Origin of the sequence: Kocuria sp. CNJ-770 (genome assembly GCF_001942375.1) — a bacterium.
Lineage (GTDB): Bacteria > Actinomycetota > Actinomycetes > Actinomycetales > Micrococcaceae > Kocuria > Kocuria oceani.
On record NZ_MKJW01000155.1, the window covers coordinates 1 to 83,915 of the forward strand.

Here is an 83,915-nt window from a genome sequence, read left to right on the forward strand (position 1 = left end):
GCCCGGCCGGGCGGGCCGCCCGGCCGGGGCGGGCGCCCGCCGCGTGCGGCCTAGAAGAAGCCCTGGGCGTCCTCGGAGTAGGAGACCAGCAGGTTCTTGGTCTGCTGGTAGTGGTCCAGCATCATCAGGTGGTTCTCGCGGCCGATGCCGGAGGACTTGTAGCCGCCGAAGGCGGAGTGGGCCGGGTAGTTGTGGTACTGGTTCACCCACACCCGCCCGGCCTCGATGTCCCGGCCGGCCCGGTAGGCGAGGTTGCCGCTGCGGGCCCACACGCCCGCACCGAGGCCGTAGAGGGTGTCGTTGGCGGTGCGGATCGCGTCGGCGTAGTCGGAGAACCGGGTGACGGACAGCACCGGGCCGAAGATCTCCTCCTGGAAGATGCGCATCGAGTTCTGGCCCTCGAACACCGTGGGGGACACGTAGAAGCCCTCGGCGAGGTCGCCGTCCAGGACGTTGCGCTCGCCGCCCACCAGGACCTTCGCGCCCTCCTGCTTGCCGATGTCGATGTAGGACAGGATCTTCTGCAGCTGGTCGTTGGAGGCCTGCGCGCCGACCTGCGTGTTGAGGTCCAGCGGGTTGCCCTGGACCATCTGCTGCACCCGCTCGACGCCGTCGCCCAGCAGCCGGTCGTAGATCCCCTCCTGGATCAGGGCGCGGGACGGGCAGGTGCAGACCTCGCCCTGGTTGAGGGCGAAGAACGCGAAGCCCTCGAGCGCCTTGTCGTAGAAGGAGTCCCGGGCGGCGGCGACGTCCTCGAAGAAGATGTTGGGGGACTTCCCGCCCAGCTCCAGGGTGACCGGGATGATGTTCTGCGAGGCGTACTGCATGATGAGCCGGCCGGTGGTCGTCTCGCCGGTGAACGCGATCTTGCGGATCCGCGGGCTGGAGGCCAGCGGCTTGCCCGCCTCCACGCCGAAGCCGTTGACCACGTTGACCACCCCGGGCGGGAGCAGGTCGGCGATCAGCTCCATGAGCACCATGATCGACGCCGGGGTCTGCTCGGCGGGCTTGAGGACCACGGCGTTGCCCGCCGCGAGGGCGGGGGCCAGCTTCCACACGCCCATGAGGATCGGGAAGTTCCAGGGGATGATCTGCCCCACCACCCCGAGCGGCTCGTGGAAGTGGTAGGAGGTGGTGTTGTCGTCCAGCTGGGAGAGCGTGCCCTCCTGGGCGCGGATCGCGCCGGCGAAGTAGCGGAAGTGGTCGATGGCCAGGGCGATGTCGGCGTTGATGGTCTCCCGGACCGGTTTGCCGTTGTCCCAGGTCTCGGCCACGGCGAGCATCTCCAGGTTCTGCTCCATCCGGTCGGCGATCCGGTGCAGCACCAGGGCCCGCTCCGCCACGGACGTCTTCCCCCAGGCGGGGGCGGCCGCCCAGGCGGCGTCGAGGGCGGCCTCGATGTCCTCGGCGGTGCCGCGGGCCACCTCGGTGAAGGGCTTGCCGTTGACCGGGGAGATGTTCTCGAAGTACTGGCCCTTGACGGGCGGCACCCACTCCCCGCCGATCCAGTGCTCGTAGCGGGGCTTGAAGGTGATCTTCGAGCCCTCGGTGCCCGGCTGCGCGTAGACGGTGGTGAGGGACTGCGTTTCAACGCTCATGGTGACTCGCTCCTTGTGCGGGACGGTGCGTCGGGCGGCGGCGGGCGGGCTGTGTCCGGCCGGTCCCGTGCCGCTGTGTGACGTGGCTCACGCTACGCAGGCGCACGTTGCACGCACGTTGCACGCCGCCCGCGCGTCCCGCGGTGCCGCCGGTGCCGGCGTGCCGCACGGCGGGCCCGGAGGTCAGTCGCGCAGCCGCTCGAGCTCGAGCACCGCCGGCCGGCGGGGAGCGGGCCGGCAGCAGGCGCAGCAGCAGGGCCCACGCCTCGGCGTCGTCGGCGGCCTCGGGCAGCTCCAGGTACTGCCGCACGGCCTCGGCGGAGCCGTCGGTGAGGACCGCCTCGCGCAGCAGCCCGGACAGCCGGTGGCGCAGTGCCACCACCGCCGGCGCCTCGGAGTGGGGCAGGAGCGCGCCGGTGTACTCCCGCAGCGCCCGCCGGTGGGAGCCGCGGTCGAGCAGCTCGAGCACCCGGCCGGCGTCCGAGGGCAGCGGGGCGCAGAGCCGGTAGGGGCGGGAGGCGATCACGGGCCCGCCCCGGGAGTCCAGCAGCCGCCGCAGGCGCAGCACCTCGGCCCGCACCGTGGCCTCCTGGGCGCGGCCGTCCCACAGCCTCGCCGAGAGCTCCGCGGTGCTCAGCCCCGCTCCGGCGCGGGAGAGCGCCAGCAGGATCTCGGCGTGGCGCTCGGTGAGCTCGAGGGCGCGGCCCGCCAGGACCAGGGCCGGCGGCGCGCCGCCGAGCACGCGCAGCCGGGCGCCGGGGCGGCGGGCGGTGCGGTGAGCGGAGGAACGAACGGCGCGGACGCCGGGGCGAGGACCGGGCCGCGGGCCGGCGGCTCGCGGCGCAGCGCCAGGGCCAGCTCCGCCCGCGCGGCGCGCACCGCCGCGCCGATCAGCGCGCGGGTGGCGGGGTCGGCGGCGGCGTCCCCGCCGGTGAGGTCCACGGCTCCCAGCAGCTCGCCGGTGAGCGGGTGCAGCAGCGGGGCCGCGGTGCAGGACCACGGCCGGGCCTCGGGGTAGAAGTGCTGCTCCCGGTGCACGGTGACGGGCCGGCGCAGCACCAGGGCCGTGCCCGGGGCGTTGGTCCCCACGGCGTGCTCGGACCAGTCGGCGCCCTCCAGGAAGCCCATGTCCTCCGCGCGCCGTCGGGTCTGTGCGCTGCCGCGGACCCGCAGCAGCACCCCGCCGGGGTCGGTGACCGCCACCACCAGGCCGGTGTCCTCGGCCAGGGGGGTGAGCAGCTCGTCCAGCACCGGCAGCAGGGCCCGCAGCGGGGCCCCGGCCTCCCGGAGGTCCGTGCGGTCCAGCACCACGCGCGGGGCGCAGCGCTCCGGTGCCGCCAGGTGGCTCAGTGACCGGGCCCAGGACAGCCGCAGCAGCGGGTCCGTCGTCGAGCCCTCCGCCGCTGCGCCCACGCGCCCTCCCCGTCTCCCGCCGTGACCCAGGTCTCGTGCCGGTGCCCAGCGTAGCCCGGGACGCGTCCACGAAGAACGAGGGGCGGGGAACTGGCGGAATGCGTCGGGCATTCCCCCGGTTCCCCGCCCCTCGGACGGGTCGGGACGGTCAGCGGACGGCGCCCGCCGCGACCGGCTCGGCGGTCCCCGCGGGCTCCGCGCCGTCGGCCGGGGCCTCGGGCACGAACGGGTCCCCGGTGCGCGGGGCGTCGTAGAGGGCCCGGTCGAGCAGGCCTTCGCGGCGGGCCACGATGGTGGGCACCAGGGCCTGGCCGGCCACGTTCAGCGCGGTGCGGCCCATGTCGATGATCGGGTCCACGGCCAGCAGGAGCCCCACGCCGTCGAGCGGCAGCCCCAGGGTCGACAGGGTCAGGGTGAGCATCACCGTGGCCCCGGTGGTGCCGGCGGTCGCCGCCGAGCCCAGCACGGAGACGAGGGCGATGAGCACGTAGTGGGTGACGTCGAGGTCGATCCCGTAGAACTGCGCGACGAACAGGGCGGCGATCGCCGGGTAGACCGCGGCGCAGCCGTCCATCTTCGTGGTGGCGCCCAGCGGCACGGCGAAGGACGCGTAGGCCCGGGGCACACCGAGGTTGCGCTCGGTGACGCGCTGGGTCAGGGGCATCGTGCCCACCGAGGAGCGGGAGACGAAGCCCAGCTGCACGGCCGGCCACACCCCGGAGAAGTACTGCCGGACGGACAGCCCGTGCGCCTTGACCAGCACCGGGTAGACCACGAAGGCGACGATCAGCAGGCCGGCGTAGACGGTGGCGACGAAGCTCAGCAGCCCGCCCATCGAGGTCCAGCCGTACTCGAACACGGCCCGGCCGATCAGGCCGAGGGTGCCCAGCGGGGCCAGGCGGATGATCCACCAGACGACCTTCTGCACCACGGCCAGCGCGGCGCGGATCACGGCCAACAACGGCTCGGCGGGCTCGCCCACCTTGAGGGCGGCGATGCCGACGGCGGCCGAGACCACGAGGACCTGCAGCACGTTGAAGCCCAGGGCGGTCTGCACGGTCTCCGGGTCCACCACGGAGGAGGAGACCTGCAGGCCCAGGAAGTTGGCGGGGACCAGGCCGGTGAGGAAGGCCAGCCACGAGCCCTGGGTCCCGGAGTACTGCTCGGCGGGGGCGGCGGCACCCGTGCCCGCACCGGGCTCGACGACGAGGCCGAGCACCAGCCCGACCGTCACCGCGATCAGGGCGGTGATGCCGAACCACAGCAGGGTCTTCCAGGCCAGGCGCGCGGCGTTGGAGACCTCCCGCAGGTTGGCGATCGAGGAGATCACCGCGGTCACGATGAGGGGGACCACGGCGGCCTTGAGCAGGCTCACGTAGCTCGTGCCGATGGTGTCCAGGGCGGTCATGAGCCAGTTCGGGTCCGTGTCGGGGTCGCCGCCGAGGCTGTCGGCGACGGTGCCCAGCACCACGCCCAGGAGGAGGGCGATCACGATCTGCGGCCCGAAGGAGGTCATCCACCGGGGCAGGCGTCGATTGCTTTCTGCGGAAATCATGTGCCCACGATAGGCCCGCGGAATATACAACACCGAATGACGATGAAGAAATGTGACGTCCTTATGACGGACCTCACAGGTCCAGGGCGTAGGCCAGCGTGTCCAGGCCCACGGAGCCGAGCCGGAGGGCCCGCGAGTGGAAGTCCTTGAGCCGGAACCCGGAGCCCGCGCCGGCCCGGGCGGACTCCCGGGCCTGCTCCCACAGCTGCTGGCCGACCTTGTACGAGGGGGCCTGTCCGGGCCAGCCCATGTAGCGCATCCACTCGAAGCGCAGCATGGGGTCCTGCATCACGATGTTCGATCGCAGGAACCGCCAGCCGTCCTCGGGGGTCCACACCTCACCGGCGCGGGCACCGCCCAGGGCGTCGCCGAGCTCCCGGGGAATGCGGTACCCGCAGTGGAACCCGACGTCGAAGACCACCCGGGCGGCGCGCAGCCGTTGCGCGTCGAGCATGCCCATCCGGTCCCCGGGGTCCTGGAGGTGGCCGAGCTCGTCCATCAGCCGCTCGGCGTACAGCGCCCACCCCTCCCCGTGGCCGGAGACCCACACGCCCATCCGCCGCCACCGGTTGAGCTCCCCGGAGTTGGCCAGCGCCGTGCCGAACTGCAGGTGGTGGCCCGGGACGCCCTCGTGGTAGACGGTGGTGGTCTGCTCCCACGTGGTGAACGTCCCGGTGCCCTCGGGCACCGACCACCACATGCGCCCCGGGCGGGAGAAGTCGGCGCTGGGCATCGAGTACCAGATGCCGCCGTCGTGGGTGGGCGCGATCCGGCACTCGAGCCGGCGCATCGGCCCGGTGATCTCGAAGTGGGTGCCCGCGAGCGCGTCCACGGCGGCGTCGGAGAGGTCCTGCATCCACGCCCGCAGGGCGTCGGTGCCGTGCAGCTGCCGGTCCGGGTCCGCGTCGAGGGCCGCCATGGCCTGGGCCGGGGTGGCCCCGGGGGCGATCCGCCGGGCGAGCGCCTCCTCCTCCGCCACGACCGTGCGCAGCTGCTCCACCCCCCACGCGTAGACCGTCGCCGGGTCCACCACGGCGCCGAGGAACTCCTGCAGGCGCAGGGTGTAGACGTCCGGGCCCACGGCGTCCGCGTGCGGGGCGTGCGCGGCGAGCTCCTCGCCCAGCACCCTAGCGAGGCGGCGGTAGGCGTGCCGTGCCTGCCCGGCCGCCTCGGCGAGCTCCCGGCGCATCCCCTCGGGCACGTGCGGACCGCCGGCGAGCCGGGCGAAGAAGCCCCGGTCGGCGGCGTAGCCCTCGCACTGGCGGGCGGCGTTGCGCAGCTGGACCACGGAGGCGCAGCGGCCCCGGGCGCGGGCCGCGCGCAGACCCGCCACGTAGGAGTCCACGGCCGCGGGCACGTTGCGCAGCCGCCCGGCGATGTGGGCCCAGTCCTCGGGGGTGCGCCGGGGCAGGTCGTCGAAGACGTCCCGGATCTCCTGCACGGGGGAGGAGATGTTGTTGACCTCCCCGCCCCGCAGGCCCTCCTCGTGCAGGAGCTGCTCCAGGCCCAGCCGCTCGCGCAGCGCGTGCACCGTCACCCGGTCGACGTCGTCGGCGGGGACCACGCCGGTCAGCTCCGCCAGCGTCTCGCGGACGGCCTCCGCCCGGGCCTCCAGGCCCTCGGGGCCGAAGTCGCGGTACTCGGTCTCGCGGCCGGGAAAGCCGTGCACGGTGGCCTGGGCCGGGTCCAGCTCCATGGCGCGCCCGAACCAGCGCTCGGCCACGGCGTCGACGGCCGTGGGCTCACGGTGCCCGGCGCCGAGCGGGGCCGGGCCGGCGGAGGACGGGGGGTCGGGCCGGAAAGTGCTCATGCACGCCACAGTAGCGCCGGGGGCCGGACGGTCCGGGCAGCCGCCGGCCGGGACGGGGCGCACCGCCGGGGGCGCACGCCGCAGGCCTGCCGCCGGGCATCACTTCCGGGGCCGACTCCTCGGGATCATCCCTCCGGCCTCACTCCTCCGGCTTGCTCCGCCGCCACGCGCCGCGGCCAGGGCGCAGGCGCAGCCCCAGCCGCATCCGGCGGAACTGGTCCCGGCGGCCCGGGGAGCTCGCGGCGGAGGACCCGCTCCCGGTGCCGCGGGCGAGCAGCACCGCCGTGACGGCGGCGACCTCCTCCGGGGTCGGGTTGCCGGCCACGAAGCGCAGCGCCGGGGCGCCCTGCACGGGCTCGGGGGCGCTCACAGCGGGATGTTCCCGTGCTTCTTGGCGGGCATCGTCGCGCGCTTGTCGCGCAGCGCCCGCAGGGCCTTGAGCACCTGGACCCGGGTCTCGGAGGGGGAGATCACCGCGTCCACGTAGCCGAGCTCGGCCGCCTGGTAGGGGTTGAGCAGGCTCTCCTCGTACTTCTGCACCAGTTCGGCGCGCAGCGCCTCGACGTCCTCGCCGCTGTCCGCCGCGGCCTTGAGATCGCGGCGGTAGAGGATCTCCACGGCGCCCTGGGCGCCCATCACGCCGATCTGCGCGGTGGGCCAGGCCAGGTTGACGTCCGCCCCGAGCTTCTTGGAGCCCATCACGATGTACGCCCCGCCGTAGGCCTTGCGGGTGATCAGCGTGACCAGCGGGACGGTCGCCTCGGCGTAGGCGTAGAGCAGCTTCGCGCCGCGGCGGATGATCCCGTTGAACTCCTGGTCGGTGCCCGGCAGGAAGCCGGGCACGTCCACCAGGGTGAGGATCGGGACGTTGAACGCGTCGCAGTGCCGGACGAACCGGGCGGCCTTCTCGGAGGCGGCGATGTCCAGGGTGCCCGCGAACTGCAGGGGCTGGTTGGCCACGATGCCCACCGTGTGCCCCTCGACCCGGGCGTAGCCGATCATCACGTTGGGGGCGTAGAGCGCCTGCATCTCCAGGAAGTGACCGTCGTCCACGACGGCCTCGATCACCGTGCGCATGTCGTAGGGCTGATTGGCGGAGTCCGGGACCAGGGTGTCCAGCGCGGCGTCGAGGTCGGTGGCCTCGTCCTCCTGGTCGTGGTCCAGCAGGGGAGCCTCCTGCAGGTTGTTGGCCGGCAGGAACTCGAGCAGCTCGTGCACGAAGTCGAAGGCGTCCTGCTCGTCGTCGGCGAGGTAGGTGGCCGTGCCCGTGGTCGTGTTGTGCTGGCGGGCCCCGCCGAGGGTCTCCATGTCCACCGACTCGCCCGTGACCGTCCGGATCACGTCGGGGCCGGTGATGAACATGTGCGAGGTCTTGTCGACCATCACGATGTAGTCGGTCAGGGCCGGGGAGTAGGCGGCGCCGCCGGCGCACGGGCCCATGATCAGGGAGATCTGCGGGACCACGCCGGAGGAGCGCACGTTCATGTTGAAGATGTCCGCGAACATGGCCAGGGACGCCACGCCCTCCTGGATCCGCGCCCCGCCGCCGTCGTTGATGCCGATCACCGGGCAGCCGTTGCGCAGCGCGAACTTCTGCACCTTGACGATCTTCTCGCCGTTGACCTGGGACAGGGACCCGCCGAAGACCGCGAAGTCCTGGGAGTAGACGGCCACCAGGCGCCCGTCCACCGTGCCGTAGCCGCTGACCACACCGTCCCCGGGCAGCTTCTTGGCGTCCATGCCGAAGGCCGTGGAGCGGTGGGTGGCCAGCGCGTCGAACTCCACGAAGGAGCCCTCGTCGAGGAGCAGCTCGACGCGCTCGCGGGCGGTGTTCTTGCCCCGGGCGTGCTGCTTGTCGATCGCCGCCTGCCCCGCGGGGGCCTCGGAGCGGGCCCGGCGGTCGTGGAAGTCGGCGATCTTGCCGGCGGTGGTCGTCAGGTCGTGGATCACAAGCACCTCGTGGTCTGGTACGCGGCCGAGCCGGCGGGCCGAGCGGCCCGGGCGGGGCGGCCAGGGGACCTGCTCACTCTAGTCCGCGGCCGGGGCGCCCCCTGTTGTAGGAGTCCTACAAAATCCGGTGCGGGGCGCCGGGTCCTCAGCCCACGCGGCCGAGGACCACCTTCCAGGGCCGGACGGTCCGCTCGGTGACCACCCCGTGGCGCACCAGCGGGTCCTCGTCGGTGAGCCGCTCGACCGCGGCCGCGTCCTCGGCGGCGAACACCAGCAGCGCCCCGGCCGGGCCCTCGTCGTCGTACGGCCCGGACGCCAGGAGGTGGCCCTGCGCCACCAGGCCGCCGAGGTACTCCCGGTGCTCGGGCCGGCGGGCGGCCAGGACGTCGGCCGGGCCGCCGTAGACGTAGGTGACGGCGAACGTCGTGGGGTTCTCGGCTGCGCTCACGATGACTCCTGCGGGACGTGCCGCGGCCCTCCGCCACCGGGCGGGGAAGCGCCCAGGCGGCTCCCGGGGAACGCGGCTATTAGTGTGGACGGAACCCGACACTACGCGGAGCGCGTCCGGGCGCACAGCACCGGCCCGCCCGCGTCGCCGGAGACCACCGACCCGAGGAGCGCCGTGCCCGACCCCCTTGCCGCCGACCTGCGCGACCCCGCCGTGCTCGCCGCCCTGGAGGCCCTGGGCGCCGGGCGGATCGACGTCCTCGACGAGGTCGGCTCCACCAACGAGCAGCTGACGGCGGCCGTCCTCCGGCAGGCCCGCGGAGCGGCCCCCGCCCGGCCCTGGACGGACCTGTCCCTCCTGCTGACCGGCCACCAGAGCGCCGGGCGCGGCCGGCTGGACCGGGTGTGGACCACCGAGCCCGGCACCGCCCTGACCTTCAGCGTCCTGCTGCGCCCGGCCGGCGCGGGCGGACGGCCGCTGCCCACCCAGCACTTCCCGTGGCTGACCCTGCTGATGGCCGCGGCCGTGGTGGAGGCCCTGGCGGGCGTGGCGGGCGCCGGGGCGCGGATCAAGTGGCCCAACGACGTGCTCGTCGACGGGCGCAAGGTCGCGGGCCTGCTGGCGGGTCTCGTCCTGGACCCGCACCGGGCCCCGGCCGTGGTCCTGGGCACCGGGATCAACGTCTCCCAGGAGGAGCTGCCCGTGGCCACGGCCACGTCCGTGCGCCGGGCCACCGGCCGGGACGTGGCGCGCGCGGCCGTCCTCGAGGCCGTGCTGGGCGCGTTCGTGCCCCGCTACCGGCAGTTCTGCGCGGACCCGGCCGCCGCCACGGGACCCGGCGGACCGCTGCGCCGCCTGGTCGAGGACCGGATGGAGACCCTCGGGCGCTCGGTGCGCGCCGAGCTGCCCGGCGGCGCGGAGCCCGTCACGGGCACCGCCGTGGGCCTCGGCGCCCACGGCGGGCTGCTGCTGCGCGACGACGCCGGCACGGAGCACGAGGTGACCGCCGGCGACGTCGTGCACCTGCGCCCGGCCGCCCCGGGGAAGGCCTGACCGTGCCCGCCCGGCCCGCCCTGCAGTCCGGCGAGCGGGTGCTCGTCGCCACCCGTGCCCACGGTGCGCGGCTGCTGCGCCCCCTCCTGGTGCTGCTGCTCGTCGTGTTCGCGCTCTCGCTGGCCCAGCGGGCCCTCGAACTGCGCTGGCGCCCCGTGGCCGAGCCCTGGATCACGGTGCACGGCGCACTGGACGTCCTCCTGCTGGTGGCCGCGGCCGCCGGGCTGCTGCGCTGGTGCGTGCGCCCGCTGCTGCGCTGGTGGCGCACGCGCTACGTGCTCACCACCCGCCACCTCGTGCTGGTGCGCCCGGGCGGGCCCCGGCGGGACGTGGCCCTGCCGCTGGCGCAGCTGCGCCGGGCCGTCGTGGAGCGCCCCCGGGGCCCGTCGCTGGGCCGGCGCGACGGGCGCGTCGTGGCCGACTTCGGCCCCCTCTGCGGGCTGCGCCTGGAGCACGCCCCGGAGGCCGACCGGCTGGCCGAGCTCATCCGGCGGGCCGCGGACGAGCAGCGCACGGGCGGCTCCGGCGGGGGCGCGGGGGACCGGCGTCCCACTAGAGTGGGGCAGGACGCGGTCGTGGCACCACGCCCGGACCCGTCCGTCCTTGCGCGCCGACCGTGGGGCCGGCGGACCGTCCCCCAGGAACAGGAGTGACGCGTGGCCAACGAGGACCCGGAGGACCGGGGCGAGCCGGCGCTCGGCCCCCAGACGGAGCAGCTGAACCTCAACCTGCACAATCCGGTGCAGGCCAACCTCTACCGCTCGGACGAGTCCAAGGCGGCCGTCCAGGCCCTGGAGCGCACCCTCCTGGGCTCCGAGCGCGTCCTGCGCCGCCGCGAGGCCGCGCGCCGGGGCGGGCTGTCCCTGCTGTCCTCGCGGAAGGTGTGGCGGGCCCTGGGCTTCCCGAACCTCACCGACGACGACGTGTGGTTCACCGAGCAGGACTCCGAGGCGCTGCGGGTGCTCTCCACCATGGTGCTCGAGGAGCAGGTCACCGAGGAGGCGGCCCTGTCCCTGGTGCGCTCGATCGGGCAGATGACCGATCGCATGGTCGTGTGGCAGGTCGAGGCCCTGGTCGAGGACATGGTGGTGCACGGCGGCATGACCGACGCCGCCGCGCGCCGGGAGCTGCTGCACCTGCTCCCGGACCTCATCGACGCGATCGAGAACCTGCTCGTCTACTCGTGGCGGCGCCAGATGAACGCCGCCGTGCAGCGGCTGGCGATGCGCGTGGAGCGCCCGGACGGCTCCACCGCCACCGGCACGATCGACGAGGACGGGCCCTCCTCCATCCTCCCGCTCGCGCGCGGGGTCGGCTTCGCCGACCTCGTCTCCTACACCTCCCTGTCCCGGCAGATGAACGAGCGCACCCTGGCCAACCTCGTGCAGCGCTTCGAGCAGCGCTGCGCCGAGGTGATCGCGGTGGGCGGGGGCCGGCTGATCAAGACCATCGGGGACGAGGTCATGTTCCTGGCCGAGACCCCGCAGGGCGGGGCGCAGATCTCCCTGGCGCTCTCGCGCGCCATCCGCGACGACCCCGAGCTCCCGCAGGCCCGGGTGGCCTTCGTCTGGGGCCGGGTGCTGCCGCGGCTGGGCGACATCTACGGGCCCACGGTGAACCTGGCCTCCCGGCTCGTGGCCCTCACCGAACCGGGCTCCGTGCTCGTGGACGCCTCGACCGCCGCCGTGCTCTCCGGCGACGACCGGTTCATCCTCCTCCCGCAGTCCACGCGCAACGTCCGGGGCTTCGGCGACGTCCAGCCCGTCGCGCTCGCCCAGGGCGCCGGACCCGGGCTGGAGGTCGACTTCGAATGAGCGCACCCCTCGTCATCCGGGCCGGGGCGGCCACCGACCGCGGTCTGCGCCGGGAGTCCAACGAGGACGCCCTGGTGGTCACCGCCACGATGTGCGCCGTGGCGGACGGGATGGGCGGGCACGAGGCCGGTGAGGTCGCGAGCGCCCTGTGCGTGCGCACGCTCGGTGCCTCCCCGCTGTTCCGGCTGGAGGACTTCCGGGATTTCGCGGTGTCGGAGCCGGACCCACCCCTGGACATCGCCCGGTTCCGCGCCACCGTGGAGCGGGAGCTGCGGCTGGACCCGGAGATCCCCGACGACGCGATCGAGGCCGTGCGGCGGGTGCGCTCGGTGCTGTGGCAGGCGGACCAGCACATCCAGAGCGCGTGCGAGGGCCGGGCCGGGACCACGGTGACCGGGGTGTGGCTGGCGCAGCTGGACGGGCGGATGTTCTGGCTCGTCTTCAACACGGGCGACTCCCGCACCTACCGGCTGCTGCCGCCCCCGGACGGGACGGGCCAGGGCGACGGCACCCCGGGGCTGGCGCAGCTCACCGTGGACCACTCCGAGGTGCAGTACCTCGTCTCGATCGGCCAGCTGACCTCCGCCCAGGCCCTGGTGCACCCGCGGCGCAACGTGATCACCCGGGCCCTGGGCACCGGCCAGGTGTGGGAGCCGGACGTGTGGGTGCTGCCCGCGCAGCCGGGGGAGCGGCTGATGCTGTGCTCGGACGGACTGACCAACGAGCTCAGCCCCGCCCACATGGCCCGGGTGCTCGGCTCGGTGCCGCACCCCAAGGAGGCCGCCGACGTCCTGCTGCAGGCCGCGCTGCGGACCGGCGGGCGGGACAACGTCACCGTCATCGTCGCCGACGCGGTGTCCCTGGAGGAGTACGCCGCCTGGGTCTGAGCGCCCCCGACCGCTGAGCGGCGCCGACCGCTGAACGGCGCCGACCGCTGAGCGCCGCGGAGGGTGCCGCGTCCCAGGCGCCGGCCCGGCAGGTCCCCGGCGCATCCCCGGAAGTGGGGGCGATCACGAACCGTCACACCGGCGCACCGGACCGCGACGACTCTTTACATTGGGGAACATGGTCGTCTCCCGCCGTTCCCTCGTCCGCTCCGGGGCGCTGCTGGCCGTCTCCGCGGCGCTGGGGGGCGCACTGGTCCGGCCGGGAGCGCAGGGCCCCGGCTTCGTGCTATGGGGCTCGTCCTCGGCCGCCGGCGGGCTCCACCGCGAGCACCCGCCCGGCTACGCCCCGGTGCGGATCGACGCCCTCCTGTCGCGGCTGCTGGGCGTGCCGGGCACCTGCCGGGCCGTGGGCGGGGACCGGTCCTGGCACACCCTGGCGATGCGCAGCTACGACCACCCCTACCGCCCCGGCCTCGGCGCCGAGGGCTGGCTGCTGCCGGTCCAGGGGCAGGTGGTCGTCCCCACCGCGGACGGGCGGGCGCCCCGCGCGGCGCTCCCGCTGCCCGGAACGGTCGCCGGGGTCGCCTGCTCGATCCGGGCGGCGCCGGGCCGGGAGGGCGCGGTGGTCCTGCGGCGGCACGTGCCCGGGCCCGCGGTCGAGCTCGGGACCGGCCCCCGCAGCTGGTGGCACACCGACCTGGAGGACCGCCACCGCGGCCAGGTCCACCTCTTCTGGACGGGCAAGAACAACATCGAGGACCCCGGACGGGTGCTCGCCGACACCCGGGCGGCCTGGGCGGTGGAGCCGGCGCGGTCGGTGGTGATGGGCACTGGCACACCTACGGGGACCGCCGCGGCACGGCCGGCTGGGAGCAGGTGCGCACCGTCAACGCCGCCTACCGGGCGGAGTACGGGCCGGCCTACCACGAGACGATGGCGGACCTGCGCGACCCGCGGCTGTGGGCGCTGCCCGCGCTGCGCCCCTACCGGATCGGAGACTCGGCCGAGGACCGGCGGTGGCTGGCCCTGGGCCTGCCGCCGCGCTCCGTGGTCGGCAGCGACCGGAAGCACCTCAACGCCCTGGGCAACACGCTCGTGGCCCACGGCCTGCACCGCCACCTCACCGGAGCGGCAGGACTCGTCTGAGCCGCCGCTCCGCGTCGTTGTTCCGGGCCGCCGTTCCCGAACCGTGACGGAGGACCCCTTGCCCGCCGGGGGGACGCGGCCTAACCTACAACCAAATGGTTGTAGAACGTGAGCTGACGGACGACGAGATCGACCGCCTCTTCCAGGCCCTGGCGGACGCCACCCGGCGGGACATCGTGACGCGGGTGCTGCGGCAGGAGCAGTCGGTCTCGGCCCTGGCGGGGCACTACGCGATGAGCTTCGCCGCGGTGCAGAAGCACGTGGCGGTGCTCGAGAGGGCCTCGCTGGTCACCAAGCAGCGGCGCGGCCGCGAACAGGTGGTGCACGCCGCGCCGGACACCCTCCGCCGGGCGGCCCGGCTGCTGGAGTCCTACGAGGAGCTCTGGCGCGGGCGCGCACGCCGCATCGACGACCTCCTCGCCGAGGAGGTGCCTCCCGGGGACCGGGGGGCCGAGTAGGAAGGAACCAGGACATGCCGGTCATCGATGTGCACAAGGACGTGGAGGCGCTGGCCCTCACCTTCGTGGCCGAGTTCGACGCGAGCGTCGAGCAGGTCTGGCAGGTGTGGGAGGACCCGCGCCGGCTCGAGCGCTGGTGGGGGCCGCCCGAGTGGCCCGCCACCTTCGTCGAGCACGAGCTGCGGGAGGGCGGGCGGTGCCGGTACTACATGACCGGCCCCGACGGCGAGAAGGCCGCCGGCTGGTGGACGGTCACCGCCGTGGACGCCCCGCGCCGGCTCGAGTTCGACGACGGCTTCGCCGACGAGCACGGCGAGCCCGACCCGGCCATGGGCACCACCCACGCGGTCGTCACGCTCGAGGACGTCGGCGGGCGCACCCGCATGACCACGCGCTCCACCTTCGAGAGCGCCGGGCAGCTCGAGCAGATGCTGGCCATGGGCATGGAGGAGGGCATGCGTCAGGCGATGGGCCAGATCGACGACGTCCTCGCCGGGCGGCGCGGACCGGGAGCGAGGCGCCCCGCGGCTGAGCCCCGTCCGCGGCCGGACGGCGCGACGACGCCGCCCGGGACTCCCGGGCGGCGTCGTCGCGCCGTGGCCGTGGCCGTGACGGTGGACAGGGACAGCGACAGGAACGGGTCGCGGGCGCCCGGCTCAGCCCTGCTGCGCCGCCTCGGCGGCGGGTGCCGGACTCCCGGCCCCCGCCGTCTCCGCCGCCGCGTCCGCCGGGGAGCGGTCCTCCGGGGCCCGGGCCGCCGGGTCCTCGGCGGACCCGGCGGCCGCGGCCCGCTTGGCCGCGACCTTCCGCGGCTTGAGCTCGAGCCGGCGCTCGTGCTTGCGCTCGGTCCGCCGCTCCGCCTGCTTCTCCGCGCGGCGCTCCTTCCGCCGCTCCTCCTTGGCCTCCTCGGCCGTCCTCTCGCCCTCGGGCCCGGTCCCGGCGGTGGCGGGCTCCCGGCGCGGGCCCCGCTCCTTGACGGGGGCGTCGCCCGAGGCGCGCATCCGGCGGTAGTGCTCGGCCGCCTCCTCCTGGCGCCGCGCCTCGATCCCCGTGGCGATCTCGGCCCGCAGGTGCTCCGGGGCGAGCTCGAACGCGGCCACGAGGTCGAGCGCGTGGGGGCGCAGCCGGGCCAGCAGGCGGTCGATGTACTCGTCGAGGCTGCGCCCGCGCCGCATGGACAGCCGGCCGTAGGAGAGGTACCAGGCGAGGTTCTTCTCGATCAGCCGCAGCCCGAACACGTCGCGCAGCCAGGTCAGCACCGTGCGGGTGCCCGGGTCCTCGACCTGGGCCAGCCCCCGGGTGAAGGCCTCCCACTGCAGCAGCTCCGCGTGCGCACGGGCCGTGGCGATGATCCGGTGCTGGTTCTCGTTGAACAGCGCCGCGGCCTCCGCGCGGGGCAGCTTGGCGCTGGGCCGCAGGTTCTCCGCGATCTCGGCGACCATGGTCTCCACCCGGTCGGTCAGCAGCGCGTGCTGGGCGGACTCCTCCCGCAGGGCGTTGACCGAGCGGCGCACGTCGCCGGTGTCGCGGAAAGCCTGCCCCAGCTTGCGCAGGCCCGAGCGGTGGAAGGTGGCCTCGGTGGCCCGGCCGGCCACGTAGCGGGCCATCACGCCCACGTCCACCTGCTTGAACTCGTCCGCCCAGTCGGAGAGCAGCCGCTTGGCCACGAGCTGGAGCAGCACCGTGTTGTCGCCCTCGAACGTCGCGTAGATGTCGAGGTCGTGCCGCAGGGAGGTCAGCCGGTTCTTCGTCAGGAAGCCCGCCCCGCCGCAGGCCTCGCGGCACTCCTGCACGGTCTCGAGGGCGCTCCACGTGGACAGCGCCTTGAGCGCCGCGGCGAGGGTCTCGAGGTCCTGGCGGTTCTCGTCGGTGTCCTCCCGCCCGGAGAACACGGCGTCGTACTTGTCCAGCAGCTCCTGGTGGGCGAAGTTCATGGCGTAGGTCTCGGCGAGGCGGGGCAGCAGCCGGCGCTGGTGCTGCTGGTAGTCCAGCAGCACCTCCTCCTGGACGTCGGAGGAGGCGTTGAACTGGCGCCGCTCGCTGCCGTAGCGCACCGCGATGGTCAGCGCGGCCTTGTTCGCCAGCACCGCGGCCCCGTCCAGCGAGACCCGGCCCTGCACCAGGGTGCCGATCATCGTGAAGAACCGGCGCCCCGGGCTCGCGATCGGCGAGCTGTAGGAGCCGTCGGCGGCCACGTGGCCGTACTTGTCGAGCAGGTGGGTGCGCGGGACCCGGACCCGGGTGAAGTGCAGCCGGCCGTTGTCGATGCCGTTGAGCCCGCCCTTGTGGCCGTCGTCCTCGCCGCCGACGCCCGGCAGGAAGCGGCCGTCCTCGTCGCGGATGTCCACATAGAAGGCGTGCACCCCGTGGTTGACGCCCAGCGTCACCAGCTGCGCGAACACCACGGCGGCGCGCCCGTGCACGGCGGCGTTGCGAGGTAGTCCTTCCACGCGGCCTTGAAGGGCGTGTGGATCTCGAACTCCTCGGTGGCCGGGTCGTAGGTCGCGGTGGTGCCGATCGAGGCGACGTCGGAGCCGTGGCCGATCTCGGTCATCGCGAAGACCCCCGGGGTCCGCAGGTCGCGGATGTCCGCGAGCCACCGGCGGTGGTGCTCCTCGGTGCCGAGGTTCAGCACGGCGGAGCCGAACAGGCCCCACTGCACCCCGGCCTTGATCTGCATCGAGGGGTCGCCGAGCAGCAGCTCCTCGAAGCCGGAGACGTTGCCGCCGGGGTCGTTGTGCCCGCCGTACTCCTCCGGCAGCCCGCGGCTCATCGCGCCCTGCTCGACCAGCAGGTGCAGCTGGCCCAGCACGCGCTCGCGGTGCTCCTGGTAGGTGAGGTTCTCCTGCTGGTGCAGCCGCTCGTCCAGCAGCATCCGGCGGGTCTGCCGCCGGATGCCGGCCCAGCGCCCGAGCAGGACCTCGCCCAGGGCGGCGACGTCCACGGCGGGTGCCGGGTGGTCGGTGCGGTCGGTGTCGGCGGGTCGGTCGACGGTGGTGGTCATGCTCGCTCCTGTCGTGGGTGACCGGCGGTGGCCGGTGCGGTCACGGGGTGGTGGGGCCGGCCGGGGTCCGCCCGGCCCGGGACGGTGGTCAGGTGGAGGGCGGCTCGGGCACGGGCGCCCCGGGCGGGCGCAGGCCGTCGACGGCCCAGCCCACGATCAGCTCGGTCATCCGCTCGCGGGACAGGCGCTCCGTCCCGGCGGGAGTGCTCATCCAGGCCTCCCCGGCGCCGCGGACCATGCCGATCGTGGACGCCGCCCAGTAGCCGAGCACCGGTTCCGCCAGGCGCTGGGCGGCCGGGGAGTGGCGCACGTGCGCCTGCGCCAGCAGGGCGGTGACGGACTCCACGAACTCCTGGATGCCGTAGCGCTCCCCGCCGGACTCCGCCGGGGCCTCGTCCGCGCCGGAGGGCTCGCCGCAGGCCCGTTCGCCGCGGCCGCGCTCGGCGCGGTGCCGCTCGTGGCGGGCGCGCCCGGTCTCGGGGGGCAGGGCGACGACGAAGCGGTAGACGGGGGCGGAGCGCTCGATGCTGAGCAGGTACTCCGCCACCATCGCCTCGACCGTGTCCTCGAAGCTGCCGGCCGCGCGGGCCGCCTCCTCGAGCCGGTCGCGCATCCGGGCCACCGTGTACTCGCCGACGGCCCGCTGAAGCCCGGCCTTGTCCCCGAAGTACCGGTAGTACACGGACTTGGAGGTCTTGCAGGCGGAGGCGATCTCCTCCATGGAGGCCTGTGCGCCGAGCTCGTCCACGGCGCTGCGGGCCGTGCGGATCAGCTCGATCCGGCGCTGGGCGCGGTGGCGGGCCCAGCGGGAGGAGCGTCCGTCCACGGCCGGGGCCGGCTCCGGCGCGGGACCCTCCGGGGCGGGTTCGGGTGTGTCGACGTGTTTCACGATACCCAGGGTATCAGGTAATATCGTCCGTGACGTGATCATCATCACACCACCACCGAGGAGTTCCCGTGACCGAGTCCACCCCCGAGCAGACCGCCGACCCCACCGCCGAGCACACCACCCCCAGCGGCGCCGGACGCACCGGCGTGGCCCGGCGCGCCGTCGTCGTCGGGGCCAACCGCATCCCCTTCGCCCGCGCCCACGGGGCCTACGCGAGCGCCGGCAACCAGGACATGCTCACCGCCGCCCTCGACGGCCTCGCCGCCCGCTACGGCCTGGCCGGGGAGCGGATCGGCGAGGTGGCCGCCGGCGCCGTGCTCAAGCACCCCAAGGACTTCAACCTCACGCGCGAGTCCGTGCTCGGCTCGGTGCTGGATCCGCGCACCCCCGCCTTCGACGTGCAGCAGGCCTGCGCCACCGGGATGGAGGCCGTCTCCACCCTGGCCAACAAGATCCGGCTGGGCCAGATCGACTCCGCCGTGGCCGGGGGCGTGGACTCGGCCTCCGACGCCCCGATCGTGGTCAGCGAGCGGCTGCGGCGGACCCTGCTCCAGCTCAACCGGGCGAAGACCACCCAGCAGAAGCTCAAGGCCCTGGCCGGCCTGCGCCCGGCCGACCTCAAGCCGGTGGCCCCCGGCACCGGGGAGCCGCGCACGGGCCTGTCCATGGGCGAGCACCAGGCGCTCACCACCGCCCGCTGGGGCATTTCCCGCGAGGCCCAGGACGAGCTCGCCGCCGCGAGCCACCGCCACCTGGCCGCCGCCTACGACCGCGGCTTCTTCGACGACCTCGTCACCCCCTTCCGCGGGCTGTCCCGGGACAACAACCTGCGCCCGGACAGCACGGTCGAGAAGCTCGCCGGGCTCAAGCCCGTCTTCGGGAAGTCCCTCGACGCCGAGGCGACGATGACGGCCGGCAACTCCACCCCGCTCACCGACGGCGCCTCCACCGTGCTGCTCGCCTCCGAGGAGTGGGCCGCCGAGCGCTCCCTGCCGGTGCTCGCCGACATCGTGGACGTCGAGGCCGCCGCGGTCGACTTCGTGCACGGGGACGAGGGGCTGCTCATGGCCGGCGCCTACGCCGTGCCCCGGCTGCTGGCCCGGCAGGGCCTGGCCCTGGACGACTTCGACTTCGTGGAGATCCACGAGGCCTTCGCCGCGACCGTGCTCTCCACCCTCGCGGCGTGGGAGGACGAGCAGTTCGGCCGCGAGCGCCTCGGCCTGGCCGGCGCCTTCGGCACCGTGGACCGCAGCCGGCTCAACGTCACGGGCTCGTCGCTGGCCGCCGGGCACCCCTTCGCCGCGACCGGCGGGCGCATCGTGGGCACCCTGGCCAAGCTGCTGCGCGAGCGCGCCGACGAGACCGGGCGCCCGGCGCGCGGGCTCATCTCGGTGTGCGCCGCCGGCGGTCTGGGCGTCACCGCGGTGCTCGAAGCCCGCTGACCCCGTCCCTCCACCGACCAGCACAGCAAGGACCCACCCCATGGCAGACACCTATCTCGACCTCGTCAGCTCCGCCTCCGGCGGGAAGCTCGCCCGGCAGCTCGGCCTGCCGGCCCCGGTCCGGCTGCGCCGGCACCGGCCCGGCGCCCCGCTGGTGCCGGGCCCCGTCCTCGTGCTGGGCCGAGGGGAGGAGGCCGACCGGATCGCGGCCTCCCTGCTCGGTTGGGACCTCGACGTGCGCCGCCACCCCGAGGACGTCCACCGGTTCGGGGCGGTCGTGCTCGCCCTGACCGAGCTCGCGGAGCCGGGGGAGCTGGCCGAGCCGGCCCTCGGCCTCGGCGCGGTGCTGCGCACCCTCGCCCCCGGCGGGCGCGTGGTCACCGTGTCCCGGCCCGCACCGGGGATCGGCACCGGCGCGGCCTCGGCCACCCCGGCGGCGGCCGAGCCGGTCGCCCCGGCCGTGGCCGCGGCCCGGCAGGCGGTGGTGGGCCTGCTGCGCTCCGTGGCCCAGGAGCTGCGCGGCGGGGCGACCGCCAACGGGGTGCTGCTCGCCGAGGGCGTGGCCCCCGAGGCCCCGAGCGTGCTGGGGGCCCTGCGGTTCCTGCTCTCGGGGCGCAGCGCCTTCGTGTCCGGACAGTTCGTCACGGTCGGCGACGACGCCGGGCGGCTCCCGGACGAGTGGGAGGCCCCGCTGCGGGGCAAGGTCGCCGCCGTCACCGGCGCGGCGCGCGGCATCGGCGCCCAGATCGCCCGCACGCTCACGGAGGCCGGGGCCCGCGTCGTCGTCGTCGACGTGCCGGCCGCGGGCGAGCCCCTGGCCGCCCTGGCCAACGAGCTGCGCGCCGTGGCCCTCCAGCTCGACGTCACGGACCCGCGCGCCGGGGAGCGGGTCCTCGGGCTCGCCCGGGAGCGCTTCGGGCGGCTGGACGTGGTGGTGCACAACGCCGGGATCACCCGGGACAAGCTGCTGGCCAACATGGACGCGTCCCGCTGGTCCTCGGTGCTCGCCGTCAACCTCGAGTCCCAGCTGCGGATGAACGAGCAGCTCCTGGCGGGCGAGGGGCTCGGGGAGGCCCCGCGGATCGTCTGCCTGGCCTCCACCAGCGGCGTGGCCGGCAACCGCGGGCAGACCAACTACGCCGCCTCCAAGGCCGGGGTGATCGGGATGGTCGCCGCCACGGCGCCGCTGCTCGCCGCCCGCGGAGGGACCGTCAACGCGGTGGCCCCCGGGTTCGTCGAGACCGAGATGACCGCCCGGATCCCCGCCGCCCGCCGGCAGGTCGCCCGCCGGCTGAACTCCCTGCAGCAGGGCGGGCTGCCGGAGGACGTCGCCCAGGCCGTGCTCTTCCTCGCCTCGGACGCCGCCGGCGGGGTCAACGGCCAGACGCTGCGGGTGTGCGGGCAGAACCTGGTGGGGGCGTGAGCATGGACGGCGCGTTCCGCGAGCAGGTGGTCCTCACCGACGTCCCCTCCCTCGGCGGGCTCTACGCGCGCGCCGCGGCCGGCGCCGCCGGGCGCGCCCTGACCCGCCGGCTCCCGCTCCGGCGGCCGGGGAGCCGCAGCGGGGCCGAGCCGGTGCTGCCCGCGGTGGAGCACGTCGTCGAGGGCGTGGCCGTCGACGCCTCCGCGCACGAGGCGTTCTGCCGCACGGTCGGGGCGTCCCTGCGGGAGGGCGCCCGCGGGCCGGAGGCCTTCTCCGGCTACCTGCACACCCTGGCGTTCCCGGTGGCGATGAGCGTGCTCACCCGCGGCGACTTCCCGCTGCCGGTGCTGGGCATGGTGCACCTGGCCAACGAGGTGGAGCACCGCGGCGCCGTCGCGGTGGGGGAGGACCTCACGGTCACGGCGCACGCCGAGCGGCTGCGCCCGCACCGGGCCGGGGCGCAGGTCGACCTCGTGGCCCGGCTGGCCCGGGAGGACGGCGAGCTCGTCTGGACGGGCCGCTCCACCTACCTCGCCAAGGGGGCGCGGGTGCCGGGGCCGGTCGAGGACGGCCCGCGCCGGGAGTTCGTGCCCCCGGCGCCGACCGGGCGCTGGCGGCTGCCGGCCCGGACGGGACGGGACTACGCGGCCGTGAGCGGGGACTGGAACCCCATCCACCTCTCCGGGCCCTCCGCGCGGGCGCTGGGGATGAAGGGGGCGATCGCACACGGGATGCACTGCGCCTCCCGCGCCCTGGCCGAGGTCGGCGTGCCGGCCGGGACGGCCTTCCGGTGGACGGTCGAGTTCGCCGCCCCGGTCCTGCTCCCGGGCACGGTGGCGGTCGCGATCGGCGACGCCGGGCGCGGCCCGCACTGGCGGCGTTCGGACTACGCCGGCTGGGACCCCCGCCGCGGCCGCCCGCACTTCACGGGGGCGGTCGAGCGGCTGGAGCCGTGACGAACCGCCCGCCGCGCCCGCTGAGCCCCCAGGGCCCGCCCCTGCCCACACCCCGGGTCTCCGAGCAGGAGTGGCGGGACGCGTGCTTCGTGCACTGGCGCACCGATCCCGCCCTCGTGGCTCCGCTGCTGCCGCGCGGGGTCCGGCCGGACCTGTACGACGGCTCCGCCTGGGTGGGGCTGGTCCCGTTCCGGATGGAGGGGGCGGGGCTGCTCGGCCGCGGCGGCGTCCCGTGGCTGGGCAGCTTCCTCGAGCTCAACGTCCGCACCTACTCCGTGGACGAGCAGGGCCGCCGCGGCGTGGTGTTCCACACCCTGGAGGCCGAGCGGGCCGCGGTCGTGCTGGGCGCCCGGAGCCTGCTGCGGGTGCCCTACCGATGGGCCCGGATGCGCTGCGCCCGGGAGCGGGACGGCGCCGGCCGCACCGTGCTGGACTACCGCAGCCGGCGCCGCGGCCTGCCCGGGCGCCCCCGGCCGGCCAGCCGGCTGCGGGTGGCCGTGGGGGAGCGGCTCGAGCGCCCCGGCCCGCTCGAGGTGTTCCTCACCGCCCGCTTCGGACTGCACACCCCGTGGTGGGGCCGCCCCCTGTGGGTGCCCAACACGCACGGGCCGTGGCCGCTGCACCGGGGCGAGCTCCTGGCGCTCGAGGACGACCTGGTGCGGGCCACGGGCTTCGGGGAGCTCGCCGCCCGCCCCCCGGACAGCGTCCTGTGCTCCCCGGGCGTGCGCACCGGCTTCGGGCTCCCGCTGCGCCTGGACGACCCGCGCTGAGGCGGCGCCGGACCGGCACCGCCGTGCCGCGCCGGGGGCTGTCCGGCCCGTGGGCCACAATGGTCGGGTGAGCCCACAGCAGAGGACAGACGACCGCCCCGTCGACGCCACCGGCCAGGACCTCAACCCGGCCCCGCCGAGCGAGGACCTCAAGGAGGAGTACGCGGAGCTCGTGGACCGGGTGCGTGCCGCGCGCACCGCGTACTACGTGGAGGACGCCCCCACGATCTCGGACGCCGAGTACGACGAGCTCTACCGGCGGCTCGAGGAGGTCGAGGCGCTGAACCCCGAGCTGGTGGCCAACGACTCGCCCACCCAGGAGGTCGGCGGCGAGGTCTCCACGGCGTTCGCGCCGGTGACCCACCTCGCCCGGATGTACTCCCTGGAGGACGTCTTCTCCATCGACGAGCTCACCGCCTGGATGGCCAAGGCCTCCGCCGCCGTCGAGGCGCTGCCGGACGCCCCGGGCCCGCGTGGCTCACCGAGCTGAAGATCGACGGGCTGGCCGTGAACCTGCTCTACCGCGACGGCGAGCTGGTGCGGGCCGCGACCCGCGGCGACGGCACGACCGGGGAGGACGTCACGCACAACGTGCGCACCATCGCCACGATCCCCACCACCCTCGCCGGGGACGACGTCCCCGAGGAGGTCGAGATCCGCGGCGAGGTGTTCATCTCCTCCCGCGACTTCCGCTCCCTCAACGAGGCGATCGTGGCCGAGGGCCGCGCCCCCTTCGCCAACCCCCGCAACGCCGCGGCGGGCTCCCTGCGGCAGAAGGACCCCGAGGTCACCGCCCGGCGCCGGCTGTCCATGTACGTGCACGGCGTGGGCGCCGCCACCGGCCTGCGCGCCGACACCCAGTCCGAGGTCTACGGGCTGCTCGAGCGGTGGGGGCTGCCGGTGAGCCCCTACTTCAGGGTGCTGCCGTCCACGGAGGAGGTCCTGGCGTTCATCGAGGAGTACGGCCGCCGCCGCCACGACCTCATCCACGAGATCGACGGCATCGTGGTCAAGGTCGACGACCGCCGCACCCAGTTCCGGCTCGGGCACACCTCCCGGGTGCCGCGCTGGTCCGTGGCCTACAAGTACCCGCCCGAGGAGGTGCACACGGAGCTGAAGGACATCCTGGTCAACGTGGGCCGCACCGGCCGGGTCACCCCCTTCGGGCTCATGGAGCCGGTGCGCGTCGCCGGGTCCACGGTGGAGATGGCCACCCTGCACAACCAGGACGTGGTGAAGGCCAAGGGCGTGCTCATCGGCGACACCGTGGTACTGCGCAAGGCCGGTGACGTGATCCCCGAGATCGTGGGCCCCGTGGTCGCCCTGCGCGACGGCACCGAGCGCGAGTTCGTGATGCCCGCCCACTGCCCCTCCTGCGGCACGGAGCTGCGCCCGGCCAAGGAGGGCGACGTCGACATCCGCTGCCCCAACGCCCGCAGCTGCCCGGCCCAGCTGCGCGAGCGGGTCTTCCACGCCGCCGGGCGCGGCGCCTTCGACATCGAGGCCCTCGGCTACGAGTCCGCCCTGGCGCTGACCCGGCCCGACGAGCCGGAGACCCCGCCGCTGACCAGCGAGGCGCACCTGTTCGACCTCACGCCGGAGGACCTGCGCGAGGTCCGGATCCGGCGGGAGAAGAAGTCCCGCGGCACCCCCACGGGGGAGACGGAGCTCGTGCCGTACTTCTGGTCGAAGGGCACCGCCAAGAAGCCGTCCGAGCCCACCGCCACCACCCGCAAGCTCTTCGAGGAGCTCGAGAAGGCGAAGTCCCAGCCGCTGTGGCGGGTGCTCGTGGCGCTGTCCGTCCGGCACGTGGGCCCCACCGCGGCCCGCTCCCTGGCCACCGCGTTCGGCTCGATGCAGGCCATCCGCGACGCCGACGAGGAGACCCTGGCCCACACCGACGGGGTGGGGCCCGTCATCGCCGCGTCCGTCAAGGAGTGGTTCGCCGAACCGTGGCGGTGCGAGATCGTGGAGCGGTGGGCGGCCGCCGGGGTGCGCATGGTGGACGAGGTCGACGAGTCGGTGCCCCGCACCCTCGAAGGCGTCACGGTGGTCATCACCGGCACCCTGGAGCGCTTCAGCCGCGACTCGGCGAAGGAAGCGGTCCTGGTGCGCGGCGGCAAGGCCTCCGGATCGGTGTCGAAGAAGACCCACTTCCTGGTGGCCGGGGAGAGCGCGGGCACCAAGCTGGACAAGGCCGAGCAGCTGGGCGTGCCGGTGCTGGACGAGGAGGGCTTCGAGCGCCTCCTCGCCGGCGGGCCGGATGCCGTGGCCCCCGGCGGCACGGGCGAGGACGCGGGCGAGGACGGCGGCGCCGGCGAGGTCCCGGCCGGCCCGGGCATTGCGCGCAAGGGCACGGCGCAGGAGAGCACGGCAGACGACAGCACGGCAGACGACAGCGCGGCGGAGTCCGCCGACGACGAGGACGGGGCCTGAGCATGGGACGCCACGACGACGCACTGGACGGGCTCGGCCCCACCGGCGGGGAGCTGGAGGAGCTGCTCGAGCTGGCGCTGGCGGCCGCCGAGGCCGGCGCCGAGGTGCTCCGGGGCCGGGACGCCGCACGGCTCGACGTCACCGGCAAGTCGGGGGCGGGGGACTGGGTCACCCGCTTCGACGTCGCGGCCGAGCAGGCGGTGCTGCGCACGGTGCTGGACCGTCGTCCGCACGACACGGTGACCGGCGAGGAGTCGGGCACGCACCGGCCCGAGCAGCCCTCCGGGATCCGCTGGTCGGTGGACCCGCTCGACGGCACGACGAACTTCATCCGCGGCATCGTGTACTACTGCACGTCCGTGGCCGCCGCCGACGCCGAGGGCAACTGGCTCGTGGGCGTGGTCAACGCCCCGGCCCTGCGCCGGACCTACTTCGCGGTGCGGGGCGCCGGGGCGTGGCTGGAGACGGACGGCACCACGCGCCGTCTCACCGGGCCCGAACCGGGCCGGCCGGGGCGCGTCTACGGGACCGGCTTCTCCTACGACGCCGCCCAGCGCGACCGCCAGTTCCATACTTTCTTGAGCACAATGCGCCAGTACACGGACATGCGGCGTCTGGGTTCTGCGGCGCTGGACCTGTGCATGGTGGCCGACGGCACACTGGACGGCTACGGCGAGCAGGGCCTGCACGAGCACGACTGGGCGGCCGGTGCGCTCATCGCGGAGGAGGCCGGAGCGCTCGTCCGCCGCCCCGCGCTGCCCTCCCCGGCCGAGGGCGCCGTGCCGTCCGCCGACCGTCTCGCGGCCTGGATCACCGCACGTGAGCGCGGAATTCCCGGCTGAGACGGGGCGGTCCGGCCCCCGGGGCCGGGTGTGAGATGCCTCTCGTGACTTGACCGAGACAAAACCGTTGCCCTAGCGTGACATTCGAAGCGTTCTTCCCGAGGGCATGCCCTCCGCTTCCGGAGCACGGCTCCGCACCGTCGGGTTTCGTCACGGCCCGACACCCCCACGCAGACGGCTGGTGTTATACCTCACGTCGAGCGCCAGGGGGGTAGCGCAACAGAAATCGTTACGCTACCGTGATCAACAGCTTCCCCGAGGATCTCCTCCGGGGATCCGGTGTGCCCCGACCCAGCCTCGGGCGCGCCACCAAATCATGCTAGGTGCTGCCGTAACACCGCACGTCGTCTGAAGGGCAGCCACCTGTAAGCACTTACCCGACCACACCTTTGACGGGTAGACGACGGCGCGAAGACATCCGGGGACGGAAACGAGCGCAGGTGGCCCAAGGGAGCATCATGACCAACGCCAACGCTGTTCGTCGCAACGTCCGTCGCGGTGCCGCCGCCCTGATCCTCGGCGGGACCGCCGTGGGTGCCATGGCCCTCCCGGCCAACGCCGCCCCGGCTTCGACCTGGGACGCCCTCGCCGAGTGCGAGTCCGGTGGCAACTGGAACACCAACACGGGCAACGGCTTCTCCGGCGGCCTGCAGTTCACCCCGTCGACCTGGGCCGCCTTCGGCGGCACCGGCGCCCCGCAGGACGCCTCCCGTGAGCAGCAGATCGCCGTGGCCGAGAACGTGCTCGACGGCCAGGGCTGGGGCGCGTGGCCCGCCTGCTCCGCCAAGCTGGGCCTGAGCGGCAGCGCCGCCCCGTCCGCCAACCCGATGGGCTCCGCCACCACCGTGGCTCCCCAGTCCGTGCAGGCCCCGGCCCCGATCGAGGCCGCCCCGGCCCCGGTCGCCGCCCCGGCTCCGGCCCCCGTGCAGGCCGCTCCCGCGCCGGCCCCGGCCGCCGCCCCCGTGGTCGAGTACGTCGCCCCGGCCGCCGTCGTGGCCCCGGCCCCCGTGGCCGGCGAGTCCTACACCGTGGTCCCCGGTGACACCCTCTCGATCATCGCCGAGAAGCTGGGCGTCCACGGTGGCTGGGAGGCGCTGGCCGCCGCCAACGCCGGCAGCATCGCCGACCCGAACCTGATCTTCCCCGGTCAGGTGCTGAACATCCCCGCCTGATCCCTCCCGGGATCGGCACCGCGCGGCCTCGCCGCGCAGCACGAGACGAAGGGCCCCTCCGCGTGCGGAGGGGCCCTTCGTCCCGTGTGCGGGCGGCCACGGCCGGCCCGGGTGCGGCGTCAGGCGCTCAGAGCCACAGCCAGGGCTCGGTGGGTTCGGCCGCCACGTCCCCGAAGCTCACCGAGCGCTCGGCTCCCTTGACGCGGTAGGACTGGATGATGCGCAGGGACTCGCCCTCGCGGTGCTGGACCTCCACGGCCACCGCGGTCTGCCCGGAGCGGTCCGGCAGGGTCACCGGGAACGCCACGCCCGCGCAGAGGATCTCGTCCCGCAGCTGCTCGGCCCGGTCCCGCAGCGCCTGCAGCGCCGCCTCGGGGGAGAGCTCCTCCACCTGCTCCGGCGGCAGGGCGTCGAGCTCGTACTCGCCGTCCTTGCGGGCGGTCACGAGGAAGGCCGGAAAGGCCCCGTGCTGCCCCAGCTGCTGCTCGGCCACGGCCTGGACGTGCGCCACGACCGTGTCGATCGTCTCGGCGGCGTCCTTGCTGACCCGCTGGCGCCAGGCGTTGGCGGCGTCCGTGGCCGAGACCGAGCGCGTGGCCCTCCCGGGCCGGGCGCCGGCGGGGCGGTCCTTCCGGGCGCCGCGGGCCTTCTTCGTGCGGGCGGGGGTGCTCTTGGCCATGTCCGGGTGCTCCTGTGTGGTGGGTGGGCGTACCTCCAGGGTATGCCCCCGCACCGGCCCCTCCGCCGCGCGGGCGGCGGGGGCCGCGCGGCTAGACTGGAGCGGAAACCACCCCGACCACGAGCAGGAGTGCGCATGTCTGCGATCACCCGCGAGCAGGTCGCCCACCTGGCGAAGCTCGCGCACATCGAGATGACCGAGGAGGAGCTGCGGTCCATGGCCACGGAGCTGGACCTCGTCGTCGACTCGGTCGCGTCCGTCAGCGAGGCCGCCGGCCCGGACGTCCCGGCCACGAGCCACCCGATCCCGCTGCAGAACGTCTTCCGCGAGGACGTCGTGGGCGAGACCCTCACCGCCGAGGAGTCGCTCAGCAACGCCCCCGACGCCGCCGAGGGCAAGTTCAAGGTGCCCGCGATCCTGGACGAGGAGTAGCCGCATGACGACCACCGGTACCCCCCAGGGCGTCGCCGGCCTCTCGGCCGCCGAGCTCGCCCAGCAGCTCGCCGCCGGCGAGGTCAGCTCCGTGGAGGCCGTCCAGGCGCACCTGGACCGCATCCGGGACACCGACGGCGCTCCCGTCGACCCCGCCGACCGCAGCCGCGGCAAGAGCGGGCTCAACGCCTTCCTGCACGTGAACACCGAGGAGGCCCTGTCCGTGGCCGCCGAGGTGGACGCCGCCCGCGCCCGCGGCGAGGAGCTGCCCGAGCTGGCCGGCGTGCCGATCGCGGTCAAGGACCTCATCGTCACCAAGGGCCAGCCCACCACCGCGGCCTCCCGGATGCTCGAGGGCTGGATGAGCCCCTACGACGCCACCGTGACCCGCCGGCTGCGCGCGGCGCGCATGCCCGTGCTCGGCAAGACGAACCTGGACGAGTTCGCGATGGGCTCCTCCAACGAGCACTCAGCGTTCGGCGACACCCGCAACCCGTGGGACCTCGCCCGGATCCCGGGGGGCTCCGGCGGCGGCTCCGCCGCGGCCGTCACCGCCTTCCAAGCGCCCCTGGCCCTGGGCACCGACACCGGCGGGTCCATCCGCCAGCCGGCGGCCCTGACCGGCTCGGTGGGCATGAAGCCGACCTACGGCGGGGTCTCCCGCTACGGCGTGATCGCCATGGCGTCCTCCCTGGACCAGGTGGGCCCGGTGGCCCGGACGGTGCTCGACGCCGCGCTGCTGCACGAGGTGGTGGGCGGGCACGACCCGCAGGACTCCACCTCGCTGCCGGGCCCGGCCGGGCCCCTCGCCGCCCAGGCCCGGGCCGGGGCCGCGGAGGGCGGGCTGAAGGGACTGCGCGTGGGCGTGGTCCGGGAGCTCACGGGCGAGGGCTTCCAGCCCGGCGTCCAGCAGCGCTTCGGCGAGGCCGTGGAGCTGCTGCGCTCGGCCGGCGCCGAGATCGTGGAGGTCTCCACCCCGAACTTCCGCTACGCCCTGGGGGCCTACTACCTGATCATGTCCTCGGAGGTCTCCTCGAACCTCGCCAAGTACGACGGCGTGCGCTTCGGCCACCGCGTGCTGCCCGAGGGCGGGCCGCTGACCATCGAGCGGGTGATGGGCGCCACGCGGGCCGCCGGCTTCGGCGCGGAGGTCAAGCGGCGCATCATCCTGGGCACCTACGCCCTGTCCGCCGGCTACTACGACGCCTACTACGGCTCGGCGCAGAAGGTCCGCACCCTGGTGCAGCGCGACTTCGCCGCCGCCTTCGAGCAGGTGGACGTGCTCGTCTCCCCGACGGCGCCGACCACGGCCTTCGAGCGCGGCGCCGTGGACGAGTCCGCGGACCCCATGCAGATGTACCTCAACGACATCGCGACCATCCCCACCAACCTGGCCGGCGTGCCCGCGATCTCCGTCCCCGGTGGCCTCGCCCCCGAGGACGGGCTGCCCGTGGGCATCCAGTTCATGGCCCCGGCCCGGGAGGACGCCCGGCTCTACCGCGCCGGCGCCGGCCTGGAAGCCCTGCTCGCCGACCGCTGGGGCGGGCCCCTGTGGAAGGACCTGCCCGACACCGCCGCGCTGGTCCGCGACCTGGCCGCCGAGTCCACCCTGTCCGCACCCGTCCGGGGAGGAGCCCGCTGATGACCCAGACCACCGAAGAGGTCCTGTCCTTCGACGAGGCCATGGAGAAGTACGACCCCGTCCTCGGCTTCGAGGTCCACGTGGAGCTGAACACGCGGACCAAGATGTTCGACGCCGCCCCCAACGTCTTCGGCGACGAGCCGAACACCAACGTCACCCCCGTCTCCCTGGGCCTGCCCGGGGTGCTGCCCGTGGTCAACCGGGTGGCCGTGGAGTCGGCGATCAAGCTCGGCCTGGCCCTGGGCTGCGAGATCCGCCCGGTGTCCCACTTCGCCCGGAAGAACTACTTCTACCCGGACACCCCGAAGAACTTCCAGACCTCCCAGTACGACGAGCCGATCGCCGAGAACGGCTCCGTCGACGTGGAGCTGGAGGACGGGACGGTGTTCACCGTCGAGATCGAGCGCGCCCACATGGAGGAGGACGCCGGCAAGCTCACCCACCTGGGCGGGGCCGCCGGCCGCATCCAGGGCGCCGACTTCTCCCTGGTGGACTACAACCGCGCCGGGGTGCCGCTGATCGAGATCGTGACCAAGCCCATCGTGGGCGCCGGTTCCCGGGCCCCCGAGCTGGCGCGCGCCTACGTGACCGTCATCCGCGAGATCGTCAAGAACCTCGGCATCTCGGACGCCCGGATGGAGCGCGGCAACGTCCGCTGCGACGCCAACGTGTCCCTCATGCCCAAGGGCGCGTCCACGTTCGGCACCCGCTCCGAGACGAAGAACGTGAACTCGCTGCGCGCCGTCGAGCGCGCCGTGCGCTTCGAGATCCAGCGGCACGCCGCCGTCCTGGACGGCGGCGGGACCATCGTGCAGGAGACCCGGCACTGGCACGAGGACACCCGCTCCACCACCAGCGGGCGGCCGAAGTCCGACGCCGACGACTACCGCTACTTCCCCGAGCCGGACCTCGTGCCGGTCGTGACGGACGAGGCGTGGATCGAGCGGCTGCGGGCGGAGCTGCCCGAGCCCCCGGCCGAGCGCCGCAAGCGGCTGCAGGCCGCCTGGGGCTTCTCGGACGAGGAGTTCCGCGACGTCGTCAACGCGGGCGTGCTCGACGAGATCGAGCAGACCGTCGCGGCCGGGGCCGCCCCGGCCGCGGCCCGCAAGTGGTGGATGGGCGAGATCGCCCGCCTGGCCAAGCAGCGGGAGGTCGAGATCGCGGAGCTGGGGGTCACCCCGCAGCACGTCGTCGAGCTCGACGGGCTCATCGGCGCCGGCAAGATCAACGACAAGCTGGCCAAGAAGGTCCTCGCCCACGTCCTGGAGGGCGAGGGCTCCCCGGCCGAGGTCGTCGAGCAGCGCGGTCTGGCGGTCGTCTCCGACGACAGCGTGCTCACTGCGGCGATCGACGACGCCATGGCGCAGATGCCCGACGTCGTCGCGAAGGTCCAGGCCGGCAAGGTGCAGGCCGTGGGCGCGCTCATCGGCCCGGTCATGAAGGCCACCCGCGGCCCCTCGGCGCCTCCCCTCCTGTGGGCGCTCCCGGCGTTTGCTCCCCGCGTTTCCTCCCGGTGTTTCCTTCCGATGTTTCCTCCTGGCGAGGCCTCCCTCGGCCGGGTCCGCGGGGGACGAGCACGGGCCCCGGGCGGCGTGCGAGCATGGGCGGATGGACTCTGTGCAGGACGTGCTCATCATCGGCGGCGGCATCGCCGGACTGTCCCTGGCCTCCGCCCTGGCCGAGCGGCGGGGCAGCGGCGCCGGGATCGTGCTCGCCGAGGCCGAGCCGGCCCTGGCCCACCACACCTCCGGGCGCTCCGCCGAGCAGCTCATCCCCAGCTACGGTCCCGCACCCGTGCGCGAGCTCACCGCCGCCACCGTCGCCGGGCTCCTGGACCCGAGCCCGGCACCGCCGCGCCCCCTGGCCTGGCCCAGCCGCATGGTGCTCGTGGGCACCGCGGCCGGGCTGCGCGCGGAGGCCGTCCCGGGGCTGCGGCAGCTCTCCCGCCCCGCCCTGGTGGAGCTGTGCCCCGAGCTGGCCAGCTCTCCGCCGGAGGAGGTGGCGGGCGGGCTGCTCGACGACACCTCGGTGCGCACCGACGCCGGCGCCCTCGTGGCCTGGCACCGGGCGCGCGCGGCGGCGGCCGGGGTGCGGATCCTCACCGGAGCGCCGGTCACCGCGGCCGCACCCGACGGCGAGGGCTGGCGCGCCGCGGTGGGCGGGCAGGAGGTCCGCGTCCGCCGCGTCGTCGTGGCCGCGGGCGCCTGGGCGGACGACGTGGCGGGCCGGTTCGGCGCCGCACCGCTCGGGCTGCGCCCGCTGCGGCGCACCGCGGCCCTCGTCCGTCTCGCCAAGCCCCTGGCCCCGGACCACCCCATGGTCGTCGCCGCGGACTCCGGCTGGTACTACCGGCGGGCCGGGGACGGGGCGCTGGTCTCCCCGTCCGAGGCGGTGCCGAGCGAGCCGTGCGACGCGCAGCCGGTGCGCGAGGACGTCGAGGACCTCGTGGCCCGGCTCAACACCGTGACGTCGCTGGGCGCCACCGGGATCGAGCGGGCCTGGACCGGGCTGCGCACCGAGTCCCCGGACGGCGTGCCGGTGTGCGGGTTCGACCCGGAGGTCCCGGGGCTGCTCTGGCTGGCCGGCCAGTCCGGCTACGGCTTCCAGACGAGCACGGCCATGGCCCGCGCCGCCGCGGACCTGCTCGGGGACGGCGCGGTGGGCCCGTGGTGCTCCCGGGAGACCGCCGCCGCCCTGGACCCGGGGCGCTTCCGCACCGGGCAGCCGCTCGCCTGACCTCGGGGGCCTCGGCCCAGGGGGGCGGCACGCTCCGGCGCTCGAGGACCGCGAAGGGCACCGCTCGCCGCGCAGGGAGCCGGCCCCCGCGCCGGCCGCTCAGGCGCCGGCCAGTCCCATCCGGTCCAGCACCCAGGCGTACTCCCAGGCGGTGTCCTTCCACTGCGCGTACCGTCCGGACGCCCCGCCGTGGCCGCCGGCCATCTCGCAGCGCAGCAGCACGGCGTGGCCGGAGGTCGTGGCCTCCCGCAGGGCGGCGACCCACTTGGCCGGCTCCACGTAGAGCACCCGGGTGTCGTTGAGGCTGGTCACGGCCAGGACCGGGGGATACGGCAGCGGGCGGACGTTCTCGTAGGGGGAGTAGTCGCGCATGTACCGGTAGACGTGGCTGTCCTCGATCGGGTTGCCCCACTCCTCCCACTCCAGGGCCGTGAGGGGCAGCGAGGGGTCGAGGATGGAGGTCAGCGGGTCCACGAACGGCACGGCCGCCAGCGCGCCGCAGTACTTCTCGGGGGCCAGGTTGAGCACCGCGCCCACGAGCAGTCCGCCCGCGGACCCGCCCATCACCAGGATCCGCCGCTCGTCGAGGTCCGGGCGGGCGGCCAGGTGGTCGGTCACCGCCACGTAGTCGGTGAAGGTGTTGACCTTGTGCAGCTTCTTGCCCTCCTCGTACCAGGACCGGCCCAGCTCGCCGCCGCCGCGCACGTGGGCGACCGCCCAGACCACGCCGCGGTCCAGCAGGGACAGCCGGGAGACGGAGAAGCCCGGGTCGGTGCTGTGCTCGTAGGAGCCGTAAGCGTACTGCACCACCGGGGCTGGCACCGCGGGGTCCAGGTCCGCCCGGCGGACCAGGGAGACGGGGATGCGGGTGCCGTCCGCGGCGGTGGCCCAGTCCCGCTCCACCGTGTAGTCGCCCGGGTCGTAGCCGCCGAGCACGGTGGTCTCCCGGCGCAGCACGGGCTCGGCGGGCAGGGCGTCGTCGGCTCCGGTCGCGCCGGCGGGGAAGACGTCGTAGACGCGCGGGGGCGTGGTGAAGGAGGTGTAGGACAGCCGCAGTACGGGGGCGTCGTGCTCGGCGGCGGCCACTCCGGCGGTGTAGAGCTGCTCCGCGAAGGCCGGCTCCACGGCCGCCGCCTGGGCCTCCGTGCCGAGGCCCGCGAGGGGCAGCAGCCGCACCCGCAGCGTGGTCTCCGCCCGCACGGAGACCACCAGGTGCGTGGCCGTGACGGCGCAGCCGTTGACCCGCACGGTGTCCGAGGCCGGGACGACGTCGCGCAGGTCCACCTCCGCGACCGGGCGGCCGAGGTCGGCCGGGTCCATGAGCGAGACCCGGGAGTTCGGGGCCTCGTGGTCGTGGGTCAGCAGGATCTGCTCGCGGCCGTCCAGCAGGAAGGGCTCGGCCTCGTAGAGCACCCGGTCGGTGCGCGGCAGCACCACCTGCAGCGGGGCCTGCGGGTCCGCCACCGGCTGGATCAGCTGCTCGGAGAACTCCGAGCACATGGCCTCCACCACGATCCAGCGCCGGTCCGCGGACAGCCCCGCGCCCAGCCACAGACCCGGGTCGGCCTCCTCGTGGACCACGACGTCCTCGGCCACCGGGGTGCCCAGGACGTGGCGGCGCAGCTGGTGGGGCCGCCAGGACTCGTCCACCACGGTGTAGTAGACCGCGCGGGCGTCGGGGGTGAGGAAGGACCCGTAGAAGGTGCCGGGGATCTCGTCGGCGAGCAGCGCCCCGGTGGTGAGGTCGCGCACGCGCAGGGTGAAGCGCTCGTCCCCGGTGACGTCCTCGGCCCAGGCCAGCAGCTCCCCGTCCTCGGAGACGTCGAAGCTGCCGAGGGAGTAGAACTCGTGCTTCGCGGACTCCGCGTTGGCGTCGAGCAGCACCTGCTCGCCCGCCATGGGGGTCCCGGGCCCGACGACGGGCGGGGTCCAGTCCGCGAGGAGGTCCCCGGTGGTCGCGGCCGGCACCCGGCAGAACACCTGGTGCGCGCCGCCCTCCACCGTGCGGGAGAAGTACCACCAGTCCCCGCGCCGGTTCGGCACCGACAGGTCGGTCTCCTGGGTGCGGCCCTTGATCTCCCCGAAGATCGACTCCCGCAGCCCGGCCAGGTGGGCCGTGCGGGCCTCCGCGTACTCGTTCTCCGCGGTGAGGTGGGCGAGCACCTCCGGGGACTCCTTCGCCCGCATCCACTCGTAGGGATCGGAGAACAGGTGGCCGTGGAAGGTGCGCTCGGCGGGCTGCCGGCGGATCTGCGGGGGAAGAGCTGTCATGTGCCCATCCTAGGGAAGGCACCCCGCCCGCCGCTGGCCGGCCCGGGGGCGCGGCGCCGGCGAGGGGCCCGCGACCCGGCGGTCCGCCCGGGCGGTGCCAGAATGGCCGCATGAGCACCCCCGCGCACCTCGCCCCGCGCCCGCCGGCCTTCGGCTCCACCCGCGCCGACCTGTGGATGCAGGTGGTCCTCGTGCTGGGGGTCTCCCTGGGCGCCTCCGCGCTCTACGCGGTGCTCTCCCTGGCCGAGCAGCTGGCCCGCGGCCCGCTCTCGGAGGCGCAGGCCACGATGAACCCGCCGCTGAGCGTGCAGCCGCTGATCGACCTGCTGCGCCAGCTCACGGGCATCGGCCTGGACCTGGTCCCGGTGCTGCTGGCGCTGTACCTGCTCGCCGGCTCCGCCGGCGCGCTGGGCACGGTGCGGCGGCGGATCGGGCTCGACGCCCGGATGCCGGTCCCGGACCTCGGGCTGGGCACCGTCCTGTTCCTCGTCATGGGGCTGGGCACCCTGGCCCTCTACGCGGCCGGCCGCGCCCTGGGCCTCACCGCGGAGGTGACGACCTCCGGGCTGGCCGAGCACTGGTGGACGGTGCCGGTGCTGCTGCTCTCCGCGCTGCGCCACGCCCTGGTCGAGGAGGTGGTGGTGGTCGCGTTCCTGACCGACCGGCTCACCCGCATCGGCTGGCGCTGGCCGGTGGTGCTGGTGGTCACGGCGCTGTTCCGCGGCAGCTACCACCTCTACCAGGCATCGGGCCCTTCCTCGGCAACGTGGTGATGGGCCTGGTCTTCGCCGAGCTCTACCGGCGCACCGGGCGGGTCATGCCCCTCGTCGTCGCGCACTTCCTGCTGGACGCCGTGGGCTTCCTGGGCGTCGGCCGGCTGCTCGGCTGAGGCGGGCCCGCCGTGCGGGCCCGCCTCGGCCGGCGCCTCAGATCGTGACCAGCCCGTCGGGGGTGCCGAAGGACACCGAGAGCAGCCCGGGCGTGCCCTCCGGATAGCGCCACTCCACCGCCAGGTCCTCGAGCGCGGTCTCCACGGGCGCGCCCAGCCACTCGGCCACCCGCTCGGGCGCCCCGGCGATGCACATCCCGGCGAGGGCCACGTCGGTGATCCGCGCCTGGGACGGGTGCATCTCCGGGGCCGAGTCGAAGCGCACCATGAACGGCAGCTGGGGATCGGCGATCAGGCCCTTGACGCCGATCTGGTGCCACTCCAGGCACCGGCCGTCGGGGAAGACCCGGTGGCCGGGCACCGCGTGCCGGCCGAGGCGCTGCTCGAAGGGCGCGAGGTCGTCGACCTCGACGACCCAGCCCAGCCAGCCGCCGCCGGCCTCGGAGCGGGCGCGCACGGCCCGGCCGAACGGGGCCTTCTCCGCCGCGGGGTGCTCGAGGACCTCGACGACCTCGACGTACTGGTGGTTGGTGAGCGGAAGGATCATGTTGCGGGTGCCGAAACGGGGGTGCACCCCACCCTTGACCGGCTCGATCCCGAGCTGGTCGGCAATGCGCTCGGTGGTGGCCGTCAGGCCCTCCGGGCGGCAGGCGTAGGACACGTGGTCGACTCTCATGGGCTCATCGTGGCACCGTGTGACTTTCGTCTCCAAATCGGTCCCCGGCGGGGTGCTCCCCGGCCCGTCCGGCGCGTGCGCGGGGCGCTCGCCGCACCCCGGCTTGACGCCGTGTCGCCCGAATCCGGAGAATGCTGTCCAGGTCATGAGCGCCAGCGTCCAAGCCCCAGCTAGCTGGCCGGCAACCCTCCACCGCGGTGGGGTGCCCTGGGTGAAGACCGGGCTCCTCGCGACCGGCGAGCGAGCAAGCGCGGGTCCTCGGTGCCCGGCCGTCGCACGGCAGCACCACCACGGTCGGACACCGGACCCCTGACACCCGCAAGGAGTCTCCCGGCATGTCCGAGTCCACTGCTTCCACGGCCGACCGCACCGCGACCGCGCTGCCCACCCCCGAGCACCCGGCCGGCTGGTCGTTCGAGACCCAGCAGATCCACGCCGGCCAGCGCCCCGATCCGGTGACCGGCTCCCGCGCCCTGCCCATCCACCAGAGCACGTCCTTCGTCTTCCCCGACGCCCAGGCCGCTGCGGACCGCTTCGCGCTCGCGGAGCTGGGACCCATCTACACCCGCATCGGCAACCCGACCACGGAGGTCGTGGAGAACCGCATCAGCGCCCTGGAGGGCGGGGTGGGCGCCTGATGCTCAGCGCTGGGCAGTCGGCCACGACGTTCGCGGTGCTCAACCTCGCCGGGGCGGGGGACCACGTGGTGGCCAGCCCGAGCCTGTACGGCGGGACGTACAACCTCCTCAAGTTCACGCTGCCCAAGCTCGGCATCGAGACCACCTTCGTGACCGACCCGGACGACCCGGAGGCCTGGCGGCGGGCCGTGCGCCCGAACACCAAGGCGTTCTACGCCGAGACCATCCCGAACCCGCGCAACGACGTCCTCGACATCGAGACGGTCTCCGGGATCGCCCACGACCACGAGGTCCCGCTCATCGTGGACAACACGGTGGCGACCCCCTACCTCGTCCAGCCGTTCCGCTGGGGCGCGGACATCGTGGTGCACTCCGCCACGAAGTTCATGGGCGGGCACGGCACCGCGATCGGCGGCGTGATCGTGGACTCCGGCGCCTTCGACTTCGGCCGGTACCCGGAGCGCTTCCCCGGCTTCAACGAGCCCGACGAGTCCTACGGCGGGCTCGTTTACGCCCAGGCCCTCGGCGCGGAGGGCGCGTTCGGGGTCAACCTCTCCTACATCCTCAAGGCCCGGGTGCAGCTGCTGCGCGACCTCGGCTCGGCGATCTCCCCGTTCAACGCCTTCCTCATCGAGCAGGGCATCGAGACGCTGTCGCTGCGCATGGAGCGCCACGTGGCCAACGCCGGGGAGGTGGCCCGCTGGCTGGAGGCGCGGGAGGACGTCCGCTCGGTGAGCTGGGCGGGGCTGGAGTCCTCGCCCTGGCACGACCGGGCGCGCAAGTACGCGCCCCGCGGCGCCGGCTCCGTCCTCGGGTTCGTCCTCGAGGGCGGCCGGGCGGCCGGCGCGGCCTTCGTGGACGCCCTGACGCTGCACTCCAACGTGGCGAACATCGGCGACGTCCGCTCCCTGGTGATCCATCCCGCGTCCACCACGCACAGCCAGCTGCTGCCCGAGGAGCAGCTCGCGGCGGGGGTGGAGCCCGGCTTCGTGCGCCTGTCCGTGGGGCTGGAGAACGTCACGGACATCCTGGCGGACCTGGAGCAGGGCTTCGCCGCGGCCGCGGCCGGAGGGCAGGAGTGAGCGTGACGGTGCTGCGCGGCGCCGGCGCGGACGTGCGCGAGGACGGCGTGCCGCGGCACGCCGAGATCGGCACCCTGGAGCTGGAGTCCGGCTTCCGGCTGCCGGAGGTCCGGATCGCCTACGAGACCTGGGGCGTGCTCGCCCCGGACGGCTCCAACGCGGTGCTCGTGGAGCACGCCCTGACCGGGGACACCCACGTCGCCGCCGGGAGGGCCCGGCCCGGGGCCCCGGAGGCGCGGCGCCGCGCCGCCGAGAGCGGCGGCTGGTGGGACGGCCTGGTCGGCCCCGGCGCCGCCATCGACACCGACCGCTACTTCGTGGTGTGCGCCAACATCGTGGGCGGCTGCTACGGCTCCACGGGACCGTCCACCCCGGCCCCGGCCGAGGTGGACCCCGAGCGCCGGCCCTGGGGCTCCCGCTTCCCCCTGGTCACCGTGCGGGACTCCGTGCGCGCGGAGGCCGCCCTGGCCGACGCCCTGGGCATCGACACGTGGCGCCTGGTCATCGGCGGGTCCATGGGCGGGGCGCGCGCCCTGGAGTGGGCGGTGACCTACCCGGAGCGGGTCCGGGCCTGCGCGGTGGTCGCCGCGTGCCCCCAGTCCAGCGCCGAGCAGCTCGCCTGGGGGCAGGCGCAGAACCTCGCGATCCGCCAGGACCCGGACTTCCGGGGCGGGGACTACTACGACGGGCCCTTCCCGGTGACCGGGCTGGGCCTGGCCCGGCGGATCGCCCACATCACCTACCGCTCCGCCGACGAGCTGCACCACCGGTTCGGGCGCACCCCGCAGGCCGAGGAGCAGGTGATCGGCACCCACCCCGGGGGCCGCGGGCGCTACCAGGTCGAGAGCTACCTCGACCACCAGGCCTCCAAGCTCGCGGGCCGGTTCGACGCCAACAGCTACCTCGCCGTCAACGAGACGCTCATGTCCCACGACGTCTGCCGCGGCCGCGGCACGCTGGAGGAGGCCCTGTCGGTGACCTCGTGCGAGTGGCTGGTGGCCGCGGTCGACTCCGACCGCCTGTACCTCCCGCGCGAGTCCGACGTCCTGGCCGCCGCCCTGCCCGGGGACGTCCGGCGGCACACCCTCACGTCCCCGTCCGGGCACGACGGGTTCCTCATCGAGGCGCCACAGGTGGGGAAGCTGCTCGTGGAGACCGTGCTGGCCCGCCCCTGCGCCCGGGCGGGCGGCGCCGCGGGTGGCACACTGGTGCCATGACCGACGCCCCCGCCCCGACCGGAACCGCCCCGCACGCGACCACCCCGCACGCCGTGTGGAGCACCGACCCCGCCGCCCGCCCCGGCACCCCGCTGCTCGTGCTGCTGCACGGCTACGGCTCGCACGAGCACGACCTGATGGGCCTCGTCCCGGAGCTGCCGGGCGAGTTCAGCGTGGCCTCCCTGCGCGCGCCCCAGCCCGCGCAGCTGGGCTTCCAGTGGTTCCCGCTCGCGGCCGACCTCAGCTTCTCCGCCGAGCGCGTCGCCGAGGCGGTGGCGCCCGTGGCCGCCTGGCTGCGCGAGCGCGCCGCGGAGCACTCCAGCATCACGCTGCTGGGCTTCTCGCAGGGCATGGCGATGGCCACCTCGCTGGCGCGCGCCCTGCCCGGGGAGATCGCCGCGGTGGTGGGCCTGTCCGGGTTCGTGGTGCCGGGCGAGCACACAGCCTTCGCGGACGAGCGGCTGCGCGAGCGTCCCCTGCCGATGTTCTGGGGCCGCGACCCGCAGGACCCGGTCATTCCGCAGCACCTCGTCGACAGCACGGCCGAGTGGATGCTCGAGCACGCCGACGTCATGAAGGTGCACTACACCGGGGTGGGCCACGGGATCAGCCCCCAGGAGCTGCGCCACGTGCGGGAGTACCTCACCCACGTGGTCCTGGGGGGCTGACCCCGGACGCTCAGCCGCCCGCGGTGATCCGGACGGCGGCGTCCCCGGTCGAGACCACGTCGCCCGGGTGCAGCTGCCGGCCGCGCCGCGTCTCGACCTCGCCGTTGACGCTCACCCGCCCCTCCTCCACGAGGGAGCGGGCCTGGGCGCCGTCCTCGGCGAGGTTGGCCAGCTTCAGGGCCTGGCCGAGCCGGATCATGTCGTCGCGGATGGGCAGGTCGTCGGTGTGCCGGGGCGTCGGGGAGCTCGTCATGCCCCCAGTGTCCCAGGTACTGGCGGCCGGCGGGCCGCAGCGGCACCCGCCCCCGTTCCGCCGGTCGGCGACGGTCCCGGCGATTGGCTACCCTGGGTCGGGACGCCGCCCGCGGCGTCCCCGACCCGTGACGGCCGACGACGGCCGCATCCCCGGCGGCGACCCGCCGGGCTACGCAACCCACCACGCGCGTCCGCAGCCGGCGGTCGGGCGAGAACCTGGAGTGATCCCCATGGCCCCCAAGTCCACGTTGGACAACGTCATCTCGCTGGCCAAGCGCCGCGGTTTCGTGTTCCAGGCGGGTGAGATCTACGGCGGCTCCCGCTCCGCCTGGGACTACGGGCCCCTCGGCGCCGAGCTCAAGGAGAACATCAAGCGCGAGTGGTGGCAGACCTTCGTGCGCGGGCGCGAGGACATGGTGGGCCTCGACTCCTCGATCATCCTGCCGAAGGCCGTCTGGGAGGCCTCCGGGCACGTGGCCACCTTCACGGACCCGCTCGTGGAGTGCACCTCCTGCCACCGGCGCGCCCGCCAGGACCACCTGATCGAGGCGTTCGAGGAGAAGAAGGGCCGTGCCCCGGAGAACGGGATGGCCGAGATCCCCTGCCCCAACTGCGGCACCAAGGGCCAGTGGACCGAGCCCCAGCAGTTCTCCGGCCTGCTGAAGACCTTCCTCGGCCCGGTCGACAACGAGGAGGGCCTGCACTACCTCCGGCCCGAGACCGCGCAGGGCATCTTCGTGAACTTCAACAACGTGGTCACCGCCTCGCGCAAGAAGCCGCCGTTCGGCATCGGCCAGATCGGCAAGGCCTTCCGCAACGAGATCACCCCGGGCAACTTCATCTTCCGCACCCGCGAGTTCGAGCAGATGGAGATCGAGTACTTCACCCACCCCTCCGAGGCCGGGCACTGGTTCGACGAGTGGGTCGAGGCGTGCTGGAGCTGGTTCACCGACCTCGGCATCGACCCCGACCACATGCGCCGCTACGACGTCCCCGAGGACGACCGCGCGCACTACTCCGCCGGGACGATCGACATCGAGTACCGGTTCGGCTTCCAGGGCAACCCGTGGGGCGAGCTCATGGGCGTGGCCAACCGCACCGACTACGACCTCGGCGTGCACAACCAGCACTCCAACGCCGACCTCAGCTACTTCGACCAGCAGACCAACGAGCGCTACGTGCCCTACGTGATCGAGCCCTCCTTCGGGCTGACCCGCTCGATGATGGCCTTCCTGGTGGACGCCTACACCGAGGACGAGGCGCCCAACTCCAAGGGCGGGGTGGACAAGCGCACCGTGCTGAAGCTGGACCCGCGGCTGGCCCCGGTCAAGGCCGCCGTCCTGCCGCTGTCCCGCAACGAGGAGCTCTCGCCGAAGGCCCGGGACCTGGCCGCCGAGCTGCGCCGGAACTGGAACATCGACTTCGACGACTCCGGGGCGATCGGGCGCCGCTACCGCCGCCAGGACGAGATCGGCACCCCGTACTGCATCACCGTGGACTTCGACACCCTCGAGGACCAGGCCGTGACCATCCGCGAGCGGGACGCCATGACCCAGGAGCGCGTGGCCCTGGACCAGGTGAAGTCCTACCTCGCCGAGAAGCTCGTCCGCTGATGAGCGCCGCGCTCACCCTGCGCCCCTGGCGGGACGGCGACGACCTGCGGCTGCTGGAGGTGTGGCCGGACCCGGAGACCCCGCAGGCCGCCGCGTTCCGCGCCGTGCTGCGCCCCGACGCCGACACCCCGTGGTCGCGGACCGTGGTCGCGGAGGACGCCGGGGTGCCGGTCGCCGCCGGGACCGTCTACGAGTCGGCGCTGCACCCCCTGCGGCTGTGGGTCTACGTCGAGGTCGCCCCCGACCGCCGCGGCGAGGGCATCGGCCGGGCCCTGCTGGAGCGGCTGCGCGCCGAGGCGGCGGACTCGCCCTCGGGCGTGCGGGCGCTGCGCACCAAGGCCGGGCCCGGCTCGGCGGGGGAGCGGTTCGCCCGCGCGGCCGGCCTGGAGCCCGTCCAGGTCTCCACGGTGGTCCGCGTCGGAGCCGGGGCGCTGCCGCTGCAGCCGCTGCGCGAGCACCCCGACGGCACGCCGGCCCAGGCCGTGGAGGACCTGGCCACCGGCTCCGTGGAGCTCACCCGGGCGCTGTGGGAGTTCTACCGCTCCGTGCACGCCTGGGACCGGCCGGCCGAGCTGCCAATCGGGCGGGTCAACCAGCTGTTCCTCTCCGACGCCGCGCACGCGTACGGGGCCCTGGTGCTGCGCAACGGCGTGGCGGCGGGGGAGCGGGGGCGGATCTCGGCCTTCGCCGTCAGCTACCGACCGGTCGAGCTGGACGCCGCCCCGGGCGGCGGCCCGGAGCCGGACGCGGGGCGGACGGCCGAGGACGCCCCGGCGCACGTGGTGCTCGGCTGGACCCCGGAGGACGCCGCGGCGGGACCGGCGCTGGAGCGGCTGCTGGCCCTGCTGGCCCACCAGCACCCGGTGCAGTTCCAGGTGGACGGGTCCATGGCGCCGCTGACCACCGTCGTCGAGAACCTGCTCGCCGCCGGCGCGGCCACGGTCGTGGAGACCACCGTGGTCCTCGCGGAGCCGCCCGCGGCCTGAGCTGCTGCGGCACGGGCCGGGCCCCGGGACCACGGTCCCGGGGCCCCGGCCCGTCGGCCGTCCGTGAGAGAATTCCCCGGTGATGGATACGCGACCGACCGACACCCTGCCCGGGCCCGCCCGGCTCGACCTGCCGCCGCTGCAGCTGGGCGGCCTCACGATCGACGTGCCCGTGGTGCTGGCCCCCATGGCCGGGGTGACCAACAAGGCGTTCCGCCGGCTGTGCCGGGAGTACGGCGGCGGGCTCTACGTCACCGAGATGGTCACCGCCCGCGCCCTCGTGGAGCGCCGGCCCGAGTCCATGCGGATCATCGACCACGACCCGGACGAGACCCCCCGCTCCATCCAAATCTACGGGGTGGACGCCGTCCACGTCGGCCGGGCCGTGCGCATGGTCGTGGAGGAGGACCGCGCCGACCACATCGACCTCAACTTCGGCTGCCCCGTGCCCAAGGTCACCAAGCGCGGCGGCGGGTCGGCCCTGCCCTGGAAGACCGACCTGTTCACCGCCATCGTGCGCACCGCCGTGGAGGAGGCCTCCCGCGGCGACGTCCCCGTGACCGTCAAGATGCGCAAGGGCATCGACGACGCCCACCTCACCCACCTCGAGGCCGGCCGGATCGCCCGGGACCTCGGCGTCGCGGCCGTGTCGCTGCACGGGCGCACCCTCGAGCAGCACTACTCGGGGACCGCGGACTGGAGCGCCATCGCCGAGCTGCGCGAGGCCCTGCCCGACGTTCCCGTGCTCGGCAACGGCGACATCTGGAGCGCCGAGGACGCCGTGCGCATGGTCGAGCAGACCGGAGTGGACGGCGTGGTCATCGGCCGCGGCTGCCAGGGCCGGCCCTGGCTGTTCGGGGACCTGCAGGCCGCCTTCGAGGGCCGCCCCGACCGCTTCCGGCCCGGGGTCGCCGAGGTCGCCCGCACGATCTACCGGCACGCGGAGCTGCTCGTCGAGATGTTCGGCGACGAGGCCAAGGGGCTGCGCGACATCCGCAAGCACGTCGCCTGGTACTTCAAGGGCTACCCGGTGGGCGGGGAGCTGCGGGCGCGGATGGCCCAGGTGCCCGACCTCGCCACCCTGCGCGAGCTGCTGGCCGAGCTCGACCTCACCCTCGGCTACCCGGGCCCGGCGGTGGAGGGGCCGCGCGGACGGGCCGGCTCGCCCAAGCGGCCGCACCTGCCGCAGGGCTGGCTGGACTCCCGCGAACTGGGCGACGCCGAGCGGCTGGGCCTGGTCGCGGCGGAGCTCGACGTCTCCGGCGGCTGAGCCGCCCTCCCCGACCAGGAAGGACCGGGCATGCCCCACACGTCCATCGAGATCGACCGCACCGGTTCCCCGGCCCCGGGCTACGAGGCCCGCGACGTGGCGCGCTGGGTGGCGGAGGACCACCACAACAAGTACCGCTCCGACTTCGAGCGGGACCGCGCCCGGATCCTGCACTCCTCGGGGCTGCGGCGCCTGGCGTCCAAGACGCAGGTCGTCTCCCCGGACACCGACGACTTCGTGCGCAACCGCCTGACCCACTCCCTGGAGGTCGCCCAGATCGGCCGGGAGCTGGGCCGGATGCTCGGCTGCGACCCCGACGTCGTCGACGCCGCCTGCCTCTCCCACGACCTCGGCCACCCTCCCTTCGGGCACAACGGGGAGTCGGCCCTGCACCGGCTGACCCGGCACATCGGCGGCTTCGAGGGCAACGCGCAGACCCTGCGGCTGCTCACCCGGCTCGAGCCGAAGGTGCTCGACGACGCCGGGGCGCCCGCGGGCCTGAACCTGACCCGCGCGGTGCTCGACGCCGCCTGCAAGTACCCGTGGCAGGCGCACGAGGCGCCGCTGCGCCCGGACGGGACCCGCTCCCCGAAGTTCGGGGTGTACGCCGACGACCTGCCGGTGTTCGAGTGGCTGCGGGAGGGCGCGCCCGCGCGCACGAAGTGCCTGGAGGCCCAGGTCATGGATCTCTCCGACGACATCTCCTACTCGGTGCACGACGTCGAGGACGCGATCGCCTCCGGGTACGTGCAGCTGGGCTGGCTGGCCGACACCACCCAGCGGGACAAGGTGCTCGAGATGACCCGGCGGTGGTACCTGCCCGGGGCCGACCCCGCCGTCCTCGACGCGGCCCTCACCCGCCTGGAGGACTCCTCCCTGTGGGTGCGGGAGATGGACGGCTCCCGCAAGGACCTCGCCCGGCTCAAGAACATGACGAGCCAGCTCATCGGGCGCTTCGCGATGTCCGCGGTGGGCGCCACCCGGGACATCTACGGCGAGGACCCGCTGACCCGCTACGACGCCCAGCTCGTCGTCCCGCAGGACACGGCGGTGGAGATCGCGGTGCTCAAGGGCATCGCCACCACCTACGTCATCACGGTGCGCGACGCCCAGCCGATCTACGACAACCAGCAGGAGGTGCTCTCCATCCTCGTGGGCGCGCTCATGGACTCGGACGGGCGCTACCTCTCGCACGCCTTCGCCGCCGACTGGCACGAGATCGGCGAGGGTCCGGGGACGGAGACGGCCCGGCTGCGGCTCGTGGTGGACCAGATCGCCTCCCTCACCGACCTCTCCGCCGTGGCCCTCCACGACCGGATCCGCGGCACGCACTGGCGGGTGGGGGACAAGCCTCTCTGGTGACACCGGCGGCGGCACCGAGCATCCCGTTCAACGGATGTGAGCTGGGTCTCCCCGGCGGGCGCTTCCTAGAATCGTCGGACCTGTGCTCCTCCTCACAGAAGGTCTGAACGCCATGAGCTCCTCTCCCGGGTCCGCCGCGCACGCGGCGTCCACCCCCGCCGGGCGTCCCGCGCCCGTGCTCCGCTCCCGCGCCTGGGTGGCGCCGCTGTGCTGGACGGCGGTGCTGCTCGACGGCTTCGACGCCGTGGTCCTGGGCGCGGTGCTGCCGTCCATGCTCGAGAACGGCGCCCTGGGCATGACCACCGCCCAGGGCACCGCCGTGGCCACCGCCGGGCTCCTGGGCATGATGATCGGCGCCCTCGCGATGGGCTACCTCACCGACCTGCTCGGCCGCCGCAGGATGCTCATCGGCGCCGTGGTCCTGTTCTCCCTGCTGACCTTCGCCGCGGCCTTCTCCCCGAACGTGCTCGTCTTCGGCCTCCTGCGCTTCCTCGCGGGCCTGGGCCTGGGCGGATGCCTGCCCACCGCCATCGCGATGGTCACGGAGTTCGCCCGCCGCGGGCGGGGCGCCAACGCCACCACGCTGGTGATGACCGGCTACCACGTGGGCGCCGTGCTCACCGCGGCGGTCGCCATCGCCGTGGTCCGCCAGTTCGGCTGGCAGGAGATGTTCGTCCTGGGCGCCCTGCCGGCCCTCGTCCTCGTGCCGCTGATGGTCGTCCTCCTGCCCGAGTCCCCGTCCTGGCTCGCATCGCAGGGCCGCGCCGCCGAGGCCCGCGCGGTGGCCGAGCACTACGGCCTGGAGATCGCCCACCGCTCCGCGGCGGAGGAGCAGGCCGAGAAGGCCGGCGCCAGGATGCTGCTGGCCCCGGGCTGGCGCCGCAACTCCGTGGCGATCTGGGTGGCCTCCTTCATGGGCCTGCTGCTCGTCTACGGGCTCAACACCTGGCTCCCGCAGATCATGCGCGCCGCCGAGTACGACCTCGGCAACTCCCTCGGCTTCCTGCTCATCCTCAACGTGGGCGCCATCCTCGGCCTGGCCGTCGCCGGCCGGGTGGCCGACCGGATCACCCCGCGGGTGGCGGGCATCGTCTGGTTCCTCGGCTCGGCGGCGCTGCTGGCGGCGCTGGCGATCCGGCTGCCCCTGCTCGGGATCTACGCCCTGGTCCTCGTCACCGGCTTCTTCGTCTTCTCCTCCCAGGTGCTCGTCTACGCGTTCACCGCGGCCAACCACCCGCCGCGGGTGCGCGCCACGGCCCTGGGCATGTCCGCCGGCGTGGGCCGGCTCGGGGCGATCTCCGGGCCCATCATCGGCGGGACACTGCTGACCGCCGGGCTGGCCTATCCCTGGGGCTTCTTCGCCTTCGCCGCGGTGGGCGGCCTGGGCGGGCTGGCCCTGGCCGGCACGAAGACCCGCCAGGAGCTGCGCGAGACCGCCCGCTGAGCCCCGCCGCGCCCGGGGCCGCACCAACGGCCCCGGCGGCACTGCACCGCCGCCGGGGTCCGGCCGGGCGCGTCGGGCGGCGCGCCTAGACTGTTCCCGTGGCAGGACTGATCAGACGCGAGGACATCGACGAGGTGCGCGCGCGCACCGACATCAAGGAGATCGTCGACGGCTACGTCACCCTCAAGAGCGCCGGCATCGGCTCCTGGAAGGGCCTGTGCCCCTTCCACGACGAGCGCTCGCCGTCCTTCCACGTCCGGCCGCAGATGGGGACCTACCACTGCTTCGGCTGCGACGAGTCCGGGGACGTCATCGCGTTCCTGATGAACATCGACCACACCACGTTCGCGGAGACGGTGGAGAAGCTCGCCGCCCGCGTGGGCTACGAGCTGCACTACGAGCAGGGCTCGGGGCCGAAGAAGGAGGAGGTCGGGCGCCGCCAGCGGCTGCTGGACGCGCACAAGGTCGCCGCCGAGTTCTTCCAGCGCCACCTCTACACCCGCCAGGCCGCCCCCGCCCAGCAGTTCCTGGGGGAGCGGGGCTTCGACGGCGAGGCGGCCAAGCGCTACGGGGTGGGCTACGCCCCGCGCGGCTGGGACCACCTGCTCAAGCACCTGCGCGAGCGCGGCTTCACCGACCAGGAGCTCAAGCTCACCGGGATGTTCTCCGAGGGCAACCGCGGGCTCTACGACCGCTTCCGCGGGCGGCTGGTGTGGCCGATCCGCGCGGTCGCCGGCGAGGTCATCGGCTTCGGCGCCCGCAAGCTCGACGACGACGACCCCGGCCCCAAGTACCTCAACACCCCCGAGACGGCGCTCTACAAGAAGTCCCAGGTGCTCTACGGGATCGACCTCGCCAAGCGGGAGATCGCCAGGCAGCGCCGGCTCGTCGTCGTCGAGGGCTACACGGACGTCATGGCCTGCCACCTGGCCGGGGTGACCACGGCCGTGGCCACGTGCGGCACCGCCTTCGGCCCCGAGCACATCAAGATCGTCCGCCGCTTCCTCTCCGACGACGGCGGCGGGGGCGAGGTGGTCTTCACCTTCGACGGCGACGCCGCCGGGCAGAAGGCAGCCCTGCGCGCGTTCGAGGAGGACCAGAAGTTCGTGGCCCAGACCTACGTGGCGGTCGAGCCCCACGGGATGGACCCGTGCGACCTGCGGCTGGCCCGCGGCGACGCCGCCGTGGCCGAGCTGGTGGAGAACCGCCGGCCCCTGTTCGAGTTCGCCATCCGGGCCACGCTGAAGAACTACGACCTCGACACCATCGAGGGCCGGATCCGGGCCATGCGGGCGTGCGCGCCCATCGTGGCGCGGATCCGGGACCGTTCCCTGCGCCCCGCCTACGCCCGCCAGCTCGCGGGCTGGCTCGGCCTGGACCCCGCCGAGGTCCAGCGCGCCGTCGACGCCGCCGGCCGCGCCCCCCGGGAGGGCGGGCGGAGCCCCCGCGGCAGGAGCCCGAGACCTCCGGCCCGCCCGCCGTGGAGCTGCCCGATCCGCGCGAACCGGTGGCCCGGATGGAGCGCGAGGCGCTCGAGACCGCGATCCAGTGCCCGGACCTGATGCTGGAGCGGCACTGGGAGGAGTTCGGCCTCAGCGTCTTCCGCTACCCCGTGCACGGCGCCGTGCACGACGCCGTGCTCGCCGCCCGCGCGGGACTCCTCGGCGACGGCGCCGGGGTGCCCGGCGGCCAGGTGTGGGTGGACGCCGTGCGCGGGCACCTGCCCGAACCGCTGCACGGCTTCCTCGCCGAGCTCGCCGTGACCCCGCTGCCGGCCACCACCCAGCAGCAGCTGGAGCGCTACACGGCGGACATCCTCAACCGGCTCTTCGAGCTGCAGATCAACCGGCGCAAGTCCGACCGGCTCGCCGAGCTGCAGCGCACGGACCCCGCCGGGCAGCGGGAGCGCTACCAGCAGCTCCAGCGCGAGCTGCTGGAGCTGGAGATGCAGCGGCGCAGCCTGCGCCAGGACTGAGCGGCGCGCCGGGCTCGCAATTTGTCGAACCCTGCCCGGGGCGGTACAGTAGTGGCTCGTTGCACGCGTGCGTGCACGGTCCCCCGTAGCTCAATTGGCAGAGCATTCGACTGTTAATCGAAGGGTTACTGGTTCGAGTCCAGTCGGGGGAGCAGCACAGAAGGCCCTCGTCGGCGGAAACGCCGACGAGGGCCTTCGTCGTGCCCGGCCCCGCGACGGACGGAGCACCGCGTCGGGAAACTCGGCAGACAGCTTCTCCGTCCGCACCCGCCCGATCTGCGACGACCGTCACGACGGACCGCGGGCCCGCGAGCGCAGTGCGGCTCAGAGCTCAGGAGCTGCCGGCACCGGCACCGGCACCCGCTCCCGGATCCGCACGGTTCCCTGGACGTGCGGCCTGCGCTCGGCGAGCACGGCACACGTGGCCTCCAGCAGGATGTCGAGGCCTTCTTCGAGCTCTTCCCGGGTGATGTTCAGGGCCGGCATGGTCTTGAGCACCTCGGACTGCGGGCCCGAGGTCTCGACGAGCAGGCGTCGTTCGTAGGCGGCCGCGGCGATCCTTTCCGCCAAGTCCGGATCGGGGAAGTGCACCCCGGCCAGCAGGCCCCGCCCTCGGCACGTTGCTCCCTCGACGCGGGCGGCGATCTTCGAGAGGCCGGTTGAGAGCTGCCTCCCGCGCTCGGCGACGGACCGCTCGAAGGCCCCGCCGTCGGCCCAGTACTTCTCCAGAGCGGCAGTCCCGGTGATGAAGGCGGCGTTGTTGCCGCGGAAGGTCCCGTTGTGCTGGCCGGGTTCCCACACGTCCAGCTCCGGGCGCAGGAGGACGAGTGCCATGGGCAACCCGTAGCCCGAGATGGACTTCGACAGGCACACGATGTCCGGCGTGATGCCGGCCTCCTCGAAGCTGAAGAAGGTCCCGGTGCGCCCGCAGCCGGCCTGGACGTCGTCGACGATCAGCAGGACGTCGTGGGCCCGGCAGAGCGCCTCGAGCCGGCGAAGCCACTCCGCACGGGCGGCGTTCAGGCCGCCCTCGCCCTGGACGGTCTCCACAATGACGGCGGCGGGCCGCTCCACACCGGAGCTGGCGTCCGCCCAGGTCTTGGCCAGCCAGGAGAAGCTCCACGACGGATCGTCGAGGTAGCGGTCGTAGGGCGCCGTGGTGACGAACGGCAGCGGGACTCCCGCGCCGTTGCGTTTCATGGCGTTGCCGGTGACGGACAGGGACCCCAGGGTCATGCCGTGGAAGGCGTTCGTGAAGGTCACGATGCCGGTGCGGCCGGTGTTCAGCCGTGCCAGTTTCAGGGCGGCCTCGACGCTGTTCGTCCCGGTGGGTCCGGTGAACTGGACCTTGTGGTCCAGGCCACGCGGCCGGAGCACCTGCTCCTCGAAGGCCACGAGGAAGCGGCGCTTCGCGTCGGTGTACGTGTCCAGCGAATGGACGACCCCGTCGGCGGCCAGGTAGTCGATCAGTGCCCGCTTGAGGTCCGGATCGTTGTGTCCGTAGTTCAGGGCCCCCGCTCCGGAGAAGAAGTCCAGGTAGATCTGACCGTCCTCGGCCCGGAGCCGGGAGCCGCGGGCGGTCTCGAAGACGGCGGACCAGTTGCGGCAGTAACTGCGGACGTTCGACTCGAGGTCCTCGAAGATGGTGGTTGACATGAGCATGACTCCCGATTGATGAGAAGTGGACGAGGCGGCCGTCGAGTCGTCCGGCGTCCGTGCGGAGCGCTCGTCGGTCGCGTAGAGCTGGGTGCCGGTCCGGACGGATGTCGTGGCGGGCCGGGGTGTCCGGTCATGAGGGGGTTGGGGGGATCAGTCACGGCCGCGCGGGGGTCGATGCGGCGGGGCGCGCGATGGTGGAGTGGAATGTTCGGCAATCACTGGCCGGGCGGACACAAAATCGGGCATGGCCCAGACCATAGCCATCCGCAAAGGTGTCGCACAGGAATCCTCGAACATTACCGATATTTCTCCTGAGCGTTCGGCAAGAAATTGCGAATGCAATTATTTCTTAAAGCTTCCTCGCTGTGACGTGCTGAAACATGACGCAGACCTTTCTGCCGTTGGCATCTGCGGAGTTAGTCTGACTTCCGTCCGACCGCTCCGGTGGGGGAATCCGGAGTCGTCGTCAGGAATAATCAAAGTCGTGATCCGGGCATAACCGTGCTCGAAGCACGGCTCATTTTGAAAAGCTTCGAAATGGGGGCCGCATGAGCTCGAGTGTTGACAGCAGGCGGGAGCAGCAAGGTTCGGAGACGTCGACGGCCCAGTGCGGACGGGACCACCCGGTCCTCACGTCCTTCCCGGGGGAGAACCATGTCGAGGGCCTTCGTGGGACCCGATTGGAGCGGCTCTTCGAGGCGGTCTGTGATCGCCTCCGCCTTGACGGTCATGCAGACCGCCTCGCCGTCGACGCGGACGGGATGCGCCTGAGCTACGCAGAGCTCGACGCACGGGCGAACCGGGTGGCTCGCCACCTCCTCGAGATCGGGGCAGCGCCCGGCGATCGGATCGCGCTGCTCTTCGACCACGCCGTCCCCGCCTACACGGCCATGCTCGCGGTGCTGAAGATCCATGCGGCCTACGTGCCCCTAGACCCGGCATTCCCATCGGACCGGATCGCCTACATCATCGAGGACGCCGAGGTCTCACGGGTGCTGACGCTGTCAAGCCTGCAAACCGTCCTGTCCGATGTCACCGCACCTCTCCTGTGCCTCGATCGCGAACAGGAGCGAATCGACCACTGCGACTCCTCCAGGGTCGATCTCGAGCCGAGCGCAGGAGATCGGGAAGACCTCGCCTACATCATCTACACCTCCGGCTCCACCGGCCGCCCCAAGGGGGTTGCCATCGAACACGCCAGCATCTGCAACTTCGTCAGTGTGGCCGCCGAGGTCTACGGCATCCGGTCGCACCACCGCGTCTACCAGGGCATGACCATCGCCTTCGATTTCTCCGTAGAGGAGATCTGGGTTCCGTGGATGGCTGGGGCGACACTCGTCCCTAAGCCTCGTGGCACAGCACTGCTCGGCCCCGAGCTGGCCGACTTCCTGGCCGAGAAGCGGGTGTCGGCGATGTGCTGCGTCCCGACTCTGCTCTCGACCATCGAGGACGACCTTCCCGAACTGGACTTCCTCCTGGTCTCCGGCGAGGCCTGCCCGCGGGACCTGATCGTCCGCTGGCACCGGCCCGGCCGTCGCTTCCTCAACGTCTACGGCCCCACGGAGGCGACGGTCACGGCCACCATGGCGATCGCTCACCCTGACCGGCCGGTAACCCTGGGCGAACCTCTGCCGACCTACTCCGCTGTCATCCTGGATCCGGAGGGAGCGAGGGTGCTTCCCCGGGGCGAACTCGGGGAGATCGGTCTTGCGGGCGTCGGTCTCGCGCGAGGGTACGTCAACAGGGACGATCTCACGGACAAAGCCTTCATCCCCGACTTCCTCGACATCCCGGACAACCCTTCGGGCCGGATCTACCGGACGGGGGACCTGGGCAGAATCAACGAGGACGGAGACATCGAGTACCACGGTCGCATCGACACCCAGGTGAAGGTGCGGGGCTACCGCATCGAGCTGAGCGAGATCGAGTCCGTCCTCCTGCGGGTTCCCGGGGTCGCCCAGGCCGTGGTCAACACCTACGAGCCGGAACCCGGGTTCGTGGAACTCGTCGGGTACTACACGGTCCGGCACGACACCGAGGTACCCGACGACCAGGACATCCGTCGGCATCTGCGTGAACGACTCCCCGGATATATGGTTCCGGCGTACCTCGAACGGCTTGACCGCATTCCCATGCTGCCCAGTGACAAGGCGGACCGGAAGAGCCTCCCGGCGCCGCGCGGGCACCGCACGACGGTCTGTGACGGCGCCTACGTTGCTCCTTCGTCCCGCACGGAGGAGGTCCTGGCGGCAGCCCTTGCGTCCGTCCTCCGCCTCGAGAAGGTGTCGGCGACCGCGAACTTCTTCTCCGATCTCGGCGCCAATTCGATGCTGCTGGCGCAGTTCACCGGTCGTCTGCGCAAGGACGCCCGTGTCCCGGTGCCGGCGATGCGCGACCTCTACACCGCGCCGACGATCTCTGCGCTCGCCGGTGCGCTCGACAGCGCTGCCGTGCAGGTATCGGAGCAGAGCCGGCCGATCAGGACGGATCGTCCGGAGCCCCTCGGCGCCGGGCACCACGTCCTGTGCGGCACTCTGCAGGCGGTGGTCTATCTCGTGGCCACCTTCGTAGCCAGCCTCGTGCTCCTGGAGGGTTATCTCTTCACCAGCAGCGGACAGGATCTCCCGGATGTACTCTGGCGCGCCTTCGTCTTCGGCGCCCTGACCCTCATCGGGTGGTGCGTGTTCCCGATCGCGGCCAAGTGGTTGCTCGTCGGGCGCTGGACTGTCCGGGAGATACCGGTGTGGAGCCTCGACTACTTCAGGTTCTGGCTGGTCAAGAACATCATTCGCGCGACTCCCATGCAGATGTTCATCGGCACCCCTGTCTATCCCCTCTACCTGAGGGCGCTGGGAGCCAAGATCGGCCGACGCACGGCGATCTTCTCCCGCTACGTGCCGGTGTGCACCGACCTGCTGACGATCGGTGATGATGCCGTGGTGCGGAAGGACGCGCTGATCAGCTGCTACCGGGCGCACGACGGCATGATCCAGACCGGCACCGTCCGCCTCGGGCGTGATGCCCTGGTCGGGGAAGGGTCGGTCCTGGAGATCCACACAGCCCTGGGTGACGGTGCCCAGCTGGGGCACGCCTCTTCTTTGCACGTCCTCCAAGTGGTGCCTTCCGGGCAGCGGTGGCACGGGTCGCCTGCTCAGGTCACCGACTCGGACTTCCGGACTGTCGCGCCGACGGACTGCGGTATGCGCCGTCGTGTCGTCTACAGCATCCTCACCATTCTCTATCGGCTGGTATTGACGCCCGGTCTCGGCCTCGCCGTGCTGGGGCTCCTGATCCCCTTCTACCTCCGGCTCGGGCACCTCGACCACACAGAGCCGTGGTTCTACGCCCAACTTCTCGGCTTCGCGCTGCTCCTGCTAGTGCTCGGGCTCCTGCTCGCCGCCATCGCTCTGGCGGTCATCCCACGGGTCCTGAACCTGTGCCTCACGCCGGGGCTCATCTATCCCCTGTACGGCTGGCGCTACGCGGTGCAGCGAGCGATAGATCGGATGACCAACGTGCAGTTCTTCATGCGGCTGACGGGGGACAGCTCACTGGTCGTCCACTACGTGCGCCTGCTGGGATACAAGCAGCCCGGCCTCGTGCAGACAGGCTCCAACTTCGGGCTGGCCACGAAACAGGACAACCCGTACCTGGTCACCACCGGGAGCGGGACGATGGTCGCCGATGGACTGGCGATCATGAACGCGGACTTCTCCAGCAGCTCGTTCACCGTCTCGCCCGTGACCATCGGCGCCCGGAGTTTCTTGGGCAACAACATCTACTACCCGTCCACCGCCACGACCGGCGACAACTGCCTCTTCGCCACCAAGGTGATGGTGCCCGTGGACGGCGCTCGCCGCGAGGGTGTCGGACTACTGGGATCCCCGGCCTTCGAGATCCCCCGCACGGTTCGCCGGGATGTCGAGTTCAAGGCGCAGGCGAGCGGGTCCGAGCTACGGGCGCGGCTTCGGGCCAAGAACCGCCACAACGCTGTGACGATCCTTCTCTTCCTCCTGCGGACGTGGTTCTATGCCGCGGCAGGATTGCTGTTCGCCTCCTATGCGATCGCCTTTCACAGCGTCTACGACGTCTTTGCGGTCACCGCGGCGTTCCTGGGGATGCAGGTGTTCAGTGTCGCCTACTTCCTGCTGGCCGAGCGTGCCTCGCTCGGCTTCCGTCGACTTCAGCCGGTATTCTGCTCGATCTACGACGTGCCCTTCTGGCGCACGGAGCGTTTCTGGAAGCTCAGCTCCAGGGCCTATCTGGAGGCGTTCAACGGCACGCCGTTCAAGCCGATCATCTGGCGTCTGCTGGGCGTTCGGATGGGCCGGCGCGTTCTGGACGACGGCTGCTACATCCCCGAACGGACGCTTGTCAGCGTCGGAGACGACTGCACGCTGAACGTCCTTTCGATCGTGCAGTGCCACTCCATGGAGGACGGGGCCTTCAAGGTCGAACCGACAACGGTCGGCGCGCGGTGCACCCTCGGAGCAAACTCCTTCGTCCACTACGGCGCCACGGTTGCGGACGGCGCGCTGGTCGAGGCCGATTCGTTCGTCATGAAGGGCACGGAGATCCCGCCGTCCACGACGTTCGGCGGCAACCCGGCCCGTGAACTGCCGCATGCCTCCCCGCCGCCTCCCGCAGGAAGCGGCCGCCATACCGCCGTGGTCGGAACCAAGGGGCGTGGAGGCCGGCCTCCCCGGGCGGGAAACGGGCCACACGCGTCGGCCGGAGGCCGTCACGAGGCGCCGGCGCCCCTTCCGTGAGCACACAGGTGGTGGCGAGCGCTGGACCACAGGTGCACCCTCCCTGTCCCAGGTCAACGCCATGTCGGCTCCTCACCGCGGAATTTGATGCTGCGGGTGCAGGAGCCCGGCCCTCGTGCGCGTCCGGGACGAAGCGGAGCAGACGTGCCCCTCAACCGCCGATGTACTCGCCGGTGACGGCGTTGACGGTGCCGGCCTCGATGCCCTCGCACTGGGAGACCCCGGCGTCGGTGACGGGGGTGTAGTTCAGGCAGAAGGCGTCGTAGTACGGCATCCCGGACTGCCAGGCGGCGTAGGCCTCGTCGTAGGTGAAGTCCTGGTCCGGGATCGCCCCGGGGCCGGGGTTGGCGCCCGGTGCGGTGGCGCAGGTCGCCGGATCGGCACTGTTGCTGGCGAGGTACTGGCCGAGGGAGTCCACGACGTCGACCTGCTGGCGGTCGATGCCCATCTCCGTGCGGTAGCTCTCGCAGAGGTCCACGGCGACCCCGGGGTCGTAGAGGTTCGTGCTCAGCCGGTGCACCGTGGGCCCCCCGCCGACCCCGCCCAGGATGTCGATGCCGGTGAGTGCCCCGGCGAAGCGGGCGCCGGCGTCCGTGCCCGTGAACGCCGCCAGCGGATCCGTCGCGGCCGGGTCCGCTGGGGGGTTGTCGGCGGGCCCGACCTGGGTCGGTTCCGGCTCGGGGGCCGGGGCGGTCGCCTCCTCCGAGGGCTCCGACGCCTCAGGGGCCTCGGAGGCCGTGGCGGATGCGGACGGCGACGCGGCCGGGGCGCTGGAGGAGGACGACCCGTCCCCCGGTTCCCCGGCGTCGTCGGAGCAGGCGGTCAGGGCGAGGCCGGTGGCGAGGACCAGGGCGGCGAGGGGGGTCTTCTTGCGCACGGAGTACTCCTGCAGGGGCGGGGGGCGAGGCACGTACTGCACACTGTAGGGCGCGCCGGCCCGGCAGCGGCGGAGGACGCCCCGCCTCCGTGTCAGCCGTCGAGGCGGATCCGGACCCCGTCGACCGGCTCGGGCAGCCCGTGGACGGCCGTGTGGTTGAGCACGGTGTTCCACACGGCGATCCGGACCTCCGTCTCCGTCAGGTCGGCCGGACGGCCGGAGACCACCACGGACCACTCCCGGCCCTCGGAGAGCACGTCCGCGCTGGAGACGCCGATGCCCCGGGCGGACAGGGAGCGCAGGACGTCGTCGCGCACCGGGGTCGCGGCGGTACGGGCGGTGCGGGTGATGACGGTCATGGCGGGGTTCCTTCCGAAAGAGCACGAGACAGCGCACTTCCCATTCAGCCGCATGGAATGGCTTCTGTGATGCCCGCTCTTTGCGGGACAGCGCGGCCCCGCGGCTGTGGGCCCCTCGGCGGACGGGCGCGCTGCGGAGAGGTCTCCGCGCTGTTCGGCGCCGCCGGGCCGGGGAACCGGTCGGGCCCCTCGACCGGGCCCGGGGCCTGGAGGCCTGCCGACCCCGTGCGCGCCCGCCGGCGGGCGGCCCGATGGTAGCTTGGTGCTCAGTCCACGTACTTTTTCTCATCATCAACGGAGGCGGGCATGAGTCATTCGGTAGGCCCCAGCACGGGCGGCACCTCGGGAGCGGGGGCGGAGCGCACCGACCCCGGGACGGCGTCGATCCTGGATGTCGTCAAGGTCTTCGGCCGCCTGCTGCCCAAGCAGCTCAAGGACGAGGCGCAGCTCGCGAAGATCGAGCTCACGGAGAAGGCCAAGACGCTCGGGAAGGGCGCGGCCTTCGTCGTCGTCGGCCTGGTCTTCCTGCTGCTGGCCACCATCGCGCTCGTCGGCGCCGCCATCGCCGGCCTGGCGCAGGTGATGCCGGCGTGGCTGGCGGCACTGCTGCTGGGCGTGCTGTTCCTGATCATCCTGGTGATCGCGGCGCTCATCGGAGTGGCCACGATCAAGAAGGCCCTGCCGCTCGTCCCGCGCAAGGCCGTCTTCGGGCTCAAGTACGACCTCGGGGTGGTCAAGGAGGGCTCCGCCTACACCGAGGGCCGCGTCCAGCGCGAGGAGCAGCTGGCCCGCGAGCGCAAGGAGCAGGAGCAGCGCGAGGCGGCCCAGGACCCGGCCCGCCAGAAGCCCCCGGCGCCGACCGAGGAGCAGCTGCGGCACCGGCTCAAGCTGCGCCGCGAGCACCTCAAGACGCTGCGTGACGACGTCCAGGGCCGCGCCGAGACCATCCAGTCCACGACCAAGGGCTTCGTGGACCGCACCAGCCGCACGGTCCGGACCACGCCCAAGGACGTCAAGAGCATCCTGGCCCAGGGCGGCGGGACCCGGTCCGGCTCGCGTCAGTCCGGCCTGGGGGAGCGCTGGCAGCCGCTCACCGTCCTGGCCGTGGCGAGCAGCGCGTTCCTCGTCTTCCTGCGCAGACTGTTCCGGTGACCACGGCGTCCACGGACCCCCCGTGGGCGCGCACACCGGCCGAAGGCCCGGAAGCCACCGGCTTCCGGGCCTTCGCCGTGCGTTCACCCGGCGGCCACGCGTCACACGGACGGCCCCGGGAGGGTCTCGCTAGAATTCCGGGCGTGAGCACAGGTCGGTGGATGTGGTGAGCCAGTGGTTGGCCGTGGCCCTCGCGCTGCTCTCCGCCGTGTGCCTGGCCGTCGGTACGCAGAAGCAGGGCAGCGCCGTGGCGGACCGCACGCACGACCGGCTGACCCCGCGAGCGCTGATGGCGCTGCTGGGCAACCACCGCTGGCTCCTGGGGCTGGGTCTGCTCGGGCTCGGCACGGCGCTCAACGTGGCGGCCCTGGGCCTCGCCACCGTGACGGTGGTCCAGCCCATCGGTGTCGTCGCCCTGGTGATCACCACTCTGCTGCACGCCCGCCACCGGCGGCTGCGGATCAACCGGAGGACCTGGGCGGCCATCGGGCTGTGCACCGCCGGGGGCGCGGTCTTCGTGACCTGTGCGGTCGCGGCGACGGATCCGGCCCACGGGATCTCGGCATGGGCGGAGCACACCGCGGTCGTCATGCTCGTGGTCCTCATCTGCGTCCTGGGCGTCGCCGCGGCGCTGTTCCGCCACGGCCTCGGCGGGACGTTCTACGTGGCGGCCGCCGGGATCCTCTACGGGTTCGTGGCCGTGCTGGTCCGGCTGACCATCACCCGGATCCAGGGCAGCGCCGGGACCCCGCTGGACGACGTCAACTGGCTCGCGATCGGTGCCGCCGTGGTGGCCGCGGCCCTGGGCGGGTGGTTCGTGCAGACCGCCTTCGCCGCCGGACCCCCGGACCTGGTGATCGCCGGTCTCACGGTCATCGACCCGATGGTGGGCGTCCTCCTGGGGCTGCTGGTCCTCGGCGAGGCCGGCCCCGGCTTCTCCGTGCTGACCGGCGTACTCATGGCACTGGCGGGAGGCGTTGCTATAGTCGGGGTCGCCGTGCTCTCCCAGTGCCACCCGGAGGTGCTCGCGCGCCGTGCCGAGCTCGCGGACCGGGACCGGCGCGCACCGAGCCGGCCGCGGCCGTGACCCGCAGGACCTGACCGACCAGCCGACCATCGACCGGGAAGCCACGCTTGAGCGCCGAGACCAGGACCACCGACCGCCCCCTGACCGTGCTGCTGGGCGCCGAGACGTACCCGCCGGACGTCAACGGGGCCGCGCAGTTCGGGCACCGGCTCGCCCGGGGTCTGCACGATCAGGGGCACCGGGTGCACGTGGTCTGCGCCCGGACCGGCCGCGGGCCGTCCGCACGCGCCGAGGACGACGGCGTCGTGGAGCACCGGCTGCGCTCCCACCGGGCCTTCACCCACCCGTACTTCCGGCTCTGCTTCCCGTGGCAGGTGGCGGGGGAGATCCGCCGGGTGTTCGACGAGGTGGCCCCCGACGTCGTGCACGTCCAGTGCCACTACATCCTGGGCCGGCTGCTCGTGCGCGAGGCCCGGCGCCGGGGCATCCGGACGGTGGGCACCAACCACTTCGTGCCGGAGAACCTGGAACCCTTCCTGCCGTTCCCGCAGTGGGTCCTCGACCTCTACCGCAGGGTCTCCTGGCGGGACATGGTGCGCGTCCTCGGCCGGTGCGACGTGGTGACCGCCCCCACGCCGCTGGCCGTGCAGACCATGGTCCGCAACGGCTTCCCGGACACCGTGCTCGCCGTGTCCAACGGGATCCGGATCTCCGACTACGAGCCCCACGCCGGGGAGCGGGCGCACCGCGGTGCGCGCCCGACCGTCCTGTTCACCGGCCGTCTCGCGGTGGAGAAGAACGTGGACGTGCTCATCGAGGCCATGTCCCTGCTCCCGGCCGAGCTCGGCGCCCACCTGGAGCTCGCCGGGGACGGGGAGCAGCGCGCCGGGCTCGAGAAGCTCGCACTGGCCCTGGGGGTCGGCGACCGGGTGCACTTCCTGGGCTACGTCCCCGACGAGGAGCTGCGCGCCGCCTATCTGCGCGCCGACGTCTTCTGCCAGCCGGGCACTGCCGAACTGCAGTCGCTGGTGACCCTGGAGGCGATGTCGGCGTCCCGCCCGGTCGTCCTGGCCGACGCCCGGGCCCTGCCGCACCTGGCCGAGGACGGGGTCAACGGCTGGCTGTTCCGTCCCGGGGACGCCCGCGACCTGTCCTGCAAGCTGGGCCTCGTGCTCGGGGCGACCGCCGAGGAGCGGGCCCGGATGGGGCGGGAGAGCCGGCGCAAGGTGGCCCAGCACAGCTTCCCGCGCACCCTGGAGACGTTCGTGCGGATCTACCGCGGGGGGCAGCCCGATCCCGGGCACGACCGCGGCGGGCGGCCGCGCCGGCTGCGGGCCAGGCTGGGCGCCTGGTGCGGTAACGTGGTCTGCGCCGCCGGCCCGCCCGGCGCGGGGCCGTAGCTCAGCTGGTCAGAGCAGAGGACTCATAATCCTTCGGTCGTGGGTTCAAGCCCCACCGGCCCTACCCCTGCACCCCTGTCACCGTGTCCGTCCGGTGGGAGGGGTGCTCCGCTGTCTCCGGGCGGGTGCGCGCCGCGGCCGGATGTGGTGCACTGGTGCTGCGAGGCACGCACCACCGACCGAGGAGATGTTCCGATGACCCGCCGCAGGCTGTGGAGACCCCTGTCCCTCGCGGCGCTCGCGCTCGCCGCGCTGACCGGCTGCGACCTCGGCGCCGAGGAGATCCAGCAGGACGTCGAGCAGGGCGCGGAGGAGGTCCAGCAGGACCTCGAGCAGGGCGCCGAGGACGTCCAGCAGGGCGCCGAGGAGGGGATCGCGGAGGTCGAGCAGGGCCTCGAGGACGTCCAGGACGCGGGCGGCGAGGACGAGGGCGGCCAGGACGGCTGAGCCGCCGCGTGCGGCCGCTCGGGAACGGGCAGCAGGACCGAGGGCTCCAGGGCACCGACGAACTGCAGCGGATTGAGGTAGTCCCGGCCCCGGCGCACGCCCCAGTGCAGGCAGGCGGCCACCCCGCAGTGGTCGCGCCCGCGCAGCACGCCCAGCACCTGCCCGCGGCGGACCCGGTCCCCGCGCACGAGGGCCGACTCGACGGGCTCGAAGCTCGAGCGCAGGCCGCCGCCGTGGTCGACCGTGAGCACCGGGCGGTCCACCACGAACCCCACGAAGCTCACGGTGCCGTCGGCGGGGGAGCGCACGGCCGCGCCAGGGGCCGCGGCCAGGTCCACGCCGCGGTGCCCCCGGCCCCAGCGCTGCGCCGGGGCGGCCCAGTCGCCCACCACCGCCGGCCGGGGCACCAGCGGCCAGGCCCAGCCGCGTTCCCCGGAGGCCGGCAGCGGTGTCCCCGCCAGGAGCGCGACGAGGGCCAGGACCACGGCGATCGGCAGGCGAGGCCGGCGGGTCGTGCGGAACCGGGGCGAAACGGGGCTCATGCCCCCACCCTGGCGGCGACGGAGCCGCGCGCGGGGCCCGCCCCGCAGCCTTGTGGACGGCCCCGGGTGTAAGCCCGTGCGCGGCCGGGGGTGTGCAGGGGCAACGGGGCCCGTGTAGTACAGTTGACCCCGCAGTGTGCTCTCTGCGCGCCTCGCGGCGCGCCCTCGTGACCACTCCGGACCCGGCTCCGCGCCGGTTCCGACGGCGCGGTGGTGAGCAGCTGACTTCGCGCGCAGCGCCGCCGGGATCTCCTGTCCCGGCCCGGCCGCCCCGGTCCGCGTTCCCCGTCCCGGCGGGGTGCGGTACGGCGGCCCGGCAGCGGAGCCTCCTCGGTTCCGCTCACCGCTGCGCCAGGGGCTCGTCCGCCGGACGCAGCCGATAACCGTATCCGCGGGCCGGGCGTCGTCGCACGCCCTCCCGCACGAGAACAAGGAGACGACATGTCCGTCGTTACCATGCGCCAGCTCCTCGACAGCGGCGTGCACTTCGGCCACCAGACCCGCCGCTGGAACCCGAAGATGAAGCGCTTCATCTTCACCGAGCGCAACGGCATCTACATCATCGACCTCCAGCAGTCGCTGTCCTTCATCGACCGCGCCTACGAGGCCGTCAAGACCACCGTGGCCCACGGCGGCACCATCCTGTTCGTCGGCACGAAGAAGCAGGCGCAGGAGGCCATCGCCGAGCAGGCCACCCGCGTGGGGATGCCCTACGTGAACCACCGCTGGCTGGGCGGCATGCTCACCAACTTCACCACGGTCTCCAAGCGCATCGAGCGCATGAAGGAGCTCGAGGAGATCGACTTCGACGACGTCGCCGGCTCGCAGTACACCAAGAAGGAGCTGCTGCTCCTGCGCCGCGAGAAGGAGAAGCTGGAGCGCACCCTCGGCGGCATCCGCAACCTGACCAAGGCCCCGTCCCTGGTCTGGATCGTGGACACCAAGAAGGAGCACCTGGCCGTGGACGAGGCCCAGAAGCTGGGCATCCCGGTCGTCGCGATCCTCGACACCAACTGCGACCCCGACGAGGTCGCCTTCCCGATCCCGGGCAACGACGACGCGATCCGCTCCGTCAACCTGCTGACCCGCGTGATCGCCGACGCCGTGGCCGAGGGCCTCATGGAGCGCCACAACAAGAAGTCCGGCGGCGCGGACCAGGCCGCGGAGCCGATGGCCGAGTGGGAGCGCGAGCTGCTCGAGCAGCACGCCGCCGAGCAGGCCTCCGCCCCCGAGGCCACCGAGGCGCCGGCCGAGACCGCCGTCGAGACCGAGGCCGTCGCCCCCGCCGAGACCGAGACCGCCGCCGAGTAGTCTCCGTTCATCGTCCGTTTTCCCCGGTGGGGCACCATCTCCACCGGACGCCGGCCGGGGCGCCAGCGCGCCCCGGCCGGCACCACCGACTACGTGAGGAGTTCACATGGCGAACTACACCGCCGCTGAGATCAAGGCCCTGCGGGAGCGCACCGGCGCCGGCATGCTCGACGTCAAGAAGGCCCTCGACGAGGCCGACGGCGACCTGCAGAAGGCCCAGGAGATCATCCGCGTCAAGGGCCTGAAGGGCGTCACCAAGCGCGAGGGCCGCGCCACGGCCGAGGGCCTCGTGGCCGCGCGCGTCGAGGGCAACGTGGGCTACCTGGTCGAGGTCAACTCCGAGACCGACTTCGTGGCCAAGTCCGCCCCGTTCGTCGAGTTCGGCAACAAGGTCCTCGAGGCCGCCGTCGCCGCCGACGCGAACTCCCTCGAGGAGCTCATGGAGGCCCAGGCCGACGGCAAGGCCGTCTCCGAGCTGGTCACCGAGACCGGTGCGCTGCTCGGCGAGAAGGTCGTCGTCCGCCGCCTCGCCCGCGTCGAGGGCGAGAACGTGGCCGTGTACCTGCACAAGACCTCCAAGGACCTCCCGGCCCAGGTCGGCGTGCTGCTGGCCGCCTCCGGCGCCCAGGCGGACCAGGTCGCCCACGACGTGGCCGTGCACATCGCCGCGATGTCCCCGACCTTCCTCTCCGAGGAGGACGTGCCCGCCGCGACCGTCGAGTCGGAGAAGCGCGTGGCCGAGGAGACCGCCCGCGCCGAGGGCAAGCCGGAGAAGATCCTCCCGAACATCATCAACGGCCGCCTGAAGGGCTACTACAAGGACGTCGTCCTGCTCGACCAGGACTTCGCCAAGGACTCCAAGAAGACCGTCGGCAAGGTGCTCGAGGAGGCCGGTGCGACCGCCACGGCCTTCGCCCGCTTCCGCGTCGGCGCCTGACCGGGCCCGTCCGGGCGCCACGGCGTCCCGCCGGAGGGAGGCGACCCTGCACCGCAGGGTCGCCTCCCTTCGTCATACTCGCTCCCACCTGCGGCGATGCCCCGGTGACCGCCGGTGCCGGCGGAGGGCGAGCCGGGTGTTCTGTATGCTGAGGGAGGCCCGGGCCCGCTCCACCCCACCCTCGCGGGACCGTGCCCGTCCAGCAGCACCGTCGTCGCCGGGAGGAACCATGCCCACCACTTCAGCGTCCGAGATCCAGGACGAGGCCCTCCGCCTGAGCCGTGGCCCGCGGGTCACCCCCACGCGGCGCCGGGTCCTGCTGAAGCTCTCGGGCGAGGTCTTCGGCGGCGGCTCCATCGGCGTGGACACCCGCGTGATCCGCGACATCGCCGAGCAGATCGCGGCGACGGTCGGCCGGGTGGAGACCGCCATCGTCGTCGGCGGCGGCAACTTCTTCCGCGGCGCGGAGCTCTCCCAGGCCGGCATGGACCGCTCCCGGGCCGACTACATGGGGATGCTCGGCACCGTCATGAACTGCCTGGCCCTGCAGGACTTCCTCGAGCAGTGCGGGGTCGACACGCGGGTGCAGTCCGCGATCAAGATGGAGCAGGTCGCCGAGGCGTACATCCCGCGGCGCGCCATCCGCCACATGGAGAAGGACCGCGTCGTGATCTTCGGCGCCGGGGCCGGGCTGCCCTACTTCTCCACCGACACCGTCGCCGCCCAGCGCGCCCTCGAGGTGCACGCGGACGAGGTGCTGATGGCCAAGAACGGGGTCGACGGCGTCTACACGGCCGACCCGCGCACGAACCCGGACGCCCAGCGGCTGTCCGCGCTGACCTACGACGAGGCCCTGGCCCGCGACATCCGCGTGATGGACCAGACGGCCTTCAGCCTGTGCCGCGACAACGACGTGACGATGCGCGTGTTCGGCATGCAGGGGGAGGGCAACGTCACCCGCGCGCTCCTCGGGGAGCAGATCGGCACCCTGGTCACCGCCTGATCCGGCCCCCGGCGGCCCGGCGCTAGACTGGGGCCAGCATGCCCGGGACGGGCGCCTGCGGCGCCGTCCCCGGCGGAACCGACCCCGCGCGGAGGACTCCGTGCGACCCGACGAAGGAGCTCCTACGTGATCTCAGACATCCTGTCCGAAGCGAAGACCAAGATGGGCAAGGCCGTGGACGGCGCCAAGGAGGACTTCGCCGGCATCCGCACGGGCCGGGCCAACCCCTCCCTCTTCTCCAGCGTCCTCGTCGAGTACTACGGCACGCCCACCCCCCTGCAGCAGCTCGCCTCCTTCCAGAACCCCGAGGCCCGCACCCTGCTCATCACCCCCTACGACCGCTCGGCCCTGACCGACATCGAGAAGGCGCTGCGCAACTCGGACATCGGCGCCAACCCGGCCAACGACGGCAACGTCATCCGGGTGGTCATGCCGGAGCTGACCCAGGAGCGCCGCAAGGAGTACGTGAAGATCGTCGGGCACAAGGCCGAGGAGGCCCGGGTGTCGGTGCGCAACATCCGCCGGCACGCCAAGGACCAGATCGAGAAGACCGTCAAGGACGGCGACATCGGCGAGGACGAGGGCAAGCGCGCCGAGAAGGACCTCGACGCCGTGACGAAGAAGCACATCGAGCAGATCGACGAGATGCTTAAGAACAAGGAAGCGGAGCTGTTGCAGGTCTGATGCCGGACCCGCGACGCCCGCACCAGGAGCTGAAGGCTTCCCCGGGACCCGCCGGGGAGGCCTTCCCCTCTCGTGCCCCCGGCACCCGGGACGCGGCGGCGGCGCCGGGCCGCCGGGAGCGGCGGCACACCGCTCCCTCCCGTGCCGGACGGAACCTGCCGGCCGCCGTGGGCGTCGCCGTGGTGCTCATCGGGACCCTGCTCGTGGGCCTGTTCGTCCAGCCCGTCGTGCTCGCCCTGCTCGCCGGCGCGGCCGCCGGGATCGGGGTCTGGGAGGTCGGGCGGTCGCTGCGCTACCGCGGCATCTCCATCCCGCGCGTCCCGGCGGTCACCGCCGGGGTGCTCATGCCCCTCGCCGCGTTCGCCGGCGGGGGAGAGGCCCTCATGATGGCCGTGGTCGTGGGCCTGACCCTGGTGATCGTGTGGCGGGCGCTGGGCGACCGGAACGGGATGATCCTGTCCATCATGGGCTCGGTCTTCGCCCTCGTCTGGGTCGGGTTCCTGCTCAGCATCGCCCTGCTGCTTTACCACACGGACGCCGGGGCCCTGAAGGTGCTCACCGTCATCCTGCTGGCCGTCGGCTCGGACACGTGCGGCTACGCCGTGGGGGTGGTCTGGGGCCGCCACCCCATGGCCCCGAGGATCAGCCCGAAGAAGTCCTGGGAGGGCTTCGCCGGCTCACTGGGCGGCTCCGTGCTGATCGGCATCCTGTGCGCCGTGCTGCTGCTCGACCACGCCTGGTGGCAGGGCGCCGTCCTGGCCGTGGCCCTCGTGCTGGCCGCCACCCTCGGCGACTTCTCCGAGTCCATGGTCAAGCGCGAGCTGGGGATCAAGGACATGGGCACGCTGCTGCCCGGTCACGGGGGCGTGATGGACCGGATCGACTCCATCCTCTTCGCCGTCCCCGCCGGATACCTGCTCTTCGCGCTGTTCGCCACGGGCGCCTGACCGGGCCGCCCAGGACCACCCGCCCATGGCCGCCGAGCACTCCGCAGCCCGCTTCCCGAGTCCCCGCATCCCGCGCTGCCCCGAGGGCGCCCAGGGCTACGACGTCGCCGAGGTGGACGCCTTCCTCGCGCGTGTGCGGGAGGCCCTGGAGGGGCCCGGTCCCTCCCCGCTGGAGGGGCGCGCCCCGCTGCTCAGCACGCACGTGCGCGCGACCGTGTTCTCCGGGGCGCGGGGCGGCTACCGGCCGGAGGCCGTCGACGAGGTCCTGGACACCGCCGAGGACGCCCTCGCCGCCGCCGAGCGCGAGCAGGTCCTGTGCCTGCGCGGGCCCGAGGCCTGGCAGCAGCACGTCGAGGCCCTGACCGTACTGCTGCGCGGGCGGATCGAGCGGCCGCGCGCCCAGCGCTTCCGGCACCCCCGGCGGTCCCGGGCGCAGGGCTACTCCGCCGCCCACGTCGACGTCCTGTGCGAGCGCCTCGGCGCCCGGCTGACGGACTCCGGCCCGCTGGACCCGGCCGAGCTGCGCGGGGCCGTCTTCCCGCCCGCGCACGGCGAGCGCAGCTACGAGGAGCAGCAGGTGGACGCCTTCCTGGACCGCGCGGTCCAGCTCCTGCTGGCGCTGCGCTGACCCGACCGCCTCCGGCGGCTGTGTATACAGCCTTGGACTCGAATCGTCCAGAATGCACTCTCCGTGTCACATTCTTGCCCCAAACTGGGAATTCCCGGTGCTTCGTCTTGCCCCTCTGCATACAACGGCCTAGTGTGGTCCGCATCACATGAGGAGGTAGCCCATGTCCACCCAGCCACCCACCGACGCCGACGACCTCGTCGCCGACGTCGACTTCCCCGCGGCCCAGCGGTCGCCCGAGTTCCAGGAGCTGCGGAAGACCCACCGCGGCTTCGTCTTCCCGCTCGCCGTCGCCTTCCTGGTCTGGTACCTGCTGTACGTGGTGCTCGCCATGTACGTCCCGCAGCTCTTCGCCATCCAGGTGGTCGGCAACGTCAACCTGGGCGTGATCCTGGGGCTGCTCCAGTTCGTCACCACCTTCGCGATCACGGGCGCCTACGTGTCCTTCGCCAACCGCAAGCTGGACCCGAAGGCCACGGCCATCCGGGAGCGCCTCGAGCCCAGCCTCGGGAGCACCCGCGGCGTCCACGGACAGGAGAACTGACCGATGCACCACCTCCCCACCGCGCTCGCGCCCATGGCGACCGCCACCACGGAAACGGTCGGCACGCCCTGGATCAACATCTCCATCTTCGGGGCCTTCGTCGTCGTCACCATGGTGATCGTGCTGCGGGCCTCCAAGTCCACGGCCACGGCGGCCGACTACTACGCCGGCGGCCGCGGGTTCAGCGGGACGCAGAACGGTCTGGCGATCGCCGGCGACTACCTCTCGGCGGCGTCCTTCCTGGGCATCGTCGGCGCGATCGCCGTCCAGGGCTACGACGGGTTCCTCTACTCCATCGGCTTCCTCGTGGCCTGGCTGGTGGCTCTGCTGCTCATCGCCGAGCTCCTGCGCAACACCGGGAAGTTCACGATGGCCGACGTCCTGTCCTTCCGGCTGCGCCAGCGCCCGGTGCGCGTGGCGGCGTCGATCTCCACCCTCGCGGTGTCCGCGTTCTACCTGCTGGCCCAGATGGCCGGCGCCGGAGCGCTGGTGTCCCTGCTGCTGGGCATCAGCTCGCGGACGGGACAGTCCCTCGTCATCGTCGTCGTGGGCGTGCTCATGATCGTCTACGTGCTCGTGGGCGGGATGAAGGGCACCACCTACGTGCAGATCATCAAGGCCGTGCTCCTCGTCTCCGGGGTGGCGGTGATGACCGTCTGGATCCTGGCGCTCTACGGCTTCAACCTCTCCTCCCTGCTGGGCGACGCGGTCGCCGTCTCCGGCAACCCCGCGATCCTCGAGCCGGGTCTGCGCTACGGGGTCAGCGAGACCAGCAAGCTGGACTTCATCTCCCTGGGGCTGGCCCTGGTCTTCGGCGCCGCCGGCCTGCCCCACGTGCTGATGCGCTTCTACACCGTGCCCACCGCCAAGGAGGCCCGCACCTCGGTGGTCTGGGCGATCGGGCTGATCGGCCTGTTCTACCTCTTCACCCTCGTCCTGGGCTTCGGCGCGGCGGCCCTCATCGGCGCCGAGCGGATCCAGGCGGCCCCGGGCGGCGTGAACTCCGCGGCCCCGCTGCTGGCCTTCGAGCTAGGCGGCTCGCTGCTCATGGGCATCATCGCCGCCGTGGCGTTCGCCACGATCCTCGCGGTCGTCGCCGGCCTGGCCATCACGGCCTCGGCCTCGTTCGCCCACGACATCTACACCAGCGTGATCAAGAAGGGGAACTCCGACCCCCGCCAGGAGCTGCGCGTCGCCAAGACCACCGTGGTGGTCATCGGCATCGTCTCCATCGCGGGCGGGATCGGGGCGCAGGGCCAGAACGTCGCGTTCCTCGTGGCGCTCGCCTTCGCCGTGGCGGCCTCGGCGAACCTGCCGACCATCCTGTACTCGCTGTACTGGCGGCGGTTCACCACCCGCGGCGCGGTCTGGTCCATGTACGGCGGCCTGATCCTCTCGGTGGTCCTGATCGTCTTCTCCCCGGTGATGTCCGGGGCCGAGACCTCCATGATCCCCACGGCCGACTTCGCCTGGTTCCCGCTGCAGAACCCGGGCATCGTGTCCATCCCGGCGTCCTTCCTCCTCGGCTTCATCGGTTCCATGACGGAGCGGCGCCTGGAGGACCCGGTCAAGCAGTCCGAGATGGAAGTGCGTTCGCTCACAGGCATCGGTGCGGAGAAGCCCGTCGCGCACTGACGGCGTCCCCGCTCCGACCTGGGAGGACTCCCGGCCCACCCGAAGGTCCGGCTCCGGGCGGGCCGGAGCCGATCCCGTCGACACACCTGGAATTCGCGAACGGGAAAAGACAGAGGGCTGACAGTCCGGTAGGGTGAGCGCAGAAGCCGGCCCAGGGTATTCCTGGGAAACTCGCCGGTTGCTTACAATGAAGGTCCCTCCCGGGACGGATAAGGAGCAATCATGGGAATCATCAGCTGGATCGTCCTCGGTCTCATCGCGGGCGCCCTCGCCAAGCTCATCATGCCGGGCAACCAGGGTGGCGGCATCATCGTCACGATCGTGCTCGGCATCATCGGCGCCCTCCTCGGAGGCTTCCTGGGCTCGCTGATCGGCATCGGCAGCCTCGAGTCCGTGTTCGACATCGGCACGATCATCACCGCCGTCGTGGGAGCGCTCATCGTGCTCTTCATCTACGGTGCGCTCACCGGCCGCAAGGGCCGCACGCACTGATCCGCACCCTCAGCGGAACCCGAGGCCCCGGCCACCGGAAACGGTGACCGGGGCCTCGGTCCGTCCGGACCCGCCGCGGCAGGCCGCCGGTCGGGCTGGGGGATACTGGGGCCATGAGCTCCCCCTCCGCCGCGCCCCGCCCCCAAGCGATCCCCGAGCCGACCTTCGAGCCGACGCCCGAGCCGACGCCCGAGCTGCGCGCGCTGGCCGCCGCCGGCCCCCGACGGATCGTCGTGCTCGGGTCGACCGGGTCGATCGGCACCCAGGCGCTCGACGTCGTGCGCGCGGCGAACCGGCTCGACGGCGGGGCGCCGTTCCGCGTGGTGGCCCTCGCGGCCGGCCGGGGCCGTCTGCCGCTGCTGGCGGAGCAGGCCGTGGAGACCCGCGCCGCCGTGGTGGCGACGAGCGGCAGCGGTGAGGACGCCCAGGAGCTGGCCCGGCGGATCGGCGAGCGCGCCGCGGCCGCCGGCGCCGGGGACTACCGGCCCGAGATCCTGCACGGTCCCGAGGCCGCCACGGCGGCCGCGGCGCACCCCGAGGCCGACCTCGTGCTCAACGGGATCACCGGCTCGATCGGCCTCGCCCCCACCCTGGCGGCACTGCGGGCCGGGCACCGGCTGGCGCTGGCCAACAAGGAGTCGCTGATCGCCGGAGGAGCGCTGGTGAAGGAGGCGGCGGCGGCCTCGGGCCGCCCGGACGCGCTGATCCCGGTGGACTCCGAGCACTCCGCCCTGGCGCAGGCGCTGCGCGGCGGCAGCGCCGCCGAGGTGGACCGGCTCGTCCTGACGGCCTCGGGCGGGCCGTTCCGCGGCCGCACCCGGGCGGAGCTGGAGGCGGTCACCCCGCGCGAGGCGCTGCGCCACCCCACCTGGGACATGGGCGTGATGGTCACCACCAACTCGGCCTCCATGGTGAACAAGGCCCTGGAGGTGCTCGAGGCCCACCTGCTCTTCGACGTTCCCCTCGAGCGCATCGACGTGGTCGTCCACCCCCAGTCGGTGGTGCACTCCATGGTCCAGTTCGTGGACGGGTCGACGCTGGCGCAGGCCTCGCCGCCGGACATGCGCCTGCCCATCGCCCTCGGTCTCGCCTGGCCGCACCGGGTGCCCGGCGCCGCCGCCGCGTGCGACTGGACCCGCGCCACCGAGTGGACCTTCGAGCCGCTGGACCGGGACGCGTTCCCCGCCGTCGAGCTCATCAAGGCCGCGGGGGAGCGCGGGGGCACCCACCCGGCGGTGTTCAACGCCGCCAACGAGGAGGCGGTGCACGCCTTCCACGACGGGCGGATCCGGTTCCCGGCGATCGTGGACACGGTGGAGACGGTGCTGGGCGAGCACCAGGACGGCGGCGTCCTGGACCTCGGCGCCGTCCTGGAGGCCGAGCGCTGGGCCCGGCGGCGGGCGCAGGAGGTCCTCGCCCGCTGACCGGGCCGGACCCGGCGCACGTGCTAGTCTGTCGGGCGGATGACGAGTCCCAGCGCGCAGCCCTGGCTTGCTGGGCGGCAACCCTCTCCCGTAGTGGGGTGCCCCAGGTGAACCATCCGGCACCGGCCATCGTGGGCCGGCGGCAAGTACGGTTCGACCGCGGACGCGCCCTCCGGCGTGCCCTCGACCGTGGCCGTCGGTCCTGGTGGGACTGGTGGAGACTCCCGACCTCCTGGACCCACGGAAAGGCACGACATGCGATCGCAGCGCCTCACCTTCCTCGCCCTGGCCACCACCCTCGGCCTCACCCTCACCGCCTGCGGCGGCTCCGACCAGGCCGGCGAGGGCGCCCTGGCCGACGGCAAGGTGAGCATCGGCGTCGTCGGCTCGCACCCGACGCACGACGCTCTCAAGCGGCTGGCCGAGGAACAGGGCATCACCGTCGAGTACGTCGACTTCTCGGACTACAACCAGCCCAACCCGGCCACCGAGTCCGGCGACGTGGACATGACCTGGTTCCAGCACGTTCCCTTCCTCGCCGACTACAACAACTCCGCCGGGGGCTCCATCACCCCGATCGGCTCGACGTCGATCTACCCGCTGGGCCTGTACTCCAACGAGTACGACTCCGTGGACCAGTTCCAGAAGGGCGACGAGATCGCCGTCCCGAACGACGCCGTGAACCTGTCCCGGGCCCTGCTCGTGCTCGAGTCGGCCGGTCTCGTGGAGCTGAAGGGCGACACCCTCATCCCGACCGAGCTCGACGTCGACACCGAGGCCTCCACGGTGCGGGTCACCCCCGTGTCGGCCGAGCAGACGGTGCTCTCCATGGACTCGGTGGCAGGTTCGGTGATCAACAACGACTTCCTCGCCCGCGCGGACATCGACCCGAAGTCCGCCCTGGCCCAGGACGACCCCGAGGCGGAGGGCTCCCGCGCCTACGTCAACCTCTTCACCACCACCGAGGAGCTGGCCGACGACGAGACCCTCCGGCAGGTGGCGGACCTCTACCACGAGCAGTCCGTCATCGACGCCGAGATGGAGGAGACCAAGGACACGGCCGTGCCGCTGCAGCTGGAGCCGGAGGAGCTGCAGGAGCTGACCGCGCGCTACCAGCAGGAGCTGAAGGACCAGGGGCAGTGAGCGCTGCGGTCCCCTCCGGGCCGTCCGCACGCGGGCGCCCGGACGAGGTGCTCGTCTCCTTCCGCAACGTCTCGAAGTCCTTCCGCACCGGCTCCGGCCGGGCCGCGCGCGAGGTGCTGGCCGTCGACGACGTCAGCCTCGACGTCCACCGCGGCGAGATCTTCGGCGTGATCGGCTACTCCGGGGCGGGCAAATCCACCCTGGTACGGCTGATCAACGGGCTCGAGCCCGTCTCCTCGGGGTCCCTGACCGTGGAGGGCTTCGAGGTCGCCGGGCGCAAGGAGACCGAGCTCGCGCCCGTCCGGCAGGAGATCGGGATGATCTTCCAGCAGTTCAACCTGTTCACGTCCCGGACCGTGGCCGGCAACGTCGAGTACCCGCTCAAGCGGGCCGGCTGGCCGAAGGAGAAGCGGCGGGCCCGGGTCGCCGAGCTGCTGGAGTTCGTGGGCCTGTCCGCGCGCGCCGGGAACTACCCGGAGCAGCTCTCCGGCGGGCAGAAGCAGCGCGTGGGCATCGCCCGTGCCCTGGCGACCAGCCCCAAGCTGCTCCTGGCCGACGAGTCGACCAGCGCCCTCGACCCGGAGACCACCCAGGAGGTGCTGCAGGTGCTGCAGCGGGTCAACCGGGAGCTGGGCATCACGATCGTGATCATCACCCACGAGATGGACGTGGTCCGGGCGATCGCCGACCGCGTCGCCGTGATGCAGGACGGCAAGGTCGTGGAGCACGGCTCGACGGTGGACATCTTCGCCCGGCCCCGCACCGAGACCGCACGCCGCTTCGTCTCCTCCGTCCTGCACTCGGTGCCGGACGAGCGCGAGGTCGAGCGGCTGCGCCGGGCGCACCGCGGGCGCCTGGTGATCGTGGACGTCGGCGACGGCGTGGACATCGGCGGTGTGCTCTCCGACGGCGCCGCCCGCGGGGTCCGCTTCACCATCGCCTACGGCGGGATCAGCGTGCTCCAGGAGCAGTCCTTCGGGTCCCTGACCTTCGAGCTGACCGGCGAGGACGCGGCCGTGCAGGCCGTGGTCGACGAGCTGTCCCGCATCACGAGCCTGAGAGAGGTGGCCGCGTGAACGACTGGTCCGTCCTGGGTCCCGAGCTGCTCTCCGCGCTCGGGGAGACCCTCTACATGGTGTCCGTCACCCTCGCGCTCGCCGGGCTGCTCGGGATGCTCGTGGGCGTGGGGCTCTACGTGACCCGCCGGGGCAACATCCTGGAGAACCGCGTGGTGCACGAGGGGCTCAACCTCGTCGTGAACTTCGTCCGGCCGATCCCCTTCATCATCCTTCTGGCGGCACTCGGGCCGCTGACGCAGCAGGTCGTGGGGACGCGTCTGGGCCCCAACGCGGCGATCTTCGCGATGACCATCGGGGCGATGTTCGCGGTCGCGCGCATCGTCGAGCAGAACCTGATGAGCGTGGACCCCGGGGTGGTGGAGGCGGCCCGCTCGATGGGCGTCTCGCGCGGGAGGATCATCACCACCGTGATCCTGCCCGAGGCGCTCGGGCCCCTGGTGCTCGGCTACACCTTCCTGGTCATCGGCATCACGGACATGTCCGCGATGGCCGGGGCCATCGGCGCCGGGGGACTGGGCGACTTCGCCCTGCGCCTGGGCTACCAGCGGTTCAACGACGAGGTCACGTGGGCGGCGGTCGCCGTGATCGTCGTCCTCGTGCAGCTGGTCCAGCTGGTGGGCAACCGGCTGGCGCGGCGCATCCTGCGCCGCTGACGCCCCGGCGCCGCAGCGGTGCCCGCGACGGCCGGTCCCTCCCCGGAGGCGGCCGGCCGTCGTCGTGCGCGGGAGCGTGACACCCTGCGTCCAGGATCGTGGTGCACACTGGTCCTCGCCGCGCACGCGCGGCCCCTGCCGTCCCCGGCGACCGCCGGGGACGACCCGACGATCCCCGGAGGTCCCCGGATGGGCGTGGTCCTGTTCCTCGTGGGCGTGCTGCTCGCCGCCGTGGCCATCGCGGCCTCGATCGCCCTGCACGAGCTCGGCCACCTGGTCCCCGCCAAGCTCTTCGGCGTGCGGGTCACCCAGTACATGGTCGGCTTCGGCCGCACCGTGTTCTCGCGTCGCCGCGGGGAGACCGAGTACGGGCTCAAGGCCGTGCCGCTGGGCGGCTACATCTCCATGGTCGGGATGTATCCGCCCGCCCGGTCGGGGAGCACGGCGCGGACCGCCGGCACCGGGGTGCTCCAGCAGCTCGCCGCCGAGGCCCGCAGCGCCTCCGCCGTGCAGCTGGCCCCCGGGGACGAGGACCGCGTCTTCTACCGCCTGCCCGTGTGGAAGCGGATCGTGATCATGCTCGGCGGGCCCGTGATGAACCTGCTGCTGGGCACCGTGTGCCTCGCCGTGCTGCTCACCGGGCTCGGCACCGCGACGCCGACCACGACGGTCGCGTGGGTCTCGGAGTGCGTGGTGCCCGCCGAGCGGCAGGCCGCCGGGCAGGCCGAGTGCCGCGCCGGAGACCCCGAGGCGCCGGCCAACGCGGCCGGGCTGCGTCCCGGGGACGTCGTCACCGCCGTCGCCGGGGCCCCCGTGACCACGTGGGAGGAGCTCACCGCGCGGGTCCGCGACCGCGCCGGGGAGCGGATCCCCGTGGTGGTCGAGCGCGACGGCACGGAGGTGCGGACCGTGCTCACCCCGATCCTCACCTCCCGCCCGGTGGTCGACGACACCGGGGCCGCCGTGACGGGACCCGACGGCGCGCCCCGCTACGAGGACGTGGGGTTCATCGGGATCAGCCCCACCGCCGTTCCCGTCCGGCAGCCGCTCACCGCGGTGCCCGGGGCGGTGCTCGACGGGCTGGAGCAGATCGCCGGGATCGTGCTTCACCTGCCGCAGCGGGTCTACGAGGTGGGGCAGGCCGCGTTCTCGGACGCGCCGCGGGACCCGGACGGACCCATCTCCGTGGTCGGGATCGGCCGCATCTCCGGGGAGATCGCCGCCCACGAGGAGATCGAGCTGCGGGACAAGGCCGCCTCCCTGGTGGGGCTGGTCGGATCGGTGAACCTGGCGCTGTTCGTCTTCAACCTGCTGCCCCTCCTGCCGCTGGACGGAGGGCACGTGGCCGGCGCCCTGTGGGAGGGCCTGCGGCGGGGCGCCGCCCGGCTGCTGGGCCGCGCCGACCCGGGCCCGTTCGACCCGGCACGGCTGCTCCCGCTGACCTACGCCGTGGCCGCGCTGATGATCGGGATGTCGGTCCTGCTGGTCTACGCGGACATCGTGAAGCCCGTCCAGCTGTTCTGAGCCGTTCGGCCACGGAGGAATCCGGGGACCGCCCAGGAAGCGCCCGGGGGCATGGGGCACAATGGGAGGCGACGACGGACCCGGCGACCGGGTCCGCCCGCCACCGATCCCGCATCTGTCCGCGAACTCCTCGGAGGAACCCTTGACCCCGGTCAGCCTCGGCATGCCCGCCGCACCCCAGCCCGTCCTGTCCCCGCGCCGGAAGACCCGGCAGATCCGGGTCGGGTCCGTGGGGGTCGGTTCCGACTCGCCGGTCAGCGTGCAGTCCATGACGACGACCCCCACCACGGACATCAACGCGACCCTGCAGCAGATCGCCGAGCTGACCGCCGCCGGGTGCGACATCGTCCGGGTGGCCTGCCCGTCGCAGGACGACGCCGACGCCCTGCCGATCATCGCGATGAAGTCCCCGATCCCGGTGATCGCCGACATCCACTTCCAGCCGAAGTACGTGTATAAGGCCATCGAGGCCGGGTGCGCCGCCGTGCGCGTGAACCCCGGCAATATCCGCAAGTTCGACGACCAGGTCGCCCAGATCGCCCGGGAGGCCAAGGCCGCCGGGGTGTCCATCCGGATCGGGGTGAACGCGGGCTCCCTGGACCAGCGGATCATGGACCGCTTCGGGAAGGCCACCCCGGAGGCGCTCGTGGAGTCCGCGGTGTGGGAGGCGTCCCTGTTCGAGGAGCACGACTTCCACGACTTCAAGATCTCGGTCAAGCACAACGACCCCGTCACCATGGTGCGGGCCTACCAGCTGCTGGCCGAGCGCGGGGACTGGCCCCTGCACCTGGGCGTGACCGAGGCCGGCCCGGCGTTCCAGGGCACCATCAAGTCCGCCACCGCCTTCGGCGCCCTGCTCTCCCAGGGCATCGGCGACACCATCCGGGTCTCGCTCTCCGCGCCCCCGGTCGAGGAGGTCAAGGTGGGCAACCAGATCCTGCAGTCCCTGGGCCTGCGCCCGCGCAAGCTCGAGATCGTCTCCTGCCCCTCGTGCGGACGCGCCCAGGTGGACGTCTACACCCTCGCGGACGAGGTCACCGCGGGCCTGGAGGGCCTCACGGTCCCGCTGCGCGTCGCCGTCATGGGCTGCGTCGTCAACGGCCCCGGCGAGGCCCGCGAGGCCGATCTCGGGGTGGCCTCCGGCAACGGCAAGGGCCAGATCTTCGTCAAGGGCGAGGTCGTGAAGACCGTCCCCGAGGACCTCATCGTGGAGACCCTGATCGAGGAGGCCAACCGCATCGCCGCCGAGATGGACGCGGACGGGGACGGGGAGAGCGCCACCGGCAGCCCCGTGGTGAGCGTCAGCTGACGGGACGGTGACGAACGGGTGAGGACGCAGCGGAGGACGGCGCCGCGGCTCGTGCCGTCGGGGGAGGTCGACCCGGACGAGCTGGACCGCCTGCTCGGGGCGGACCCCGTCGCCCACGCCTTCGTGGCCGCCCACGTGGAGTCCCACCGCCGCGGCCGCGGTTCCCGGGTGCCGCCGGTCGTCGGCACGGCGGATCCGGACGGGCGGCTCACCGGCGCGTGCTGGACGGGCACCAACGTCGTCCCGATCACCCTCGACGAGCCCGGTCTCGACCTCGTGGCCGGGCACCTGCGCCGGGGCGGGGCCCGGTACGCCTCCGTCTTCGGCCCGGCCGCACCGGTGCTCGGACTGTGGTCCCGGCTCGAGCGCTCGTGGCCGCGGCCCTTCGACGTCCGCCCGGTGCAGCCCCTGCTGGCGATCGACCACGACCCGGCGCCCGCGCCGCACCCCGGTGTCCGGTTCGCCACCAGCGCCGACCTGCCCGCCGTGCTGCCGGCCAGCGCCGCGATGTTCGAGGAGGAGGTCGGCTACTCACCGTACTCCGGCGGGGACCGCGGCTACCGGGACCGGGTGGCCGCCCTCGTCGGCTCGGGACGATGCCTCGTGCTCACCGACGAGCGGGACCGGGTCGTGTTCAAGGCCGACCTCGGCTCGGTCGCCCGCGGGGTCGCCCAGGTGCAGGGGGTGTGGGTCGACCCGGCGCACCGCGGCCGCGGGCTGGCGGCGCCGTGCATGGCCGCCGCGGTGCGCCTGGCCCGCCGCACCACCCCGGTGATCAGCCTCTACGTCAACGACTACAACACCCGCGCCCTGGCCACCTACGAACGGGTCGGCTTCCGCCGGGTCGGGACCTTCGCGACCGTCCTGCTCTGAGCGCCCACCGGGCGCGCCGTCCGGTGCGGCGCCGGGGGTGTAGATTTGACCGGAATCCGCGGCGCCGCCGGTGCCGCACCCCCTCTCGACGCCCCGGACCCGGCCGCACCTCGCCGCGATCCCCGGGAGAAACGGAGCCCACGTGGCGCTGCGCCTCTCCTCCCTGTTCCTGCGGACCCTCCGCGAAGACCCCGTCGACGCCGAGGTGGACAGCCACCGGCTGCTCGTGCGCGCCGGCTACATCCGCCGCGCCGCTCCCGGCATCTACACCTGGCTGCCGATGGGCCTGCGGGTGCTCGCGAAGGTGGAACGGGTGGTGCGCGAGGAGATGGACGCGATCGGCGCCCAGGAGGTGCACTTCCCGGCGCTGCTGCCGCGCGAGCCCTACGAGGTCACCAACCGGTGGACGGAGTACGGCGAGAACCTCTTCCGCCTGAAGGACCGCAAGGAGGCCGACTACCTCCTGGCGCCCACGCACGAGGAGATGTTCACGCTGCTCGTGAAGGACCTGTACTCCTCCTACAAGGACCTCCCGGTCACCCTCTACCAGATCCAGGCCAAGTACCGGGACGAGGCCCGGCCGCGCGCCGGCCTGCTGCGCGGACGCGAGTTCGTGATGAAGGACTCCTACTCCTTCGACGTCGACGACGCCGGCCTCGACGAGTCCTACGCCCGCCACCGCGAGGCCTACGTCCGGATCTTCGAGCGTCTGGGCCTGCCCGTGATCGCCGTGTCGGCGCAGTCCGGGGCCATGGGCGGCTCCCGCTCCGAGGAGTTCCTGCACCCCACCCCGATCGGGGAGGACACCTTCGTGCGCTCGGCCGGGGGCTACGCGGCCAACGTCGAGGCGGTCACCACGGTGGTGCCGCCCGAGCGCGACGTCGACGCCGCCCCCGAGGCGCGCGTGCTCGACACCCCGGCCAGCCCCACCATCGACACGCTCGTGGAGCGCTCGAACGAGCTGCACCCGCGCGAAGAGGGACCCTGGTCCGCCGCGGACACGCTCAAGAACGTGGTGCTGGCCGTCGTCCTGCCCGACGGCGAGCGCCGGCTCGTGGCGGTCGGCCTGCCCGGGGACCGCGCCGTGGACCTCAAGCGCATCGAGGCCGGCGTCGGCGCCGCCCTGGAGGTCTCCGGGGAGGTGCTGGTGGAGCAAGCCACCGACGAGGACCTGCGCACCTGCCCGCTGCTGGTGAAGGGCTACATCGGCCCGGGCATGAGCCTCGACCAGGCCGTGCTCGGCGAGCGGTCCTCGACCGGGATCCCCTTCTTCGTCGACCCGCGGGTGGTCCGAGGCACCCGCTGGATCACCGGGGCGAACGTGGCCGGCAAGCACGTCTACGACCTCACGGCCGGGCGGGACTTCGCCTGGGACGGCGTCCTGGAGTGCGCCGAGGTCCGGGCCGGCGATCCCGCCCCGGACGGCTCCGGGCCGCTCGAGGCGGCCCGCGGCATCGAGATGGGCCACATCTTCCAGCTGGGCCGCAAGTACGCCGAGGCCCTCGGGCTGAAGGTCCTGGACCGCAACGGCAAGCTCGTCACCGTGACCATGGGCTCCTACGGGGTCGGCGTGACCCGGGCGGTGGCCGCCCTGGCCGAGGCCTACCACGACGACAAGGGACTGCTCTGGCCCCGTCAGGTCGCCCCGGCCGACGTGCACGTGGTCGCCACCGGCAAGGGCCCCGAGGTGCTCGAGGAGGCCGAGCGGATCGTGGCCGAGCTCGAGGCCGAGGGCATCGAGGTGCTCTTCGACGACCGACCCAAGGTCTCCCCGGGCGTGAAGTTCGGCGACGCCGAGCTGCTCGGCGTGCCCACCGTCCTGGTGGTCGGCCGCGGGCTCAAGGACGGCCTGCTGGAGCTCAAGGACCGCGCGAGCGGCACCAGCGAGGACGTGGCCCGGGACGGCGTCGCCGCCGTGGTCTCCGCAGCCGTGCGCGGCTGAGCCCGTGGACCAGCTCGAGGGCTGGCTGGGGGCCTCCGGCCTGGAGCAGGTGGACCCCGGCGTCGTGGTCCTGCTGGTCGCCGCCGGACTGGCCGCCGGGTTCATCGACGCCGTCGTCGGCGGCGGCGGGCTGCTGCAGCTGCCGGTGGTGCTCATGGTCCCCGGCATCAGCCCGGTGCAGGCGCTGGCCACCAACAAGATGGGCTCCGTGTTCGGGACGGCCACGAGCGCGCTGACGTTCTACCGCCGCACCTCCCCGGACCTGCGCACGGCCCTGCCCATGGCCGGGGTCGCGCTGGCCGGAAGCTTCGGCGGCGCGGCCCTGGCCGCGTCCCTGCCCGAGGAGGTGTTCCGGCCCATCATCCTCGCGGCGCTGGTCGCCGTGCTGCTGTTCACCGTCGCCCAGCCCACCGTCGGCCAGCTCACCGAGCTGCGCCACAGCGGGGCCCGGCACTACGGGACCGCGATGGTGATCGGCACGGTGATCGGCTTCTACGACGGCGTGATGGGCCCGGGCACCGGGTCCTTCCTCGTGATCGCCATGATCACCCTGCTGGGCTACAGCTTCCTGGCCGCGAGCGCGAAGGCGAAGATCGTCAACCTGGCCACCAACGTGGGCGCCCTGCTGTTCTTCTTCGGGCACGGCTCGGTGCTGTGGGGCCTGGGACTCCTGCTGGGCCTGTCCAACATGGTGGGCGGCTACCTCGGGGCACGCACCGCGGTGGCCCGCGGCAACCGGTTCATCCGCGTCGTGTTCCTCAGCGTGGTCTCGCTGCTGATCCTCAAGCTGGGCGTCGACGTGCTGCGCGGGGCGTGATCCGGGGACCTTGCTCCGCGGGCCCCCGTTCCTGCGGGGCCGAGCCCTGCGGGGCCGTGGCCCGGCCCGGACTCCGGCGACGGGTCACCGGGTCCTCCCGGGGCGACGCCGGCCGTGCGTCACGGTGCGCCGGGCACGGCGGAGGGGTCGTCGGGGAGCACCCCGGGCAGGGCGTCCACCTTGCCGCTGACCTCCGCGCGGAGCGTGCCGGCCCGCTCCAGCGCTCGGAGCGCCCAGCAGCGTGTCGCCGGCCCGCCCTGGGCGAGGGCGTGCGCGGCGGCCTCCTGCACGTCGCCCGCCGCCGCTCCGGCGCCCCGGCGGGGGTCCTCCCAGAGCCGGCCGGCAGGACGTAGGCGCCGGCGCGCAGCCCGGGCTCCGCCGCGAGCACCCCGCGCGCAACGGGTGCCTCCAGCAGGTCCGCCACGTCCGCGCGGGCCTGCCGCAGGGCAGCGTCCGCCGGTGCGCCGGTCGGCCCGGTGCGGGCGGCCAGCGCCTCGAGGGCGTAGCCGGCCCGGTCCAGCGCCGACCACAGCGGCGCCGCGGCGGACGTCGTCGCCCCGGAACCGCGGTCTGCGCCGGGTGCGCACAGCCGCGGCACCGCGGCAGCCCCGCCCAGCTGCCCGGCCGTGGTCGCCCGCGAGGCCGCGGCGGCGCCGAGGACGCGAGCCAGGGCGGGGTCCTCGGCGTCCAGGGCGTCCCGGGCCAGGGCCGCGGCCGAGCCCGCCAGGGCGCCGGCGAGGTCCTCGGTGCCCGCCGGCGCTCCGGGCCCGGCGGCCTCCGAGGGGGAGGGGTGCGCGGCCCGCGCCGCGGCCGAGGCCCGGGTTACGGGCGCCGGACCCAGGGCGGCGAGCTGGCGGTCCAGGTCCGCGCGCACGGCCGCACCCTCCTCCAGGTCCTCCAGGGACGGGTGCCTCAGCAGCGTCTCCGTGCGCGACCACGCGTCCGCCCGGGCCACCTCGTCCGGGGGCACGGGCCGCGCCGCGCCGAGCCGCCAGCCGCCGAGCGCGGCGAGGAGCACCACCAGCACCGTCAGCAGCACCGTCGGCAGCGGCGGGAGCACCCGGCGGGCGGGCGTGCGGGGATCGGTCACCGGGGGCTCCTGGACGGGGGAGAGGAGAGGGCGGGGTCCCGGTTCATCATAGGATCTGCTGGAGCGACCCCGCCCGACCCGAGAGCACCAGGAGATCCCCGTGAGCGAGCAGAGCAGCACCGGACCCGACGACCGCCGGCGGCTGACCGATCTGATCGGACCGGTCGTGGAGGAGACGGGCCTGGTCCTGGAGGACGTCGCCCTGAAGCCGAGCGGCACCGGCTGGTGCTGCAGGTGCTCGTCGACCTGCCCGAGGACCGCACCGACAGCGTGGACATCGACCGCATCGCCGAGGTGGCCCGCGCGGTCTCCGACGCCCTGGACCGGGACGACCCCGTGCCCGGGTCCGCCTACGAGCTGGAGGTCTCCTCCCCGGGTGCCACCCGGGAGCTCACCGAGCCCCGGCACTGGCGGCGCTCGATCGGGCGGCTGGTGCGCGTCACCCCCGTGGAGGGGGAGAAGTTCACCGCCCGGCTGCTGGAGGTGGCGCAGGACGGGGTGGTCCTGCAGCGCAGCCACCAGGCGAAGAAGGGCATGCCCGCCAGGCTGCTCGACCCGGAGCGGTGGTCGTTCGACCGCGTGCGCCGGGCCAAGGTGGAGGTCGAGTTCACGGACTGAGCGCCCCGGAGCACCCCGGGGCGAGTGTAAGATGTGCCGTTGACGCCGCGGCGCCCACCGGCGCCGCGGTCCGCAGTGCGACGACAACCGAGTACAACGAACGAGTGTGCGAACACGACCCGTGGCAGCGCTCCGTCCTCACCGACGGCGCGCTGTTTCGTCCCCGGGGTCGACACGTGAGGAAGGCCGGACATGGACATCGATATGAGCACCCTCCGACTGCTGGAGCGTGAGCGCGACATCCCCGTGGACCTGCTCATCCCCACGATCGAGCAGGCCCTCCTGCTGGCCTACCAGAAGAGCCCCGGGCGCTGCCGGGCGCCCGCGCCGAGATCGAGCGCCGGAGCGGGCACGTGACCATCTGGGCCCCCGAGCTCGACGAGGACGGTGAGGCGATCGGGGAGTTCGACGACACCCCGGCCGGCTTCGGACGGATCGCGGCCTCCACGGCCCGCCAGGTCATCCTGCAGCGCCTGCGCGACGTCGAGGACGACGCCGTGCTGGGCCACTTCAAGGGCCGCGAGGGCGAGATCGTGTCCGGGCAGATCCAGCAGGGCCACAATCCGCACATGGTGCAGGTCGACCTCGGCACCGTGGAGGGCGTGCTGCCCCCGCACGAGCAGTCCCCGGGCGAGAAGTACCTGCACGGGTCCCGGATCCGGGCCTTCGTGGTGGAGGTCAAGCGCGGCATGAAGGGCCCGTCCATCACGCTGTCCCGCTCCCACCCCGATCTCGTGCGCCGGCTCTTCGAGATGGAGGTGCCGGAGATCGCCGACGGCTCCGTCGAGATCATGGCCGTGGCCCGCGAGGCCGGGCACCGCACCAAGATCGCCGTGCGCGCCACCCAGGGCGGGATCAACGCCAAGGGCGCCTGCATCGGCGAGATGGGCTCCCGGGTGCGCGCGGTGATGAGCGAGCTGCACGACGAGAAGATCGACATCGTGGACTGGTCCGACGACCCGGCCCGCTGCATCGCCAACGCCCTGTCCCCGGCGAAGGTGTCCCGGGTCACCGTGCTCGACGAGCGCGCCCGCTCCTCCCGCGCCGTCGTCCCCGACTCCCAGCTGTCCCTGGCCATCGGCAAGGAGGGGCAGAACGCCCGCCTCGCCGCGAAGCTCACCGGCTGGAAGATCGACATCGTCCCCGAGTCGAAGGCGGCCGCGCGGGCCTGAGCCCGCCCCGGGAGCGGGACCCGAGCCGCCGCACGGACCCGCCCCCCGGGTCCCCGCCCGCCCGGTTTCGGCTCAGGGCCGTCCCCGGGATAGACTGTTCCACGGTCAGATCGTTGGTGGTCCCTGTCCGGCGCCGGATCCCCGGCCCGCACGAGCCGTTCCGACGTCCCGCCGCGAGACGAGGAGCCCTGAGTGAGTGCGGACTCCCGTCGCACGTGCATCGGATGCCGGACCACCGACCACCCTGACCAGCTCGTACGTGTGGTGACCGAGCCGGACGACGGCGGCCGAAGGGCCGTGCTCGACCGGAGCGGGCGCCTCGGCGGTCGTGGAGCCTGGCTCCACCCCTCCCGCGAGTGCCTGGACACGGCCCTGCGCCGCCGCGCCTTCCAGCGCGCGTTCCGGGTCCCCGTGGACACCGAGGGGATCGCCCCCGAGCTGGACGCCCTGCTGTCCTCGCGGACGGCCCGGCGACCGGGCGCACGAGTGCCGACCACAGCCGTCCCCGGACGGCAGCCCGCGCGGTCCGACCGGACCGGTGACCACGTCCGCACGCGGGTCAGAACTGGAAAGCGAGTCAGAGAACCGATGGAAAACCGATGAGTGCCCAGCGATGAGTGCTTCGTTGTGCTCTGCCTACGGCCTCCTGGGCCGGCGCGCCGTCGTCGACGGCCGACACCCCGGGAGCCTCAACGGAAAATAAGTGGTTCGTGCCTGTTTCGGTGCGGACCGAGACAGGAGAGAAGTGGCCAAGCCCCGCGTTCACGAGCTCGCGAAAGAGCTCGGAATAACGTCCAAGGAAGCGATTTCCACGCTTCAGACCCTGGGTGAGTTCGTCCGAGGCGCGTCCTCGACCGTCGAGCCCCCCGTCGCCAAGAGCTGCGCTCGGCGTTCGCCGACAAGGCGGACAAGGCCGCCGCGGCCCGCCGCCGCCGCGCGACAGCGCCGTCCCGCCGA

Annotated in this window: 65 protein-coding genes, 2 tRNA genes, 9 pseudogenes and 2 riboswitches; of the genes and pseudogenes, 57 read left to right on the plus strand and 19 right to left on the minus strand. The window is 73.4% G+C overall.

Annotated features, from left to right (window positions below; all coding sequences use genetic code 11):
• Positions 1 to 50: 50 nt before the first annotated feature.
• The 8 genes from BJF77_RS18050 to BJF77_RS18085 form a co-directional block, all read right to left on the minus strand.
• Complete coding sequence (locus tag BJF77_RS18050; protein WP_075873038.1) at positions 51 to 1,598, minus strand: aldehyde dehydrogenase family protein; 1,548 nt, start codon at positions 1,596 to 1,598, stop codon at positions 51 to 53.
• On the minus strand, positions 1,588 to 2,340 hold the full coding sequence (locus BJF77_RS18055; protein WP_075873039.1) for a hypothetical protein: 753 nt from the start codon (positions 2,338 to 2,340) through the stop codon (positions 1,588 to 1,590). The genes BJF77_RS18050 and BJF77_RS18055 overlap by 11 nt, the downstream gene beginning before the upstream one ends.
• Entirely contained in the window at positions 2,232 to 3,011 is a 780-nt protein-coding gene (locus tag BJF77_RS18060; RefSeq protein WP_075873040.1) for a GAF domain-containing protein, read from the minus strand. The genes BJF77_RS18055 and BJF77_RS18060 overlap by 109 nt, the downstream gene beginning before the upstream one ends.
• A gap of 148 nt (positions 3,012 to 3,159) precedes the next feature.
• Complete coding sequence (locus BJF77_RS18065) at positions 3,160 to 4,566, minus strand: dicarboxylate/amino acid:cation symporter (protein WP_075873041.1); 1,407 nt, start codon at positions 4,564 to 4,566, stop codon at positions 3,160 to 3,162.
• 73 nt (positions 4,567 to 4,639) lie between these two features.
• Positions 4,640 to 6,376, minus strand: coding sequence for a DUF885 domain-containing protein (locus tag BJF77_RS18070; RefSeq protein ID WP_083665250.1), 1,737 nt, complete (start codon positions 6,374 to 6,376; stop codon positions 4,640 to 4,642).
• A 139-nt stretch (positions 6,377 to 6,515) separates the two neighbouring features.
• Positions 6,516 to 6,746 carry an acyl-CoA carboxylase subunit epsilon gene (locus BJF77_RS18075; RefSeq protein ID WP_047801692.1) on the minus strand — a complete coding sequence of 77 codons (231 nt, stop codon included), beginning with the start codon at positions 6,744 to 6,746 and terminating at the stop codon, positions 6,516 to 6,518.
• Positions 6,743 to 8,326 (minus strand): acyl-CoA carboxylase subunit beta, encoded by a 1,584-nt coding sequence (locus BJF77_RS18080; RefSeq protein ID WP_075873042.1) that lies wholly within the window; start codon positions 8,324 to 8,326, stop codon positions 6,743 to 6,745. Before BJF77_RS18080 ends, BJF77_RS18075 begins: the two co-directional genes overlap by 4 nt.
• A 145-nt stretch (positions 8,327 to 8,471) precedes the next feature.
• Complete coding sequence (locus tag BJF77_RS18085; RefSeq protein ID WP_047801690.1) at positions 8,472 to 8,774, minus strand: YciI family protein; 303 nt, start codon at positions 8,772 to 8,774, stop codon at positions 8,472 to 8,474.
• Positions 8,775 to 8,948: 174 nt separating this feature from the next.
• On the opposite strand from BJF77_RS18085, the gene BJF77_RS18090 reads away from it, so the two are divergent.
• The 7 genes and pseudogenes from BJF77_RS18090 to BJF77_RS18125 form a co-directional block, all read left to right on the plus strand.
• Positions 8,949 to 9,827, plus strand: a complete 879-nt coding sequence (locus BJF77_RS18090; protein ID WP_075873043.1) for a biotin--[acetyl-CoA-carboxylase] ligase — start codon at positions 8,949 to 8,951, stop codon at positions 9,825 to 9,827.
• 2 nt (positions 9,828 to 9,829) lie between these two features.
• Positions 9,830 to 10,480: a hypothetical protein gene (locus tag BJF77_RS18095; RefSeq protein WP_075873044.1), complete on the plus strand. Its 651-nt coding sequence runs from the start codon at positions 9,830 to 9,832 to the stop codon at positions 10,478 to 10,480.
• A gap of 3 nt (positions 10,481 to 10,483) precedes the next feature.
• Entirely contained in the window at positions 10,484 to 11,641 is a 1,158-nt protein-coding gene (locus BJF77_RS18100) for an adenylate/guanylate cyclase domain-containing protein (protein ID WP_047801688.1), read from the plus strand.
• Positions 11,638 to 12,528, plus strand: a complete 891-nt coding sequence (locus BJF77_RS18105) for a PP2C family serine/threonine-protein phosphatase (RefSeq protein ID WP_075873045.1) — start codon at positions 11,638 to 11,640, stop codon at positions 12,526 to 12,528. Before BJF77_RS18100 ends, BJF77_RS18105 begins: the two co-directional genes overlap by 4 nt.
• A gap of 876 nt (positions 12,529 to 13,404) precedes the next feature.
• Positions 13,405 to 13,674, plus strand: coding sequence for a hypothetical protein (locus BJF77_RS20310; protein WP_075873047.1), 270 nt, complete (start codon positions 13,405 to 13,407; stop codon positions 13,672 to 13,674).
• 95 nt (positions 13,675 to 13,769) lie between these two features.
• Positions 13,770 to 14,132, plus strand: a complete 363-nt coding sequence (locus BJF77_RS18120) for a metalloregulator ArsR/SmtB family transcription factor (RefSeq protein ID WP_047801685.1) — start codon at positions 13,770 to 13,772, stop codon at positions 14,130 to 14,132.
• 14 nt (positions 14,133 to 14,146) lie between these two features.
• Positions 14,147 to 14,626, plus strand: a pseudogene (locus BJF77_RS18125) (SRPBCC domain-containing protein); the annotation flags it as partial.
• Between the two features lie 162 nt (positions 14,627 to 14,788).
• Here the strand turns inward: BJF77_RS18125 and BJF77_RS18130 are convergent.
• Together BJF77_RS18130 and BJF77_RS18140 are read right to left on the minus strand one after the other, a co-directional pair.
• A pseudogene (locus BJF77_RS18130) lies at positions 14,789 to 17,136 on the minus strand (acyl-CoA dehydrogenase).
• 88 nt (positions 17,137 to 17,224) lie between these two features.
• Positions 17,225 to 18,025 carry a TetR/AcrR family transcriptional regulator gene (locus BJF77_RS18140; RefSeq protein ID WP_075873050.1) on the minus strand — a complete coding sequence of 267 codons (801 nt, stop codon included), beginning with the start codon at positions 18,023 to 18,025 and terminating at the stop codon, positions 17,225 to 17,227.
• Between the two features lie 68 nt (positions 18,026 to 18,093).
• Between BJF77_RS18140 and BJF77_RS18145 the strand changes: the two genes are divergently transcribed.
• The 7 genes and pseudogenes from BJF77_RS18145 to BJF77_RS18175 all read left to right on the plus strand — a co-directional run bounded on the left by BJF77_RS18145 (position 18,094) and on the right by BJF77_RS18175 (position 27,066).
• A complete protein-coding gene (locus BJF77_RS18145; protein ID WP_075873051.1) occupies positions 18,094 to 19,467 on the plus strand; it encodes an acetyl-CoA C-acetyltransferase in 1,374 nt (457 codons plus the stop codon).
• A 40-nt stretch (positions 19,468 to 19,507) separates the two neighbouring features.
• Positions 19,508 to 20,890, plus strand: coding sequence for a 3-oxoacyl-ACP reductase (locus BJF77_RS18150; protein WP_075873052.1), 1,383 nt, complete (start codon positions 19,508 to 19,510; stop codon positions 20,888 to 20,890).
• 2 nt (positions 20,891 to 20,892) lie between these two features.
• On the plus strand, positions 20,893 to 21,846 hold the full coding sequence (locus BJF77_RS18155; RefSeq protein WP_075873053.1) for a MaoC/PaaZ C-terminal domain-containing protein: 954 nt from the start codon (positions 20,893 to 20,895) through the stop codon (positions 21,844 to 21,846).
• Positions 21,843 to 22,616, plus strand: coding sequence for a YqjF family protein (locus tag BJF77_RS18160; RefSeq protein ID WP_083665253.1), 774 nt, complete (start codon positions 21,843 to 21,845; stop codon positions 22,614 to 22,616). Before BJF77_RS18155 ends, BJF77_RS18160 begins: the two co-directional genes overlap by 4 nt.
• A gap of 67 nt (positions 22,617 to 22,683) precedes the next feature.
• Positions 22,684 to 25,052: pseudogene (ligA, locus tag BJF77_RS18165) on the plus strand (NAD-dependent DNA ligase LigA).
• Between the two features lie 2 nt (positions 25,053 to 25,054).
• Positions 25,055 to 25,894, plus strand: coding sequence for an inositol monophosphatase family protein (locus BJF77_RS18170; RefSeq protein ID WP_075873054.1), 840 nt, complete (start codon positions 25,055 to 25,057; stop codon positions 25,892 to 25,894).
• Between the two features lie 458 nt (positions 25,895 to 26,352).
• On the plus strand, positions 26,353 to 27,066 hold the full coding sequence (locus tag BJF77_RS18175; RefSeq protein ID WP_075873055.1) for a transglycosylase family protein: 714 nt from the start codon (positions 26,353 to 26,355) through the stop codon (positions 27,064 to 27,066).
• A 127-nt stretch (positions 27,067 to 27,193) separates the two neighbouring features.
• Here the strand turns inward: BJF77_RS18175 and BJF77_RS18180 are convergent, their stop codons facing one another.
• Positions 27,194 to 27,745, minus strand: coding sequence for a hypothetical protein (locus tag BJF77_RS18180; protein ID WP_139318653.1), 552 nt, complete (start codon positions 27,743 to 27,745; stop codon positions 27,194 to 27,196).
• Positions 27,746 to 27,880: 135 nt separating this feature from the next.
• Between BJF77_RS18180 and gatC the strand changes: the two genes are divergently transcribed.
• From gatC to BJF77_RS18200, 4 genes and pseudogenes are all read left to right on the plus strand, one after another.
• Positions 27,881 to 28,177, plus strand: coding sequence for an Asp-tRNA(Asn)/Glu-tRNA(Gln) amidotransferase subunit GatC (gatC, locus tag BJF77_RS18185; protein WP_047803351.1), 297 nt, complete (start codon positions 27,881 to 27,883; stop codon positions 28,175 to 28,177).
• Positions 28,178 to 28,181: 4 nt separating this feature from the next.
• Positions 28,182 to 29,819 carry an Asp-tRNA(Asn)/Glu-tRNA(Gln) amidotransferase subunit GatA gene (gene gatA / locus BJF77_RS18190; RefSeq protein ID WP_075873056.1) on the plus strand — a complete coding sequence of 546 codons (1,638 nt, stop codon included), beginning with the start codon at positions 28,182 to 28,184 and terminating at the stop codon, positions 29,817 to 29,819.
• A pseudogene (gene gatB, locus BJF77_RS18195) lies at positions 29,819 to 31,273 on the plus strand (Asp-tRNA(Asn)/Glu-tRNA(Gln) amidotransferase subunit GatB); the annotation flags it as partial. The gene gatA and the pseudogene gatB, both read left to right, overlap by 1 nt.
• A gap of 154 nt (positions 31,274 to 31,427) precedes the next feature.
• Positions 31,428 to 32,555 carry an FAD-binding oxidoreductase gene (locus tag BJF77_RS18200; protein ID WP_075873057.1) on the plus strand — a complete coding sequence of 376 codons (1,128 nt, stop codon included), beginning with the start codon at positions 31,428 to 31,430 and terminating at the stop codon, positions 32,553 to 32,555.
• A gap of 99 nt (positions 32,556 to 32,654) precedes the next feature.
• Here the strand turns inward: BJF77_RS18200 and BJF77_RS18205 are convergent, their stop codons facing one another.
• Positions 32,655 to 34,826, minus strand: coding sequence for a S9 family peptidase (locus BJF77_RS18205; RefSeq protein ID WP_075873058.1), 2,172 nt, complete (start codon positions 34,824 to 34,826; stop codon positions 32,655 to 32,657).
• A 110-nt stretch (positions 34,827 to 34,936) separates the two neighbouring features.
• On the opposite strand from BJF77_RS18205, the pseudogene BJF77_RS18210 reads away from it, so the two are divergent.
• A pseudogene (locus BJF77_RS18210) lies at positions 34,937 to 35,715 on the plus strand (CPBP family intramembrane glutamic endopeptidase).
• Between the two features lie 37 nt (positions 35,716 to 35,752).
• Here the strand turns inward: BJF77_RS18210 and BJF77_RS18215 are convergent.
• A complete protein-coding gene (locus BJF77_RS18215; RefSeq protein WP_075873059.1) occupies positions 35,753 to 36,391 on the minus strand; it encodes a VOC family protein in 639 nt (212 codons plus the stop codon).
• Between the two features lie 141 nt (positions 36,392 to 36,532).
• Positions 36,533 to 36,648, plus strand: a riboswitch (SAM riboswitch).
• Positions 36,649 to 36,726: 78 nt separating this feature from the next.
• Here BJF77_RS18215 and BJF77_RS18220 point away from each other — a divergent pair.
• The 3 genes and pseudogenes from BJF77_RS18220 (at position 36,727) to BJF77_RS18230 (ending at position 39,996) form a co-directional block, all read left to right on the plus strand.
• Positions 36,727 to 38,111: pseudogene (locus tag BJF77_RS18220) on the plus strand (bifunctional o-acetylhomoserine/o-acetylserine sulfhydrylase).
• The gene (locus BJF77_RS18225; RefSeq protein ID WP_075873060.1) at positions 38,108 to 39,328 is read left to right on the plus strand and encodes a homoserine O-acetyltransferase; all 1,221 of its coding nucleotides are present in this window, start codon (positions 38,108 to 38,110) and stop codon (positions 39,326 to 39,328) included. The pseudogene BJF77_RS18220 and the gene BJF77_RS18225 overlap by 4 nt, the downstream one beginning before the upstream one ends.
• Positions 39,325 to 39,996 (plus strand): alpha/beta hydrolase, encoded by a 672-nt coding sequence (locus tag BJF77_RS18230; protein ID WP_075873061.1) that lies wholly within the window; start codon positions 39,325 to 39,327, stop codon positions 39,994 to 39,996. The genes BJF77_RS18225 and BJF77_RS18230 overlap by 4 nt, the downstream gene beginning before the upstream one ends.
• 10 nt (positions 39,997 to 40,006) lie before the next feature.
• Here the strand turns inward: BJF77_RS18230 and BJF77_RS18235 are convergent, their stop codons facing one another.
• A complete protein-coding gene (locus BJF77_RS18235; RefSeq protein ID WP_075873062.1) occupies positions 40,007 to 40,249 on the minus strand; it encodes an RNA-binding S4 domain-containing protein in 243 nt (80 codons plus the stop codon).
• Positions 40,250 to 40,481: 232 nt separating this feature from the next.
• On the opposite strand from BJF77_RS18235, the gene BJF77_RS18240 reads away from it, so the two are divergent.
• From BJF77_RS18240 to BJF77_RS18270, 7 genes and pseudogenes are all read left to right on the plus strand, one after another.
• Positions 40,482 to 41,864: a glycine--tRNA ligase gene (locus BJF77_RS18240; protein WP_075873063.1), complete on the plus strand. Its 1,383-nt coding sequence runs from the start codon at positions 40,482 to 40,484 to the stop codon at positions 41,862 to 41,864.
• Positions 41,864 to 42,850: a GNAT family N-acetyltransferase gene (locus BJF77_RS18245; protein WP_075873064.1), complete on the plus strand. Its 987-nt coding sequence runs from the start codon at positions 41,864 to 41,866 to the stop codon at positions 42,848 to 42,850. Before BJF77_RS18240 ends, BJF77_RS18245 begins: the two co-directional genes overlap by 1 nt.
• A gap of 82 nt (positions 42,851 to 42,932) precedes the next feature.
• Complete coding sequence (gene dusB / locus BJF77_RS18250; protein ID WP_047801888.1) at positions 42,933 to 44,120, plus strand: tRNA dihydrouridine synthase DusB; 1,188 nt, start codon at positions 42,933 to 42,935, stop codon at positions 44,118 to 44,120.
• Positions 44,121 to 44,150: 30 nt separating this feature from the next.
• Positions 44,151 to 45,482 (plus strand): deoxyguanosinetriphosphate triphosphohydrolase, encoded by a 1,332-nt coding sequence (locus BJF77_RS18255; protein WP_047801887.1) that lies wholly within the window; start codon positions 44,151 to 44,153, stop codon positions 45,480 to 45,482.
• 112 nt (positions 45,483 to 45,594) lie between these two features.
• Positions 45,595 to 46,926, plus strand: a complete 1,332-nt coding sequence (locus tag BJF77_RS18260; protein WP_083665254.1) for an aromatic acid/H+ symport family MFS transporter — start codon at positions 45,595 to 45,597, stop codon at positions 46,924 to 46,926.
• Positions 46,927 to 47,024: 98 nt separating this feature from the next.
• Positions 47,025 to 48,901, plus strand: a pseudogene (gene dnaG / locus BJF77_RS18265) (DNA primase).
• A 79-nt stretch (positions 48,902 to 48,980) separates the two neighbouring features.
• Positions 48,981 to 49,053: transfer RNA gene (locus BJF77_RS18270), tRNA-Asn, on the plus strand.
• A 172-nt stretch (positions 49,054 to 49,225) separates the two neighbouring features.
• Here the strand turns inward: BJF77_RS18270 and ectB are convergent.
• Positions 49,226 to 50,557 (minus strand): diaminobutyrate--2-oxoglutarate transaminase, encoded by a 1,332-nt coding sequence (gene ectB / locus BJF77_RS18275; protein WP_075873079.1) that lies wholly within the window; start codon positions 50,555 to 50,557, stop codon positions 49,226 to 49,228.
• Positions 50,558 to 51,240: 683 nt separating this feature from the next.
• On the opposite strand from ectB, the gene BJF77_RS18280 reads away from it, so the two are divergent.
• Positions 51,241 to 55,329, plus strand: a complete 4,089-nt coding sequence (locus tag BJF77_RS18280) for a Pls/PosA family non-ribosomal peptide synthetase (RefSeq protein WP_083665262.1) — start codon at positions 51,241 to 51,243, stop codon at positions 55,327 to 55,329.
• A 151-nt stretch (positions 55,330 to 55,480) separates the two neighbouring features.
• Here the strand turns inward: BJF77_RS18280 and BJF77_RS18285 are convergent, their stop codons facing one another.
• Both BJF77_RS18285 and BJF77_RS20315 read right to left on the minus strand, forming a co-directional pair.
• Complete coding sequence (locus tag BJF77_RS18285) at positions 55,481 to 56,206, minus strand: hypothetical protein (protein ID WP_075873065.1); 726 nt, start codon at positions 56,204 to 56,206, stop codon at positions 55,481 to 55,483.
• A 92-nt stretch (positions 56,207 to 56,298) separates the two neighbouring features.
• Positions 56,299 to 56,565 carry a hypothetical protein gene (locus tag BJF77_RS20315; protein WP_075873066.1) on the minus strand — a complete coding sequence of 89 codons (267 nt, stop codon included), beginning with the start codon at positions 56,563 to 56,565 and terminating at the stop codon, positions 56,299 to 56,301.
• 306 nt (positions 56,566 to 56,871) lie between these two features.
• Between BJF77_RS20315 and BJF77_RS18295 the strand changes: the two genes are divergently transcribed.
• From BJF77_RS18295 to BJF77_RS20905, 5 genes are all read left to right on the plus strand, one after another.
• Positions 56,872 to 57,717, plus strand: a complete 846-nt coding sequence (locus BJF77_RS18295) for a phage holin family protein (RefSeq protein ID WP_075873067.1) — start codon at positions 56,872 to 56,874, stop codon at positions 57,715 to 57,717.
• 166 nt (positions 57,718 to 57,883) lie between these two features.
• Positions 57,884 to 58,804, plus strand: a complete 921-nt coding sequence (locus tag BJF77_RS18300) for a DMT family transporter (RefSeq protein WP_075873080.1) — start codon at positions 57,884 to 57,886, stop codon at positions 58,802 to 58,804.
• 47 nt (positions 58,805 to 58,851) lie between these two features.
• Positions 58,852 to 60,144, plus strand: a complete 1,293-nt coding sequence (locus tag BJF77_RS18305) for a glycosyltransferase (protein WP_083665256.1) — start codon at positions 58,852 to 58,854, stop codon at positions 60,142 to 60,144.
• Positions 60,135 to 60,208, plus strand: a tRNA-Ile gene (locus BJF77_RS18310). The genes BJF77_RS18305 and BJF77_RS18310 overlap by 10 nt, the downstream gene beginning before the upstream one ends.
• A gap of 131 nt (positions 60,209 to 60,339) precedes the next feature.
• Complete coding sequence (locus BJF77_RS20905) at positions 60,340 to 60,591, plus strand: hypothetical protein (protein WP_075873068.1); 252 nt, start codon at positions 60,340 to 60,342, stop codon at positions 60,589 to 60,591.
• Positions 60,592 to 60,719: 128 nt separating this feature from the next.
• On the opposite strand, the pseudogene BJF77_RS20910 reads toward BJF77_RS20905, so the two are convergent.
• A pseudogene (locus BJF77_RS20910) lies at positions 60,720 to 61,133 on the minus strand (peptidoglycan DD-metalloendopeptidase family protein); the annotation flags it as partial.
• Positions 61,134 to 61,574: 441 nt separating this feature from the next.
• Between BJF77_RS20910 and rpsB the strand changes: the two are divergent.
• The 18 genes from rpsB to BJF77_RS18410 all read left to right on the plus strand — a co-directional run bounded on the left by rpsB (position 61,575) and on the right by BJF77_RS18410 (position 80,078).
• Entirely contained in the window at positions 61,575 to 62,444 is an 870-nt protein-coding gene (gene rpsB / locus BJF77_RS18325; protein ID WP_075873069.1) for a 30S ribosomal protein S2, read from the plus strand.
• Between the two features lie 106 nt (positions 62,445 to 62,550).
• Positions 62,551 to 63,381 (plus strand): translation elongation factor Ts, encoded by an 831-nt coding sequence (gene tsf / locus BJF77_RS18330; RefSeq protein WP_047801871.1) that lies wholly within the window; start codon positions 62,551 to 62,553, stop codon positions 63,379 to 63,381.
• 229 nt (positions 63,382 to 63,610) lie between these two features.
• The gene (gene pyrH / locus BJF77_RS18335) at positions 63,611 to 64,384 is read left to right on the plus strand and encodes a UMP kinase (protein WP_238985955.1); all 774 of its coding nucleotides are present in this window, start codon (positions 63,611 to 63,613) and stop codon (positions 64,382 to 64,384) included.
• A 126-nt stretch (positions 64,385 to 64,510) separates the two neighbouring features.
• Positions 64,511 to 65,068 (plus strand): ribosome recycling factor, encoded by a 558-nt coding sequence (gene frr / locus BJF77_RS18340; RefSeq protein WP_047801870.1) that lies wholly within the window; start codon positions 64,511 to 64,513, stop codon positions 65,066 to 65,068.
• The gene (locus BJF77_RS18345) at positions 65,068 to 66,015 is read left to right on the plus strand and encodes a phosphatidate cytidylyltransferase (protein WP_075873070.1); all 948 of its coding nucleotides are present in this window, start codon (positions 65,068 to 65,070) and stop codon (positions 66,013 to 66,015) included. The genes frr and BJF77_RS18345 overlap by 1 nt, the downstream gene beginning before the upstream one ends.
• Positions 66,016 to 66,040: 25 nt before the next feature.
• Complete coding sequence (locus tag BJF77_RS18350) at positions 66,041 to 66,643, plus strand: DivIVA domain-containing protein (RefSeq protein ID WP_083665257.1); 603 nt, start codon at positions 66,041 to 66,043, stop codon at positions 66,641 to 66,643.
• Positions 66,644 to 66,806: 163 nt separating this feature from the next.
• Positions 66,807 to 67,187 (plus strand): DUF485 domain-containing protein, encoded by a 381-nt coding sequence (locus tag BJF77_RS18355; protein WP_075873071.1) that lies wholly within the window; start codon positions 66,807 to 66,809, stop codon positions 67,185 to 67,187.
• Positions 67,188 to 67,190: 3 nt separating this feature from the next.
• The gene (locus tag BJF77_RS18360) at positions 67,191 to 68,822 is read left to right on the plus strand and encodes a cation acetate symporter (protein ID WP_047801866.1); all 1,632 of its coding nucleotides are present in this window, start codon (positions 67,191 to 67,193) and stop codon (positions 68,820 to 68,822) included.
• 222 nt (positions 68,823 to 69,044) lie between these two features.
• A complete protein-coding gene (locus BJF77_RS18365) occupies positions 69,045 to 69,314 on the plus strand; it encodes a GlsB/YeaQ/YmgE family stress response membrane protein (protein ID WP_047801865.1) in 270 nt (89 codons plus the stop codon).
• A 113-nt stretch (positions 69,315 to 69,427) separates the two neighbouring features.
• A complete protein-coding gene (dxr, locus tag BJF77_RS18370; RefSeq protein WP_083665258.1) occupies positions 69,428 to 70,738 on the plus strand; it encodes a 1-deoxy-D-xylulose-5-phosphate reductoisomerase in 1,311 nt (436 codons plus the stop codon).
• Positions 70,739 to 70,776: 38 nt separating this feature from the next.
• Positions 70,777 to 70,893, plus strand: a riboswitch (SAM riboswitch).
• Between the two features lie 100 nt (positions 70,894 to 70,993).
• Positions 70,994 to 71,881, plus strand: a complete 888-nt coding sequence (locus BJF77_RS18375; RefSeq protein ID WP_047801864.1) for a MetQ/NlpA family ABC transporter substrate-binding protein — start codon at positions 70,994 to 70,996, stop codon at positions 71,879 to 71,881.
• Positions 71,878 to 72,957: a methionine ABC transporter ATP-binding protein gene (locus BJF77_RS18380; protein ID WP_083665259.1), complete on the plus strand. Its 1,080-nt coding sequence runs from the start codon at positions 71,878 to 71,880 to the stop codon at positions 72,955 to 72,957. Before BJF77_RS18375 ends, BJF77_RS18380 begins: the two co-directional genes overlap by 4 nt.
• Before the next feature lie 56 nt (positions 72,958 to 73,013).
• The gene (locus BJF77_RS18385) at positions 73,014 to 73,613 is read left to right on the plus strand and encodes a methionine ABC transporter permease (RefSeq protein WP_083665264.1); all 600 of its coding nucleotides are present in this window, start codon (positions 73,014 to 73,016) and stop codon (positions 73,611 to 73,613) included.
• A gap of 189 nt (positions 73,614 to 73,802) precedes the next feature.
• On the plus strand, positions 73,803 to 75,137 hold the full coding sequence (locus tag BJF77_RS18390) for an RIP metalloprotease (protein ID WP_075873073.1): 1,335 nt from the start codon (positions 73,803 to 73,805) through the stop codon (positions 75,135 to 75,137).
• Positions 75,138 to 75,279: 142 nt separating this feature from the next.
• On the plus strand, positions 75,280 to 76,446 hold the full coding sequence (gene ispG, locus BJF77_RS18395; RefSeq protein WP_062736725.1) for a flavodoxin-dependent (E)-4-hydroxy-3-methylbut-2-enyl-diphosphate synthase: 1,167 nt from the start codon (positions 75,280 to 75,282) through the stop codon (positions 76,444 to 76,446).
• Between the two features lie 51 nt (positions 76,447 to 76,497).
• Positions 76,498 to 77,319, plus strand: a complete 822-nt coding sequence (locus BJF77_RS18400) for a DUF4081 domain-containing GNAT family N-acetyltransferase (protein ID WP_075873074.1) — start codon at positions 76,498 to 76,500, stop codon at positions 77,317 to 77,319.
• A gap of 142 nt (positions 77,320 to 77,461) precedes the next feature.
• Positions 77,462 to 79,261 carry a proline--tRNA ligase gene (locus tag BJF77_RS18405; RefSeq protein WP_075873075.1) on the plus strand — a complete coding sequence of 600 codons (1,800 nt, stop codon included), beginning with the start codon at positions 77,462 to 77,464 and terminating at the stop codon, positions 79,259 to 79,261.
• A 4-nt stretch (positions 79,262 to 79,265) separates the two neighbouring features.
• A complete protein-coding gene (locus BJF77_RS18410) occupies positions 79,266 to 80,078 on the plus strand; it encodes a TSUP family transporter (protein ID WP_083665260.1) in 813 nt (270 codons plus the stop codon).
• On the opposite strand, the gene BJF77_RS18415 is transcribed toward BJF77_RS18410, so the two are convergent.
• Positions 80,044 to 81,168, minus strand: a complete 1,125-nt coding sequence (locus BJF77_RS18415; protein ID WP_075873076.1) for a hypothetical protein — start codon at positions 81,166 to 81,168, stop codon at positions 80,044 to 80,046. The genes BJF77_RS18410 and BJF77_RS18415 overlap by 35 nt on opposite strands.
• 225 nt (positions 81,169 to 81,393) lie before the next feature.
• Between BJF77_RS18415 and rimP the strand changes: the two genes are divergently transcribed.
• The 4 genes and pseudogenes from rimP to BJF77_RS22925 all read left to right on the plus strand — a co-directional run.
• Positions 81,394 to 81,786: a ribosome maturation factor RimP gene (rimP, locus tag BJF77_RS18420; RefSeq protein ID WP_255396361.1), complete on the plus strand. Its 393-nt coding sequence runs from the start codon at positions 81,394 to 81,396 to the stop codon at positions 81,784 to 81,786.
• Positions 81,787 to 81,978: 192 nt separating this feature from the next.
• Positions 81,979 to 82,958: pseudogene (gene nusA / locus BJF77_RS18425) on the plus strand (transcription termination factor NusA).
• 192 nt (positions 82,959 to 83,150) lie between these two features.
• On the plus strand, positions 83,151 to 83,561 hold the full coding sequence (locus BJF77_RS18430) for a YlxR family protein (protein WP_083665261.1): 411 nt from the start codon (positions 83,151 to 83,153) through the stop codon (positions 83,559 to 83,561).
• Between the two features lie 142 nt (positions 83,562 to 83,703).
• The coding region (locus BJF77_RS22925; RefSeq protein WP_369821445.1) for a translation initiation factor IF-2 N-terminal domain-containing protein at positions 83,704 to 83,915 on the plus strand (212 nt) is incomplete at its 3' end.

Bases quoted from the DNA above. Each gene is read 5' to 3' on its own strand.
- BJF77_RS18355 (WP_075873071.1), top strand. From the start codon at position 66,807: ATGTCCACCCAGCCACCCACCGACGCCGACGACCTCGTCGCCGACGTC.
- BJF77_RS18230 (WP_075873061.1), top strand. From the start codon at position 39,325: ATGACCGACGCCCCCGCCCCGACCGGAACCGCCCCGCACGCGACCACC.
- BJF77_RS18065 (WP_075873041.1), bottom strand. From the start codon at position 4,566: ATGATTTCCGCAGAAAGCAATCGACGCCTGCCCCGGTGGATGACCTCC.
- BJF77_RS20905 (WP_075873068.1), top strand. From the start codon at position 60,340: ATGACCCGCCGCAGGCTGTGGAGACCCCTGTCCCTCGCGGCGCTCGCG.
- BJF77_RS18200 (WP_075873057.1), top strand. From the start codon at position 31,428: ATGGACTCTGTGCAGGACGTGCTCATCATCGGCGGCGGCATCGCCGGA.
- BJF77_RS18365 (WP_047801865.1), top strand. From the start codon at position 69,045: ATGGGAATCATCAGCTGGATCGTCCTCGGTCTCATCGCGGGCGCCCTC.
- ectB (WP_075873079.1), bottom strand. From the start codon at position 50,557: ATGTCAACCACCATCTTCGAGGACCTCGAGTCGAACGTCCGCAGTTAC.
- BJF77_RS18240 (WP_075873063.1), top strand. From the start codon at position 40,482: ATGGCCCCCAAGTCCACGTTGGACAACGTCATCTCGCTGGCCAAGCGC.
- BJF77_RS18375 (WP_047801864.1), top strand. From the start codon at position 70,994: ATGCGATCGCAGCGCCTCACCTTCCTCGCCCTGGCCACCACCCTCGGC.
- BJF77_RS18245 (WP_075873064.1), top strand. From the start codon at position 41,864: ATGAGCGCCGCGCTCACCCTGCGCCCCTGGCGGGACGGCGACGACCTG.
- dusB (WP_047801888.1), top strand. From the start codon at position 42,933: ATGGATACGCGACCGACCGACACCCTGCCCGGGCCCGCCCGGCTCGAC.
- BJF77_RS18295 (WP_075873067.1), top strand. From the start codon at position 56,872: ATGAGTCATTCGGTAGGCCCCAGCACGGGCGGCACCTCGGGAGCGGGG.
- BJF77_RS18390 (WP_075873073.1), top strand. From the start codon at position 73,803: ATGGGCGTGGTCCTGTTCCTCGTGGGCGTGCTGCTCGCCGCCGTGGCC.
- BJF77_RS18360 (WP_047801866.1), top strand. From the start codon at position 67,191: ATGCACCACCTCCCCACCGCGCTCGCGCCCATGGCGACCGCCACCACG.
- BJF77_RS18205 (WP_075873058.1), bottom strand. From the start codon at position 34,826: ATGACAGCTCTTCCCCCGCAGATCCGCCGGCAGCCCGCCGAGCGCACC.
- BJF77_RS18215 (WP_075873059.1), bottom strand. From the start codon at position 36,391: ATGAGAGTCGACCACGTGTCCTACGCCTGCCGCCCGGAGGGCCTGACG.
- BJF77_RS18170 (WP_075873054.1), top strand. From the start codon at position 25,055: ATGGGACGCCACGACGACGCACTGGACGGGCTCGGCCCCACCGGCGGG.
- BJF77_RS18070 (WP_083665250.1), bottom strand. From the start codon at position 6,376: ATGAGCACTTTCCGGCCCGACCCCCCGTCCTCCGCCGGCCCGGCCCCG.
- BJF77_RS18120 (WP_047801685.1), top strand. From the start codon at position 13,770: ATGGTTGTAGAACGTGAGCTGACGGACGACGAGATCGACCGCCTCTTC.
- gatA (WP_075873056.1), top strand. From the start codon at position 28,182: ATGACGACCACCGGTACCCCCCAGGGCGTCGCCGGCCTCTCGGCCGCC.
- BJF77_RS18345 (WP_075873070.1), top strand. From the start codon at position 65,068: ATGCCGGACCCGCGACGCCCGCACCAGGAGCTGAAGGCTTCCCCGGGA.
- BJF77_RS18260 (WP_083665254.1), top strand. From the start codon at position 45,595: ATGAGCTCCTCTCCCGGGTCCGCCGCGCACGCGGCGTCCACCCCCGCC.
- tsf (WP_047801871.1), top strand. From the start codon at position 62,551: ATGGCGAACTACACCGCCGCTGAGATCAAGGCCCTGCGGGAGCGCACC.
- pyrH (WP_238985955.1), top strand. From the start codon at position 63,611: ATGCCCACCACTTCAGCGTCCGAGATCCAGGACGAGGCCCTCCGCCTG.
- BJF77_RS18105 (WP_075873045.1), top strand. From the start codon at position 11,638: ATGAGCGCACCCCTCGTCATCCGGGCCGGGGCGGCCACCGACCGCGGT.
- BJF77_RS20315 (WP_075873066.1), bottom strand. From the start codon at position 56,565: ATGACCGTCATCACCCGCACCGCCCGTACCGCCGCGACCCCGGTGCGC.
- BJF77_RS18235 (WP_075873062.1), bottom strand. From the start codon at position 40,249: ATGACGAGCTCCCCGACGCCCCGGCACACCGACGACCTGCCCATCCGC.
- dxr (WP_083665258.1), top strand. From the start codon at position 69,428: ATGAGCTCCCCCTCCGCCGCGCCCCGCCCCCAAGCGATCCCCGAGCCG.
- BJF77_RS18350 (WP_083665257.1), top strand. From the start codon at position 66,041: ATGGCCGCCGAGCACTCCGCAGCCCGCTTCCCGAGTCCCCGCATCCCG.
- BJF77_RS18180 (WP_139318653.1), bottom strand. From the start codon at position 27,745: ATGGCCAAGAGCACCCCCGCCCGCACGAAGAAGGCCCGCGGCGCCCGG.
- rpsB (WP_075873069.1), top strand. From the start codon at position 61,575: ATGTCCGTCGTTACCATGCGCCAGCTCCTCGACAGCGGCGTGCACTTC.
- BJF77_RS18050 (WP_075873038.1), bottom strand. From the start codon at position 1,598: ATGAGCGTTGAAACGCAGTCCCTCACCACCGTCTACGCGCAGCCGGGC.
- BJF77_RS18150 (WP_075873052.1), top strand. From the start codon at position 19,508: ATGGCAGACACCTATCTCGACCTCGTCAGCTCCGCCTCCGGCGGGAAG.
- BJF77_RS18255 (WP_047801887.1), top strand. From the start codon at position 44,151: ATGCCCCACACGTCCATCGAGATCGACCGCACCGGTTCCCCGGCCCCG.
- BJF77_RS18385 (WP_083665264.1), top strand. From the start codon at position 73,014: ATGGTGTCCGTCACCCTCGCGCTCGCCGGGCTGCTCGGGATGCTCGTG.
- gatC (WP_047803351.1), top strand. From the start codon at position 27,881: ATGTCTGCGATCACCCGCGAGCAGGTCGCCCACCTGGCGAAGCTCGCG.
- BJF77_RS18175 (WP_075873055.1), top strand. From the start codon at position 26,353: ATGACCAACGCCAACGCTGTTCGTCGCAACGTCCGTCGCGGTGCCGCC.
- BJF77_RS18155 (WP_075873053.1), top strand. From the start codon at position 20,893: ATGGACGGCGCGTTCCGCGAGCAGGTGGTCCTCACCGACGTCCCCTCC.